The 115,343-nt window shown below is 43.2% G+C and carries 108 protein-coding genes and 7 pseudogenes (2 of these 115 running past the window's edge); 20 read left to right on the forward strand and 95 right to left on the reverse strand.

Annotated features, from left to right (window positions below; genetic code table 11):
• From KGMB01110_RS02775 to KGMB01110_RS02810, 8 genes are all read right to left on the reverse strand, one after another.
• Positions 1–280, reverse strand: the 5' portion of a protein-coding gene (locus tag KGMB01110_RS02775) for a CarD family transcriptional regulator (protein WP_119299053.1). The gene continues 227 nt to the left of window position 1, outside the view; the window shows 280 of its 507 coding nt (coding positions 1–280); the start codon lies at positions 278–280; its stop codon lies off the left edge, out of view.
• A gap of 177 nt (positions 281–457) precedes the next feature.
• Positions 458–1,606, reverse strand: a complete 1,149-nt coding sequence (gene ytvI, locus KGMB01110_RS02780) for a sporulation integral membrane protein YtvI (RefSeq protein WP_119297488.1) — start codon at positions 1,604–1,606, stop codon at positions 458–460.
• Positions 1,596–2,213: a ribosome biogenesis GTP-binding protein YihA/YsxC gene (yihA, locus tag KGMB01110_RS02785; protein ID WP_117603838.1), complete on the reverse strand. Its 618-nt coding sequence runs from the start codon at positions 2,211–2,213 to the stop codon at positions 1,596–1,598. The genes ytvI and yihA overlap by 11 nt, the downstream gene beginning before the upstream one ends.
• Before the next feature lies 1 nt (position 2,214).
• A complete protein-coding gene (gene lon / locus KGMB01110_RS02790; protein WP_119297489.1) occupies positions 2,215–4,590 on the reverse strand; it encodes an endopeptidase La in 2,376 nt (791 codons plus the stop codon).
• 80 nt (positions 4,591–4,670) lie between these two features.
• Positions 4,671–5,942 carry an ATP-dependent Clp protease ATP-binding subunit ClpX gene (gene clpX / locus KGMB01110_RS02795; RefSeq protein WP_117603836.1) on the reverse strand — a complete coding sequence of 424 codons (1,272 nt, stop codon included), beginning with the start codon at positions 5,940–5,942 and terminating at the stop codon, positions 4,671–4,673.
• Positions 5,943–5,959: 17 nt separating this feature from the next.
• Positions 5,960–6,547: an ATP-dependent Clp endopeptidase proteolytic subunit ClpP gene (gene clpP, locus KGMB01110_RS02800; RefSeq protein ID WP_117603835.1), complete on the reverse strand. Its 588-nt coding sequence runs from the start codon at positions 6,545–6,547 to the stop codon at positions 5,960–5,962.
• A 76-nt stretch (positions 6,548–6,623) separates the two neighbouring features.
• Positions 6,624–7,910, reverse strand: a complete 1,287-nt coding sequence (tig, locus tag KGMB01110_RS02805; RefSeq protein ID WP_117889170.1) for a trigger factor — start codon at positions 7,908–7,910, stop codon at positions 6,624–6,626.
• Positions 7,911–8,099: 189 nt separating this feature from the next.
• Positions 8,100–8,648, reverse strand: coding sequence for a DJ-1 family glyoxalase III (locus KGMB01110_RS02810; protein WP_117603833.1), 549 nt, complete (start codon positions 8,646–8,648; stop codon positions 8,100–8,102).
• Positions 8,649–8,788: 140 nt separating this feature from the next.
• On the opposite strand from KGMB01110_RS02810, the gene KGMB01110_RS02815 reads away from it, so the two are divergent.
• The gene (locus KGMB01110_RS02815) at positions 8,789–9,232 is read left to right on the forward strand and encodes a CYTH domain-containing protein (RefSeq protein WP_119297490.1); all 444 of its coding nucleotides are present in this window, start codon (positions 8,789–8,791) and stop codon (positions 9,230–9,232) included.
• 115 nt (positions 9,233–9,347) lie between these two features.
• Here the strand turns inward: KGMB01110_RS02815 and KGMB01110_RS02820 are convergent, their stop codons facing one another.
• From KGMB01110_RS02820 to dapA, 8 genes are all read right to left on the reverse strand, one after another.
• Complete coding sequence (locus tag KGMB01110_RS02820) at positions 9,348–10,565, reverse strand: homoserine dehydrogenase (protein WP_119297491.1); 1,218 nt, start codon at positions 10,563–10,565, stop codon at positions 9,348–9,350.
• An 11-nt stretch (positions 10,566–10,576) separates the two neighbouring features.
• Positions 10,577–11,687, reverse strand: a protein-coding gene (gene prfB / locus KGMB01110_RS02825; RefSeq protein ID WP_117603899.1) for a peptide chain release factor 2 whose coding sequence is annotated in 2 segments (ribosomal slippage) — positions 10,577–11,623 and positions 11,625–11,687 — 1,110 coding nt in all. Because the reading frame shifts where the segments join, the coding sequence is not laid out codon by codon here.
• Positions 11,688–11,712: 25 nt separating this feature from the next.
• Positions 11,713–14,289, reverse strand: a complete 2,577-nt coding sequence (secA, locus tag KGMB01110_RS02830) for a preprotein translocase subunit SecA (RefSeq protein WP_119297492.1) — start codon at positions 14,287–14,289, stop codon at positions 11,713–11,715.
• A 46-nt stretch (positions 14,290–14,335) separates the two neighbouring features.
• On the reverse strand, positions 14,336–15,112 hold the full coding sequence (gene hisA, locus KGMB01110_RS02835) for a phosphoribosylformimino-5-aminoimidazole carboxamide ribotide isomerase (RefSeq protein WP_119297493.1): 777 nt from the start codon (positions 15,110–15,112) through the stop codon (positions 14,336–14,338).
• Positions 15,113–15,287: 175 nt separating this feature from the next.
• Entirely contained in the window at positions 15,288–15,629 is a 342-nt protein-coding gene (locus tag KGMB01110_RS02840) for a hypothetical protein (protein ID WP_119297494.1), read from the reverse strand.
• Between the two features lie 171 nt (positions 15,630–15,800).
• A complete protein-coding gene (locus KGMB01110_RS02845; RefSeq protein ID WP_119297495.1) occupies positions 15,801–17,753 on the reverse strand; it encodes a fructose-1,6-bisphosphatase in 1,953 nt (650 codons plus the stop codon).
• 78 nt (positions 17,754–17,831) lie between these two features.
• Positions 17,832–18,590, reverse strand: a complete 759-nt coding sequence (dapB, locus tag KGMB01110_RS02850; protein WP_117889164.1) for a 4-hydroxy-tetrahydrodipicolinate reductase — start codon at positions 18,588–18,590, stop codon at positions 17,832–17,834.
• Between the two features lie 185 nt (positions 18,591–18,775).
• Entirely contained in the window at positions 18,776–19,666 is an 891-nt protein-coding gene (dapA, locus tag KGMB01110_RS02855; RefSeq protein ID WP_119297496.1) for a 4-hydroxy-tetrahydrodipicolinate synthase, read from the reverse strand.
• 360 nt (positions 19,667–20,026) lie between these two features.
• Here dapA and KGMB01110_RS02860 point away from each other — a divergent pair, with 360 nt between their 5' ends.
• The 4 genes from KGMB01110_RS02860 (at position 20,027) to hpf (ending at position 23,917) form a co-directional block, all read left to right on the forward strand.
• Positions 20,027–20,659, forward strand: a complete 633-nt coding sequence (locus tag KGMB01110_RS02860) for a single-stranded DNA-binding protein (RefSeq protein WP_117603820.1) — start codon at positions 20,027–20,029, stop codon at positions 20,657–20,659.
• A 119-nt stretch (positions 20,660–20,778) separates the two neighbouring features.
• The gene (gene typA, locus KGMB01110_RS02865) at positions 20,779–22,611 is read left to right on the forward strand and encodes a translational GTPase TypA (RefSeq protein ID WP_119297497.1); all 1,833 of its coding nucleotides are present in this window, start codon (positions 20,779–20,781) and stop codon (positions 22,609–22,611) included.
• 55 nt (positions 22,612–22,666) lie between these two features.
• On the forward strand, positions 22,667–23,278 hold the full coding sequence (locus tag KGMB01110_RS02870; protein ID WP_119297498.1) for a transporter associated domain-containing protein: 612 nt from the start codon (positions 22,667–22,669) through the stop codon (positions 23,276–23,278).
• Between the two features lie 99 nt (positions 23,279–23,377).
• A complete protein-coding gene (hpf, locus tag KGMB01110_RS02875) occupies positions 23,378–23,917 on the forward strand; it encodes a ribosome hibernation-promoting factor, HPF/YfiA family (RefSeq protein WP_119297499.1) in 540 nt (179 codons plus the stop codon).
• Positions 23,918–24,229: 312 nt separating this feature from the next.
• Here hpf and KGMB01110_RS02880 read toward each other — a convergent pair whose 3' ends face one another.
• Positions 24,230–24,889, reverse strand: coding sequence for a YigZ family protein (locus KGMB01110_RS02880; RefSeq protein WP_117603816.1), 660 nt, complete (start codon positions 24,887–24,889; stop codon positions 24,230–24,232).
• 177 nt (positions 24,890–25,066) lie between these two features.
• Here KGMB01110_RS02880 and KGMB01110_RS02890 point away from each other — a divergent pair, with 177 nt between their 5' ends.
• Complete coding sequence (locus tag KGMB01110_RS02890) at positions 25,067–27,559, forward strand: penicillin-binding protein 1A (protein WP_119297500.1); 2,493 nt, start codon at positions 25,067–25,069, stop codon at positions 27,557–27,559.
• A gap of 316 nt (positions 27,560–27,875) precedes the next feature.
• On the opposite strand, the gene KGMB01110_RS02895 is transcribed toward KGMB01110_RS02890, so the two are convergent.
• The 5 genes and pseudogenes from KGMB01110_RS02895 to ftsH all read right to left on the reverse strand — a co-directional run bounded on the left by KGMB01110_RS02895 (position 27,876) and on the right by ftsH (position 36,031).
• On the reverse strand, positions 27,876–29,570 hold the full coding sequence (locus KGMB01110_RS02895) for a phospho-sugar mutase (protein WP_119297501.1): 1,695 nt from the start codon (positions 29,568–29,570) through the stop codon (positions 27,876–27,878).
• Between the two features lie 249 nt (positions 29,571–29,819).
• Positions 29,820–30,716: pseudogene (locus KGMB01110_RS02900) on the reverse strand (ROK family glucokinase); the annotation flags it as partial.
• Between the two features lie 13 nt (positions 30,717–30,729).
• Positions 30,730–31,656, reverse strand: coding sequence for an HPr(Ser) kinase/phosphatase (gene hprK, locus KGMB01110_RS02905; RefSeq protein ID WP_117889156.1), 927 nt, complete (start codon positions 31,654–31,656; stop codon positions 30,730–30,732).
• 39 nt (positions 31,657–31,695) lie between these two features.
• Positions 31,696–33,567, reverse strand: coding sequence for an excinuclease ABC subunit UvrC (uvrC, locus tag KGMB01110_RS02910; RefSeq protein WP_119297503.1), 1,872 nt, complete (start codon positions 33,565–33,567; stop codon positions 31,696–31,698).
• A 172-nt stretch (positions 33,568–33,739) separates the two neighbouring features.
• Positions 33,740–36,031: an ATP-dependent zinc metalloprotease FtsH gene (ftsH, locus tag KGMB01110_RS02915; protein ID WP_243112645.1), complete on the reverse strand. Its 2,292-nt coding sequence runs from the start codon at positions 36,029–36,031 to the stop codon at positions 33,740–33,742.
• A 248-nt stretch (positions 36,032–36,279) separates the two neighbouring features.
• On the opposite strand from ftsH, the gene KGMB01110_RS02920 reads away from it, so the two are divergent.
• A complete protein-coding gene (locus tag KGMB01110_RS02920; protein ID WP_119297504.1) occupies positions 36,280–37,752 on the forward strand; it encodes a DUF1846 domain-containing protein in 1,473 nt (490 codons plus the stop codon).
• Between the two features lie 99 nt (positions 37,753–37,851).
• Here KGMB01110_RS02920 and KGMB01110_RS02925 read toward each other — a convergent pair whose 3' ends face one another.
• The gene (locus tag KGMB01110_RS02925; RefSeq protein ID WP_117603807.1) at positions 37,852–39,462 is read right to left on the reverse strand and encodes a CTP synthase; all 1,611 of its coding nucleotides are present in this window, start codon (positions 39,460–39,462) and stop codon (positions 37,852–37,854) included.
• A 297-nt stretch (positions 39,463–39,759) separates the two neighbouring features.
• On the opposite strand from KGMB01110_RS02925, the gene KGMB01110_RS02930 reads away from it, so the two are divergent.
• Positions 39,760–43,446: an ABC transporter ATP-binding protein/permease gene (locus tag KGMB01110_RS02930; protein ID WP_119297505.1), complete on the forward strand. Its 3,687-nt coding sequence runs from the start codon at positions 39,760–39,762 to the stop codon at positions 43,444–43,446.
• Positions 43,447–43,518: 72 nt separating this feature from the next.
• Positions 43,519–44,166, forward strand: coding sequence for an alpha/beta hydrolase (locus tag KGMB01110_RS02935; protein WP_119297506.1), 648 nt, complete (start codon positions 43,519–43,521; stop codon positions 44,164–44,166).
• A gap of 111 nt (positions 44,167–44,277) precedes the next feature.
• Here the strand turns inward: KGMB01110_RS02935 and KGMB01110_RS02940 are convergent, their stop codons facing one another.
• From KGMB01110_RS02940 to KGMB01110_RS03115, 40 genes are all read right to left on the reverse strand, one after another.
• Positions 44,278–45,351 (reverse strand): GH25 family lysozyme, encoded by a 1,074-nt coding sequence (locus tag KGMB01110_RS02940; RefSeq protein WP_170141683.1) that lies wholly within the window; start codon positions 45,349–45,351, stop codon positions 44,278–44,280.
• Positions 45,352–45,742: 391 nt separating this feature from the next.
• On the reverse strand, positions 45,743–46,036 hold the full coding sequence (locus KGMB01110_RS02945; RefSeq protein WP_119297508.1) for a phage holin family protein: 294 nt from the start codon (positions 46,034–46,036) through the stop codon (positions 45,743–45,745).
• A 9-nt stretch (positions 46,037–46,045) separates the two neighbouring features.
• Entirely contained in the window at positions 46,046–46,420 is a 375-nt protein-coding gene (locus KGMB01110_RS02950) for a hypothetical protein (RefSeq protein ID WP_119299055.1), read from the reverse strand.
• Positions 46,421–46,501: 81 nt separating this feature from the next.
• A complete protein-coding gene (locus KGMB01110_RS02955) occupies positions 46,502–46,693 on the reverse strand; it encodes a CD1375 family protein (RefSeq protein ID WP_170141663.1) in 192 nt (63 codons plus the stop codon).
• 56 nt (positions 46,694–46,749) lie between these two features.
• On the reverse strand, positions 46,750–47,205 hold the full coding sequence (locus KGMB01110_RS02960; protein ID WP_119297510.1) for a hypothetical protein: 456 nt from the start codon (positions 47,203–47,205) through the stop codon (positions 46,750–46,752).
• Positions 47,206–47,217: 12 nt separating this feature from the next.
• Positions 47,218–48,636, reverse strand: coding sequence for a hypothetical protein (locus KGMB01110_RS15145; RefSeq protein ID WP_174714244.1), 1,419 nt, complete (start codon positions 48,634–48,636; stop codon positions 47,218–47,220).
• Complete coding sequence (locus tag KGMB01110_RS02970; RefSeq protein WP_119297511.1) at positions 48,623–49,627, reverse strand: Gp37-like protein; 1,005 nt, start codon at positions 49,625–49,627, stop codon at positions 48,623–48,625. The genes KGMB01110_RS15145 and KGMB01110_RS02970 overlap by 14 nt, the downstream gene beginning before the upstream one ends.
• Positions 49,621–50,406, reverse strand: coding sequence for a hypothetical protein (locus tag KGMB01110_RS02975; RefSeq protein WP_119297512.1), 786 nt, complete (start codon positions 50,404–50,406; stop codon positions 49,621–49,623). The genes KGMB01110_RS02970 and KGMB01110_RS02975 overlap by 7 nt, the downstream gene beginning before the upstream one ends.
• Positions 50,403–53,225: a phage tail tape measure protein gene (locus KGMB01110_RS02980; protein ID WP_119297513.1), complete on the reverse strand. Its 2,823-nt coding sequence runs from the start codon at positions 53,223–53,225 to the stop codon at positions 50,403–50,405. Before KGMB01110_RS02980 ends, KGMB01110_RS02975 begins: the two co-directional genes overlap by 4 nt.
• Positions 53,226–53,269: 44 nt before the next feature.
• Complete coding sequence (locus KGMB01110_RS15010) at positions 53,270–53,422, reverse strand: hypothetical protein (protein ID WP_170141684.1); 153 nt, start codon at positions 53,420–53,422, stop codon at positions 53,270–53,272.
• Positions 53,419–53,997, reverse strand: a complete 579-nt coding sequence (locus KGMB01110_RS02985) for a bacteriophage Gp15 family protein (protein ID WP_119299057.1) — start codon at positions 53,995–53,997, stop codon at positions 53,419–53,421. The genes KGMB01110_RS15010 and KGMB01110_RS02985 overlap by 4 nt, the downstream gene beginning before the upstream one ends.
• A 5-nt stretch (positions 53,998–54,002) precedes the next feature.
• Positions 54,003–54,398: a DUF6673 family protein gene (locus tag KGMB01110_RS02990; RefSeq protein ID WP_119297514.1), complete on the reverse strand. Its 396-nt coding sequence runs from the start codon at positions 54,396–54,398 to the stop codon at positions 54,003–54,005.
• A gap of 23 nt (positions 54,399–54,421) precedes the next feature.
• On the reverse strand, positions 54,422–54,919 hold the full coding sequence (locus KGMB01110_RS02995) for a hypothetical protein (RefSeq protein WP_119297515.1): 498 nt from the start codon (positions 54,917–54,919) through the stop codon (positions 54,422–54,424).
• A 12-nt stretch (positions 54,920–54,931) separates the two neighbouring features.
• Positions 54,932–55,351, reverse strand: a complete 420-nt coding sequence (locus KGMB01110_RS03000; RefSeq protein ID WP_119297516.1) for a hypothetical protein — start codon at positions 55,349–55,351, stop codon at positions 54,932–54,934.
• Positions 55,338–55,721 (reverse strand): minor capsid protein, encoded by a 384-nt coding sequence (locus KGMB01110_RS03005; RefSeq protein ID WP_119297517.1) that lies wholly within the window; start codon positions 55,719–55,721, stop codon positions 55,338–55,340. Before KGMB01110_RS03005 ends, KGMB01110_RS03000 begins: the two co-directional genes overlap by 14 nt.
• A gap of 1 nt (position 55,722) precedes the next feature.
• Complete coding sequence (locus tag KGMB01110_RS03010; protein WP_119297518.1) at positions 55,723–56,127, reverse strand: DUF6751 family protein; 405 nt, start codon at positions 56,125–56,127, stop codon at positions 55,723–55,725.
• Entirely contained in the window at positions 56,096–56,500 is a 405-nt protein-coding gene (locus KGMB01110_RS03015; RefSeq protein ID WP_119297519.1) for a head-tail connector protein, read from the reverse strand. The genes KGMB01110_RS03010 and KGMB01110_RS03015 overlap by 32 nt, the downstream gene beginning before the upstream one ends.
• Before the next feature lie 18 nt (positions 56,501–56,518).
• Entirely contained in the window at positions 56,519–57,499 is a 981-nt protein-coding gene (locus tag KGMB01110_RS03020) for a phage major capsid protein (RefSeq protein ID WP_119297520.1), read from the reverse strand.
• 13 nt (positions 57,500–57,512) lie between these two features.
• The gene (locus tag KGMB01110_RS03025; RefSeq protein ID WP_119297521.1) at positions 57,513–58,121 is read right to left on the reverse strand and encodes a hypothetical protein; all 609 of its coding nucleotides are present in this window, start codon (positions 58,119–58,121) and stop codon (positions 57,513–57,515) included.
• A 92-nt stretch (positions 58,122–58,213) separates the two neighbouring features.
• Positions 58,214–58,501, reverse strand: coding sequence for a ribosomal-processing cysteine protease Prp (locus KGMB01110_RS03030; protein WP_119297522.1), 288 nt, complete (start codon positions 58,499–58,501; stop codon positions 58,214–58,216).
• Between the two features lie 57 nt (positions 58,502–58,558).
• Positions 58,559–58,759 carry a hypothetical protein gene (locus KGMB01110_RS14830; RefSeq protein WP_136626675.1) on the reverse strand — a complete coding sequence of 67 codons (201 nt, stop codon included), beginning with the start codon at positions 58,757–58,759 and terminating at the stop codon, positions 58,559–58,561.
• Positions 58,707–60,425: a phage minor capsid protein gene (locus tag KGMB01110_RS03035; protein WP_119297523.1), complete on the reverse strand. Its 1,719-nt coding sequence runs from the start codon at positions 60,423–60,425 to the stop codon at positions 58,707–58,709. The genes KGMB01110_RS14830 and KGMB01110_RS03035 overlap by 53 nt, the downstream gene beginning before the upstream one ends.
• A gap of 1 nt (position 60,426) precedes the next feature.
• Positions 60,427–61,836: a phage portal protein gene (locus KGMB01110_RS03040; protein WP_119297524.1), complete on the reverse strand. Its 1,410-nt coding sequence runs from the start codon at positions 61,834–61,836 to the stop codon at positions 60,427–60,429.
• Positions 61,837–61,850: 14 nt separating this feature from the next.
• Complete coding sequence (locus tag KGMB01110_RS03045; protein ID WP_119297525.1) at positions 61,851–63,206, reverse strand: PBSX family phage terminase large subunit; 1,356 nt, start codon at positions 63,204–63,206, stop codon at positions 61,851–61,853.
• Positions 63,136–63,906 carry a phage terminase small subunit gene (gene terS, locus KGMB01110_RS03050; protein ID WP_119297526.1) on the reverse strand — a complete coding sequence of 257 codons (771 nt, stop codon included), beginning with the start codon at positions 63,904–63,906 and terminating at the stop codon, positions 63,136–63,138. The genes KGMB01110_RS03045 and terS overlap by 71 nt, the downstream gene beginning before the upstream one ends.
• An 83-nt stretch (positions 63,907–63,989) precedes the next feature.
• Complete coding sequence (locus tag KGMB01110_RS03055) at positions 63,990–64,529, reverse strand: hypothetical protein (RefSeq protein WP_119297527.1); 540 nt, start codon at positions 64,527–64,529, stop codon at positions 63,990–63,992.
• An 11-nt stretch (positions 64,530–64,540) separates the two neighbouring features.
• Positions 64,541–65,440 carry a DUF6731 family protein gene (locus KGMB01110_RS03060; RefSeq protein ID WP_119297528.1) on the reverse strand — a complete coding sequence of 300 codons (900 nt, stop codon included), beginning with the start codon at positions 65,438–65,440 and terminating at the stop codon, positions 64,541–64,543.
• A 147-nt stretch (positions 65,441–65,587) separates the two neighbouring features.
• A complete protein-coding gene (locus KGMB01110_RS03065; RefSeq protein WP_119297529.1) occupies positions 65,588–66,025 on the reverse strand; it encodes a hypothetical protein in 438 nt (145 codons plus the stop codon).
• Positions 65,982–66,245, reverse strand: coding sequence for a hypothetical protein (locus KGMB01110_RS14835; protein ID WP_136626676.1), 264 nt, complete (start codon positions 66,243–66,245; stop codon positions 65,982–65,984). Before KGMB01110_RS14835 ends, KGMB01110_RS03065 begins: the two co-directional genes overlap by 44 nt.
• Positions 66,173–66,487 (reverse strand): hypothetical protein, encoded by a 315-nt coding sequence (locus KGMB01110_RS03070; protein WP_119297530.1) that lies wholly within the window; start codon positions 66,485–66,487, stop codon positions 66,173–66,175. The genes KGMB01110_RS14835 and KGMB01110_RS03070 overlap by 73 nt, the downstream gene beginning before the upstream one ends.
• Positions 66,484–66,852 (reverse strand): helix-turn-helix domain-containing protein, encoded by a 369-nt coding sequence (locus tag KGMB01110_RS03075; RefSeq protein ID WP_119297531.1) that lies wholly within the window; start codon positions 66,850–66,852, stop codon positions 66,484–66,486. The genes KGMB01110_RS03070 and KGMB01110_RS03075 overlap by 4 nt, the downstream gene beginning before the upstream one ends.
• Before the next feature lie 57 nt (positions 66,853–66,909).
• Positions 66,910–67,113 (reverse strand): hypothetical protein, encoded by a 204-nt coding sequence (locus KGMB01110_RS03080; protein ID WP_119297532.1) that lies wholly within the window; start codon positions 67,111–67,113, stop codon positions 66,910–66,912.
• A complete protein-coding gene (locus KGMB01110_RS03085; protein ID WP_119297533.1) occupies positions 67,110–67,505 on the reverse strand; it encodes a RusA family crossover junction endodeoxyribonuclease in 396 nt (131 codons plus the stop codon). Before KGMB01110_RS03085 ends, KGMB01110_RS03080 begins: the two co-directional genes overlap by 4 nt.
• A gap of 270 nt (positions 67,506–67,775) precedes the next feature.
• Entirely contained in the window at positions 67,776–69,467 is a 1,692-nt protein-coding gene (locus KGMB01110_RS03090) for an AAA family ATPase (RefSeq protein WP_330508004.1), read from the reverse strand.
• Positions 69,468–69,575: 108 nt separating this feature from the next.
• A complete protein-coding gene (locus tag KGMB01110_RS15640) occupies positions 69,576–70,025 on the reverse strand; it encodes a PriCT-2 domain-containing protein (RefSeq protein WP_330508005.1) in 450 nt (149 codons plus the stop codon).
• Between the two features lie 8 nt (positions 70,026–70,033).
• Positions 70,034–71,620 carry a DEAD/DEAH box helicase gene (locus KGMB01110_RS03095; RefSeq protein WP_119297534.1) on the reverse strand — a complete coding sequence of 529 codons (1,587 nt, stop codon included), beginning with the start codon at positions 71,618–71,620 and terminating at the stop codon, positions 70,034–70,036.
• 2 nt (positions 71,621–71,622) lie between these two features.
• Positions 71,623–72,066, reverse strand: a complete 444-nt coding sequence (locus tag KGMB01110_RS03100; RefSeq protein WP_119297535.1) for a hypothetical protein — start codon at positions 72,064–72,066, stop codon at positions 71,623–71,625.
• An 18-nt stretch (positions 72,067–72,084) separates the two neighbouring features.
• Entirely contained in the window at positions 72,085–73,197 is a 1,113-nt protein-coding gene (locus KGMB01110_RS03105; RefSeq protein WP_119297536.1) for an ATP-binding protein, read from the reverse strand.
• Positions 73,198–74,499: an AAA family ATPase gene (locus KGMB01110_RS03110; RefSeq protein WP_119297537.1), complete on the reverse strand. Its 1,302-nt coding sequence runs from the start codon at positions 74,497–74,499 to the stop codon at positions 73,198–73,200.
• A gap of 311 nt (positions 74,500–74,810) precedes the next feature.
• Complete coding sequence (locus tag KGMB01110_RS03115) at positions 74,811–75,053, reverse strand: hypothetical protein (RefSeq protein WP_119297538.1); 243 nt, start codon at positions 75,051–75,053, stop codon at positions 74,811–74,813.
• Positions 75,054–75,130: 77 nt separating this feature from the next.
• Between KGMB01110_RS03115 and KGMB01110_RS03120 the strand changes: the two genes are divergently transcribed.
• Together KGMB01110_RS03120 and KGMB01110_RS03125 are read left to right on the forward strand one after the other, a co-directional pair.
• Positions 75,131–75,631, forward strand: a complete 501-nt coding sequence (locus tag KGMB01110_RS03120) for a hypothetical protein (RefSeq protein ID WP_119297539.1) — start codon at positions 75,131–75,133, stop codon at positions 75,629–75,631.
• A 190-nt stretch (positions 75,632–75,821) separates the two neighbouring features.
• Positions 75,822–76,319: a hypothetical protein gene (locus tag KGMB01110_RS03125; protein ID WP_119297540.1), complete on the forward strand. Its 498-nt coding sequence runs from the start codon at positions 75,822–75,824 to the stop codon at positions 76,317–76,319.
• A 135-nt stretch (positions 76,320–76,454) separates the two neighbouring features.
• On the opposite strand, the gene KGMB01110_RS03130 is transcribed toward KGMB01110_RS03125, so the two are convergent.
• Entirely contained in the window at positions 76,455–76,649 is a 195-nt protein-coding gene (locus KGMB01110_RS03130; RefSeq protein ID WP_119297541.1) for a hypothetical protein, read from the reverse strand.
• A 163-nt stretch (positions 76,650–76,812) separates the two neighbouring features.
• On the opposite strand from KGMB01110_RS03130, the gene KGMB01110_RS03135 reads away from it, so the two are divergent.
• The 5 genes and pseudogenes from KGMB01110_RS03135 to KGMB01110_RS15150 all read left to right on the forward strand — a co-directional run bounded on the left by KGMB01110_RS03135 (position 76,813) and on the right by KGMB01110_RS15150 (position 80,098).
• Positions 76,813–77,121: a helix-turn-helix domain-containing protein gene (locus tag KGMB01110_RS03135; protein ID WP_119297542.1), complete on the forward strand. Its 309-nt coding sequence runs from the start codon at positions 76,813–76,815 to the stop codon at positions 77,119–77,121.
• A 56-nt stretch (positions 77,122–77,177) separates the two neighbouring features.
• Positions 77,178–77,645 (forward strand): ImmA/IrrE family metallo-endopeptidase, encoded by a 468-nt coding sequence (locus KGMB01110_RS03140; protein ID WP_243112648.1) that lies wholly within the window; start codon positions 77,178–77,180, stop codon positions 77,643–77,645.
• A 62-nt stretch (positions 77,646–77,707) separates the two neighbouring features.
• Positions 77,708–77,866: pseudogene (locus KGMB01110_RS15785) on the forward strand (DUF4236 domain-containing protein); the annotation flags it as partial.
• 69 nt (positions 77,867–77,935) lie between these two features.
• On the forward strand, positions 77,936–78,742 hold the full coding sequence (locus KGMB01110_RS15015; RefSeq protein ID WP_170141664.1) for a hypothetical protein: 807 nt from the start codon (positions 77,936–77,938) through the stop codon (positions 78,740–78,742).
• A gap of 198 nt (positions 78,743–78,940) precedes the next feature.
• On the forward strand, positions 78,941–80,098 hold the full coding sequence (locus tag KGMB01110_RS15150; RefSeq protein ID WP_174714245.1) for a tyrosine-type recombinase/integrase: 1,158 nt from the start codon (positions 78,941–78,943) through the stop codon (positions 80,096–80,098).
• Between the two features lie 108 nt (positions 80,099–80,206).
• On the opposite strand, the pseudogene garR reads toward KGMB01110_RS15150, so the two are convergent.
• Positions 80,207–81,145, reverse strand: a pseudogene (garR, locus tag KGMB01110_RS03155) (2-hydroxy-3-oxopropionate reductase); the annotation flags it as partial.
• 240 nt (positions 81,146–81,385) lie between these two features.
• Between garR and KGMB01110_RS03160 the strand changes: the two are divergent.
• Positions 81,386–81,715, forward strand: a complete 330-nt coding sequence (locus tag KGMB01110_RS03160; protein ID WP_330508006.1) for an MGMT family protein — start codon at positions 81,386–81,388, stop codon at positions 81,713–81,715.
• Positions 81,716–81,755: 40 nt separating this feature from the next.
• Here the strand turns inward: KGMB01110_RS03160 and KGMB01110_RS03165 are convergent, their stop codons facing one another.
• The 15 genes and pseudogenes from KGMB01110_RS03165 to KGMB01110_RS03235 all read right to left on the reverse strand — a co-directional run bounded on the left by KGMB01110_RS03165 (position 81,756) and on the right by KGMB01110_RS03235 (position 99,180).
• The gene (locus KGMB01110_RS03165) at positions 81,756–82,220 is read right to left on the reverse strand and encodes a low molecular weight protein-tyrosine-phosphatase (protein WP_119297545.1); all 465 of its coding nucleotides are present in this window, start codon (positions 82,218–82,220) and stop codon (positions 81,756–81,758) included.
• A 182-nt stretch (positions 82,221–82,402) separates the two neighbouring features.
• On the reverse strand, positions 82,403–83,893 hold the full coding sequence (locus tag KGMB01110_RS03170; RefSeq protein ID WP_243112650.1) for a DUF4209 domain-containing protein: 1,491 nt from the start codon (positions 83,891–83,893) through the stop codon (positions 82,403–82,405).
• A gap of 156 nt (positions 83,894–84,049) precedes the next feature.
• Positions 84,050–84,388: a hypothetical protein gene (locus KGMB01110_RS03175; RefSeq protein WP_136626677.1), complete on the reverse strand. Its 339-nt coding sequence runs from the start codon at positions 84,386–84,388 to the stop codon at positions 84,050–84,052.
• A gap of 20 nt (positions 84,389–84,408) precedes the next feature.
• Entirely contained in the window at positions 84,409–87,282 is a 2,874-nt protein-coding gene (locus tag KGMB01110_RS03180; RefSeq protein ID WP_119297547.1) for a response regulator, read from the reverse strand.
• A 354-nt stretch (positions 87,283–87,636) separates the two neighbouring features.
• On the reverse strand, positions 87,637–88,890 hold the full coding sequence (locus KGMB01110_RS03185) for an RNA-binding domain-containing protein (RefSeq protein WP_117604100.1): 1,254 nt from the start codon (positions 88,888–88,890) through the stop codon (positions 87,637–87,639).
• A gap of 770 nt (positions 88,891–89,660) precedes the next feature.
• Positions 89,661–90,851 carry an iron-containing alcohol dehydrogenase gene (locus tag KGMB01110_RS03190; protein WP_119297548.1) on the reverse strand — a complete coding sequence of 397 codons (1,191 nt, stop codon included), beginning with the start codon at positions 90,849–90,851 and terminating at the stop codon, positions 89,661–89,663.
• Positions 90,852–91,076: 225 nt separating this feature from the next.
• A pseudogene (locus KGMB01110_RS03195) lies at positions 91,077–91,603 on the reverse strand (transposase).
• A 171-nt stretch (positions 91,604–91,774) separates the two neighbouring features.
• Positions 91,775–92,716 carry a sugar kinase gene (locus KGMB01110_RS03200; protein ID WP_119297549.1) on the reverse strand — a complete coding sequence of 314 codons (942 nt, stop codon included), beginning with the start codon at positions 92,714–92,716 and terminating at the stop codon, positions 91,775–91,777.
• 23 nt (positions 92,717–92,739) lie between these two features.
• Positions 92,740–93,717 carry a bifunctional 4-hydroxy-2-oxoglutarate aldolase/2-dehydro-3-deoxy-phosphogluconate aldolase gene (locus tag KGMB01110_RS03205; protein ID WP_119297550.1) on the reverse strand — a complete coding sequence of 326 codons (978 nt, stop codon included), beginning with the start codon at positions 93,715–93,717 and terminating at the stop codon, positions 92,740–92,742.
• Positions 93,718–93,728: 11 nt separating this feature from the next.
• Positions 93,729–94,682 (reverse strand): C-terminal binding protein, encoded by a 954-nt coding sequence (locus tag KGMB01110_RS03210; RefSeq protein WP_119297551.1) that lies wholly within the window; start codon positions 94,680–94,682, stop codon positions 93,729–93,731.
• A 33-nt stretch (positions 94,683–94,715) separates the two neighbouring features.
• Entirely contained in the window at positions 94,716–95,474 is a 759-nt protein-coding gene (locus KGMB01110_RS03215; protein WP_243112651.1) for an SDR family oxidoreductase, read from the reverse strand.
• Positions 95,475–95,517: 43 nt separating this feature from the next.
• On the reverse strand, positions 95,518–96,315 hold the full coding sequence (locus tag KGMB01110_RS03220) for a 5-deoxy-glucuronate isomerase (protein WP_119297552.1): 798 nt from the start codon (positions 96,313–96,315) through the stop codon (positions 95,518–95,520).
• Positions 96,316–96,354: 39 nt separating this feature from the next.
• Complete coding sequence (locus KGMB01110_RS03225) at positions 96,355–97,635, reverse strand: TRAP transporter large permease (protein ID WP_119297553.1); 1,281 nt, start codon at positions 97,633–97,635, stop codon at positions 96,355–96,357.
• Positions 97,635–98,144: a TRAP transporter small permease gene (locus KGMB01110_RS03230; protein WP_119297554.1), complete on the reverse strand. Its 510-nt coding sequence runs from the start codon at positions 98,142–98,144 to the stop codon at positions 97,635–97,637. The genes KGMB01110_RS03225 and KGMB01110_RS03230 overlap by 1 nt, the downstream gene beginning before the upstream one ends.
• A gap of 13 nt (positions 98,145–98,157) precedes the next feature.
• Positions 98,158–99,180 carry a TRAP transporter substrate-binding protein gene (locus KGMB01110_RS03235; RefSeq protein WP_119297555.1) on the reverse strand — a complete coding sequence of 341 codons (1,023 nt, stop codon included), beginning with the start codon at positions 99,178–99,180 and terminating at the stop codon, positions 98,158–98,160.
• A gap of 415 nt (positions 99,181–99,595) precedes the next feature.
• On the opposite strand from KGMB01110_RS03235, the gene KGMB01110_RS03240 reads away from it, so the two are divergent.
• On the forward strand, positions 99,596–100,051 hold the full coding sequence (locus KGMB01110_RS03240; RefSeq protein ID WP_243112653.1) for an HIT family protein: 456 nt from the start codon (positions 99,596–99,598) through the stop codon (positions 100,049–100,051).
• A 143-nt stretch (positions 100,052–100,194) separates the two neighbouring features.
• Here KGMB01110_RS03240 and KGMB01110_RS03245 read toward each other — a convergent pair whose 3' ends face one another.
• The gene (locus tag KGMB01110_RS03245; protein WP_119297556.1) at positions 100,195–100,869 is read right to left on the reverse strand and encodes a FadR/GntR family transcriptional regulator; all 675 of its coding nucleotides are present in this window, start codon (positions 100,867–100,869) and stop codon (positions 100,195–100,197) included.
• 118 nt (positions 100,870–100,987) lie between these two features.
• On the opposite strand from KGMB01110_RS03245, the pseudogene KGMB01110_RS03250 reads away from it, so the two are divergent.
• Positions 100,988–101,195 (forward strand): annotated as a pseudogene (locus KGMB01110_RS03250) (ISNCY family transposase); the annotation flags it as partial.
• A 297-nt stretch (positions 101,196–101,492) separates the two neighbouring features.
• On the opposite strand, the gene KGMB01110_RS03255 reads toward KGMB01110_RS03250, so the two are convergent.
• The 11 genes and pseudogenes from KGMB01110_RS03255 to KGMB01110_RS15510 all read right to left on the reverse strand — a co-directional run bounded on the left by KGMB01110_RS03255 (position 101,493) and on the right by KGMB01110_RS15510 (position 111,004).
• Entirely contained in the window at positions 101,493–101,882 is a 390-nt protein-coding gene (locus KGMB01110_RS03255; RefSeq protein WP_330508007.1) for a PDDEXK nuclease domain-containing protein, read from the reverse strand.
• 101 nt (positions 101,883–101,983) lie between these two features.
• The gene (locus KGMB01110_RS03260; protein ID WP_119297557.1) at positions 101,984–103,309 is read right to left on the reverse strand and encodes an IS1380-like element ISRgn3 family transposase; all 1,326 of its coding nucleotides are present in this window, start codon (positions 103,307–103,309) and stop codon (positions 101,984–101,986) included.
• A 263-nt stretch (positions 103,310–103,572) separates the two neighbouring features.
• Entirely contained in the window at positions 103,573–103,767 is a 195-nt protein-coding gene (locus tag KGMB01110_RS15790; RefSeq protein WP_306307833.1) for a DUF4209 domain-containing protein, read from the reverse strand.
• Between the two features lie 379 nt (positions 103,768–104,146).
• Positions 104,147–104,750: pseudogene (locus tag KGMB01110_RS15795) on the reverse strand (transglutaminase-like domain-containing protein); the annotation flags it as partial.
• A 31-nt stretch (positions 104,751–104,781) separates the two neighbouring features.
• A pseudogene (locus KGMB01110_RS15230) lies at positions 104,782–104,907 on the reverse strand (LysR family transcriptional regulator); the annotation flags it as partial.
• Between the two features lie 131 nt (positions 104,908–105,038).
• Entirely contained in the window at positions 105,039–106,856 is a 1,818-nt protein-coding gene (locus KGMB01110_RS03280; protein WP_119297559.1) for a DUF6320 domain-containing protein, read from the reverse strand.
• Positions 106,853–107,803 carry an alpha/beta hydrolase gene (locus KGMB01110_RS03285; RefSeq protein WP_243112657.1) on the reverse strand — a complete coding sequence of 317 codons (951 nt, stop codon included), beginning with the start codon at positions 107,801–107,803 and terminating at the stop codon, positions 106,853–106,855. Before KGMB01110_RS03285 ends, KGMB01110_RS03280 begins: the two co-directional genes overlap by 4 nt.
• Before the next feature lie 291 nt (positions 107,804–108,094).
• Positions 108,095–108,742 carry an ABC-2 transporter permease gene (locus tag KGMB01110_RS03290; RefSeq protein WP_119297560.1) on the reverse strand — a complete coding sequence of 216 codons (648 nt, stop codon included), beginning with the start codon at positions 108,740–108,742 and terminating at the stop codon, positions 108,095–108,097.
• On the reverse strand, positions 108,742–109,590 hold the full coding sequence (locus KGMB01110_RS03295) for an ABC transporter ATP-binding protein (RefSeq protein WP_119297561.1): 849 nt from the start codon (positions 109,588–109,590) through the stop codon (positions 108,742–108,744). Before KGMB01110_RS03295 ends, KGMB01110_RS03290 begins: the two co-directional genes overlap by 1 nt.
• A gap of 91 nt (positions 109,591–109,681) precedes the next feature.
• A complete protein-coding gene (locus KGMB01110_RS03300) occupies positions 109,682–110,056 on the reverse strand; it encodes a GntR family transcriptional regulator (protein WP_117604095.1) in 375 nt (124 codons plus the stop codon).
• Between the two features lie 147 nt (positions 110,057–110,203).
• A complete protein-coding gene (locus tag KGMB01110_RS15510; protein WP_279220911.1) occupies positions 110,204–111,004 on the reverse strand; it encodes an MMPL family transporter in 801 nt (266 codons plus the stop codon).
• 571 nt (positions 111,005–111,575) lie between these two features.
• Between KGMB01110_RS15510 and KGMB01110_RS03310 the strand changes: the two genes are divergently transcribed.
• On the forward strand, positions 111,576–111,929 hold the full coding sequence (locus tag KGMB01110_RS03310; protein ID WP_117604094.1) for a TetR-like C-terminal domain-containing protein: 354 nt from the start codon (positions 111,576–111,578) through the stop codon (positions 111,927–111,929).
• 76 nt (positions 111,930–112,005) lie between these two features.
• Here KGMB01110_RS03310 and KGMB01110_RS03315 read toward each other — a convergent pair whose 3' ends face one another.
• The 3 genes from KGMB01110_RS03315 to KGMB01110_RS03325 all read right to left on the reverse strand — a co-directional run.
• Positions 112,006–112,569, reverse strand: a complete 564-nt coding sequence (locus KGMB01110_RS03315) for a DUF3592 domain-containing protein (protein WP_119297562.1) — start codon at positions 112,567–112,569, stop codon at positions 112,006–112,008.
• Positions 112,570–112,714: 145 nt separating this feature from the next.
• Positions 112,715–114,553: an ABC transporter ATP-binding protein gene (locus tag KGMB01110_RS03320; RefSeq protein ID WP_174714246.1), complete on the reverse strand. Its 1,839-nt coding sequence runs from the start codon at positions 114,551–114,553 to the stop codon at positions 112,715–112,717.
• A protein-coding gene (locus KGMB01110_RS03325; protein WP_119297563.1) for an ABC transporter ATP-binding protein crosses the window boundary here: on the reverse strand, positions 114,546–115,343 show its final stretch. Its footprint extends 1,374 nt past the window's final position; the window shows 798 of its 2,172 coding nt (coding positions 1,375–2,172); its start codon lies off the right edge, out of view; the stop codon is at positions 114,546–114,548. The genes KGMB01110_RS03320 and KGMB01110_RS03325 overlap by 8 nt, the downstream gene beginning before the upstream one ends.

Here is a 115,343-nt window from a genome sequence, read left to right on the forward strand (position 1 = left end):
CTTTATAATGATCTTCCCGATGCTTTTCATCGGTGATCCACAGCAAATCGATCTCTTCCATATGGTCGATCAGTTCAAGTGCATCTTCTTTACTTATGATCGGCCGCATAATGACTTTCTGATTATCCACCGGCGTAAAGACCCGGCTTCCCGACCCCATTGGCTCCAACGTGTAATACAGACGGTCACTCCCTGATTTCGCGGATTCCAGGGGACCGATCCCGATTACTTTACATACTCCTTTTCCACCATAAATCAGCCAATCTCCAATTTTGAACAAAAACACCTCTCCTTTCTGCCTGTTCCATGCATTTTTCTGTACTGAAAAGATCAGCAATCGATAAAACTATTATCTGAAAATTAAGCCTCTTTCCACTCATATATACATATTAACAAGTTTTTCAGAATTTCGTAAGTATTTTTTTCAAAATATGCGTTTTTTTCTTATTCTTCTCTGTTATTCTTCTTTCTTCTTTTCTTTGCTGTCATCTTCCCTCAACCCAAGAATTCCTTCTACCAGAATGTTTACATCATCCAGAATATAGTCAAAGGCTCCTGCTTCTGTCATATTGATCAAGATCATTCCTAACGGCACTGCCACAATCATTCCGGTCACACCTCCCAGGCGATAACCAAGGTATAGAAGAATTAAAGTAACCAGCGGATTTAATCCCATGCTCTTGCCCAGCATACGCGGCTGGATCAACTGACGAACCAACTGAGTAATTGCATAAACTATCAGCAGCAATACTGCCATTTTTACATTTCCTACCAAGAACTTATACAAGGCCCATGGAATCATTGCAGTTCCTGTACCGAAAAACGGTAAGAAATCAAGAAACGCGATGACAATGGCGATCAGAACCGCATAATGCACCTGTAAAAGGGTCAATCCTACCCAGAGGATCAGAAAGACCACTCCCATAATCTTGATCTGGGCTTTCAGATAACCACCGACCGCATATTTCAGATTATCGGATACCAACGTCATACGTTTTACCACAGACGGCGGCGCCGTCTTCTTCGCCCATACCAGTACTTCTTCATGTTCCACCGTAAACAGATAGGCCGACATAATCGCCACGATGATGCTAATCAAATAGGATGGTACTCTCTTTGCAAAGTTTCCTGCAGCCGCCACCGTCGGTTCACTGATCTTGGTAATAAATGTTCCTACTTTCTGATCCATGTTCAGAAGGATATTATCCCATCCTTCCTGAAACTGCGGCGGCAGTCTGTGAAAGATTCCCTGAAGACTGTTCCCAATCTGATCCAGACCCGCTTCCAGTTCTTTATATAACTGAGGAATATTTTCCAGAAGGCTGATCGTCTCTGTCACCAGTTTGCTGATGGAGAAATATAAAATCAGCACGATCAGTGCCAACACCAGAATAACCACCAACGCCGATCCCAGTTTTTTTACGATGTTAAATTTTTTCTCCAGCCAGTTGACCAGTGGTGAGGCAATCATGGCAATCACCCATCCCACTACAAACGGAAACATCAGTGCCAGCACCTTCACGCCAACGATAACAAATGCGGCTGTTGCCAACAGACTGAACAGGAGACTGACCGCCACCTGCCAGTATGGTCTTCTATTCTGCATTTAAATCCTCCACCTTTTCCTCTGTCAGAAATTCCGTCTCAATCTTGTTCCAGATCTCCTCTCTTCCCTGCTTTGTCACAGAAGAATAGGGAATGATCTCTGTTCCCGGAAGCACTTCCAGCCCTTCCCGCAGTATCTTTAACTGTTTCTGGATCTGGCTGCGCTTGATCTTGTCTAATTTTGTTGCGATAATGATCGGTTTGTAGCCCTGCTCCAGAATCCAGTGATACATGATCTTATCATTGTTTCCCGGTGCATGGCGAATATCAATCAGCAAAAACACTGCTTTCAGTTGTTTTGACTGATGGAGATAACGCTCGATCATTTTTCCCCATTTTTCTTTCTCGCTGGCAGAGACCTTCGCATACCCATATCCCGGCAGGTCTACCAGATACATCTGTTCATTGATATTGTAGAAGTTAATGGTCTGGGTCTTTCCCGGCTTTGCCGAAATTCTCGCATAAGACTTCCGGTTCATCAATCCGTTGATCAGGGAAGATTTTCCCACGTTTGATTTCCCCGCAAATGCGATCTCCGGCTTGTCATTTTCCGGGAGTTTACTGGTCACTCCGCAGACCGTTTCCAGATTAATACTTCGAATAATCATCTTATTTCTCCTGTCCGCTCCCCTTGTCACTGTTTTTTTTACTTTCTGTTGTCTCTTCTTTTGTCAGCGCAAGCTTTAATACTTCATCCATATGTTCCACCGGGATAATTTCCAGACCTTTTGTGATCTCTGTGGATAACTCTTCCACATCCCGCTCATTTTCTTTCGGAACCAGAACCGTCTTGATGCCCGCATTTTTGGCTGCCAGAAGTTTTTCTTTTAAACCGCCGATCGGAAGCACTCTTCCTCGCAGTGTCACTTCTCCGGTCATGGCAAGATCTGCTCTGACTTTTTTACCGGTAATCGCAGAAAACATGGCGGTTGCCATGGTGATTCCGGCTGACGGTCCGTCTTTCGGAACTGCTCCTTCCGGAATATGTACGTGAATATCGTGTTCATTGAAAAAGTCATCTGCAATTCCATGCTCCCGGCTGATAGAACGGATATAACTGATTCCGGTGCGGGCAGATTCTTTCATCACATCTCCCAGTTGTCCGGTCAGCATGATGTCTCCGGATCCCGGCATTACATTAACTTCAATCTGAAGGGTATCTCCTCCCACACTGGTCCACGCCAGTCCGCGAACGATTCCCACCTCGTCTTCTTTGTTTGCCATCTGGTAAGTATAGATTTCTTTGCCAAGATATCTGGACATATTTTTCTCGGTAATATTGATCCGTTTCTTCTTCGTCTCCAGAATCTCTTTCGCACTCTTTCTGCAAATATCTCCGATCTTGCGCTCCAACTGCCGAACACCCGCTTCTCTGGTATAACTGTGGATCAGTTTTTCCAGAGCATGACGGCTTAATTTTACCTGTTTTTCATCCAGACCGTGCTTTTTCAGTTGTTTCGGAATCAGATGCTCCTCTGCGATATGGAGCTTTTCATTTTCCGTATAGCTGGTGATCTCGATCACTTCCATTCGATCCAGAAGCGGTCTCGGAATAGTCTGAAGCGTATTGGCCGTTGTCACGAACAGTACATCTGACAGATCCAGCGGCAGTTCCAGATAATGATCCCGGAATTTGCTGTTCTGCTCACTGTCCAGTACTTCCAGAAGTGCGGAAAAAGTATCTCCCTTATAATCGGTACTGACTTTATCGATCTCATCCAGAAGCATCAGCGGATTCTTTACCCCTGCGGTACGGATTCCGTTGGCAATCCGGCCCGGCATGGCTCCCACATAGGTCTTCCGGTGTCCGCGGATCTCCGCTTCATCCCGCACTCCTCCCAGAGAAATCCGAACATAAGGCTTCTTTAATGCTCTTGCCAGAGATTTCGCAATGGATGTCTTTCCGGTTCCCGGAGGTCCCACCAGACAAAGGATCGGAGCTTCCCCTTTCTTGGTCAGGCTTCGTACTGCCAGAAATTCCAGAACTCTTTCTTTGACCTGCTCCAGTCCATAATGATCTTCTTCCAGCACATCCTTTGCAAATTTCAGGTCATGATGTTCTTTTGCCGCCTTGTTCCACGGCATTTCCAGAAGCGTCTCAATATAGGTTCTGGTCACGCCGTTTTCCGCCGGAGAATACTGCGAACTCTTGAAACGGTTAATCTCCTTTTGCAGCTTCTCCTTCACTTCTTTGGGCGCCTTTAACTTCTTCGCCGCCTCTTCAAATTCTTCCGCATCAGAGATGGTATTGTCCTCTCCCAGTTCTTCCCGGATCAGTTTCAGTTGTTCTCGTAAAATGTATTCTCTCTGGTGTTTATCCACACGCTCTTTGACTTTTCCCTGGATTTCTTCCTTGATATTCAGGATCTCCACTTCGTTGACCAGTTTAAAAGCCAGAAGTTCATAACGTTTCCAGAAGTCTGTCTCCTCTAAAAGCTCCTGCTGTTCCGTATAATAAAACGGAACAATGGCTGAAATTTCTGCCATCATTTTTTTCAGATCTTTGATCTCCAGGATCTCCGCAATCGCTTCCTTGGAAATCTTTCCGCATTTTGCCGCATAGGCAGTAAACATCTCTTTCAGTCCCCGCCCCATGGCTTCTCCGTTCATGTCATCCGGGATTGTGATATTCTCATCGGAGAGAACCTCTACCGAAGACTGAAGGTAGGGATCTGATTCCTCCAGATACAAGAGCCTTCCTCTTGTCTCACCCGTTACCAGAACTCTTAAAATATTTTTCGGCAACTTGATGAGCTGTTTGATCGATGCTACGACTCCGATCTGATAGAGTTCATCCTGTCCCGGATTCTCTGCGTCGATCTCTTTCTGCGTCACCAGAAAAATCTGTTGCTGCTCTGTTGTCATTGCTTCCTGCACCGCTGCCACGGAACGCGGACGGCTGATATCAAAATGAACCGCCATTCCGGGCAGGATCGTCATACCTCTGAGGGCTACTGTCGGAAGGCTTTTTATTTCCTCGTTCATAACGTCCTCCTGTATTTTCAGTATAAAAGCACAGGCGGGCACATGGTCGTCCATCTGTACCCGCCTTCATATATGCACTTTTATGCGCTTTCTGTTGTCAGAAAATCCGCACGCTCTTCTCCATCGCACTCGTACAACGGCTCCGCACCGGATTCTACAACCTCTTTTGTAATTCTGCATCCCTTTATGGTCTCATCAGACGGAACTTTATACATGGTATCCATCATGATGCTTTCCATGATCGCGCGAAGACCTCTTGCTCCGGTCTTACGCTTCAGCGTTGTATCCGCGATTGCGCTCAACGCCTCTTTGTCAAACTCCAGTCTGACTCCGTCCAACTCCAGTAATTTCTGGTACTGCTTGACGATCGCACTCTTTGGTTCGGTCAGGATCCGGATCAATGCTTCTTTATCCAGCATATCCAGGGAAACTGTAACAGGCAGTCTTCCCACCAGCTCCGGGATCAGTCCGAATTTTACCAGATCCTGTGGAAGGATCTGATGTAAGAGTACATCAATATCTTCTTCATGCTTCTCTGCAATCTTTGCATTAAATCCAATGGATTTCTTGTCGATTCGATTCTCGATCAGCTTATCGATTCCTTCAAAAGCTCCACCACAGATAAACAGGATATTGGTGGTATTGATCTGGATCAGTTCCTGATGCGGGTGTTTTCTTCCTCCCTGCGGCGGTACTGATGCGATCGTACCTTCGATAATCTTAAGCAATGCCTGCTGAACTCCCTCACCGGATACATCTCTGGTGATGGATGGATTCTCTGATTTTCTTGTGATCTTGTCGATCTCATCAATATAGATAATTCCATGTTCCGCACGCTCAATGTCCCCGTCTGCTGCCTGAATGATCTTGAGCAGAATACTTTCCACATCTTCTCCCACATAACCTGCTTCTGTCAATGCGGTGGCATCTGCGATCGCAAAAGGAACATTTAATACTTTGGCAAGAGACTGTGCCAGCAGAGTCTTACCGCATCCGGTCGGTCCGAGCATCAGAATATTACTCTTCTGAAGATCGACCCCCAGGTCCTGCCCTGCCAGGATTCTCTTGTAATGATTATAAACTGCAACCGAAAGTACCTTTTTGGCCTCATCCTGTCCGATTACATAATCATCCAGAAACGCCTTGATCTCTTCCGGTTTCAGCAAGTTGATCTCTTCATACCCCTTTGGATCTTCATACTCAAATTCTTCTTCTATGATCTCTGCGCATACATCCACGCACTCATCACAGATATAGGCACCGTTAGGCCCTGCGATCAGTTTTCTGACCTGAGCCTGTGTTTTATTACAGAACGAACATCTGATCGTGTCATCCGTAAATTTTCCTGCCATTCTTTCACCTCAAATAATTAGTCTTCCCGTCCTGTGATCACCTTGTCGATCAGTCCGTATTCCATGGCCTCTTTTGCAGACATGAAATTGTCACGTTCTGTATCGATCTTGATGACTTCCAGTGGCTGTCCGGTATTTGCTGCCAGAATCTCATTTAAATTCTGACGGGTCTTTAAGATGTGCTCGGCAGCGATCTGAATCTCCGTTGCCTGTCCCTGGGCACCGCCTGATGGCTGATGGATCATAATCTCTGCATTTGGCAGAGCCATACGCTTGCCCTTTGCTCCGCCTGCCAGCAGGAAAGCTCCCATACTTGCCGCCATACCGATACAGATGGTAGATACATCACACTTGATGTACTGCATCGTATCGTAGATTGCCTTTCCGGCTGTTACAGAACCGCCCGGGCTGTTGATGTACATCTGAATATCTTTCTCCGGATCTTCTGCTTCCAGGAAGAGAAGCTCTGCCACGATAATATTGGCAGATACATCATTCACTTCTTCTCCCAGAAAAATGATACGGTCTTTTAAAAGTCTTGAATAAATGTCGTAAGAGCGTTCTCCACGGCTAGTCTGTTCAATGACATAAGGTACCAAACTCATATAGACTCCTCCTGTCTTAAACTGTCTTTCTGTTCCGTCTGTTGTAAGGATATCCCGGGAACTCGTTCCCTTCCACTTACTCTTCAACAGCAGAATCTGCCAGGAATGTCACTGCATCCTGTACAGCAATATCTTCCTTCATCTGCTCTTTCTCCTGATCTCCGATCAGTTCTTTTAATTTTTCAACTTCCATCTGATACTGTTCAGCCATCTTAGCAAGTTCTTCGTCCAGTCTCTCTTCTGTTACCTGGATATCTTCTGCTTTTGCAACAGCTTCCAGAACCAGTCTGGTCTTGATACGTTTCTCAGCCTGCGGCTGTAATTCTTCCATCATCTTCTCAGCAGTCATACCTGTGAACTGGAAGTACTGCTCCAGAGACAGTCCCTGCTGCTGAATTCTCATGGCAAAATCATCTGCCATCTGTTTTACCTGCAGATCGATCATCGGCTGCGGAATATCCATCTCAGCGTTTTCGATAGCTTTCTCTACTGCCTGATCTTCTTTCTTCGTCTTAGCTTCTTCAATCTTGCGGTCTTTGATCTTCTGTTTTACGTTGGCTTTATATTCATCCAGAGTCTCAAACTCAGAAACTTCTGATGCAAATTCATCATCTACTTCCGGAAGCTCGTTTACTTTGATTCCCTGAACGGTGCATTTGAATACTGCTGCCTTACCAGCCAGTTCTTCTGCCTGATACTCTTCCGGGAATGTTACGTTTACTTCCATCTCTTTTCCGATCTCAGCGCCGATGAGCTGCTCTTCGAATCCCGGGATAAATGCGCCGGAACCGATGGTCAGAGGATATCCCTCTCCTTTTCCGCCTTCAAATGCAACACCGTCAACGAATCCTTCAAAGTCCAGAGTTACCTGATCCTTGTCCTGAACGGCACGGTCTGTAACATCTACCAGTCTTCCGTTGCGCTCGCGCTCTTTCTCGATCTCAGCGTCTACTTCTTTTGCGGTAACTCTTGTAGAAGTCTTATCCACTTTCAGTCCTTTATATTCACCCAGAGTTACTTCCGGTTTTACAGCAACTTCTGCTGTAAAGATAAACGGTTTCCCCTTTTCAAGCTGTACAACATCTACGGTCGGCTGGGAAACGATATCCAGTTCGCACTCATCATAAGCTTTGGAGTAATTCTCAGAGATCAGCTGATTTGCTGCATCCTCATAGAAGATCTCTACTCCGTACATCTTCTCGATCATCTGACGCGGAACTTTTCCTTTACGGAATCCCGGTACAGAAATAGATTTTCTCTGTTTCAGATAAGAAGCCTGAATTGCTTTTTCTACTTCTGCTGCGTCAACTTCGATGGTCAATTTGGCCATGTTATGTTCCAGATTTTCTACTTGTAAACTCATTTTATAATTTCCTCCTTGAAATAAGTGTCCTGCTTGACACGATAAAATGCAGACTACGCCACACTTACAGTCATTGAGATAGTATAGCATATAAGGCAAGTAATTACCAGACCTTTTTCACCTGTTTTGACTGGTTTTGTCCACTTTTCCGCCACTTTTACTGCACTTTTCCTCTGTTTGCCTCTGTTTTTATGCAAAAACGATGGATTTTCCGATTTCTTCTGCCTTTTTTGCGTCACAAAGCAGCTCTACCAGCTTCAAGGCGAACGGAATTGCCGTTCCGACTCCTCTGCTGGTTACCAGATGTCCATCCACCGACACCGGATCAAAGGAAACATTTGCTCCCACAAGTGCCTCTTCCATTCCCGGATAAATGCTGGCTTTCTTTCCCTCTGTCAGTCCCAGACCTCCGAACACACTCGGCGCCGCACAGATCGCTGCCAGATAGGTTCCGTTCTTATCTTCCGCCTCCAGAAGTTCTGCCAGTCCTTTGTGCTCTTTCAGATGTAAGGTTCCCGGCATGCCGCCCGGCAGGATCAGAAGATCTGCATCGGAAAAATCCGCCTCCTCAAAAAGGATATCTGCCTGGACCGTAATCTGTCTTGCCCCGCAGACCAGCCTGCTGCCGGTCACAGAAACCATAGTCACTTCCACGCCCGCTCTTCTCAGCAGATCCACCGGAGTCATTGCCTCCACTTCTTCAAATCCTTCTGCCAGAAATATGTATGCTTTTTTCATTCTGCTCTCCTCCTTGATTTTTCTTTTTTCTTCTTTTATTATGAAAGTATCATAAAGATTACGGGATTATGGAAATGCGATGCACCTATCCATCCACATAATCGAATAAATTATTTAGAAATATAAAGGTGGTACTTCTTATGGAAATTGAACGCAAATATCTGATCGACCAGATTCCCTTTGACCTGTCTGAATATCCTTCCCGCAAGATTGAACAGGGTTATCTCTGTACGGAACCGGTGGTCCGGATCCGCCGTGACGGAGAGGATTATTATCTGACCTATAAATCCAAAGGCCTCATGGTCCGGGAGGAATACAATCTTCCTTTGACCCGGGACGCCTATGAACACTTAAAACCCAAGGCCGACGGCCGCATCATTACCAAAGAACGGTTCCTGATCCCACTTGATGATACCCTTACCATTGAGCTGGACCGGTTTGAAGGAGATCTGGCTCCGCTTCTCCTTGCCGAAGTGGAATTTCAGGATGAGGATTCCGCAAATGCATTCGTCCCACCGGACTGGTTTGGCGAAGATGTGACCTTCTCTTCCAAATATCATAACAGTACGTTGAGCCGGATTTAACACAACTTTGTCCTGTCTTTTTCAGACAAAAGCCTGCAGGCACCAAAATCTCCGTATCATCTGTCAGGTTCACAAAATCCCCCACTCTGCTCCAGAGAGTGGGGGATTCTTTTCTTTATCCTTCCATTCGGATCCGTGAAAGAATTGCCGGGAATTCTTTTGCATGTTCCTCATATTCATTTTCAGAGATCTTTCCGGTGATAAATCCAAATTCACCTTCCACACCTTCTGCCTTCACAATCTCAATTGCTCCGAACTCACTCTCCAGATGTGCTTTTAATGCAGCCTCTTCCCCACGGATTCGTACAAAGAATTTTTTCTTCGTCTCACCGATCGGGAACAGTTCCAGCTTGTCACTCTTCCACATGGTCATCACGTTGCGGTTCAGGTTCTTCGCTTCCTCTACCACATCAGATACCACGGCACTGGCAGTCGGCAGTTTTCCGGCTCCGCTTCCGTAGAACATGGCATCTCCCAGTACATTTCCATGTACAAAGATGGCATTGAACACGTCATTTACATTATAAAGCGGATGCTCTTTACCTAAAAGATAAGGTGCCACAATCGCATGGAGATGATCTCCGTCCCGTTTGCAGATGGCAAGCAGCTTAATGGTCATATCCATGGCTCTTGCATAGTCCATATCTTCTGTTGTGATCTTTGTGATTCCTTCACAGTAAATGTCTTCAAAATCCACCTGCTGTCCGGAAATCAGAGATGCCAGGATTGCGATCTTACGGCAGGCATCATAGCCTTCCACATCCGCCTCCGGATTACGCTCTGCATATCCGTTGTCCTGTGCTTCCTTTAATACGGTATCATAATCCGCACCCTCATAGAACATCTTGGTCATCATGTAGTTTGTGGTTCCATTTAAGATTCCGGTGATCTCTTCGATCTCATCTGCAGTCAGTGAAGTATTCAACGGGCGGATGATCGGAATTCCACCACCCACACTGGCTTCAAACAGGAAATTAATATTCTTTTCCTGAGCGATCGACAACAGCTCTGCTCCGTGCTTTGCCACCAGTGCCTTATTAGAAGTAGCTACGCTTTTTCCTGCCAGAAGCGCACTCTTTACGAAAGTATAAGCAGGCTCAATCCCACCCATTACTTCTACTACGATCTTTACTTCCGGATCGGATAAGATCACATCATAATCATGAACAATCTTCTCCTGGATCGGATCCTCCGGGAAATCCCGAAGATCCAGCACGTACTTTACAGCGATCTCATCGCCCACTCTCTGGTTGATCCGTGTGCCGTTTGTGTTGATTACTTCTACGACTCCGGATCCTACGGTGCCATAACCTAAAACTGCAATATTGACCATGTCATCCTCCTTTAGCCTGCGTTAAATTCTGATTTCAGATATGCGTTGATAAACAGATCCAGATCTCCGTCCATCACTGCCGACACGTTTCCTGTCTCCGCATTGGTCCGGTGATCCTTCACCATCGTATAGGGCTGCATTACATAAGAACGGATCTGATTTCCGAATCCGATCTCTTTGATCTCTCCTCTGATATCTGAGACTTTATCAGCCTGTTCCTGTTGTTTTAAAATGTATAATTTTGACTTCAGCATCTGCATCGCCTTGTCCTTGTTCATGTGCTGAGAACGTTCATTCTGGCACTGTACCACAATTCCCGTCGGCAGATGGGTAATACGGACTGCCGAAGAAGTCTTGTTGATGTGCTGACCTCCGGCACCTCCTGCACGGTAAGTATCAATCCGCAGATCGTCATCATTGATCTCCACATCCACATCTTCCTCAATATCCGGAATCACGTCACAGGACGCAAAAGAGGTCTGACGTTTTCCCGCCGCATTAAACGGAGAGATCCGCACCAGACGGTGCACCCCTTTTTCTGATTTCAGATACCCGTAGGCATTATCCCCCGCCACCTCAAAGGTCACGGCTTTTAAGCCCGCCACATCTCCATCCAGATAATCCAGGACTTCTACCGAAAATCCTTTCTTCTCCGCCCAGCGGCTGTACATTCTATAAAGCATGCCTGCCCAGTCACAGGACTCTGTACCGCCGGCACCCGCATGGAGTGTCACGATAGCGTTGCTGCTGTCATATTTTCCGGAGAGCAGGGTCTGGATCCTGAATTCCTCCAGGCTTGCCTTGAAGGCTTCCAGTTCTTCCTGTATCTCTTCCGTCACACTTTCGTCCTGTTCCTCTTCGCTCATCTCAATGAGCATTTCCATTTCTTCGTAGGAATCTTTCAGATGATCAATCTTCTCCACATAATCCTGCAATCCTTTCAGCCGCTTCATCACCTGCTGCGACTCCTCCGGATCATCCCAGAATCCCGGTTCCTCGATCCTCTTTTCTAATTCCTCGATCCGCTCTTTCTTTTCAGGGAGGTTAAAGTGAATCCCTCAATTCTTTCAGCGGTTCTTCATATGCCAGAAGCTCTGTTTTCAGTTCATCCAACAATACCACCTTAATCACCTCTTTCATTTTAATATTAAACTGCTTTTCTTCCGCAGCACTGTTTGTATTTTTTGCCGCTTCCGCAAGGACACGGGTCGTTCGGATAAATCTTCTTTTCTTCCCGTTTCTTCGGTGCTTTTACCGCACTGTCATCCTTGTTGGTACCGGTTACTTTTGCGACCTGCTCTCTTTCAGCTTTCTGCTCTACCCGGACATGGAACAAAGTACGTACCGTCGTCTCCGTAATGGAGTTGGTCATCTCCCCGAACATTTCATATCCAAGCATCTTGTATTCTACCAGCGGATCTCTCTGGCCATAAGCCTGGAGTCCGATTCCCTGACGGAGCTGATCCATGTCGTCGATGTGATCCATCCATTTTGCATCGATAACTTTTAAGAGAACCACTCGCTCCAATTCCCGCAGATGTTCTGGTTCCGGGAATTCTGCCTCTTTTGCCTCGTAAGCCTTGACCGCACGTTCCTTCAGCAGATGCTTCAACTCTTTCTGCTGCATTCCGCTTATATCCTCTTTGGTCGGCAGCGCCAGAGACGGAATGGTATTTTTCAGGCTGACTTCCAGTTCGGTCAGATCCCATTCCTCAGAATCCTGATCTGCAGATATACAGCGATCCACCGTATTTTCCACATAATCTGTAATCATGTGGTAGATCGGATCTCTCATATTTTCTCCGTCCAGAACCTGACGTCTCTCTTCGTAAATGATCTCTCTTTGCTCATTCATGACCTGATCATATTCCAACAGGTTCTTACGAATTCCAAAGTTGTTGTTCTCGATCTTCTTCTGTGCCTTTTCGATGGCGTTAGACAGCATCTTATGCTCAATCTGCTCTCCATCTTCTACGCCCAGAGTATTGAACACATCCATCAGACGTTCTGATCCGAACAGACGCATCAGATCATCTTCCAGGGAAATGTAGAATCTGGATTCTCCCGGATCTCCCTGTCGTCCGGAACGTCCACGCAACTGATTATCGATACGTCTGGATTCGTGACGCTCTGTACCGATGATCTTCAGACCTCCGGCCTTCTTTGCATCCTCGTCCAGCTTGATATCCGTACCACGACCTGCCATATTGGTCGCGATGGTCACGGCTCCGTGTACTCCGGCATCTGCGACGATCTCTGCCTCCAGTTCATGATATTTCGCATTCAACACATTATGCTGGATTCCTTCTTTTCTTAACATCTTGCTGAGCAGCTCAGAAACCTCAATGGTGATCGTACCTACCAGAACCGGTTGTCCGGTTGCATGGGCACGTTTGACTTCTTCTACTACTGCCTCATATTTTTCCCGTTTTGTCTTATAAACGGCATCTTCCAGATCCACTCTCTGTACCGGTACATTAGTCGGAATCTCGATTACGTCCATTCCGTAAATATCACGGAACTCTTTTTCCTCAGTCAGAGCCGTACCGGTCATACCGCACTTCTTATCGAACTTATTAAACAGGTTCTGGAATGTAATGGTCGCCAGTGTCTTACTTTCTCTTCTTACCTTTACATGCTCCTTCGCCTCGATTGCCTGATGCAAACCGTCGGAATAACGACGTCCCGGCATGATACGTCCGGTAAACTCATCGACGATCATGACTTCATTGTCCGGAGTCACCACATAATCCTGATCACGGAACATCAGATAATGCGCACGCAAAGCCAGGATAATGTTGTGCTGGATCTCCAGGTTCTCTGCATCTGCCAGGTTATCGATGTGGAAGAATTTCTCAACTTTTCGCACACCATCTTCTGTCAGGTTGATATTTTTCTCCTTTTCATTGACGATGAAATCCCCGGTCTCTTCGATATCTTCTCCCAGGATGGCATTCATCTTGGAAAATTCACCGCTTGCCTCTCCACGTACCAACTGACGCGCCAGGATATCGCAGGCTTCATACAGCTTTGTGGATTTGCCGCTCTGTCCGGAAATGATCAGCGGAGTACGTGCCTCGTCGATCAGGACAGAGTCCACCTCATCAATGACCGCAAAATGCAACCCTCTTTGTACCAGTTGCTTCTTGTAAACCACCATGTTGTCACGCAGGTAGTCGAATCCCAGTTCATTGTTGGTTACATAAGTAATATCACAGTTGTAGGCAGCCCGTCTTTCTTCGTTGTCCATAGAGTTCAGAACCACGCCGACTGTCAGCCCCAGAAATTCATGAACCTTTCCCATCCATTCCGCATCACGCTTTGCCAGGTAATCATTGACCGTGACGATATGGACACCCTGTCCGTCCAGTGCGTTTAAGTAAGCCGGAAGTGTGGATACCAGAGTCTTACCTTCACCGGTCTTCATTTCAGCAATTCGTCCCTGATGCAGGATAATACCACCGATCAACTGTACCCGGTAGTGGCGCATTCCCAGGACTCTGGTTGCAGCCTCTCTTACTACGGCGTATGCCTCCGGAAGAATATCATCCAGAGTCTCTCCTTCTGAAAGGCGTTTCTTAAATTCCTGTGTCTTGCCTCTCAACTCTTCATCGGACAAAACCTGCATCTCAGATCCCAATGCTTCAATATGATCTACGATCGGATAAATCCGTTTCAGCTCATTTTCACTGTGAGTTCCAAAAATCTTTTCAATTAAACCCATAATCTACTCCTTGTTCGTTTAGTCTCACCTATTCCACATTCTAGCACTATATCCTGCTTTCTTCAACTATCTTTCGATAGGGGATTGTTCCTCCGAAAAGATCTAGTGCACTTCCGATGGTATAATCCAGTTTCCCCCGGCTCAGATCCGCAAATTCCTGCAATTCCTCCAGACTTCCGATTCCTCCGGCATAAGTCATACTTCTTTTGCCCCATTCTGCCAGCAGACGAACCAGATCTTTCTCCACGCCGGATGCTTTTCCTTCCACATCCACGCCATGAATCAGAAATTCGTCACATTGCGCGGAAAGTTCGTCCAGAATCTCCGCATTCACACAGACCTCTGTAAACTTCTGCCAGCGATCCGTCACCACATAATAGTCTCCGTCCTTTTTCCGACAGCTCAGATCCAGCACCAAATGTTCTGTTCCCACGACATGTACCAGTTCTTTTAACCGTTCCTGATCCATCTTGCCGTCCCGGAATACATAAGAAGTCACGATCACATGGGTAGCCCCCGCCTTCAGATATTCTTCCGCATTATAAGGGGTGATTCCTCCTCCGATCTGCATTCCGCCCGGATAGGCACGGAGTGCTTCCAGTGCCTGTCTCTTTGTCTCCTTATAATAAGGAGAAGTCTCCGGATTCAACAGAATAATATGTCCGCCTTTCAGGCCGTCCTTCCGGTACTGTCTGGCATACCAGGCCGCATCCAGATCCGATGCAAAATTAGTACGTGCCTGATCGCCTTCGTCTTTCAGGCTTCCGCCTACGATCTGCTTGACCGTTCCGTTATGTATATCAATACAGGGTCGAAATCTCATAATTCATCCTTTCTGCGTTCCTCTTCCGCTAACGCTCATTATCCCATGATGCGCACCTTCGGTGCCTGACGCCGGCGCTTCGCGACAGCTACCATGGGCGCCATTCATTGCACATTATAGCATAAAAAAACTGCGCCGACACTTCTTTTTGTCTGCACAGTCTTTTTCTCTTTTCTTATTTCTTTACGGAATCGTTGTTGGTCTGGCTCTGGTCTTTTGTCAGGTCATCAGCAGTCTTGTCAATTCCGTCGGTCACGTCATCGGTCAGATCATCCACGCCGTCTGTAGCATCATCGATCACCTGATCTGCCGCGCCGTTTCCGGCATTGTCTGTTCCGTTGTCCCGCTCGTCCGTATTGTAGGTTCCTGCACCGTTCATTTCGTTTTTCTTGTCGGTTCCTTCTGTCGCCTCATTGACTCCGGCACCGTTGTCTGCATTATTTCTTCCGCAGGCTGTGATTCCTGTCATCAGCAGAACACACATTGAAACCATTAAAACTCTTTTCCATATTTTCATAGCATATCTCCCTTTCATCAATGAATTCTTTACTGGTAATATTCCCAGTTCTTCCTTCCTTATGCATGGGAGTTTTTTATGATATGTTTCCAGAGTTTGTTTTTCGGAATTTTTTTGAATTTCATTTTTTAAGTTTCATTTTCCAGACCGTCATTTTTCAAAGATTCTGATTTATATTTTTTCTTTTAATGTTCCGTTTCGATATGCCGCCAGAAGAACTTCCAGATCGTGCACCTGTCCTCTCAGTTCCAGACCGATATCGGTATCTCCTACCAGGCGTCGCTCCACAACCCGCTTCACGATCATGGTCTCGGAATGGATATCTGTTCCCTTCTGGATTGCAGCCTCTTTGGATTCAAATGGCTCATGCGCCACCAGCAGAAGTCCATAGGAATTATAGATCAGTGTATAACCCGCAATTCCCGTTTCTTTCTGATAGGCTCGTGAAAATCCTCCATCGATAACCAGCACTTTTCCGTTACATTTGATCGGACTCTCACCATTTTTCAGTTTCACCGGCACATGGCCATTGATGATATGGGTTCCTTCTCTCAGCAGTCCGAATCCGTCCAGGATCCGATCTACTACTTCTTCTTTTTCCAGCAATTTATAGTATGGATTTTTCTTTTCCACATGGGTTTCCTTCTCCGCCAGGAAATACCGTTCAAAGGTCGCCATCTTATCCTTGCCAAACAGCGGGGAATCCGGATGCAGCCAAATATACCACATCACATCTTTTCCCTTTAGTTTCTCACTGGGATTCAATGCAAAAAAGCCTTTTCTCACATAGCTTTCCACTGCCTCGTAAAGCTGCTGTCCTTTATAAGTTTTTCCATACAGCGTCACCGGTTTCAGTTCTCCGTCTTCCGTCAGCGGAACACAGCCATGATACAGAAGATTCTTATTATAGACTTTATACAATCCGCCCTTTGCCAGCAGAAATCTCATATGACTCTGCAGCTTCTCACAGCCCAGAAACGCCTTTTCCAGACGCTCCATGATTTCTTCTTCCTCTTCCGTCAACTGATAGGGGTGTTCCGGATCCACGGTCGGAAAATTCAGATCCAGCATCCGGTAAGATGTTCCATCCAGGTTGATGGTCCCTTCCTCCCAGTTGATCCGATGCAGGAGATTACGCCCCTCCAGTTTAAACTGCGGATTCCGGGCAATGATCTGTCCCTCCACTTTAAACTGGATGATAGAAATCGCCTTATGGATCTTCTGGTTCATCTCCGTCTCCGCCCGATCTGGGCGCTGTGTTCCTTTCAATTTAAAACATTCACAGGGATCTCCCTCATAGACCCGCATAGCATAGGTAGCCAGCGGAAGCAGGTTAATCCCGTATCCATCTTCCAGAATATCCATGTTCCCATATCTGGCACAGATCCTGATCACATTTGCCATACAACCCCACTGCCCGGCCGCGGCTCCCATCCAGAGTACATCATGGTTTCCCCACTGGATATCCACGGAATGATACTTCTGAAGCATATCCATAATAATATGCGGACCCGGACCTCTGTCGTAGACATCTCCCAGAATATGTAAATGATCCACCACTAGCCTCTGGATCAGTTCGGAGATCGCACAGATAAATTCTTCTGCCCTCCGAATCCGGATGATGGTTGCGATGATCTTGTTATAATAGGACTCTTTATCCATTCCGACCTGTTTCTCCGTAATCAGTTCCTCGATTACATAGGCAAAATCTTTCGGCAATGCCTTCCGTACTTTGGATCTGGTATATTTGCTGGCAGAACGTTTGCTCAGCTCGATCAGACGGAACAGATTGATCTTATACCAGTCATCCATGTTTTCTTCCGTCTTTTTTACCATCTCCATCCGCTCTTTCGGATAGTAGACCAGCGTAGCCAGTTCCTGCTTGTCTTTTGCAGTCAGTGTATTGCCAAACACATCGTCGATCTTTCTTCTGACAGAACCCGATCCGTTTTTCAACACATGTGCAAACGCCTCGTATTCCCCGTGAATATCCGTCAGAAAATGTTCCGTTCCTTTTGGCAGATTTAAGATTGCCTCCAGATTAATGATCTCCGTCGCTGCTGCCGCAATGGTCGGATAGAGATCCGACATCCGTTCCAGATAACGTTGTTCCAAACGCTTCATACTTTCCCCATTTCTCTGTCTTTACAGATCTGAAACCTTCCCTCTGTGCGCCCAATATTTTTAAGCAAAATCTGTCAGTTAAAATTGAATCACGTCTCCCATGTCATACATGCCCGCCGGCAGTCCTGCCAGGAATTTGGCTGCTTCTACCGCCCCTTTGCCAAATACGCTTCTGGAATAAGCTGTATGCCTGAACTCGATCACTTCGTCCACTCCGGCAAAGATCACTTCATGTTCCCCTACGATGGTTCCACCGCGCACCGCTGAGATTCCGATCTCCTTTTCGTCTCGTTTCTGACGTCTCTGGCTTCTGTCATACACATAAGTATATGCGTTGTCCAGCGCTTCATTCACAGAATCCGCCAGTGCGATGGCTGTTCCGCTCGGTGCATCCAGCTTCTGATTGTGATGACGCTCCACCAGTTCAATGTCATAACCTGCAGGTCCTAATACCTTTGCCGCATTCTGAAGCAGTTTTAACAACAGATTAATTCCGACCGACATATTTGCGGATTTCAGAATTGCAACTTTTTTGGAGCTCTCCTTTACTTCTTCCAACTGTGCCTCAGACAGACCTGTGGTACACAGAACCACCGGAACCTGTTTTTCGGTGCAATAAGCCAGGACCCCGTCTACTGCTGATGCATTGGAGAAGTCGATTACGACATCTGCTTCCACATCACAATCTGCAATCTTTTCGAAGACCGGATAATCATTCGGTACTGCTGTATATGCGTCCACTCCCGCTACAATCTCAATATTTTCATCTGCTTTGATCAGGTCTGTAATCACCCGTCCCATTTTTCCGTTACATCCATGCATAATTGCTTTTACCATTGTATTGTCCTCCATATTCTTTATGATTCTTGATCTTTCATGATTTCTGTTTCTTCATGTTTTCCTCTGTACCCTCCGGCACATTTTATCATTTGGTTCTGTCTGAATTATCACCTGAACAAGAAAAGGATATCACAGTCGTCCCTACAACTCAACCTATGATATCCCTTTCACAATTTACGTTTTTATGTCAGTTTGATTCCGAAATCAACCATTGCCTTTTTCAGACTCTCTGTATGTTCTGCGGAAAGTTCAGACAGCGGCATACGCAATCCGCCTACTTCCATTCCCATCAGATTCAACGCTTTCTTTACCGGAATCGGATTGACTTCGCAGAATAACTGTTCAACCAACGGCAGTGCTTTCAACTGCAGATCTCGGCTTCCTTTTACATCTCCTGCCTGGAATTTCGCTACGATATCATGAGCCTCCTGCGGTGCCACGTTGGACAGTACAGAAATCACACCTTTTCCTCCGACGGAAAGAATCGGCACAATCTGATCGTCATTTCCGGAATAAAGATCAATGTTGCCATCTGTCAGCTGCATGATCTTGGAGATCTGAGAAATGTTACCGGATGCCTCTTTCACTCCAACGATATTATCTACTTCCTTTACCAGAGTTGCAACAGTCGCCGGTTCGATGTTTACTCCGGTACGGCTTGCCACGCTGTAAAGAATGATCGGAGCCTTTGCTTCTGCCGCCACTGCTTTGTAGTGGGCAATCAGTCCGTTCTGGGTCGTCTTATTATAATAAGGAGTTACCAGAAGAAGTCCGTCTACTCCATCTTCTACCGCTTCTTTGGAAAGATCAATCGCCGTACGGGTACAGTTGGAACCGGTTCCTGCGATGACCGGAATCCGTCCTTTGGTTCTCTCGACTGTAAACTTAATACAGTCCATATGCTCCTCTTCCGTCAATGTGGAAGATTCTCCTGTGGTTCCACAGATAATGATGGCATCGGTTCCACCGTTACAGTGGAAATCGATCAGCTCATCCAGTTTGTCATAATTTACACTTCCGTCTGCCTGAAATGGGGTAACAATCGCTACTCCTGCTCCTTCAAATATACTCATGCGGTCCTCCTCTATTGTCATTTAAATTCATTGCCTTTTGCATCAAATTTTATCATCAAACGCCTGGTATGTCAATCACCGTACTTCTGCCGATTTCCGGTTTCTACTGTATGAACTTCTGCCAGTTTCTGTCACTGATTCCATCTGTTAGATGTATCGGAGCCAGAGCCTTACTTTCCAGCCCAAAGCATTTCCTGCTTTTCCGTCGTATACACGTAATATATTCAAATTATCTTAATATACACTTTTCAGACACTGTCTCATTTTTTGTCGATTTATTTTGTTCTAACAGGCTTTTTCAAGACATAAATTTAGTAATGACTCTAAAATACCACAAAGAGGAAGGGAGAATTACATATTATGTCAGATAAGATGATTGAAAACAACCAGGTTACTATCATTGGAGAAATTGCCAGCGAGTTTCGGTTCAGCCACGAAGTCTTTGGGGAAGGTTTTTACACCGTAGAAGTTCTGGTCAGACGCCTGAGCAACTCCGAGGATAAAATTCCACTGATGGTTTCCGAACGTCTGGTAGATGTGGATCAGGATTACCGCGGAGAATTTATCTATGTCACCGGACAGTTTCGCTCTTACAACCGGCATGAAGAGACCAAGAACCGTCTGGTTCTCTCCGTTTTCGTCCGGGAACTTACCTTTGTCGAAGAAGAAATTGACGCATCTAAAACCAACCAGATCATTTTGGAAGGATTTCTCTGCAAACTTCCGGTCTATCGTAAGACTCCGCTTGGCCGTGAGATTGCCGACCTTCTCCTGGCAGTCAACCGCCCTTACGGCAAGTCCGACTACATTCCCTGTATCTGCTGGGGACGCAATGCCAGATACGCTTCCGGTTTCCCGGTCGGACAGCATGTACAACTGATCGGACGGATCCAGAGCAGGAATTATGTCAAGAAACTTTCCGAAACAGAGACAGAAACCCGGACTGCCTACGAAGTCTCTGTCAGCAAGTTAGATTGTCTGGAAAACGATTAACCATTGTATCTATGACAGTTCTTTTCGCATACTACTTGTAAATTCGGCGTTTTATGTGTAAAATAATGAACGTTGCAATCAGTAGTCAAGGTAATATGTGTAAAAAGGATTGATATAATATGAAGACAAAACGAGAAGACATTAGAAATATTGCGATCATTGCCCATGTCGATCACGGCAAAACCACTCTGGTCGATGAGCTTCTGAAACAAAGCGGTGTATTCCGTGCCAATCAGGAAGTTCAGGAACGTGTCATGGACTCCAATGATATTGAACGGGAGCGTGGAATCACCATTCTCTCCAAAAATACTGCCGTATATTATAAAGATGTAAAGATTAACATCATTGACACCCCGGGACATGCGGATTTCGGTGGCGAGGTAGAACGTGTACTGAAAATGGTAAACGGCGTTATCCTGGTAGTGGATGCATTTGAAGGTGCCATGCCTCAGACAAAATTTGTCCTGAGAAAAGCGCTGGAACTGAAACTTCCGGTTATCGTCTGCATTAACAAGATCGACCGTCCGGAAGCCCGTCCGGATGAGGTCATTGATGAGGTGCTGGAACTGTTCATGGATCTGGATGCGACAGATGAACAGCTGGACTGCCCATTCGTCTATGCGTCTGCCAAAGACGGAATCGCAGTTCTGGATCTGACAGACGATGAGAAAAATATGGAACCTCTGTTTGAGACGATCATCAACTACATCCCGGCTCCGGAAGGAGATCCGGATGCTTCCACACAGGTTCTGATCAGTACCATTGATTATAATGAATATGTGGGCCGTATCGGTATAGGAAAGGTAGACAACGGAAGTATCTCCGTGGGACAGGAAATGGTTCTGGTCAATCACCACAATCCTGACAAGCAGGAAAAGGTAAAGATCAGCAAACTGTACGAATTTGAAGGTCTGAAGAAAGTCGAAGTCCAGAAAGCAGAAATCGGATCCATCGTAGCCATCTCCGGTATTTCCGATATTTCCATCGGTGATACCCTCTGTTCTCCGGAAGATCCGAAGCCGATCCCGTTCCAGAAAATTTCCGAACCGACCATTGCCATGCAGTTTATCGTAAACGACAGTCCCTTTGCCGGACAGGATGGTAAATTCATTACCTCCCGTCACTTAAGAGACCGTCTCTTCCGCGAACTGAATACAGATGTCAGTCTTCGCGTCGAGGAAACGGAAAATGCAGACTGCTTCAAAGTTTCCGGCCGTGGCGAACTGCATCTGTCCGTTCTGATTGAGAACATGCGCCGAGAAGGTTATGAATTTGCTGTCAGCAAGGCTGAGGTTCTTTATAAGGAAGACGAAAAAGGGCATCTGTTGGAACCAATCGAGCTTGCTTATATCGATGTTCCGGAAGAATTTACCGGAACCGTCATTGATAAATTAAGCCAGAGAAAGGGAGAACTCCAGAACATGGGAACTTCCAACGGCGGTTATACCCGTCTGGAATTCCTGATCCCGGCCCGTGGACTGATCGGATACCGTGGAGAATTCCTGACTGATACCCGCGGAACCGGTATTCTGAACACCAGCTTCAACGGATACGCTCCTTATAAAGGAGATATCCAGTATCGGAAACAGGGCTCTCTGATCGCATTTGAAACAGGTGAGGCTGTCACCTATGGTCTGTTCAATGCTCAGGAGCGCGGTACTTTATTTATCGGACCCGGTGAAAAAGTTTATTCTGGTATGGTCATCGGACAGAACGGTAAGACCGATGATATCGAGTTGAATGTCTGCAAGACCAAGCATCTGACTAACACCCGTTCTTCCAGCGCTGACGAAGCACTTCGTCTGACCACGCCGCGTATCTTAAGCCTGGAAGAAGCCCTGGACTTTATCGATACCGATGAGCTTCTGGAAGTTACTCCGAATCATCTGCGTATCCGTAAGAAGATCCTAGACGCACGACTCAGAAAACGTGCTGCTATGAGCGGTAAGTAAAAACCAGAGCGCTTTCCACCGGAGAGCAACCGTATGACACAAAGGAGAAGAACACATGGTAAAATATTTTAATGCGTTTCTAAAAGTAATCACGACTGCCATCGAACTGGTGATTTCCTTTATTCTGGCCGCCAGCATCATTGTTATGATCGGCCGGCTGTTACTGGATTTCCATAATATCCCCTATCTGGATGTGTATCCGAACTACGATGATCTTCTGACCAACTGTTTTAACCTGATCATCGGTGTGGAGCTGATCCGAATGCTGTACAAGCATAATCCGAGTACGGTATTCGAGGTTCTGTTGTTTGCCATCGCCAGACAGGTGATCCTGGCTCATGATGATGCCATTACCACTCTCATCGGTGTCATCGCGATTGCCATCCTTTTTGCCACCCGTAAATTTCTGTTTGTTGCCTTTGACAAATCGGAGAAAGTTATTTTCCGTGCCAACCAGTCCGTCCATCATGTCAACCAGTTATTGCATGTCCACATCCCTTATAAGGATGACGAGACACTGGGCGAGGTCATGATCCGGAAACTGGAGGCCGAACAGCAGGAAATCGGAGTCGGTGCCTGTGTATATGACCGGGAATTCGGTCTTCGTATTGCGAAAATGAATCACGGAAAAATCACACGAATTGAGTTGATTCGTTCTATACAATAAGAGATTTTTATGCTATAATGTTTACATAATACAGATAAAGCTTTTACATTTTCAGACATTTTATCTATCTGTATAATACGAAACAAAGGAGTTGGGCATATGAATTTTATTATCAGTGGAAAAAACATCAACGTAACACCTGGCTTGAAAGAAGCTGTGGAATCCAAACTTGGAAAGCTGGAACGGTATTTTACTCCTGAAACAGAAATCATTGTAACTCTCAGTGTAGAGAAAGAAAGGCAGAAAATTGAAGTCACGATCCCGGTAAAGGGACACATTATCAGATCCGAGCAGGTCAGCGATGACATGTATGTATCCATCGATCTGGTGGAAGAAGTCATCGAGCGTCAGCTTCGGAAACATAAAAACAAACTGGTTGCCAGAAGTCAGGGTGCCGGTGGTAACGATTTTAAGAAAGAATTTATTGAATCAGATAAAGATGCTTCCGATGATGAAGTAAAGATTGTACGTACCAAGAGATTCGGTATCAAACCGATGTTCCCGGAAGATGCCTGTGTACAGATGGAACTTCTCGGACATTCCTTCTTCGTCTTCCACAATGCAGAATCAGACGAAGTCAATGTAGTTTATAAAAGAAAAGACGGATCCTTTGGTCTGATTGAACCGGAATTTTCCTAAGATTTGTAAGTAGAATTTAGAAAGTGCGCCGCATTTTATGCGACGCACTTTTTTGAATGTTCATTCATCAGCAGAGCCTGCTTTTTTGAATTTTTGATTAGCAAGGAGAGAGTTATAGAACAAACGCATTAATAAAAATCATTATCCTCCCGAAAAAGGTTGCAACGGGAACCGCTTACGCTTACCTTATGCATTCCTTTTCGATATGGATGACGTTCGTTTTTCATTTGAATTCGCTTTCCCCACGCCTGTAATCACTTTCTCTCGATATCTTTCATCCCCAAATCCTCTTGTTCTAAATAAGCATCTTCTTTACTCACCCTCCGCAAAAATCACAATCTCTTTGTCCACCACGGCAAACCAACAGTCCTCTCCTTTTTCTAGCACAGCCTGTCCGTTGGTGCCTTCTGTAATTTCCGCAATCAGTACATTTTCCTCACTCTCGGATACCAGAACCGTCAGCTCCACCGCATCAGAATAAACGGTATCCAGAATCTGAAGTCCTCGCTTGCCCAACAGGTACTGGATCTTGCCTAGTCCGGTGTAATCCGTCTTGATATTCAGTTTAAACCCGTAAATTCTGGTAATAATCTTACTGTGGGTCAGACCTTCCTGTGCCGCCTTGGAATACGCGCGGACCAACCCTCCCGTTCCCAGCAGTGTTCCACCGAAATACCTGGTCACGATCACCAGGGTATCATGAAGGTCCTGTCCCATAATCACATCCAGCATAGGCTTTCCTGCTGTCTGGCTTGGTTCGCCGTCATCACTGCATCTTGCAGACACCTGATCCTTCCCCAGAACGTAAGCCCAGCAGTTATGTCTGGCATCCCAGTATTCCTTTCGCACTTTTTCTAAAACCTCCTGCACTTCTTCTTCGGTTGTTACGTGATATGTATGAGCGATAAACCGGGATTTTTTCTCCACGATCTCCGCTTCTCCACCTTCATAGATGGTCTGAAACTCTTTCATTTTCCTTCTCTCCTGCCACTTCTGTTCCTTTTTCTTTCCTTATGATACCAGTTCTGCCCCTGCATAAACAAGCAGTTTCTTAAGAATTTCTGTACAAACAGGAAGTTTGCAAAATGTTCTTTATTTAAAGAAACAAATTTGCTATAATGATTTGAGTGAAAAAGGAGGACTTGTTTCATGAATTATGGAAAAAAAGGTGCTTCCAAACGGCAGAAGCAGATCGCTTCAAAATCCAACATGAAAAAGAAACGTGTTGGAGTCCGTGTATTCAAAGCACTTGTTGCATGTCTGTTGCTGGTGATCGTCCTGGGTGCTGTCGGCGGCGGACTGTTTATTAAAAATATCCTGGATGATACGCCTACGGTTACTCCGGATGATGTGCGTCCTTCCGGATATACTACATTCGTATACGCCCAGGATGGAACCGAGATTGAGCGATTCGTTTCTTCCGGCTCCAACCGTATCTACAAGAATATCGACGATATCCCTGAGAATCTGGGCAATGCATTTATCGCGATCGAGGACGAGCGTTTCTACAAGCACAACGGTATCGATATGCAGGGTATCATAAGAGCCGCCGCAATCGGTCTGACTAGCGGAAGTTTCTCCGAAGGTGCCAGTACACTGACCCAGCAGTTAATCAAGAACAACGTATTCCCGAACTTTACAGAGGAAAAAACGTTTTATGACCGTCTGGAACGTAAGATTCAGGAGCAGTTCCTGGCTGTCGAGATTGAGAAACAGATGAGCAAATCCGAGATTCTGGAAGCTTACATGAATACCATCAACTTAGGACAGAACTGTCTGGGTGTCCAGTCTGCTTCCCTTCGATACTTCAATAAGGACGTCTCTCAGTTAACGCTGTCTGAGTGTGCCGTACTTGCCGGCATTACCCAGAGCCCTTCCAACCTGAACCCAATCACGAACCCGGAAGGTAATCAGAAGCGTCAGCACAAGGTTCTGAAAAATATGCTGGATCAGGGTTATATCACACAGGCTGAATACGATGAAGCCATTGCAGATGATGTATACAGCAGAATCCAGGCAACCAACGCCGTGGTTGCGGAGGAAGCTCCTTATACTTATTTCGTAGATGCTCTGATCGATCAGGTTCTTCAGGATTTGCAGGATAAAAAAGGATATACTTATACTCAGGCTTATAACGCACTTTACAGTGGTGGTCTGACCATCAAATCTACTCAGGATCTGTCCATGCAGCAGATCGCAGATGAAGAAGTAGCCAACAATGCCAACTATCCGGGACTGATCGAATATGGTCTGGAATATGTGGCAACCATCACCCGTGCAGACGGAACCGTTGAAAATTATAGTACCGAGATGCTCCGCTCCTATCTGGTCAACACCAGAGGCGGTTCTTATCCACTGGTATTTTCTTCTCCGGAAGCCGCGCAGCAGGCCGTGGATGAATACAAATCCACTCTGAACATTACGGAAAATGATGCCGTGGATGAGCGTGTTTCCATTTCACCGCAGCCTCAGACTTCCGTGGTAATCATGGATCAGCACACCGGTGCAGTCAAGGCCATCGTCGGCGGTCGTGGCGCCAAGAATTCTAGTCTGTCTTACAATCGTGCAACCGATTCACCGAGACAGCCGGGTTCCTGTTTCAAGGTTGTTTCCACTTACGCTCCGGCTCTGGATTCCTGTGGTTACACTCTGGCAACGACCATCGAAGACTCCCCGTTCAGTTACGAAGATGGTACTCCGGTCCGCAACTGGTGGGGCAATTCCTATAAAGGAAATGTTACGGTTCGTAAAGCCATCGAACAGTCTATGAACGTTGTAACCGTAAAGACTCTGTCTGACATTACCCCGCAGAAGGGCTTTGAATATCTGCAGCGCTTCCGTTTCAGCACACTGGTTGACGGAAATGATCCCAACTATCCGGGATATTCTGATATTCAGCTGCCTACCGCTCTTGGTGGTATTACCCGCGGTGTTCTGAATATCGATATGACGGCTGCATATGCTGCAATTGCAAACGGCGGAAAATATACCGAACCTGTTCTTTATACACAGATTTTGGATCATGACGGAAACGTCCTTCTGGACAACACTCCGGATACCGAACAGATCTTACAGGATTCCACGGCTGCACTTCTGACCAGTGCCATGGAAGACGTTATCACACAGGGTACGGGTACCAGAGCAAGACTTTCCAATATGCCGGTAGCCGGTAAGACCGGTACTACAACCGACAACGTGGACATCTGGCTTTCCGCATACACTCCATACTTGACCTGCTCTGTATGGGGCGGATATGACTCCAATAAGCCGATGAACAATACAAGCTGGCATCTTGTACTGTGGCGCAATATCATGGAACGAATCAGCGCCAATATGGAATATAAAGAATTTACGATGCCATCTGACGTCACACAGGCGACCATCTGTACAGAAACCGGCCTGCTTGCGACTTCATCCTGTCCAAGCATTACAGAATATTTTGCAACCAATACAATACCGGACGAATACTGTGACGGTCATTATTACTATGATGATGATGATGATGAAGCAGGAACCACCGATGAAAACAGCGGCAGCACCGGTGATAACTCCGGCAGCGAAGACACCGGTGGTGGCGAAGATACCGGCGGTGGCGAAGATACCGGCGGTGGCGATGACGGCGGTGGCGGAGAAGGAGAATAAAGCTTCGTTGCTTTTTCCCTTATCTCTATCTCTTCCGCAAAAGGTTGCAACGGGAACCGCTTACGCTTATCTTCGCCCCATAGAGATACCCTGCGAGCAACACTAATGCTTGCTTGCAGGAAGTACCGGGGCTTCGACTGTTCCCTTATGCATTCCTTTTGCAGAAGAATCGCGATAATTAATAAGCTAAAAAAATATTGCCGTGGCAAAAAATTAGCATAGCGCGTAAAAACAGGGAGGAAATCGAAACTGATTTCCTCCCTGTTCTTTTAAAGTTATAGGACAAAATATGTTGACTTTACTGTTCTAAATCAATTTATTCTACGCTGTATAATTTTGCAAGGATATCTTCCTTGATCTCTGCCACTTCATTTAACGCAGCTTCTTCTGATGCTCCTTTTACATAGATATACAGCTTGATCTTCGGCTCTGTTCCGGAAGGACGCACGGAGAACCAACTCTCATCTTCCAGAATGTATTTCAGAACATTGGATTTGTCAATATCCTGATATCCGTCTTTATAATCGATCACTTCTTTTACCGCAACTTTTCCGAATTCTTTCGGGGAATCTGCGCGGAGCGCTTCCATCATTCTTGAAATTCTGGCTGCACCTGCCATACCTTCCAGCACGATAGATACCTGATCTTCTTTATAATATCCGTATTTCTCATACAGATCTTCCAGTACATTTAACAGCGTCTTTCCTTTTTTCCGATAGTAAGCAGATGCCTCGCTCAGATACATGGCTGCGCTGATTCCGTCTTTATCACGCACATCCGGGCTGATCGCATATCCGATGCTCTCTTCATAACCAAACAGATATTTCAGGTCATGTTCCTCCAGATATGGAATCTTTCCGCAAATGTTCTTAAATCCGGTCAGTGTCTCAAACATCTTTACTCCATAAGCTTTACAGATTGCGGTTCCCATCTCACCCGTTACAATGGATTTGACCATCGCACCATTTGCAGGCAGCTTTCCGGTCTCGTCCAGACTTTCCAGAATATAGTTGATCAGGAGAACTCCCGTCTGGTTTCCGTTTAACGCAGTATAACCACCCTCGTTATTCTTCACCTCTACCGCAAGGCGGTCACTGTCCGGATCTGTTGCGATCAGGATATCTGCTCCTACGGATAACCCCAGTTTCTCTGCCAGTTTAAACGCTTTGGTATCTTCCGGATTCGGATACCCTACCGATGTAAAATCCGGATCCGGGTCTTTCTGCTCCGGTACGATATGCACATTGGTAAATCCGCGCTCTTTCAGAATTGTGCGCACCGGAATGCTTCCGGCTCCATTTAACGGGGTATAAACGATCGGAATGTCCTTGTCCAGCTCTTCTCCATCACGAAGAGATAAAGACTTCACCAGATCCAGGTAACTTCTGTCCATTTCATCAGACAATACTTCAATCAGACCTTTCTCCACGCCTTCTTCAAAGTCCATCCTGGTCACGCCGCCAAAATAGTCCACCTGATTGATCTTTGCGAGCATCTGATCAGCGATTTCTTCCATCACCTGTGCTCCGCTCTCCCAGTATACTTTATATCCATTGTATTCCTTCGGATTGTGGCTGGCTGTAATGTTGATTCCGGAAGCTGCATGCAGTTTTCGGATGGTAAATGCCAGTTCCGGAGTCGGTCTGAGGTCCGGGAATGTAAACACTTTGATTCCGTTTGCAGCCATGATCTCTGCCACCAGTCTGGAAAATTCTTTTGAAAAATGACGACAGTCGTGAGCGATCACCAAACCACGCTCCTTATATTCCTTTCCCTGTTCTTTGATAAAATCAGCGATTCCCTGTGTGGCTCTTCCTACCACAATTTCATTCATGCAGTTGCAGCCCACACCAATTTTTCCACGAAGTCCGGCTGTTCCAAAGGTAATTTCCTTCCCAAAACGTTCCGTGATCTCCTCTTCGTTTCCCTCGATTTCATCCAGTTGTGCTCTCAGATTCTCATACCCTTCCAGCTTGTCTTTCCATTCCTGATACACCTTCATTGCATCCATGTTTTCTTCTCCATTCTGTTCTATTTTTTATTCTGTTATGTCTCTCTTTCTTTCCGTTATCCGATGTTCCGCTTCTGTTTTCTTTTTATATTTTTCCGTGATTTCCTGTGTAATCTGTTCCCGTGTCTTTTCGCCGGATGCCATCGCTCTTAAATTTTTATAGCAATCGGGGGATAATGTCATATTTTCTACCGCCATAGTTGCCGCAACTTGTTCTATCATTTTTTCCTGCTTTGCATCCAGTTCCTGCAACATCAGTTTGGCTGCGCCATAGATCCCGGCATCATTTCCCAGGGATGCAATGGCAAACCGTACATTTTTCGCTTTTTGAAATGCATGCTCCCGGTACGGTCCCCGGATATAATCCAACAAGATGTCTCCTGCTTTCGACACACCTCCACCGATCACGATTACCGACGGGTCGGTCACCGCTGTGACCATCGATAGCCCGGTTCCCAGATAACGACCAAATTCTTCGGCGATCTCCTCACAGAGGGCATCCCCCGCCTTTACACCGTCAAAGACATCTTTCGCCGTAAGTTCGGTTCCCAGCTTCCTCCTGGCCAACCTGGCAATTCCGGTAGCGGAAGCGTATTGTTCCAGACAGCCATGATTTCCACAACCGCAGGTTTCCTGTTCCAGAGGGTTCATACAGATGTGTCCGATTTCTCCTGCCGCTCCGTTGGACCCGGTTGCAGGAACTCCGTCCACGATCAGTCCGCCTCCCACGCCGGTTCCAAGTGTCACCATCAGAAGATTCTTTTCCTGATTGCCGGCACCTTTCCACATCTCCCCCAACGCTGCCAGATTGGCATCATTTCCCACTATGGTACGGATTCCGGTGCGTTGTTCCATCTCTTTTTTTACTTCTTTATATTTCCAGCCCAGATTCACAGTATTCTCCACAATCCCGTCTGCCCTTACCGGAGCCGGCACACCGATTCCCATTCCAAGAACCTGTTGCAGATCAATGTTCTCCTCTTTCAGAAATCCGGACAAAGATTCACTGATATCCGGAAGAATCTCAGCACCTTCTTGTTCTGTTCTTGAGTGGATCTCCCATTTCTTCAACAGATTTCCCTTTCGGTCCAACAGTCCGATCTTCACCGAAGTCCCTCCGATATCGATTCCAAAACAATATTGCATGATCGCTCTCCCTTTATCTTCTGGTCAAATTTTCCTGTACTCGACGATACAGCTCCTGCGCAGCATTGTATCCCATCTGTTTCTGACGGAAGTTGACTGCGGCACATTCCACGATAATGGACAGATTTCGTCCCGGACGTACCGGCAGACAATGGCAAATTACACGGTTACCCAGGAATTCCGTATATTCTTCTTCCAGTCCCAGTCTGTCGTATTCCTTTTCCTTGTTCCAGTCTTCCAGCGTCATCACCATATCGATGGTCTGAGTCTCTTTTACGCTCTGTACACCGAACAGGGATTTCACATCGATAATTCCGATTCCGCGAAGTTCAATAAAATGTCTGGTGATTTCCGGAGCACTTCCGACCAGAGTATCATGACTGACTTTCCGAATCTCGACCACATCATCGGAAACCAGACGATGTCCTCTCTTTACCAGTTCCAGTGCCATCTCACTCTTACCGATTCCGCTTTCTCCCATAATCAGCACACCTACACCGCGTACATCCACCAATACGCCATGGATCGAAATACAGGGTGCCAGCTTCACATTCAGCCAGCGGATCAGTTCTGCCATAAATGCGGAAGTTTCCTGTTCGGACTGAAATACCGGAATCTGATATTTTCTGGCTACTTCCAAAAGTTTTTCTTCCGGCTGAAGATTCCGACAGAAAATCAGGCATGGTATCTTATAGGAAAATAATTCCTCGTAGATCTTTTCCTTTCTTTCAACTTCCAGAGTTTCCAGAAATGTATGTTCCACATATCCAATGATTTGTACACGTTCTGCATCAAAATGATCAAAAAATCCAGAAAGCTGCAGCGCCGGCCTGTTAATATCCGGGACTTCTACCTTTTTCCCCTCCATCTCAATTTCCGGGGTCAGATTTTTCAGATCCATTTTTTCTACGATTTCTTTAATCTCTACTCCTTTTTCCATAGGCGCTCCTTTTCTCATGCATAGTTTGTCTATATTATATCACCGGTGAAAAAAATTGTACACGCTTCGGGCTGCTTTTTCGTTCATACTCGGCAATTCCATCAACTGCTCTTCCGTCGCATTTTTTATCTCATCAAGACTTTGAAAATGGCGCATCAGATCCTTTCTTCTCGCAGGACCGATTTCCGGAATATCATCCAGGATCGAATGAACCTGTCCCTTCCCCCGAAGCTGCCTGTGATATTCAATCGCAAATCGATGGGCTTCATCCTGTATCCTTGTGATCAGACGGAATCCTTCGCTTGTCCGGTCGATCGGGATTTCCCGATTCTCGTAATACAGCCCTCTGGTACGGTGATGATCATCCTTTACCATGCCGCAAACCGGAATGTTCAGGTGAAGCTCTGATAACACTTCCAGTGCTACATTCACCTGACCTTTTCCGCCATCCATCAGGATCAGATCCGGAAATTTGGTAAACCGACCGGAGCCCTCTGACTGTGCCTGATAATTTCGTCTCTCTTCCAGGCCGTGAGTAAATCTTCTGGTCAACACTTCTTTCATACTTCCGTAATCATCCGGTCCCTGAATCCCCTTGATCCTAAATTTCCGGTAATCATTTCTTTTGGGCTTTCCATGCTCATAAACCACCATGGAACCTACCGATTCAAATCCATTCGTATTGGAGATATCATACGCCTCCATTCGCTCCAGCCCGCTGATACCAAGCAACTCTTCTAGTTCTCTTACCGCTCCGGTTGTTCGCCGTTCTTCCCTTCTTAAACGCTCCTTATCTTTCGACAGGACCATCCGTGCATTGTCTGCCGCCAGTTCTACCAGTTTTTCCTTGGTTCCTTTCTGCGGAACCCGTATCTCTACCTTCCCGCCCCGTTTTGCACTCAGCCATTCCTTCAGAACCTGCACATCTTCCAGTTCTTCCGACAACATCAGCTCTCCCGGAATAAATGGCGTACCTGCATAATATTGCTTGATAAAACTGTCCAGAATCTCCGCTTTCGTCTCTCCCGGCGCCGTACGCAGATAAAAATGATCACGACCGATCATCCGTCCCCCCCGGATAAAGAACACCTGAACCACCGCATCCGAGCCCTCTTCTGCCATCGCAAGGACATCCCGGTCTTCCCCGCTGGAGTCTGTGATCTTCTGTTTCTGTGCTACTTTCTTTACACTGTTTAAAAGTTCCCGGTATTCAATCGCCTTCTCAAATTCCAGGTTTTCTGCGGCCTGGTTCATTTTCTCTTCCAGTTCATCCAGAATCAGTTCATAATGTCCATTCAGGAACTGCAGAACCTTCGCCACAGATTTTCCGTATTCTTCTTTTGAAACATGTCCCTGACAGGGGCCGTCACACTGGTGGATATGATAGTTTAAGCAAGCGCGATCCTTACCGATATCCTTCGGAAGATTCCGGTTACAGCTCCGGATATGATAAAGTTTATGGATCAGATCAATGGTATCTCTGACCGCCTGTGCACTGGTATAGGGGCCGAAATATTTCGCTTTATCTTTCAGAATCCTCCGTGCCAGAAGTACGCGCGGGAACTCCTCATTGGTCGTCACCTTGATAAACGGATAGGTCTTATCATCCATCAACATGGTATTATACTTCGGATGATGTTCCTTGATCAGATTACATTCCAGAACCAGTGCCTCCAGTTCTGAATCCGTCACAATATACTCGAATCTCCGAATATGTGTGACCATCTGCTCAATCTTAACCCCTTTATTTCTGCTGCTCTGAAAATATTGGCGCACCCGATTCTTCAGACTGATGGCCTTTCCCACATAAATAATGTGGTCTTTCTCATCATGCATGATATAAACGCCCGGTCTTGCCGGTAGTTTTTTCAGTTCTTCTTCTATATTAAAATGAAAAGATTCCTGTTCCATCGTTTCCCTCTTTTCTCAGAATGACTCACCGGAAATGCCATTCGACGCATTCCGGGACTGTGAGCGACTTCCAATGTCTTAAGCCAACTCAGACTTTGGCTCGTCACAGACAAGAAAAGCCCGTCTTTCGCAGAAGACAGACTTTTCTGTATTTCTTTGTCTCTTATTTCTTTTATTTCACCAACGTATAACGGTTTCTGCTGGGTGGATCTTTCGGATTATTCTGGGAATCATCCTTTGAATTATCCTCTGAATCTTCCCCCGGATCGTTTTCCGAACGATCCACTGAAGTTCCGTTTTCTTCCACCGTTGTCTCAGATCCGGGCGCTATCGCTGTGCTTTCTCCCATCGCATTTCCGAATCCGGCTGCATCTTCTTCCTTGTTGCCAGCCTCAGAATTTTCCTCAGCTTTTCTCTTTGCTTCCAGCTCTTCCTTTCTCTGGTTCTCCAGCTTATCCGCTTCTTTTGCCTCTTCCAGTTCAATTCCCTGGATCACCGGCTCTTCCTTCATAAGAATCCGGCTTCCCTTTTCTTCGGAGATCTCATTCTTTTCCGGTTCCGGGATTCCTTCCACTCTGCGGAAAATCTTCATAAATTCTTTGCCGGTAATGGTCTCACGCTCGATCAAGAAGGCTGCGATCTCATCCAGCGTCTGACGATGTTCAGTCAGAAGTTGTTTGGCGTGTTCATAAGCTTCCTTTAACATCCGCATCACTTCGGCATCGATCTCACTGGCTGTCGCCTCTCCACAGTTCATCACCGGTCTTCCGTCCAAGTAACGATGCTGTACCGATTCCAGTCCGACCAATCCAAACTTCTCGGACATTCCATATTGTGTAATCATGGCACGGGCAATCTTGGTTGCCTGTTCAATATCATTAGACGCTCCGGTTGTCACCGTCTCGAAGACGATTTCTTCTGCTGCACGGCCTGCCAGTGCTCCCACCAACATTGCTTCTAATTCTTTCCTGGTATTTAAGAATTTTTCTTCTTCCGGAGTCTGCATCACATAACCGAGGGCTCCCATCGTACGTGGTACAATGGTAATCTTCTGTACCGGTTCTGCATCCTTTTGCAATGCGGATACCAGTGCATGTCCCACTTCGTGGTAAGACACGATCTGACGCTCTTCCTTGCTCATGATCCGGTCTTTCTTTTCTTTTCCAACCAGAACCACTTCCACCGCCTCAAACAGATCCGACTGGCTGACCACCTGACGTCCGTTCTTTACGGCATTGATGGCTGCCTCATTGATCATATTGGCAAGATCGGATCCTACGGCTCCTGATGTGGCAAGCGCGATTGCTTCCAGATCCACCGTCTCGTCCATCTTCACATCTTTGGAATGAACTTTCAGGGTATCAATTCTTCCCTTCAGATCCGGTTTATCGACGATAATTCTCCGGTCAAATCTTCCCGGTCTTAACAAAGCCGGATCCAGTACTTCCGGACGGTTGGTCGCTGCCAGTAACAGCAAACCTTTGTTGGTATCAAATCCATCCATCTCTGCCAGCAACTGGTTCAGAGTCTGTTCTCTCTCGTCATTGCTTCCCATGGCATTGTCACGGCTCTTACCAATGGCATCAATCTCATCGATAAAGACGATACAAGGTGCCATGGACTGGGCCTGTTTAAACAGATCACGGACACGGGACGCTCCTACACCTACGTACATTTCCACAAAGGCTGAACCTGAAAGGGAGAAAAACGGCACCTGCGCTTCTCCTGCCACCGCCTTTGCCAGTAACGTTTTACCGGTACCCGGAGGCCCTACCAGGAGTGCTCCTTTCGGAAGCTTGGCTCCGATCCCCGTATATTTTCCCGGATTGTGCAGGAAATCCACCACTTCCTGAAGCGACTCTTTCGCCTCATCCTGTCCTGCTACATCCTGGAAGGTCACGCCGGTCTTCTTTTCCACATAGACCTTAGCGTTGCTCTTTCCGATCCCCATCATTCCGCCGCCTTTTGACATCCGGCGCATGACATAATTGATCACGATCACAAACAGTACGATCGGAAGAATCACCGTCACAAACATATCAAACAGCATCGACTGCGTCGTATCCGGGATCTCCTGTTCAAATTCCACTCCGGCATCGTAAAGCTTCTGGGACAGGGTATCATCCTGTACCACACCGGTATAATAATCTGGTTGCTTTTCATTCTTGTCCTGTTCATCAGAAGACACACTGTTCAACACTGAATCCAGAATACTCTGACTGGTCTCCGCTTTCTTTGCATCTTTGGATGTAATGTAGATCTTGGAAGTACCGATGGTAACTTTCTCCACCGACCCTTTCTCCACCATTTTCAGAAATTTATTATATGAAATCTCCTTGGGTGTTGTATCCTGCATCATCGAATACATCCCCAGCACCAGAAACGCGGCCATCAGTGTGGTGACCAGAATAATATGGAAGCTCTGCCGGTTCTGGTTCTTTTTGTTGTTGTCCTGATTATTCATCTTCTCCTCCTATGTCTCTGATACATCTTCCGGATTTTCAAATGAATCTTCTGTTGAAAATGTCAAATGAAACGATCAGAAAACGTATCATTATTATTATAAGTAGCCGCCTGTTAGAAATCAACTAAAAGATTATGAAAATATTGTAAACCGGGACGATTCTATGTATACTAGTAACTGTATGGATTGTCCGGATCATTTGCATATCCGGCAGAGGGAATTTACTGCAGAAGGGAAATAAAAATACAATGAAAATCGGATTTGATAACGAAAAATATCTGAACATGCAATCAGAACATATCCGGGAACGGATCAGCCATTTCGATAACAAACTTTATCTGGAATTCGGCGGAAAACTTTATGATGACTACCACGCTTCCAGAGTTCTGCCCGGTTTTGCCCCGGACAGCAAGCTTCGTATGCTCCGGCAGTTAAGCGATCAGGCAGAGATCGTCATCGTCATCAGTGCCAAAGACATCGATAAAAATAAAATCCGCGGAGATCTGGGCATCACCTATGATTCTGATGTGATCCGCCTGATGGACACCTACAAGGGATTCGGTCTCTACGTAGGAAGCGTCGTCATTACCCAGTTTTCCGGACAGGAAAGCGCACTTCTTTTCAAACAGCGTCTGGAAAATTTAGGGGTCAAAGTTTATATTCATTACAATATTCCTGGATATCCGTCCAACATTCCGCTGATCATCAGTGACGAAGGTTACGGAAAGAATGATTATATCGAAACCACAAGACCGTTGGTTGTCGTTACAGCACCGGGACCCGGAAGCGGAAAAATGGCGACCTGCCTGTCTCAGCTTTATCATGAACACAAACGTGGCATCCGCGCCGGTTATGCCAAATTCGAAACTTTCCCGATCTGGAATCTTCCTTTGAAGCATCCGGTCAATCTGGCTTATGAAGCTGCCACCGCAGACTTAAATGATGTCAATATGATCGACCCATTCCATCTGGAAGCTTACGGAGAAACCACCGTCAACTACAACCGTGATGTAGAGATCTTCCCGGTTCTCAACACCATGTTCGAACAGATTTACGGAGAGAGTCCTTATAAATCCCCGACCGATATGGGGGTCAACATGGCCGGAAACTGTATCTGTGACGATGCGGTCTGCCAGGAGGCTTCCCGTCAGGAAATCATCCGCCGCTACTATCAGGCACTGAACGACATTCTCACCGGAAAGCGTCCGGAAACTGACGCTCAAAAGATTGAGCTATTGATGAATCTGGAACACATTTCCACAGAAGAACGCAAGGTCGTATCCGCAGCACTGGCAAGAGAAGAGGAAACCCACGGCCCTGCTGCCGCTTTGGAACTTCCGGATGGCACCATCGTAACCGGAAAGACTTCCGACCTGCTCGGTCCATCCGCTGCGATCCTGTTAAATGCAGTAAAACAACTGGCAGGAATCCCACATGAGAGCCGTGTGATCTCACCGGAAGCCATCCGTCCGATCCAGGAACTGAAGGTCAACTATCTAAAAGGAAAGAATCCGCGTCTTCACACGGACGAAGTCCTGATTGCACTTTCCACCAGTGCTGCTCTGAATCCGGAAGCAAAGCTTGCCCTGGAGCAACTTCCAAAACTTTCCGGCTGTCAGATGCACACTTCTGTCATGCTTTCAGATGTAGACTTAAGACTCTTAAAACGACTTGGAATTCAACTGACCTGCGAAGCAAGATACGAGGGACAGGAGAAGTAAGGTATCAAAAAAGAAACGGGAAAGCGATTTTAATCAACTTTTCCGTTTCTTTTTATATCAAAATATGAGAGTTATAGGAATACAACTTTAACTCACGTTTTATCGCTCTTCTTTATGTTTCAGAGAAGCTTCCACAAATCCTTTAAACAGCGGATGCGGACGGTTCGGACGGGATTTCAGTTCCGGATGAGCCTGTGTTGCGATGAACCACGGATGTTCCGGGATCTCGATCATTTCTACGATCCGTTTATCCGGTGAAAGTCCGGACAACATCATTCCGTTTTTCTCAAGCACATCTCTGTAATCATTGTTGACTTCATAGCGGTGACGATGACGCTCGCTGATCTCCTCAGTTCCATAAAGCTTATATGCTTTGGATTCTTTATCCAATACACACGGATAAGCCCCCAGTCTTAAGGTTCCTCCGATATCCTCGATTCCGATCTGATCCGGCATGATATGAATCACCGGATGCGTGGTCTGTGGGTTCAATTCCATACTGTGTGCATCCCGATAACCAACCACATTTCTTGCAAACTCTACGATCGATAACTGCATTCCGAGACACAGTCCAAGGAATGGTACTTTATGTGTTCTCGCATAATGAATGGCCTCGATCTTTCCTTCGATTCCACGATCTCCGAATCCACCAGGTACCAGAATACCGTCTACATCCCCCAGCAGTTCTTCTGCATTTTCCGCTGTGACGGTTTCTGAATCAATCCATTTGATATTTACCGTTGTGTGACTGAAGATTCCTCCATGTTTCAGTGCTTCTACCACACTGATATAGGCATCGTGCAGCTGAATATATTTTCCAACCAAAGCTACTCTGACTTCCTGGGTCGGCTGTCTCAGGCAGTCTACCATCTCCGTCCATTCTTTCAGATCCGGTGTTGGACACTCCAGATTCAGACATTCACAGACAACGCCGGCCAGATTTTCTTTTTCCATTGCAAGCGGCGCTTCATATAAATATTCCACATCCAGATTCTGCAATACATGATTGGCCGGAATATTACAGAACAGAGAAATCTTATCTTTCATTCCGTCTGTCAGCGGATACTCAGACCGGCACACAATCACATCCGGCTGGATTCCCATTCCCTGAAGTTCTTTTACACTGGCCTGAGTTGGCTTGGTCTTCATCTCCTGAGACGCTCTCAGATAAGGAATCAGTGTGACATGAACCAGAATTGCATTTTCATGGCCCATATCATGCTGGAACTGACGAATCGCCTCCAGGAACGGCTGGCTTTCGATATCTCCTACGGTTCCTCCCACCTCGATAATTGCAATCTCCGTATCTTTTGCCGCCGGATTGCGGTAAAATCTGCTCTTAATCTCATTGGTAATATGTGGGATAACCTGTACAGTTCCTCCGCCAAAATCTCCACGACGCTCTTTCTGCAAGACACTCCAGTAAATCTTACCTGTGGTCACATTGGAATTCTTTGTCAGACTCTCATCGATAAATCTTTCATAGTGGCCAAGATCCAGATCGGTCTCTGCGCCGTCGTCTGTTACAAACACTTCTCCATGCTGTACCGGATTCATGGTTCCCGGGTCAATATTAATATAAGGATCAAATTTCTGCATCGTCACTGTATACCCTCTTGCTTTCAGCAGACGGCCAAGTGAAGCTGCCGTAATTCCCTTTCCAAGTCCTGAAACTACACCACCTGTAACAAATACGTATTTTACTGCCATTTTGTCCTCCCTCGTGAAACGAAGTTCTCTATGAATCATATATGTTTACTAAATATGAAGAATGTGCCGCAGCATATTCCCACGAAGCACATTTTGGTGCATGGGACATCTTTTCCTGTGCATCAAAAAATAATATAAAATTATACACCCTATCTTTTTAAAAGAAAAGTGTATATTGTCTTTTTTTCAAAATTTCGTTACAATTAAATTTAGTTTTTTATGATATGACATTTCATACTAATATTTGAGTTTCATTTTATTTTTTAAAGAAAAGAAAGGTTAAAAAGGCTGTATTTCATGCTTCAAATTCAAAACATCTGCAAACAGTATACCACCGGGAAACTGGTGCAGCACGCGCTGGACGACGTCAGTCTCAATCTGAGGGACAATGAATTCGTCGCTATCTTAGGCCCCAGCGGTTCCGGCAAGACCACACTGTTAAATATTATCGGCGGACTGGACCGCTACGACAGCGGTGATCTGATCATCAACGGAATCTCCACGAAAGAATATAAAGACCGGGACTGGGATTCTTACCGAAATCATACCATCGGTTTCGTATTCCAGAGTTATAACCTGATCCCCCACCAGACCATTTTATCCAATGTGGAACTGGCACTTACCATCTCGGGCGTCGACAAAAGCAAACGCCGCCAAATGGCTGTGGATGCTCTGACTCAGGTCGGACTGGGCGAACAGATTGAGAAACGTCCCAACCAGTTGTCCGGCGGACAGATGCAGCGTGTCGCTATTGCCCGCGCTCTGGTCAATGACCCGGATATCCTTCTTGCCGACGAGCCCACCGGAGCCCTGGACAGCGACACCAGTATTCAGGTCATGGATCTGTTAAAAGAAGTAGCCAAAGACCGCCTGGTGGTCATGGTTACCCACAATCCGGAGCTGGCTGAACAGTATGCTACCCGTATCGTCAATCTGCGGGACGGGAAAATCCGTTCCGACTCTGATCCCTACGAACCAGGCAAATCAGAAATCCTTCCGCCAAGACATGAAAACATGGGAAAATCTTCCATGTCCTTTCTCACGGCACTGGCACTGAGCTTTAACAACCTCCGTACCAAAAAGGCAAGAACCCTGCTAACTTCCTTTGCCGGTTCCATCGGAATCATCGGAATCGCACTGATTCTCGCCCTCTCCACCGGAGTCAACAACTATATCCAGACCATCGAAGAAGAAACTCTGTCCGAATATCCGCTGCAGATTGAAAGCACCGGTTTCGATCTTTCTTCTATGATGGTTTCCGCTTCCGGTGCCTCCGACAGCGGTAGCAATTCCGGTAAAAATAAGGATGAAAAGAAAGATCAGGTCAACGTTTTACAGATGGTGACCAATATGTTTTCCACTATGGACTCCAATGATCTAAAATCTTTAAAAAGCTATTTAGATGATAACAAAGCCATAAAAAAATATACAAAAGCAGTGGAATACTCTTATAATGTAGCCCCGCAGATTTACCGGATGATTTCTGATTCAGATTCCGCGACCACTTCCGGTTCTGACTCTGATGCAGATTCCGGCTCTGAGTCGAATTCAGAATCTGTATCAGAATCAACTTCCAATACTGACAAAAAAATTCGCCAGGTGCACCCGGATACCTCCTTCCAGTCACTGGGTCTTGGGTCTTCTACCGGCGCCAACAGCATGATGTCTTCTATGATGAGTACCGATGTATTCTTCCAGCTTCCGGAAGATTCCGCGCTCTATGAAAAACAATATGACATCAAAGCCGGAAGATGGCCGAAAAAATACAACGAGTGTGTCGTCGTTCTTTCTTCTGACGGAAGCATCAGCGACTTTATGTTGTATACACTGGGTCTTCGGGATAGCCGGGAACTGGATGATATGATCCGGCAGTTTATGAATGAAGAGCCGGTTACTACACCGGAAAATCTTGGGATCTATTCCTATGACGACATTTTAAACGCTAAATTCAAACTGATTCAGGCCTCCGACCGCTATCAGTATGATGCCCAGTATCAGGTGTGGCGCGATAAAAGCGAAGACAGCGAATACATGGAAAATCTGGTTGCAAATGGCGAAGATCTGAATATTGTCGGAATTGTTGCACCTTCCGAAGATGCAAAGGGTACCTTTCTGAACATGGGAATCTATTATCCCGCTTCTCTTACAAAACATGTGGTAGAAGAAGCAAAAAACAGTGAAATCGTCAAACAGCAGCTTGCAAACAGAAATACTAACATATTTACAAATGAACCCTTCGGAAGCGACAGTGAGGAAAACGGATTCAACATGGATTCTCTTTTCACCATTGATACCAATGCACTGACAAATTCCTTCACATTCGACGACCAGGCGCTTGCCGGTCTCGGAAATAATCTGGACCTGACTAACGCCTTCCAGATCGACGACGGAGCTCTGGATCTTTCCGGTCTTGTAAATATGGGGCAGATCGATCTGACGCTGCCCGAAATGCCGGGAATGGATCTTTCTTCCATCCTGGATGGAGTCCGGATCGACGCCACTCCGGAAAATGTAGCCGCTCTTTCCAAAAGCATGCTGGAAGGATATCAGAATTACTACGCAGGAAATACTGCCGCAGATTATGCCCATCTGACTGATTATTTCCTTGCTTATCTGAAAACCGATGAAGCCCGGGAAATCCTGAAAAACAATCTGAAAGACATTTTAAGTTCCAACGGAAATGTGACCACTTCTTCGGAGCAGTTGAAAAACCTTGTCGCTGACGTCATGTCTGGTTTCCAGAGCTTTGCCTCCGAAAAAGGTTACACCGATCCGGATCATTTTAATGACTATTTTCAGGAATATCTGGAAACCGCTCAGGCCCGTTCTGTATTGGATCGCTGGGCAGGCACAAATTTCCAGGTGGCAGATGACATCACCATCACCGATGCCCAGCTTCAGAAACTGGCCACTGAACTAGCCGCCGGCTATCAGGATTACGCCGCAAGAAATAACTATCCAAACCCGGCAAAAATGGGGGATTATTTCAGTGAATATCTGCAGACAGAAGACGCGGCCAACCGTCTGACAGAAGGCATTTCCAAAATGATCGATACCGATGCTTTAAAAACACAGTTGACCGCCGCCATCCAGCAATATATGAATACGGTCTTCCAACAGTACGGCGCTACTCTTTCCACTGCCTTAGAAGCTCAGATTTCTTCCGCCATGCAGCAGATCATGAATCAGCTGGCTTCCGGAATGGAACAGGTCATGACGCAGGCTTTCTCCCAATTAGGAGATCAGTTACAAAACGCTTTCCAGATTGACGGATCTGCATTTGCCAATGCATTTTCCATGAATATGACTGGAGACGATCTGGCCGAACTGATGTTATCCATGAACAGCTATCAGACCGCATCCTACGACAGTAACTTAAGCAAACTTGGCTACGTAGATTTTGCCGTTCCTGACAGCATAAACATTTACCCGAAAGATTTTGAAAGCAAAGAACATGTCGTATCCACTCTGGATGATTATAATAAGAAAATGGAAAAAGAGGGAAAAGATGATCAGGTTATCACCTATACCGATATGGTCGGAACTCTAATGTCCTCCGTTACGGATATCATTGATATCATCAGCTACGTTCTGATCGCATTTGTGGCGATTTCTCTGGTGGTTTCCTCCATCATGATCGGAGTTATCACTTACATCAGTGTTCTGGAACGAAAAAAAGAAATCGGAATCCTGCGCGCCATCGGAGCTTCCAAGCACAATATCTCCCAGGTCTTCAACGCAGAAACCTGTATCATCGGACTGGGGGCCGGTTTGCTCGGAATCGGAATTTCCCTGCTACTGTTGATCCCCGGAAATGCGCTGATCCATCACCTGGCTGACAACACTCAGGTCAACGCCGTCCTCCCGGTGGTTCCGGCAATCGTTCTAATCCTGCTCAGCGTCTTCCTGACACTGCTGGGTGGACTGATCCCGGCAAAAAAAGCGGCTAAAAGTGACCCAGTTGCAGCCCTGAGAAGTGAGTAAAATATAACTTGCCTTATGCATTCCTTTTGTGGAAGAATCAGGATAGATCATATACAGAAAGAAGGAAGTCTCATGAACCATACTTCTATAGATTTGGAATATCATCCAAAGAAAATAGCCGTACTCTTTCCCGGAGTCGGCTATCATACAGACAAGCCTCTGCTGTATTACAGCAAGAAGCTCGCGAAATATTTAGGGTTTGAAATCCTGGAAGTTGCTTATCCACCGCTGCCTTCCGGGATCAAAGGCTCTCCCGATAAAATGGAAGAAGCCTTTCTCCTGGCCCGGGCTCAGATAGAAGATCAACTGTCTTCCATCCCATTTGCCCGGTATGATTCCGTCGTCTTTCTATCCAAAAGCATCGGAACTGCCCTCGCGGCATCTTACGCCGGGGATCACGCCCTGCCTGCACAGCATGTTTACTATACACCGGTCGCAGCTTCCTTTCCGTTTATCAAAGAAACTTTAAAAAGCATCAGGCCTATTAAGGTGACAGCCCCTAAGGATGACACTTGTAGACCGAAACAGATTGGGTTTCATGGTACTGCAGATTCCTGGGCAGAGACCACTCAAATTCAGGCACTTGCCAAACAGATCAACCTGCCGTTGCATTTGATTCCGAATGCAGATCATTCCCTGGAAACCGGCGATGTTCTGAAAGATCTGGACATTTTAAAAGAGGTTATGACTCAGACGTTTCATTTTTTAAAGATGTGTTAGAAATTATAGGCGATAAACTGCGTAAAATCGTGCTTTTTGTCACTAACGTGTCGCTAACCGTTCACAATTATTATTTTTCACTCGTGCTTTTTAGCGTCGATTTTTCCCAGATTATTTCTTCACGATTTTGATCTGAATCGCCTCGATTCGCTTCTTCATTCCAACAGATCCGGTGGAAAATCCGGAAGATACCCATGTTGTCCAGCCAACTGTCTGAACGTGTGTCCGATACTGCAATTCATACCCTTCCGGAAGTCCTTCGATCTCCAGAATAAATGCTTCCAGTCTACGACCTTCCCCTTTGGATCCGATCAGAGTGTCTTTGCTTACATATCCCAGATCTTCCCATCCGGTTTTCTGTTCATGTACCTTTGCTTTTACTTTCAGGTCTGCTCCAAGCTTCTTTGCAGCATCTTCCAGATTCAACCAGAAGCCTTCCATTCTGAGACCATATCCGGTTGTTCCGGCTGTCTGACCGTCTCTTACTTCTGTGCAGTCCCCGATGGTCTGACAATGTGCTTTGTATTTTACGCCCATATCATTGATCGGATTGCCTGGCACCTGCTTACTCTTGGCAGAACTTCCACCGCCTTTGATTTCAGACGGGAAATCTCTGTATACCTCGTTCATGTCTACATTGCCAGAAATACCATTTACTTTTCCGTTGCTTGCATACTGCCAGATATCATACGTACCAGAAATTCCCTCTGGTTTCTTGGAGCTGTATCTTGCCACCCACTTCGTAAATCTATCCAGTTTGCTTCCGAGATACTTCTGCCACCAATACTGACCGGAATAGATACCGCACCAGTATCCGGCTGCCTCAATGATATCACCGAACACAATAGCATTCTGTGCTGCTACAGACTCCGTTCCTGCCTGTTCCAGATCGTAGTATACCGGATAACTCATTTTATCCTTATACGGGGCAACCAGTCTGAGGGCATGTGCTGCCTCGCTCTTAGCCTGTGTCACGGTCTTGGCATATGAATAGATATATACGCCCCACGGGATGCCAAGTCTGGTACATTCATCCGCATTACGTTTGAACTGCTTATCGTCCTGCGCTGCAATATTATCACCGTATCCGCATCGGATGATCGCTCCCTGAATTCCTGCCGCTTTCACTTTGTTCCAATCAATAGTTCCATTATGATAACTTACATCAATTATAACTTTTGCCATGCTGTCTCCTTTCTGTGCGATATTGCACATACAAAAAGAGAGCCAACATTTGACTCTCTAAAAAATGATTGATATTTATAAATATATATCATATAATGCAAATAGGAAGAGCAACCGCCCACAAGGGGTTGACCCATTTATGTAGAGTAGATTACCACCCTGAAACCGGTCAAAGTTTTAGAGGGTGGTTTTCTATTGCTTAATATATTATCTGATAAACGTAAATACGAATGTCAGCAATGCAAAAAGGAACATTCCGAAGGCCATCAGGTCTTTAAAATCAAAATGTTTCATCAGCACCACCCCCATTCTATGTAGAATAGAGGTCAGCCACCCTGCAACACGATTGCTCTAAATCTATCTTATCATTCTTTCTCTGTTACTTCAATTCTTATTCTTCTTTCCCTGCCTGCTTAATAATCTGGTTCACATATGTACTTAATCCAGCCGTCAAAATCCCCTGGACAATCGAGGTAAACACAGCCATCGCCATTTCCTGACCGTTTCCAATGGGACTGTTTGCCCACACCCAGATACCGCACAATGCAATGCCGCATCCTCCGAGCAGCAGCGGAATATTTTTATCTGCCACCGTCTGGGCTTTTTTCAACGCCATCCCGATAAAATACAATACTACCGCTACAACTACCAGTTCCGGTTTGATATAATTCATGATCTGTTCCATGTTGTTTTCCTACCTTTCTTTTTCTTTCTTTTTAAGATGCAGCTCTTCAATCTCGTGCATCATCTTCGTTATCATCCCATTGCCGCCCAATTCATGATACGCCTCGTACATTTCACAGAAATTCTGGTATGCATAGGACGGAATCTCTCCGATCTTCATGTACTTGTCGTGGTATTCAATAAGTTGAACCCTAAGCAGGAGCATTGTACCCTTGCTGTTGGCCAACCTTTCCTCTGCCTCCTTGGCGATGCGATCATTTCTTTCCTTGGCATCTGCGATCTTCTGTTTTTTCTGCTCCTGAAGTAGCCAAATTATGTACCCCATAATGGCAGTTAAAAAGATCGGCAGGGCAATGAGATAAGTTTGAAACAAAAACTCTTTCATTTTTCCAACCCTTTTCTTATTAAAATACACATAAAAATAAGACCGTAACCGGTCTTGCTCTAATCTCCATATGCTTTATCACTATTCCTTGGCTTCTTTTTCAGTAGCCTCTTCTACCGGCTCTGTACCCTCAGTCTCTGAACTCACTCCAGCCAGTTCTCCCATTCCAGAATCCACCAGAATGTCTTTCACCTTATTCTTTAAGAGTCTCGGTACCTGTGCGTAAGTCTTCTTTCCTAACATAATCTGCTGTGCCCATAACATTGCCATCATTTCTTTACCTCCTGAATTTTGAAATAATAAATATATGTTCGTTAATAAAGTTACCATTACTGATACACAACCTCGGACATTTCCAAAACGCACCCAAGCAAGGTATCGCTTGAACTCTGCAATTCAGATATTCCCTTTTTAAGTTGCTCATTTTCAGTCCGTAATGCTGAATTGCTTTCTTTCAGATCATCTGCCGTCTCCGTCAATTCTTTCACCATTGTTTCCAATCGCTCTGTCTTTTCTGCCGGAGTTTCTTCTGCCTTATACAAAACCACTCCCATAATTCCAGCTGAATACTTTACAATAGCTTCAAACTGCTGATACTTTTCGTATGTTCCAATCGTGGACATTCTTTCGCTTACAATCATTTTTGCCGTCTTGAATTCATCTGAAAAGATTTCTTTAAGCTTCTCCTCCGAACTCTGGATCACCTTGATCAGAAGCGCTCCATCAGTTTGTTCTTCTACGGACTGTACTTGCAGTTCCGAAGCATCATTAAACGTTATTTTCACTTATATCCCTCCCTACGCTACTACATAGTCACCAGAGATTACATAAACATTATTTGCTGACAACGGATCGCCTGCTGTTGTAATTAAAATCTCACCAGAAGCAACTCCTGTTGTTTTATCTACATATGCGCCTACCGCCGTACTTGACCCTTTGTATTTTGTGATAGCAAGTGCGGCTGCAAATTTAGGCTGTGGAAAACCTCTCAACATTACCCAGTAGTTTTTCGAACCTAGGTCAGATGTAATCTTTATTTTAAGCTGTATATGTGCCATTTTGTTTTGCACATAATATCCACCCTCTACCAAACTACATCTATTTGAATTAATGTTTATTCCGGTACTTATAAGTTGTCCTGTGCCATATGTTTGCCTACTCCACCCAAGCCATTTTCCATTTACATATGTGTTTACCCATGTTGCCGGGATATTTGTATTAACTGTCCATCCAGTGATTCTGACCATGACAATCGGACCAGTAACCCAAGAAACTTCTCTCACTCCGCACGCACAATCTGACGGAAGATTGGTAGTGCCAGAATTCCAATTTGCAACGAATGTGGTTTTATTATTTTCTCCGTTTGGATTATTCAAATCTACCAATAACGCATTGTTAGAAGTCCCTTTTTTCCATACATCGCTAAAACCAAACCCGACATTTATATCAACCCATGGTTGCCAAGCATTTGAATTATAGTTTCTGTAGGCCAATAACCTAGAACCAATGGTTGCATCTATATGAAACGTTATTTGCACTACTTTGCTGTAACATATAGTAACAACCCACATTCCACTTGAATACGGCGGTACATTTGTACATTTACTTATTTCACTAACAAAAACACCTGTTGGCATATCATTAAAATCACCAGAATAACTTTTTCGTGGAAGCATCGGGGTATAATTGCTTAATCCAGACACCTTTGAGACTAAACCAGGCACATCCGAAAGATTTCCGCCAAGAACAGAGAGCATTTTCATTACTCCAGTCACCTGGATCCCGTCAAGCTCTACCTTAAATACAGGACAATCATCAACCAGATCTCCATTCTGCAAATTTCCAACCGTATATTCCGGCACGGTCGGGCTCGATTCCGCCGGAGTTCCCTTCAGCACAACCCAATCGCAGGATTCAATTCCGGTTTCCTCATTTCTGGTATACCGGTTTACAACCAAGTCAATCCTCTTCATCCCCTGACTACCATTTTCAAGTTCAACCTCGTCATAGGTTCCGGTATCTACGCAGGATACATTTCCGTGATGGCATAACATACCACTTCGGATCTTCAATGCATTGTTCGACACCAGTTCCGGTTCCAGATTCTCTCCGCCTGCAATGATATAACTTTCATCACCAATGATTCCTTCCATAATCTGCCGGAACTGATGGCTGGTCACATGAGGTGATCCAGTCTTTCCGCTAATTATTTTCATCGTCATTTTCTCCTTCCAATTGATACTCTTTCGATTCCACGCCTGCCGTAACACTGTATACGATATTCTCAACCGGCTTTGATGCATACATTCCGGTCAGATAGTCTCGACCGCCTACGATGTCACCAATCGCTACATTAATTCCAAGTCGCTCCACATCCATACCAAATGTCTTTTTACTGCATACTTTCTGCAAGCGCTTATTTGCCTGGCTTTCCAGTTCGTCCGTTTCCGTCGATGTATTCTCATACACTTCTGTTATCTCATCCAGACCTTTGTAGTACTGCGTTTTCTTAATGGATCCATCCGGCCAGACATACAGGTGAAATACGTTTCTGTCTTGCATCTCACCTTTCCCGGTCACAATCAGATGATTCACGCCGTCTCTTTTATCTTCCATCGTGTAATTCAATCCAGAATCCTTTGACAGCTCTATCTGATCTGAATAATCTACCACCGGTACTGCCTGAACTAATACATATCCAGGAACCCCTCGTTCTCGTTTATGCTGAATGTCTAACCGATATCCTTTACTTTGCAGCATCTTATTAATACCGCTCAACAGTGTGCAATACCGGTCAAACTGGAAGTTCTTTACCGATACTCCGGTATTCTCTCCTGATACAACATACAGTCCGCCGAATTCCGGTTCAATCAATTCTTTCATAACTGCGTTCAACTCACCAGATACCACTTTGTAGTCACTACCGTCTGGCGGCGATATGATCTTGTGCTCCATTCTTCCTCGCCAGGTATATCCTTGCAATTCGATATAATCCAATGTTGTACTGGTTAAAACATTCCCTATAATTCCGCCGAACTCTGTGTCAGGAACATAAACCAGGTTTCCAAACATCATGTCCTCTGTCCAGTTGCATCTCGCAATCTTGACTGAGAATGTCTTATCATCCCCATTTACATCAAAACTGCAATTTGCATCCATTAAAGGATTGGATCCAATTTCCTTTTGAAGAGTTGCTAATATTACCATTTTGCTTCCCTCCGTTTTACGAAAATCGACAGATCTATACCAAATCCGCCAGACCAGTTTACCGCTACCATGCCCGACGGGATTTTTTCAAAGACAGAATAGTCATAGCCCCTGACGTCAAACAGATTTGCCGTTGTTCCATTCAGTAGATACTTTATGATCGTCTGCTCCATACTGTTGATAATCAGGTACTCCCCTCGTTCCAAAGTCGTAAAAACTTCATAAGGATATCCATTAATCAGTATTTTAGGATTGGTACAAGGACCATACACAACCATCTCAAAGTCCGACGGGATAATATGGTCAATCTCGAATGCGGCAGATCCTCGTTTCTCATTTGCAAAATCAAACGGAAAATCGAACGGAAAATCCAAACCATTCGCCGACGTAGGTTCATCCTGTGGGAAAAACTGTTTATTCAGGATTGTGATCCATGATAACTCCGGTGCCAGAAACGTAAGTTCTACCTCGGTATACACATAGCCTTTCCACCCTGTTTTCTTCGTCTTATAAATCTGACAGGGCAAAAATGTATCATTTACATATAAACGTCCATATTTTCCGGTTTCTGAATCCACGGAAATGATCTTATACAGCTTTTCCATGTTCTGAATGAACTCTTCTCTTTTTCCAAATACATCTAACGTAATTACCTTTTCATACCCTTCCTCTGTCGATTCCCATGTACTGTCAAACCAATCTGCTTCTACTGTGCGAAAAGGCGCCCTGGTCAACCAGAGCACCTCTCCCTTGCTGTTTTTATAATATGCTTTTATCATAATGCCGGCACCGCTCCTTTCGGCAATGGCTCATCTATCCTTTTGGTTCCAAGATAGATTGGCCGCTTTGCCATTCTATCTGCTGCTCTCATCTGGATTCTTTCCAGTCGATCATAATCAATCGGTTCATCGCCACCAAATCCAGGCCAGTTCTTTGTCTTTCCGACTGATGGATCCGTAGTCTTTGCTGACAATGCTACGTCTACGGATTTCTGCAGTCCTGATACCGCTTTCTGAACTCCTGTACTCATGGACTTAACTGGAATATTCTTCTCAAATCCAACACCCATACCAAGAGCCATCATCTTACCTACCTGGTCACGGAATACTCGGGATGGGGAATGAATACCAAGGAAGTTTTTTGCTGCATTCAATGCGTTCTTTGCTGCACTTTTCGCTGCTGACACAATAGATCCTGCCGCACCGGATAAACCGTGTGCAATTCCGCTTACGATATTCCGGCCTACGCTTCCCCAGTCAATAGATGTAAACGCATTCTTAATCTGGCTAATGATTGCCGGAATCTGCCCGATCAACTGTGGTATTGCCGACACCAGACCTTTTGCCAAAATCACAAGGATCTGAACACCGGCTGCTAAAATCTTCGGAAGATTTGAAAGAATAGTTGATGCAAGATTTCCAATAATAGTCGGTGCTTTACTGATCAGCACAGGCAAGGCATTCATAACTCCCTGTGCCAGTCCTTTCAACAGACTCATTCCGGCATTAATGATCTGCCCAATGTTTCCAAGAATCGAAGTCACCAGTGTTACGACCATAGATACCGCCGCTGGAATCAAAGCAGGTAACTGAGCTGCTACTCCCTCAATTAATGAAGTTACGATCTGTATTCCTCCGGTTATCACTGCCGGAAGATTTGCAGTAATTGCATTCAGCAAGTTGATTAGCAACTCCGCTCCCTTAGCAATCAATTCCGGGATAGCTGTTGTAATTCCATTGCAGAAACTTCTAACGACTGACGGACCTTTCGTCACCATCATTGCAATGATCTGGTCAATCTGTCCTCCAAATGCATTATACAAAAGACCCATACCAACCAGAACTATTCCAACTCCACCGGCCAGATTCATACATTTTAGAAAAGCCGGTACAAAGGATACTGCTTTTGCCAGAATTGGTTTAAATGCATTTCCGATAATCCCTGCATATCCTGAGATTTTCGTTCCGACATTACCAAGACTCTGCGCCACGGCTGATCCGACATTTTTCAGCGGAGCTGTAAATTTACTGATTGAACTGGAAACCGGTGCTGCCAAATTCGACAGTTGATTCTTTATTCCTTCGCCATAATAACCTACACGGTAGGTAACTTTCCCCAGTGCTCCACCGACCTTGTCTCCGAGCCCTTCAAACGGAGTCATCAATGAGTTTCCAAAGGTTTTGAACATTCCTCCGGCAGAATTCACGGCTGAAGCCGCACCCTTCACTTTTCCAGGAAGTCCCGTAATTGAGCCAGCTACTCCATCAATGATTCCGTTGAATCCTCCAACAGCTGTTTCAATCACGTTGATACCTTTTCCAAAGCCAATTATCCCAGGAACTGCTCCTGCCAAGAGGATTGCCATTTTACCAAGATTCATCAGTTCATCTGAAGACATATACTTCATTCTCGCTGCTAAATCTGCAATAGCATTGGTAAAGCTTTGTATCATTGGAACCTTATCACCGATTTCACGCACAAAACCTGCAAAACCATTTGATGCATAAGCTGCGTTCAAATCACTCAAGACATCTACCGCAGCTGCAACAGCCTCTTTCATCGGCTTTTCAAGAGATTCGTAGATAGATATTCCAAGACTCTCCAGACCGGATTTAAAAATGGTGATCTGTCCTGCCAGATTGTCCATCATGGTAGCCGCCATATCAGCTGCTGCGCCATTGCAATTTGCAATAGAATTGGTCAGGTTATTAAAGTCTGCATCAGAAGCATTTACGATTGCAAGCAATCCAGACATTGCTTCCTGGCCACCTAAAGCGGCAGCCATTTGAGCTTTCTGATCTTGTGTCAGTCCGGAGAATCCGCTTCGAAGATCTGTCATGATGGTATGCAACGATTTCATATTGCCAGACTCATCAGTCAGAGAAACCCCTAGCTGATCCATTGCTGTCCGCACTTCTTTTGTCGGTTTCGCCATTCGGGTAAAGATGCTTCGCAGAGAAGTACCGGCCTGGCTCGCCTTAATTCCGGAGTTAGCCATCAGCCCGATTGCTGTAGCACAATCCTCCGCAGAAAATCCAAGTGCTCCAGCTACCGGTGCTACATACTTAAATGTCTCACCCATTAACCCTACATTGGTGTTGGCGTTAGAACTTGCTCTTGCAAGTATATCTGCAAAATGAGTGGAATCTGCGGCTGACAATCCAAATGCTGTTAATGCATCGGTTACGATATCAGATGTCGTTGCAAGATCTTCTCCAGAAGCCGCTGCTAAATTCATAATACCCTCAATACCATTGAGCATATCAGTGGTTTTCCATCCAGCCATCGCCATATATTCCATTGCTTGTGCCGACTCTGTTGCCGAGAACTTCGTCTTTGCACCCATCTCTTTTGCCTTGCTGGTTAATGCTTCCAGGTCAGAACCAGTTGCTCCTGAAATAGCAGAAACCTTAGACATTTCCGCTTCAAATGTTGCTCCAACTTTTACAGCTGCTGCAATTCCCGTTCCGGCCGCTGTTACCACTCCGGTTAAAGCACCAGCCACTATTTTCAATCCGGATTTTCCAAGCTTACTGATGCCTTCGTTAAATCCCTTTTCGTTTATCTTTGTGTCAAAATTCAAATAGCCATCTGCCATACTATCACCCTTTCTGATAGCACGGCTCAATGGCTCACTTGTGCTTAAATCTTAATTTTTACTTCTCTCCTGCATTCTCGACAATTCAGGTATACTCCTGCACATTTTGCCGTATCATCATAGATCAACAACTTCTTTCCGCAGTAGGGACAACAATACCATTTTCTTTCTGTCGGAATGCCTATCTTTTTTATCATGCAAACATATCTCCAATATCATAATCGGACAGCTTTCTTTGATTCCTTTTCTTCAAAGCAATCGCTCTCTGAATCTTCTGGATCCGTTTCTTCTCGTTTTTATCTTTCACGGTACTCAGATCAATGCTCCTATACATGATTCGTTGCTTGATCTCTGTGTCCTCTGGTAGTCCAGCGAATAAAGCTTGAAACTCCCACCAATGCATATATGGGATTGTCTGAAGATTGATTCCATATACTTGCCGAAATGCGCTATATATACAATCTGCATCCTGCTCAAAAGAATAAACCTGCTTTTGAACAGGTCTTGGAACATCACTCTCTGCATTCTCTAGCTCATCCTCGAAGTCCCTTGCTGCAAGGAAATCTCCTAACGCATAAAGTGCCTCTTCCAGTTCTTCTGGAACACAGTCCGTGTACCACTGCAATAATAACTGACATTTGATCTGCCACGGTACATCCTCATCTTCTACCAATTGAACAAAACGGATCCATTCCCTAAAATCTGTTTCAATCGGATATTTGCGACCATTCACCTTCACTGTCTCGGGAAACTTCTCGAACAATATGTTCATGGCAATCACCCATTATAATTTTTCCGGTTTTTCTGCTTATTGTAATTCCGCCTCTGATGCCGGTTTCCGTGCTGCTGCACATTGTATTTTTCATACTTCGCATTCAACGATTTTGCCTCCGACTGCTCATAAGCAAGCAGATCATCCACCGCATCCAGGCATAATCTCAGGCTTGTCTTTCCTTGAAACATTTTTTCATGCGCTTTCTCTTCGATTACCGAATCAAAAAAATGGAAGTAGCACTGACACTGGGCACGGACAATATCCGCTGTCTTTCCCGTTTTCGGGACATCTCTGGCTTCTTCCTGCAATCTTTTCTTCGCTTCATCCAGATTTTCCAAAAAGTCTACGTCTGTAAAATCAATCTCTGTTTCAAGATCTCCAAATTTAAAAAGGCTCATCGGCTCACACTCCTATCTTTCTACTATGCAAATGTACAGGTCTGCCAGTTGTCTGTGGTTGTTGCAGTTCCTTTTACCGCATCGCCGGCAGCTTTAAAGCTACCTTTGTAAATCAGAGCATCCGTTCCATCGCCTTCTGTATCAGGAATCACACTCCAATCACGCTTTCTAGCTGTGCACGTATTCGGATCTTCTGTCTGAACGTCAAAAAGATCAACGACCACAATAGTTACCTGTGCATCAGAGCCAAGAATTTCATCGTCTGTAATCTCTGCCAGTCTGACGTGAACCGGATCATTCGTATACCGGTCAAATTCATAATCCATCGCCGGAGCATATCCAACCACGTCCGAACGTTCAGACGCTTCATCTACATACTGCCGACTATATTCCGTAGAATTCTTTCCGTCAGATAATGACGTAAATCCTGTCATTCTGGTAAAACTCTTCCCATCACCTGTGGTATCCATAAATGCCACTCTTTTATGTCTTCCAACTAATTTCTTTTTGCTATCTGCCATAGTCTTTACCTCCTACTGATATATTAATCTGCAAATCATCTGGTATCTTCCCAGATCCACATCCGGTGCAAAAAGATAACCGGATTGCAGAACCTCCACCTTGATTGCCTCGTGTCCACTCAGATCCGGGACAATGTCATTCAGATTATTGTCCTCTGTCCATTCCTCAAACGCCTGGTAAAATCCACTGTTCGCGATCCCGGTTCGGGCATCACCATCATAAGCTTCCTTGCTGGTCAGGGCGAACTGAAACTGTTTCAGGCAAGTTCCATCTACATACTTCTTGTAGATTGGATCTGCTCCGATTGGATCAATGGAATACTCCATCCCATCTCCCAGATAATCAATGTTAATCTTTCGATCATCCACATAAGGGCACGTTGCAACATACTCTCTGATACTCTCAATGATCGGCTTTTTATTGTCCTGCAAGCTTCTCCGCTCCTTTCATGATTGCATCTTTCTTACTGGCTTTCATTGTTTCAAACCATCTTGCCTTAGTTTTATGCTCGTAATACTGCCGGCGGGCATACGGGGCAAGATATTCAATGGATCCAGAACCGATCACTGTACCAAGTGTCCCGGACTTAATCAGCATCCCGGTTCTTCTCGGTGTCAATGGATTCATGTAGCGTAGACACTCAGAATCCACAAATGTCTGCGCCCTTGAAAATCCCTCCGCTTTTTTCTGTGTGAATCCCGGAGCCCATTCCAGCCGTGCCGTGGTAGAACCATTCTTACCAGTCACCGTAAATACGCTGCCTCTCGGAGTTGTGATCCGGAATTCTTTCTTTCCTGCCATCTTACTCGCCTCCGATCCGCCAGTGCGGAGTCGTACCAAACCGGTTGTCCGACCAGCTTGTCACCTTGCAGTGCTTCTGGAACACGGCTTTCAGATCTGCAGGCCTTTCAATCTCAATCTGACACTCTCCCAGGACAATCTGATCATCATTCTGGATGGTCCAGAATTCTTCCGGATTTTCTACAATAGCATACTCTTCCGGTGGGAGATACCGATCCGCATTCTCCACATCTGCAGGAATACGGATCTTGTACACTTCTGCGCTGTTCAATCCGGAATCCCCGGCAGATACCTTATGGTCCACATATACATGAACGCCCCGGATTACCGTCCTGTTCCAGGAATCAAAAGCTGTCTTACTGCCAGCTCTCCGGTTATAGATCGTAATCGTCGCATTCGTCAACATGGACGCATCCCACCTTTCTGAACAGCCATCCGGTTGGCAACAAATACATGGATGCCGCAGCATATGCCTTCTTTTGAAGCAATTCTTCTGTAGTCTGTCCGTCTGTCTGCTCTGTCACGTATGTTACACTGTACCCATCGTTATTTTCTGATTTCACAGTTTTCTCTGACTCATTCTTTTCCCAGATAAAATAAACATCTGACACTGCACACACCGCATCCTTTACTACAGTGTTTTCAACTGCGAAGATATCACCACGGACATAGGTTAATTTTCTGATATACGCTTCAGCTTTACGTTCAGCGGCCGGATATTCCTTTTCCGGAATATCGCCGCCATATTCCTGGCTGTAATATGCATAATCTACATACATAAGCCATTCCCCTTTCTCTTACTCTCCCGCTTTCAAGATTGCAAACGGACATCTCTTTGCCTTATCCTTCCGTAGGCTGTTAATCGGATTCGGGATTTCCCAGCCGAGGCGCATGACTGCTCGAAGCGCAATCATATCGTTCTGCATCAGATTGTATGCGATAGAACCATCCGTATTCTGAATTACACCTTCGGTAAACAGCTTGAATGTAATATCCTGTCTGATGGAATATACAAGCTGAGAAAAATCACCGGAGATCATGAGCGCCTTGGATTTATCAAATGCCCCGTTGTTCGGAAAATTCATTGGAGAGCCATCTAAAGCGTACTGTGTAGTCCCCTGCAAATCCTGTTTGAACAACGGATCTCCATTTGCATTTTTCAGTCCTCTGAGTTTTGCTCTCATGGAAATATCTGCCATGTGACCATTCACAAAGTAACCAGACCCCTCTACCTTTGCAATCACACCGTCTTCAGCCATGATCTTGTCATACAGACTGTCTGATGCTCCAAGTGTCACGACTGCACTCGCCTTTGTTGCAGTTGTAACTACATCTTCTCTCCATGTTGACGGTTTATTCTCGCCAAAAAGCACCGCACCGTCAATCACTTTTCCGAATGCCTCTGTTACTCTCGGCTTTACTTCTGCCCAGATATCATATTCAGAGTCATCCAGAACAGACTCTGGGATTGGAACGATCACTGCGATTTCTTCTGCGGTGATAAATTTCTTGTCCCATGCCTGTTTTGTAGTTTTCTTCTGTCCATTATCGCCGTTTACAAAATAGGCAATCGGCAGCATATCCAGTACTGGCATTTTATACTGCTTACTGGTCATATTCGCCAGCTTACGTCCTCTGGAAAGAACTGCTGACTGCGAAATTGTTCCCTGGATAATTTCATTTGCCTCCTGAATCGGGATCAGAGACTCTGCTCCAGTACGGTCAATAATCGATGCATCTCCTTCGAACATTCTCAAATTCATTCTGTTTTTATTCATTTTGTTTCCTCCTTTATCTTCTTGCCGCAGCTCGGATCCTGTCATTAATGGAAGCGTTCATACTTCCGCCGGTCCCCTCAGCAGAATTTCCTGATGAAGTGGAAATCCGGTAAGAATTTGCACCTCCCGCAAATCTTGGATTCTCTTTTAAAAACTTATCTGCTGCTTTTTCAAACGTTGTTTTATCATCTACAAGTTTCGATACCTTGAACATGACATAATCCAGATCTTCTGATTTCACACCTTTTCCGGACAGCAGTTTCTCATTCTTCATCTGCTGTACTTCATTCAGTGCGTCATCTCGTTCTTTCTGAAGCTTTGCAGTATCCGGCTGATTCGCTGCACGATCTGCTTTAAACTGCGTAATGGCCTGAGTCACTTCCTCTTCCGTCATCCCCTGGCTTCGGAAAAAGTTTGCAAGTGCAGTTCTTTCTGAACGTTCAACCCTCGCCCCTGCAATCTCCTCTAACTGTTCATAGGTATATGTTCCGGCATTGTGTGCTCCGGATGCACTCCCAGCGGATCCCTGGCCGCCGTTTCCAGTCCCGGCATTTCCACCCTGTCCACCAGAGCCAGCTCCGCCGCCGTCTTCAAAGAGCTGTAAATTCATTCTTTTTTTCATGTTTTTACCTCCGTTTCGCCTCGACAGGCTCCCGAGCTTTTATACTGTCATCACGTTTTGGACATAAGAAAAACACCCTCTCGGGTGCTTCGTTACTGAAATTCTATGCAATTGTATTCCCGGTCGATATCCGTAATCCCCAAGAACCACGAATCTATCAGAAGTTTTCCTCCATCCGACAGATTTTCCCAATCAATAGTCGTCATTCCGCTGCCTGTATCCGCACGGATTCGATCGCCAGTCAGGTCCTTTAGAGAATTAATCAGGTTACAAGTCAGCGCCGATACCCCGGCACACGCTCGATCGATGCCATCTGAATTTTTCCGGCAAGCATGACCGGCCATGCGAATACTGTTCAATGTTATGGTTATCTCAATCACTGAATTACCTCCTGAAAATAGTACAAAAATACCACCGGTCATTTCGACTGGTGGCAGCTACTCTTCTTCATACCTATATTTTCCATTGCACACATCATCTTCATCCGCCCATAATTTTTCATCAGGGATGCCTTCTGGAAATGCTTTACAAACATAATGCTCCCAATTAAACCACTTACATGTCTCACATCTTGGGAATTCTGTTCTAAATCCTCCGCCAAGGAAGGATATATTTTTTAATGAGTTTTCTTGCTTCATCCGGAATTTTTTCTCCATTTCTGTATCTTACAAATGCTTCTGCGAGACTCTCTCTTCCATCTTTTGTCTTATCTGCATATTTTGAAATTCCCGCAACAAACTGACTTTTTATTTTTGCGTTCAGCTCCTTATATTCTGTTGCTGTAACACAATTTTGAAATGGCATTATATGTGCCATTTCATGAGCGATATAATCTTCAAAATTTTTTCCTGCCATTATTTTTTTATTGTAACGCGACTTCATTTGCTTTTCAAGATTTTGGAAATCTCTATTACTATTAATTATCAAACTATGCTTTAACACTCCATCCATATCTATATACCCACCTGTAACAAAAATATCACCCGCACTAAGTTTTCCGCTCTCAATCATATCAAGATATATGGTATACTCTGAATTCAGTTTTCTTATCGCTTGATCTATTTTGTATTTGATTTCCTTGCTTAATCCTGCATTTTTAGCTACTGAATCTGGGATAGAGATCTTCATTTTAGCATTATAGTTACCCGCAACTCTCCCTCTCATATCCAAATAGATACGCTCTCGTTCTTCCTTGAGTCCCATCTTACGTGAAAACACTGTATAATCATTGAGCTGTCCCTGATATTTTGCTTTTTGAATCATCACTTCCTGCGGATCAGCTCCGCCAGACTGCAACAATCTGACATTCTCACGCTGCGCCCGCATCGCCGTTTCCATCTGCCGTTGTCTCTGCTTGGCTTCATACAGGGTGTACTGCTTATCCCGGAACTCTTTCGGTTCGTTTTCCAGACGATTCTGCTCAGTCAGCCACTCATCCGTCCAGTTCCGCTCAGAAATTCCCGGAATAAACGGATAATATTCATGATAACAGTTTGCACCCAACAGACCGGTTACTGTTCCAAGCCCACACACATCATACAATTCCTGTTTACTCCACACCTGTCCTTGCCAGACAGAATGTGTCGGTCTTGCACCTGCATGCCATGCTACCTCAAAAAATTCTGTCCCGAGTTTATTTGCGTTATATTCTGAGATCTTTCCGGCAATCTGACTGACGCCTGTCAAGACCGCTCTTCTGGCAGCCACATCTACTCGATCAGCTCGTCCGGACGCGTAATCTATCTTGCGGAGTCCGCTGTTCGTGAGCTGTGTAACCGTCCGTCTCAGGACACTGTTATAATCAAATGATCCGGAGACAATATCCATACACGCGGCATCCAGATATTTTGCATAGACCTGAGACAATGGCGTCATTACCTTCTTTCCGTTGCCATAATCCAAATAAAAGCCCATCGATCTGGTAACATTCTCCAAATCTGACAGGCTCTGCTCTATAATCGCATTTGTAATCTGCTGCAACTGCTTATTCTGTTCGAATGGTATGTATTCAGCATTGATCTGTTCATAAACACCCTTGTTTCGGACGTACTCCCAATTAATCACCTCATCATATAACTCAAACATTTCCGGGTAAGAAGCATCCAACGCCGTTTTTATCTCTTTCTCAATATCTTCCGAAGAATAACCCAGGATCTGCAACCGGTTAATCTGCCAGTCAGCTGTGCTTGTAATCTCGCCAGCTTTCTGGATTCTCCGGACAATATCCTGCATGATCCAGTCTTCCAAATTCTGATATCTGGCCGCTATCTTATTCGGAATCTGCTCTTTGTAATCATTTTTCATATTACTCCATCACCTGATTCTGCTCCGGTAATTTCTTCGTTGCTTCTTCCAGCGTCTCCCCGTACCATTTTGCCCGATACTCCGCATGACTCATGACTCCCATGCTCACATCCTGCCGGTCCCGGTTGCGCTCCGTTTCCTTATCCTCAATGATAGAATCATCGAAATTGATCACAATCTCCGCATCTGCATCTAATGAATAATTTAAAACAATTCCCAGCCGAATAATGATACGGATCAATTGTTTCAAAGCATCTTCCAGGAGAATCTCGTGCTTCTTGAGCATACGATACATGTCTGAATTTTCTGAAATGATCTCAGTCGCCGTTTTTGCTCCAGATGCACCAAACTGATAACGATCTGTACCGAACCCACATTTCAGGGACAAATAGTTCAGATCGTCATTAATTGCTTTGCTGTGTTGATCTGCCCGGAGAGTCATGTCCACTTCTTTCAAAAGCCCCTCACTGTTGGCATCATCTTCCGGCAGCGCATAAAAGACACTGTCATCCGGATCAAATGCCGGAGAACCATCCGTATTTGTCAGCAACTCCGGTTTTACAAAAATTCGCTTTCTACCCAGTTCGAACTCATTACAATATGAATCGTACTCGATATCCAATTTTTTGAGCACGTCGATTGCATTGGCAAAGATCGCAATTCCCATCGGATTATTCTCATCCGCATTATTGGTGATATTTAAACGATCAATCACAAATTGTGGTTCCGACGATCCTGTCTTTACTTCCTCCGCCAACGTTTTAAATGGCTTCAGCTTTCTCCATTCTTCTTTCGATAACTCTGTCCCCTCCTGGCTTCCAGACTCACATTTCAATACCGTATTTCTGATTACGTACTCCCCATTCTCTAAAAGATGGGATTGCACCTGCACATATTTCTTTCTTGCCACAGTATGAGGAAATGTGAAAACACATTCTGTAACTCTCCCATTTGTCCAGCTTACCGGATAAATATTTGGCGCATCTACGTAATTGATGGAAATTTCCCCTGACAGAATTTCTCCGTCTTCTGTAATCTCCACATGATCCAGATAAGGAATATATGCCACTGTTCCGGTAAATGCTTTGCGTTCCTGACAGTCATTTCCCATCACAAGAAAGCGATTCTTTTCCAAAATCTGTTGAACAAATTCATTCGTTTTCTCATCATTCAGCGTAATTGTCACTCGTTCATTCAGTAACAGATCTGCAATATCTTCACTTAGTTTCTTTGCCATCCCCATACTTTTTCTCTGGCATCTCTTATATGTTCCACGTCCTGTATACACCCTGTAAAAAGAAAAACGTCTTACATTTCCTTCATACCAGGAAATCCATTCCGCTATCTTGCGGTAGAATGATGCATCTACTGTATCAATTCCTATCCTTTTAAAGTAATTAAAGATATTCATCTGCACTCACCTCCCTATTCCGCATCATCTGTATCTTCATCCCTTATCTCTCGTGGCAGCCATCGTTTCAACTTGCTCCACGCACCCATGACCACATATCGGATCGCATCCATACAGTGATCGCCTTTCTTTACAGGGACTTCTTTTCCCTTCTCAATTGATTTCTTATCATACTCATAAGTTCCAAACTCCACCACTGCATTTTCTTGCTTCGGCGATATACTCATAATGTCAAAACTCAGCACCTTCTGCGCTCTGCTGATTCCCAGTGCCACATCATTCTCCGCATCCTTGAGTATGACCTGATATTCCAGACCGGTTCTGGTTGCTCGCTTTACTTCCTCTGCCAGTCCTTTTGCCGATGGATCAAGAAAAATATAAAAAACCCGGTTGTCATACTGTTCATGCAGGTCATCCATGAACTCAACCAAGTCTTTTGCATATTCCGACGGGCTCTTTTGCCGTCCGGTCTCCCGGCCACTGTGGTAATATTCTCCCAGTCCTGGAAACTTTTGCCGGTAAGTATCTAACCCAAACGCCTGAAACGTTGTCGCATTCTGCTGTCCATAATCGCCACCGATATAAATTCGGTCATATCTTCGATCTGGATCCGGTTTCTGTCTGTGCCGATCTCCAAACATGTAATAGATCAGTTCATCTACACCGACTGCCTGACCAAGCCATACCCAGCGATACATCTTTTCATCCGCCTGCTTCATAGCCTCCGCTGATGCGATCAAGTCCTGCCCTAACCATTCGACTGGGACATCTCTGTAATCTGTATGAATGTGCAGACAATCGTCACGCTTCTCCATCTTCTTGCACCATTGATTGATCGGCGCATTGGGATTCTTTGGCGGATTGTACAGGTAGATCATCTGGAATCCGCTGCTATTGCCTCGAACAAACGTCGCTTCAATATTGCTCAATTCATCCTCGCCTTCTCCGTCATCGAAGAACTCTGTCAGCTCATCCAGAACAACCAGCTTGATGGGCTTGTCCTCGTCGATAATACCTTTCGTATCATCAATGCCATCTGAACCAGAAAAATAAATAGTTGTACCGTACTTTTTGTATGTAATCTCCATCGGAGACTTCGTGATTACAAATTTCTTTTTCGAAACTCCCAGGCGATTGATGCCTCTCAGCATCTCTTTGTATACCGTCTTCCTGAGCTTATTGTGATGCTTACGAAGAACCACCGCCGATGCATGCGGATCCGACACAATCTGATAGTCCGTCCGAATGGCAGCATAACTGGATTTTGTACCGGCACGCCCCGAAGTCAGGATGATATGCTTAATCTTTTTGTTGTTGAATATCGGCAAATACTTCGGAATCACTATGTCCGATATCTTCACCTGGCGCATCGTTGACAATCGTCACACCATCCTCTCCATCATCATTACCGCCGTTCTGGATGCGCTCAGTGTTCACCTTAATCTGAGCGATCCGGGCTTTCTGCTCCTCTGTCGCAAGATCCCAGTTCTTATGCAACAGATTCTCATACCGGTTGATCATCCCTTCCAGTGTCTTCTGCGCTCTTGCCTGCGCTGACAGGAAGTTTGCCTGTTTATCCCAAGCTTGCTGCACATCGTAGCCCGTGGACTCCATCCCATCCATGGTGATTTCTTTCGTCTTATCCTCCTGATCCCGAACATACATAATCTTCTGTGCCCGGATAATCGCAGCATAGGCAATCTGTATCTGATCCCACAGAACATCCAGCGGATCTTTTGGCATCTCCTGAATGATCGATAATGTCTCTTCTGGGAGGTACTTGGAAAAGAATCCGTGCTTTTCTGCGTGCCTATTTCCCGGTGGGCCCGTGCCTCCATGCCCTTCAGCATTCTTATTGCCGGGTTGGCCTCCCTGCTTCTTCTTTCCGGGTACAGAAGAGGGTGCACCCTGCGTATTTGAGAGTGCACCCCGTTTTTTTATTTCAGACCAGCCATATCGCTTGATCCAACTCTTTATCGTATTCAAACTGGTATCATACTTTTCCGCCAGTTTCTTGGGCGGGATACCAGACAAATAGTCTTTTTTAATCTGCTCTTTTACATCAGCCACGTCACCACCTCTCTCTTCTTCGTTTCGTTTTGCGCACGAGAAAAGCACCCCGGAGGGTGCCCTTCATATAAATTCTTTAATTACTATTTTTTACTTCCCTTTTGCTCCCACAATTTCTTTCTATCCGAATCGTCCAATGTGCAATAAGCTTTTTCTTGTATATTTTTATCATTAGAAAAAATCAATTTCAGCATGCACGCCATGCCACGATACGTAGACAACAGGAACAATAACAATAAATAAATAAACAAAAAATCTAAAATTTTTAAAATGCACGTATTTTCTATAACATCTCTCGTATAAATTGAAAGCGACACACATGCATCTATCAGTCCATATCCAATTGTTTCAGATATGTATTTTTTGAACAATCCATCCTTGTCTCTATCGAATACATATTGCACAAGCTTAGACTCATTTTTCATGCTTAAGATAACTGGAATAATTGCACCTATAAAACCAATAATAATCGAATCAAGCGTAACGATTCCTTCTACCAAAGAATCTATTTGTTTACTTTTTATCGGTTCGAATGATACACGTGTCAATGTAATCGTTATAGCCAATGCAATTATATGCGGATACAAACGTTCCCATACATACAAAACTTTTATTTTATTCATAATTGTTCACCTTAAGACAACAATTCATATATTTCATTTTTTCTTTCCAAATATTTTCTCATCATTAAGTTTGTTGCATATTGAAATTCCAAAGCTGTACGTTTTTCTAGTTTGAAATCAATATAGTCACGTAGCGAATTATCAAACAGATCCACTACATCTACACAAGATGTATCGTCATCATCTTTTACTTTCAGCACAGCATCCGTTACGATATCCCTATTGTTGTATATATCATCTAACATAATAGGGATTTGTTCTTGATTAAGTCCTGCCTTCGGCTGTCTCCCTCTTCCAAGTGAGAAAACTAATGTTCCTGATTTTCCACCAATATCATTATAACTATTTATAATTCTGCCGAGTGGTCGGTGACTCTCCTCTACAGCATGTATATTTGCCAAGCGAACACATAAATACCTGAAATTTTTCTTTTTAAGCTCTGCTACGCTAGTCATTTTACTAATATGCAATAAAACTATTTTATGTTTCGGGTCATCCCAGACCTTATTGAGACATTTTTCTAACTTCCCCTTGCTCATCGCGAATCTATTGCATTGAATCATAGCAACTGATTTTTTTGAATCATAAAGCATAAGCAAATCTTCACCTATATATTCATCATCATCAAGTTCTATAGGCTTCGCTTCCTCTTTTTTCTTCACTATCGAAGGAATATTTGTATCTCTAAGTTTTAAAAAACGTATTTTCCAGATTCCACTTTCCGTATCCACCTCTAATTCTTCTAGTCGAGCAATAACATTATCAAATTCAATTTCCTTTTTCTCCATATTGTCATCGACTACTTTTTTTATCCAAGCTTCAAAATCAAATCTTTTAGGTGATACATCTTGCTCATCCTCCATCATACACACTGTATAATAGCTAAATTTAACAGTTCTCTTATATGCCATCTCGCATTTCCTCCCATACCTAAAACCTACTTCCATAATACTCCATATTTCGGTAATAGACAACGAAAAGACAGCCCTGTTTACACCAGGCTGTCCTCTCAGGTACGGGATTGAGCCGCCGGGTTTCCGCCTTTGGCTCAAGTATTATTATAAATGTGAATCGTGTGAATTGTGTGAAACTTTCAAATATGCATCAATTTTTTTGCTCACACTACTTCTTTCCAAATGAAGCTGCTTCGCCACCTCACTCTGAGTCATCGTTTTCCTTCCATCAATGAAATACATCCGGAAGATCCTTTTGCTCAAACTGTCCCTAATTCCATCAACAAAATCCTCGATTTCCGCACATTCCACTTCCAGAAATTCCTTTCGCTTCAGATCTCGCTCCTGCAGCCTCTCATAACGTTTCTGGTCGAACCCGGTAACGCTCTGTGGCATTGGATAACCTTTGCTGTAATCGAAAATAACATCATTCCCGATCATCGTATCGGACTTCCAGCGATTATTCAGCACATAATCCAATTCTAAGATTTCCGCCTTGTTACTTCTGTAAGCGGCCAGTCTTTCTTTTGTCATCTGCTCCATCGGTCTCTCCCTCCAAGTCCGCCTCAATGTCATACTTCTCCGCCAGATATCCGATCAGTGTCCGATGCTCCAGCTGTCTCCCCTGCGCCTGCACCATGCTGCCTGCTTGATATGCCGGTCTGCGAAACCGTTCTCTGGCTGCCTCGTCTACTCTCTTTTCAAAGACATCGTCCTTGCGGAGTTTATCATATGCCTTTGTTTTCTTGTCTCGTCCTCGCAATCATATCTACCTCCTCCACCTTCCACGATCTCAATCACCTCTGCCAGCTTCAGCAGCTCACAGGGCTTGTCCTCTCCGACAATCCTCGCATACCGGCTTTTCTCCTTCAGCTGCTCGATCACTGCATACCGGTCAAACGCTGTTGGCTGCTCATCAATCACCTGCAGCAGTGTCTTCTTCCCGGTCATATAGTCTGCTGACAGTCCATGCACCAATCCGTCCACGCTAATCATTCTGCTCATTCGTTCCACTCCTTCATCTTCAACCTTGCTCCCTTTTCATACACCGTGCACTCTTCTACTGTGCATCCTCGGCTGTGCTCCATAATCCCTGCATAGTCACATCCATTGACTTCTGTCCGCGCACTTCGGTACTTGCAGGACATACACAGATGCCGATCCGCATTCTTTCCGGTTTTTCCTTTCTCCGCTTCCTTTTTCTGTTTCCGGAACATGGCTGCGTAAGTCCCAACCGTTCCAACAGGAATCCCTGTCTTCTCTGCGATTTCCTTGTTCTGGTAGCCTTGCTCCACCAGTTCTCCAATTATGGTTCTGCGATCTTCATGCTCGCTTTCCGGAAGCGGGGTTGATTTTCTTTTCGTTTTCATTTCAGTCTCCTCTGGCTCATCTGGGGGGGGCAATACTTTCTTCATTTTTCTCCCTTCTCACCGATTCACTCTCTCCAATTCTTTCAAAATCTCACTCAAGACGTTCTGAGAAAAGTCTCCTGGGAACTTTGCCCGGATCTGTTTTGCCTCTTCCATTGCCTGTTCCCATTCCTGTTCTGACGTCACATCCTTGTGTCTTCGGAATAACTTCCATGCCTCAACAAAAAATCTCCAATAGTTTCTCAGTTCCGCTTCTTTCATGGCAGCTCCTCTATCTCGATAAAAATCCCAGGCACTTCCGCCCAAAACTTTTCCGTGATCTCCGATGCCACCAATGCATCATCCTTCCAGAATCCCAATGTCGTCATACAGTCTTTTAACAGCTTCTGCAGGTTGTCTGTGTCCGGTTTCGTGATCCGGTACTCTCCATCCTTGTGGTTCTTTCTTGGAAAGCACCATTTCGTAATCAGCCGCACGCCTTTCTGATAAGGCTCCATGTCAACTGGTTTATGTTTGCACAGATGACCGATCAGCTTTTGTCTGGCTCTTTTTAGTTCCGGCGGCTCATAAAAGACCGGCTTGCCATTCACAATCGCGACCTTGTGTTCCTGATGCGTAACTGTCGGCGGATCCATTGCCATAAAAAAAATCATGTTCAGTCTCAGCTCCTTTTTCTTTTTTTCTTTTCTCGCGACTGTACTGGATGGGTATTCTCCTAACCCGTTGTGGGGGCGTACTCAATCGCCCCACACTTTAGGGTGGGAATACCCGTACAGAGGGCTTGCCCGATTCCCGATATATATATACGTAGTATATATAGGTGCCGGGCAGGCATTCCCGGGATGCCCGTGACTAAGGTGACGGGCAAAAGTTGCCCGATGCCCGCGACCATGGTTCAGGGAAAGTATTCCCGATGCCCGTGACTAAGGTAATGGGCAAAGGCAATGAGTGTCTTTATCCACCATAAATCCAATCTCTTTTAGCGAATTTCGAACCGTTTTTTCTTGTGGATATTTCTCTCCGGTTGCCTCTGCATCCGACTTCAAAACCTCATACAATTCTTTCACCGTCGGATATTTATCTTCATGCTCGAACCGGAAATTTTCGATTGCCATCTTATATTTTTGGTGTTTGGTATTCCGTGCCTGATCACTTCGTTTTTGTCTGGCCTCTTTCGCTTTCTCCCAGAGTGGCTTTCCTGTCTCCATCTGCAGGTCCTTTAAACTTCCCACCTCATCCAATACATGAACCGGATAACTGAACCATAAATTTATCGGTTCAAACCGTGGGAACTCTCTCAGCGTCCCTTCAATCCGCCAAGCTGTCTTTCCTTTTGCGATCGCTTTCTGCTCCTCTATCACCCTCGACAATGCGTTCATTTGCCACTTATCCAGCGTCTTCTTGCAATACTCCAACATCGCTGCACTACTTAGCAGATCGTCCTGTGAAAGCTCGTCCTTCCAGGCAAAATGTGCATCCAGATAGATCCGACAAGCCTTGCAGATTGCTTTATTCATTTCCTGTTTTTCCAATGCCTCCGTCGTGTCTAATTCGATCAGGTCAAGCAACGCATCCGGATCTCTGGCAAATACACCGGAACCGGATGCACGGTCCATGGACTTCTTACCACCCTGCGCGCCTTTTGAATGGTGGTGGCAATAAATCACTGCACACCCCAGTTCCGTACAGACCTTATCGAATTGATTACAGAAATTCGCCATCTGGTCCGCGCTGTTTTCATCTCCTGTGATCACCTTGTAAATCGGATCGATCACAATCGCCACATAGTTTTTCTTTGCGGCTCTCCGGATCAGCTTTGGCGCCAGCTTATCCATTGGCACGGATTTTCCTCTCAGGTTCCAGATATCGATGTTCTGCAGGTTTAATGGCTGCAAGCCCATCGCTTCATATACATCTTTAAACCGGTGTAGGCAACTGGCCCGATCCAGTTCCAGATTCACGTAGAGCACCCGACCTTGCGCACAGTACCACTGCAGCCATTTCTTCCCTTCCGCGATCGCGATACACAGTTCGATCTGAAGAAAAGACTTTCCTGCTTTGGATGGACCTGCGATCAGCATCTTATGCCCTTTTCTCAAAACTCCTTCGATTAAGCACGGGGATAGCTCCGGAAGGTTCTCCCAGACAGCTTCCAATCCTTCTGGATCAGGCAGATCATCGTTTACACTTTCAATCCACTCATACCATTCATTCCAGGATTCTTTTCCGATATTGGTATCTACAAGGAACTGCTTGTGTTCCCCTCTCTGAATTCCAGGCATCCTGGACAGTCTGGAAGGATTCCGGTTCTGTACATCCACTTTGATTCCGTTTTTCTGGCATACGTCATACAGATAATCCACTCTTTTTCTGTATTCCGGATAGTTTTCCGCATCCACTTTCACGATGGCATGCAAGCTCTTTCCACCGCTATGTACCAGACACGCAATCGGCAGCTCCAACTCTCTCAGAATTGCATTTTGCTTTTCAATCGCTGTATTATCAGACTCGACCAGTGCATATCGGTACTCTGCTACATTTTCATTCCTTACCCCTTTTCCGTCCAAAGGGTTGAATCGGATCCATGCACCACCTTGCGGATCATAGTCTCCCATAACCGCTCCGAGATCCCCTTTGCATTTTCCGAGGGCTTCGATTAACTCCCCGGCAGTACGATCCCAGTTTCCTTTATCCTGCGGAATATACTTTCCTTTGTCATTCTGCTAGGACTTCATCACATATCCCACATTTTCTCCCGGCTCAAACAGGGTTTCCAGATATTTGATCAGCTCCTGTACCGGATTCCAGTTCTTCGGTTCGTATACTTCCCTTTCTTCTACCCAGTTCTTATCTACCACCACACGATCCGAGTCTGTTTCTATGGTGTCATTCCACTCCAGTTCATGCCCATAGTTTGGTGTCCAGCCGTTTTCTGTGGCCATCTGAAAGATCGTGCCTCCAGTCACCGGTGAAGTGGTTCCCCGGAATGTGTTCCATTTCTTTTCACATTCTCCGGAATGGTATCTACCATAGTCCCGTCTGCTCCATTCGTCCCATTCACGGACAGAGTACCCTTCGTGCTTCAGAGCCATTCCTACATTGACCCACTCCTGATAGTTGAGGTCTGCCGGATTGATGTATTCAATTAATTCTAATAGGCTTGTTCTTTCCATCCTGCTTTTTATGCTCCCTCGTGATATTCTTGCGGAACGACGTCATGTGGAATCCTCCAGCCATTGGCTGCAATTCGGTCAATCATCTTCCTTGCTGTTTCAAATTGCCAGGTTCCTACATGCTGGAATCCTCGGCTTTCCAGGAAACGGATCTGTTTCGGGGTTGTCAGTCCCTCCTGTCTCCTTTTATCCAGGCGATCCAAGATCTTCGCTGCCTTTCCTGCGTTATCAATCTGATCCGGTAAGATTCCCAGCTTTTCCAAAGTGCTTTTCTGTTTATCAGATGGTGGTCCCATTTCCCATCCAAACGATGGTACATATCCGGATAAATCTTCCGCTTGAATGGACATTTCAAACTGCAGTGGATCTACCAGCTTTTTCTTTCGCCGCTTCATTTCCGCCAATTGCTTTGCCAGTGCTTCTTCTCTCTGCGCCACCACATCTTCTGCGGCCTGTTTTTCTGCTTCTTCTATGTCAATCGCCATTCCCGCTTCCTTTTCCAGATTTTCAGTCATCGCCTGTGCGACTTCTTCGTTTTCGCAGATCAGGCTGGCAGGATGGCATAATTCATGACGTTCTGTGTGCCATAAGAAATCTAACAGCAATAGGTGATCTTTTCCCGGAGAAAGTCTCGTACCTCGTCCCACCATCTGGCAGTATAAGCTCCGAACTTTTGTAGGCCTGAGAACCACCACACAGTCCACAGACGGACAGTCCCATCCCTCTGTCAACAGCATAGAATTACATAGCACGTTATATTTTCCTTCTTCGAAATCTTTCAGGATTTCCGCGCGGTCTGTACTCTCTCCGTTTACTTCTGCAGCACAAAATCCATACTCGTTCAGCAGATCTTTAAACTTCTGACTGGTCTTTACCAATGGAAGAAACACCACGGTCTTTTTATCCGCGCAGTATTTTTGCATTTCTTCTGCGATTCCCTTCAGATATGGATCCAGTGCCGTTCCGATATCGCTTGCCTTAAAATCTCCCGCTTGAACTGAGACGCCGCTCATGTCAATCTTTAACGGAATTGTGAGTGCCTTGATCGGGGACAGGTATCCATCTTTGATTGCTTTGGGTAAGGTATATTCATAGGCCAGGGATTCGAAATACGTTCCCAGATTCCTCATATCTCCACGGTCCGGTGTTGCAGTCACTCCCAGTACCTGCGCATCGGGGAAATGCTGCAGCACTCTCTGGTAGCTGTCGGAAATGCAATGGTGGGCTTCATCGATGATGATCGTCTGGAAGTAATTCTCCGGGAAACCATTCAACCGCTTTTCTCTCATCATGGTCTGTACGGATCCTACAACCACACGGAACCAGCTACCCATACACGTCTCTTCTGCCTTTTCTACTGCACATCCAAGACCGGTTGATTTCCGGATTTTGTCTGATGCCTGTTCCAGTAATTCGCCACGGTGCGCCAGAATCAGGACTCTGTCCCCATTCCGCACACAGTCTTCGGCGACTTTTGCAAATACAATGGTCTTCCCACATCCCGTAGGAAGCACAAGCAGCGTTTTCTTTGCGCCGCTCTCCCATTGCTCAAATATAGATTTTCTTGCTTCCTGCTGATAAGGTCTCAGTTCCATTCTCAAAATCTCCCTGGCGTAAATTTCTGTCCCTCTTCTATGTCGTACACTCTCTGAATCCGATTAAATTTCTGATCCGGATTTTTTGCACCCGGAACAATTGTCACCTTACATCTTCCTTTTGCTCCTGGAACCTGGCTCCAGTTCATCCGCAGTTCTTCCCCTTTTTTCTTCAGGCCGATTCCCCGGAACAGCTCCGAAAGTTTCCACTCTAAGGAAGTATGCAAGATGTAGTTCTCGCGAATCGTCACATCTTTGTCCGGTGCGTGTACGATAAAATACACCACAGCCATGTTACATGGTGGCAGCTTTCCTTCACCTTTAGATCTGCTGCGATCCACCTTCTCAATCGTAAAACTGTAATCCCCTTCCGGGATTGGTTCAAAATCCTGTCCATCATTGACAATTGAATCTTCCCATCCTAATTCTCTTCCGTCTGTACTCATATTTCATGTCCTCTCTTTCTATGCATTAAATGGAATCTCCATCTTTTCTCTGGCTTCCTGAATCATGTGGAATACCTGATCCCACGCTCCTACCAATACTCCCTGGACAAAGTCTTCCGGATAATCCCGGATTGGCATATCACTGGGGAAATATCCTCTGGCTGCTACTACGTTTTGAACATCCCACTCATCCACCTTGTTTACCTGCATCAAATCACGTAAAGCCTGTGGGATTGCCGGATCGATCACCGGATCCGGCCGGTGCTCTTCTTTCTTTTCTGGCGGTCTCTCCTGAACCGGTGGCGTCATCTGTTTCTCTTCCTGTACAGATTCTTTTGTTTCAGCCGGTGGATTATTTCTTGGAGTCTCAGGCACTGAAGCTTTTACCTGCTGCTCCAGATGCGTTTCCTGAAAAATGTGGGCAATCGCGCCATATTCAAACGGTAATTCTTCCGGCAATCCATACCGGTTCTTCGCATCCCAGCAAGCATGGTGTGCAGTATACATGACTCTCTTTCCGCCCTGGGCTTTTCGCTTCTGTCCTTTATCATCTACTACAATGGAGAACGTCTTGTAGTTTGCGAACAATAGCATATCCGCCCATTCTTTTACCAACGGAGAAGTCTGGGATGCCGTCTTTTTTCCCAGCTTCAACTCCCACCGGTCATAGGCTCCCAGTTCATCCGGCTGCTCAAACTTCCGGATCTGAGCGTGGGCAGTCAGTACCACATTGGTTCCTGATTCCACAACCTCAGACAACCGGTTCAAAAATCGACCGAACTCTTCTTTTACGTAGACATAACCATTTCCGTACCCAAAGTCCTCGATTCCGGACTTTTGATGTTTGTCGCAAATATGCTGCACACACATCTGCTCCGCCCAGTCAATCGTATCGATGACCAACGTCTTGCAGGTATCTGGGTGTGTCCTGATATAATCGACCTGCTCCAACAACATCCTCCAGCTTGTAGCTTTTGGCAGCCTTGCCACATCCATCGCATTTGTACTGCCCTCTGTATCAATAAACACCGGATTCGGGAACTGACTTGCAAACGTTGATTTTCCGATTCCCTCCGGTCCGTAGATAACCACTTTCTTTGCACATGGAATCTTTCCTCTGATAATCTCCATTTAAAATGCACCTGCTTTCCATTCTTTTTGTTTTGACGGTTCCTCTTTCTTTTCCTCTCCGCTTCCAACCGAGTACCCGTCCTCGATGATAATGCTGCACTCATCTCCTGTGCTGACTCTGGTTGCAATTGCCTGCAAACCTTCTGCCTCCAGCCATTGACCAAACTCCTGCAACGTATCCAGATCCATCTGCTCCAGCTTGTCGATCAGAACAAAACCACATTCCGGATTTAGTTTTCTCACAATAGCTGTGGACACTTTCAACTGATCAGAACCTGACATGTTGTCCCATTTCTGCCCTTTATACACCAACTCTCCCTCTTTTACCGAGAGTTCTGGCAATGGCAGATCTGCCGCATTCAAAAGATCGGTTTTCTTTGATCTTACGTCTTCGATCTTCTTCGTAAGTGCTGCATATTCATCCTTATAATTTCTGGCATCCTCTTCTGCCTTATCCTTGTCCAGATTGGCTCTGACTTTGCGATTGATCTCTTCGATATTAGCAATGCTTTCTTCCAGCTCTGCGGTAGATTCATCCTGTAACTCTTCTACTGTCTTATAAGCAACGGTCATGTCATAATCTACCTGAGTTAACTGCTTTTTATATCTTTCCAGCTCTTCTTCCAAAAAATTTACTTTTTCTGCCAAGCGATTTCTTTCTGCGTGTAAATTCACTGCCTGATCACGCTTTTTCTGATTTTCTCCGTTTCTTGCAAGAATCTCCTGCTGTTGTTTAATCAGATCAGAAGGTGATATCAGTCCTTTTGGTGCCTCTGGGTAGTACGGCTGCTCTTTCGCAAACTTTTCTTTCTGATCAGCCGTTCTTCCAACATACAGCCGCTCATTGTACAGTTCCTTTTCTTCCTGATCCAAAACAGTCAGCTGATCACCTACACCAATAATCTTCAGAAGTGTCTTCGCTTTCTCACTTCCGGATGATTCCATAAACCTCGGAAGATCTAATGCCAGCTGTTCCACAAACTCATTCAAGAGCTGCTGACCTGCTTTCTGTCCTTTTGGATCCGTTACCTTTAAGGTACTGTTCTTCCCCTTGCGTTCCACGATCAGACCATTGCTCATTACCAGATGCAGATTTGGCGGAATCACAGAGCCTTCCCTTGTTGCCTGTGACGGTTTGTATCGTTCTCCTCCAAGCGCCCAGGCTATGGAGTCCAGGACTGAAGTTTTCCCCTGGTTGTTCTTGCCGCCGATGATCGTCAAGCCGTCCGCTTTCGGTTCAACCTTGACCGCCTTGATCCGCTTCACATTTTCAATCTCTAACTTATTAATCTTCAATGCCATTTGACTTATTTCCTTTCTTTTCCTATAATGTAATTGACTTATTTTCTTGAGTACCCGAAGCTTGCCGGCTTATGCGGGTGCTCTTTTTTATTATCCCAGTAGCAGAATCACTGCTGACGGGAACAGAATCATTGCTCCGACCACAATCATTACCTCCAACAGGATCACGGCCAACTCTTTTACATCTTCCCATTCCATGCTTGTCCTCCTTTCTGAATCTCTTGAAATCCTTGCAGCGCATTCCTCTTGCCCTCTCTCTGGACGAACAACTAAAATATCGGCTGCAATTCAGACATTCTCCGTCTTTGTTATTAAGCTTTATCGGGACCATGCCCCATCCCTAACCTCCTGTCTACTTCTTCTGCCGGGATCCCCAACCAATCTGCCAGCTTATACTTGTTGATCTCATAAGTGTTCTTCTGGGCGTTCCCGGATTCTTTTCTAGTTACTACACTGCCAAATGTCCAGATGCCTCTCTTGATCCGTTCCCGGACTCTTTGAGGTCCGCAGCCGATCACTCTGGCTGTCTGATTGGCTGTCAGTATGTCCTGCATCCTCTCACCTCCCTGTTTGTACTTGTTACGTTTCTTTGGTATAATTCTCCTATCAAATGATGAAAGGTTGATCTACTATGATTTTCGATATTGTTACTTTTGTGATTGCAATCGTCAGCTTTTGTTTGTCCCTTTGGAATTTCATCGAAATCCGTTTGAATAATCGAGTTAATTTGTCCGTGGAATGCAAAGATTTTATCGTTGCAGAACATCTTTCCAGACAACCGCTCTATATCGCACTCTCCCTAATTAATAAATCACAGTTGCCGATTTCTATTTCCAGAGCGTTTATTACTCTTGATAATGAAACTTTTGAATTTTCATGGATTCCGCAAGTTGTGCATCATGCTCGTTTAGGGACTAAAGATGAAACTTTCGACCGAACAATTGTCAAATCCGTCACTTTGCCGCTCAATCTTTCAGGGCTTGGCACGATCGGTGGATATTTCTATACAGAAACATTTGATCGTATAAAAGGGAAAAATATCAAAGATACCAATGCCATTATTACGCTTCATACGAACCGCGGAATTAAGCAATACTCTGTTATTCTAAGTACAATTGCTGTTGAAATTTAGTATCGTTCTTTCAAATTCACCATACTAAAGACAATTCCTAAAATAGCTAAAACGAACGATGCAATTCTTAAATAATTCAACCTCTCACCTCCCTGTTTTCCCGTGATGTCTGTTGCATCTTTTTCTGATTCCTCCTATACTTTAAATACAGGCACCGCCATGCCGAGTAATCATGAAAGGAAGTTTTTGTATGGAAATAAATATCACTTGGACTATTACTGCGATAATTGCAGTAAGTTCTTTCTTATCGCCTATAGCTGTAGCTATCATAAACAATCGCCATCATGCTCGAATCCGTAAAATGGAACTTGAACATGATGAATATATGCGTTGGCTTGATTTGCAACAGACAACTACAGTCAAGCAGTTTGATATCTATTATGCTGATAAGAAAAAATCTTTTGCTGATTTTGCAAATGCTGCTGGACAATTTTCATTTTCTAAACAAACCGCCCAAGCATATCAAGAACTTCAATCAACCACCCATATCGCCATGCTGTATTGCAATAAATCAAATTATGATTTACTATCTGGCTTTCTTGAATATGCAGATAGTATTTTCGGTAATGGTTATACGCGAAACGAACGTGACGAATACACTAAAACGCTCACATCCATAACCACCTCTCTTAATGAAGAACTTGCATCAACCAAGCCAGTCATACAGCGCGAACCCGGTAAAAGCTAATGCTATGAATAGAGCCCATACAGGATATATCTTGTTATCGGGTTCTATTTTTTTCATAACCCATACACATACTGCTCCAAGTATCCACATTCCAATAGTAATCAATGCTTTGTAATTCACTCTTCTCACCTCCCTCTAATCTGGTTCTGTTGCAAACAGATAATCAAATTTCACCTTAAATATCTTGCACATCTTCTTTGCTTCGATTGCGGTAAACTTTCCTGTCCTTTTCTTATTTTCGTAAGACACTCTTGAAATCCCTATTAAATCCGCCATCTGCTGATTCGTGTAAGAACATCTTGCCTGTTCAGCATCTAAATTTCTGAACACATATATCACTCCTTCCTTATTTCGTTTGCATTTCGCAAACTTTAATTATACTATAATTGCTTATCGCAAACTTGTCAACAGTTTTCTTTTCATTTTGCAAACTTTTTCATTGACACTTTTTCAATACGCAACTATAATCAAAAGTAACAGGAGGTAGCAAAACATGGGTGAAAACTTCAATGAAAATTTAAAAGAAGCTAGGCTTAAATCCGGTCTTTCCCAAAAAGATCTTTCCGAAAACATCGGCGTTGCAAAATCAACATATTCTTTATACGAAAGTGGTAAAAGGGAACCTAATGTAGACACAATCAAAAAAATCGCTTCTGTTTTAAACGTGTCAGCTGATATGTTGCTCGGAATAGATGACGAGCCCGTCGCTATTGCTGCTCACCTTAACGGAAAAGATTTCACCAAAGAGCAATGGAATCGAATCGAATCCTTCGCAAAATTCATAAAGCAGGAAGAGGACTAACCTATCCGTTTTATGACACAGCAAATATGTTATTGTAAATGCTGGGAGGGATTACATTGAATAAATTCGAACAGCTTGAACAAGAAGCCCATGACGATAATGTAAAAATTCACAATTATTATCTGGGCGAAGAAAACTTAAAAGGCTTCTACATGGATGGTAATATCGCAATTAACACTTCTGTAGAAACATCAACGGAAAAGACCTGTGTACTGGCAGAGGAAATGGGGCATCATTATACGACTGTTGGAAATATCTTAGATGTGGAATCAGCTAGCAATCGTAAGCAAGAACGGCAGGCAAGATTATGGGCTTACAACAAACAGATCGGACTCAGAGGTCTGATCAACGCATACAATCATGGATGTCAGAACAAATACGAAGTGGCTGAATACTTGGAAGTCACCGATGAATTTCTGACAGACTGTATCGAATGCTATAGGCAAAAGTACGGTATAGGAGCTACCGTAGATAATTATTACATTATGTTTATCCCCAATCTGACGATTGGTAAGATAGAATAAGCCATACGACCAAATGGCTTACAACGGTTTTCTGTTAATAATATACAAAGGAGTGAGAAAATATGAGGCTACGTTTTAGAAAGAGCTTCAAAATCGCTCCCGGAGTCAAATTAAATCTAAATAAGAACAGCAGCAGTGTAACATTTGGCAAACGCGGAGCACATTACACGGTCAATTCCAAGGGAAAGAAGACTGCCTCTGTAGGAATACCAGGAACTGGTATATCCTATACCCAGTCGACTGGAGGGAATACCTCATCAAAAAAATCTACGAACCAAGGAGGACCAAACATGTCTCAAAACAATTTTCCTGATTATAACGGGAATAACAAAAAATGGTATCAAAAAACTGGATGGATCATTGCATTATTGATCCTGTTTTTCCCAGTAGGGTTATTTCTTATGTGGAAATATACTAATTGGAAGAAACCTGTAAAAGGAGTTGTTACCGCATTAATTCTTATCATCGCGGTAATGGGAGTGTCTGGTGAAGAAACTCTTGACAAAATCACCCTAACGGCCGATACCGACACCACATATGATATTAATCAAAAGGTGAAAATAACCGCATCTACCACGCCGGATGACTATTCATTATCTAAAGATGACTTTCAATGTTCGGATGGAAAATTAAAAGTCTCAGATAAAAACATTATTTTTACCACATCACAAGCCGGATCTTATACTATCTGGGCTGAACACGATGGAATCAAGAGTAATAAATTGACAATAAATGTCGAAGACAAAGCTGCTATTGCCAAGAAAGACGCTGAGGAAAAAGCCCAAAAAGAGGCAGAAGAAAAGGCAAAAAAAGAAGCTGAGGAAAAAGCTGCTCAAGAGGCTGCAGCCGCTCAGGCCCAAGCAGAGGCAGAGGCTCAGGCTGCCGCTCAAGCACAGGCACAAGCTGAAGCTCAGCAACAAGCGCAAGCTGCCACTCAGGCTCAACAAAATAATGATCCCACCGTTTATATAACCAATACTGGTGGGAAATATCATCGAGCCGGCTGTAGATTTTTAAAACAATCACAAATTGAAAAGCATCTTTCAGAAGTGAAAGGAGTTTACGGACCATGTGGTGTATGTAATCCACCACAATAAAACCACTAAAGCAAAAAAAGAACCGCCCTTGTTGGCACAAGGACGGCTCAAAGACTAATGCCCCGAAGGATACACTAGTACGTTCGAATAATATTGTATCATCTTCGGGCAGCTATCGCAAGCGGAACACCCGTTCCTCGCTGGCTGTTATTTTTATACCCATTTTTTGCAACGTCGCACACAGGAAGGACTGATACAATGGCACGAAGAAAGAAGTATCCTAAACTCCCCAACGGCTACGGCTCAATTAAGCGCCTGTCTGGGAAGAATCGAACGAATCCTTATGGAGTTTACCCTCCTACAGAAGAATTTGACGAGAACGGCAATCCGGTGGCACAGAAAGCACTCTGCTACGTAGACGACTGGTACAAAGGCTTTACGGTCCTTACCTGGTACAAGCATGGAGAATATTATCCTGGAAGAGAGAAAGAATTGACTGAATCCGGCAATGCCGAACTGGATAACATGATCGCCACGATCCTCGGCAAGTATACTCAGACGCAACGTGAGATTGCTGATCAGAAGACATTCGAAGATGTATTCAAGGATTTCTACCAATGGAAATTCAAAAAAGAATACACAACAAAGAGAGAAAAGCGTTCCTCGTCCGAAAGCAGCTATCGTGTAGCATACAAAAACTGTGAAGAGTTACACTCTAAAAGCTTCCGTTCTCTGACCACCGATGATCTTCAGGCAGTCCTGGATAGCTGCAGCACAGTAAAAGGCCTGAAGCACTCTTCACTGGAACTTGTCAAAAACCTGTATACCCAGATGTATAAATATGCTGATGCTAATGATCTTTGTGACAAGAAGTATTCTGATTATGTGCAAATTAGAATTCCTGATGATGATGAACACGGAATCCCATTCTCCGATGATGATTTGAGGATACTATGGAATCACATGGAGCATCCGACAATTGAAATGCTGTTGATCATGTGTTATTCCGGATTCCGCATCTCAGAATACATAGGACTGGAAGTGAATATAAAAGAAAAGTATTTCCTCGGCGGATTAAAGACCGACGCAGGAAAGAACCGTATTGTTCCGATCTACTCCGGGATTATGCCCCTTGTTAAAAAAAGAATTACTCGTGAAGGTTCCCTGCTGCCATGCACCACTCAGACATTTCGTGAACAAATGACCTCTGTACTTTCAGAACTCGGATTAGAACAACACACACCGCACGACTGCAGACATACATTCAGCAAACTGTGTGATGATTATAAAATAGACTGGAAATGCAAAAAGTTGATGCTTGGACATTCTTTCGGAGACGTAACAAATAAGGTATATCTACACCGTACACTGGAAGATCTAAGAATGGAAATTGAGAAGATAAAGTTGTGTCGCTAACGTGTCACTAACGGACTGTATTAATCTGATTCTTTTCGCATTAATTCAATATAACAAGACACCCGTGAAACCGCCATTTTACAGGCATTTCACGGGTTTTCTTCAATTTTATGGGCGTTCCGTAAAACAGCTAGAATTTAAAGATGTGTTAGAAATTTTTTCATAATATCGGAGGATCGCACTGTGATCCTCTTTTTCTTTGCCTTCTGCTTTCAAAGACTGCATGATTTCCATGACCTGAGAAGTCAATGGCAATGCGGTACTGGTCACATGGGCTGCATTCAGTGCATTGGTCAGGTCTTTGATGTGTAGTTCCGTTCGAAAACCGGGCTGAAATTCATGCTCCAGCATTTTCCCGATCTTGGCATCCAATACATTGGAACCAGCCAGTCCGCCTCGAATCGCTTCATAAACCAGCTTCGGATCCGCTCCGTTTTTCACTGCCAGCGTCATCGCCTCGGATACCGCCGCAATATTAATCGCAACAATCACCTGATTGGCCAGTTTTGCCACATTTCCCGATCCAAGTTCCCCCACATAAACTACAGAAGATGCCATCGTCATCAAAAGATTGTAATACCGGTCAAAATTTTCTTTTGTTCCGCCAACCATCACCGACAACGTTCCGGCAATTGCACCCGGCTCCCCTCCGCTGACCGGTGCATCCATCATCTCAACTCCATACTTTGCCAGTTCCGCGCCTATCTCCTTTGTCTGCACCGGATCAATGGAACTCATGTCGATCACCATCGTACCAGCCTTTGCATGGTCTGCAATTCCATTTTCCAGACACACTTCTCTTACCTCCGGTGAATTAGGAAGCATCGTGATAATCACTTCACACTGACTTGCCACTTCCGCAACACTTGCTGCCGCAATCGCTCCCTCTGCCGCCAGTTCCCGCACGCTTTCCTTACTGCGGTTAAATACCACCACTTCATAGCCCGCCTTTTTCACATTTCTGCACATGGGTTTTCCCATAATCCCAAGTCCGATAAATCCAATTTTCTTCTTGCTGCCACTCATACCGTTTACTCCCTTCTGACTTTCCCACTTTTTCGATCATCGGTTACATTTCCATCTTTTCTGATTACATGGTTCACTTTTTACTTTCATTTTAGCAAAAAAATCTGGTTTGTGTTATTTCACTGTGTTATTCTGTTCTTAAAGAACGGTTATAACACAGACAACATTTAATCATCCAAAATATCACTTTGAGATATCTGTTCTTACTCCTCATTTCTATAAAATTTAATGCAAAAATAAATTATATCAGAGGGAAATCTCATGCCAAAAGAACTGTCAAAAAAACTGAATGAAGATCTGATCTATGAAATATTGTCCGTAGTAGAAGAAATTCCAGAAGGCCGCGTAGCCTCCTACGGACAGATTGCCCGGCTGATCGGGCGTGAAAAAAACTCCAGACTGGTCGGTCGCGTCCTGTCCATGGCTGAATATTACGGCGACTATCCCTGTCACCGAGTCGTCAACCACACCGGTCGTACCGCCCCAGGCTGGAGCGAACAGCGTTTTCTTTTAGAACAGGAAGGCGTCACCTTCCGCCCTAACGGCTGTGTGGATATGAAACACTGCCAGTGGAATCCGGATGAAGACTAAACACCCCCAACCAACTGCTTATAACAGGATTGATCTGATTTTAAAGACTTGTCTCCTCCAGATAAGTCAGGAATCCACGACATCCTTCCGTCACATCCCGATAGGTGTCTTCAAAATTGCCGGTATACCAGGGATCCGCGATATCCTGTCCTCTTCTCTGTGTAAAATCCAACAATTTATACACTTTATGTTCCGGATCTCCACCCAGAATCCGGTTCATGTTGCGGATATTGGCACCATCCATTCCAATCAGATAGTCATATTCCTCATATTCTTTTCGCTGCATCTGCCTGGCTCTGTGATCTCCACAAGGAATCCCCACTTCTCTTAATTTCTTCCGGGTACCGTAATGCACCGGGTTGCCGATCTCTTCCCGACTAGTGGCCGCAGAATCGATGTAGAACTGCGCTTCCAGACCAGCTTCTTTCACATAGTATTTCATAACGTATTCTGCCATGGTAGAACGGCAGATGTTTCCATGGCATATAAATAGTACTTTAATCATTGTTTTATTTCTCCTTATTTTGCCCCGGAATGCCCTATTTTGCAAGGGTTTTCGGGGTTATTGTGACATGCTCTGAAATTACAGATTGTGGCAAATCAGAGCAGAATTAAGCAAGTTATTACTACCTGTTAGTAGTAAAATTGGTAGTAAATGGGGAAGGGTTACTACTAATTTTTTTATCATCAATGTATTACTTTAAGTGCATCCTTTTTTGGCACCTCAAAATGTTTTAGTTTTTTACTATTCTTTAATATCTGATAGCATGAAACAGATGTAAGCGAAAGTAATTTTATAACTGCCACTCCAAAATATAAGCATACACCTGTAGAGCAAGCATATTCACTTATGATGCCATGTGCAATCTCATTTCTTATATTTGCACCCGCCTGTTCATTTAATAAACCTCTAAATGTAAACAAAATATCGTTCTCATAGCAATCTAATAATTCCGGTAAGGACAAAATAGAACTCAATACTTTCTCCATTGATGATCCATCATCTTTTAATGTTACAGTTAAGCCACCAACCTCTTTTGCAATATTTCTAAAAAGATTTTCTACTTGCGGTGCAAGAATATGCATTGCCTCATAAAATTCTCCGTTCAAAAACATGCGTAACGCACTTTGAAAAATGTGTTCTCTTCCTTCTGGAATAATTGGATTATCTTTAACCAAAAAGTCTAGCATTGAATTATCAACAACATATGTATCCCTTAAAATAGCCAAAGCATTCTTCATCCAAATGTCACCAGAAATTTTTTGTTTTTCTAATGCATTCTGATACATATGTAACTCCAAAAGATATGGATCTTTCTCTGGATTTTGTATATCCAGAGGTGGCAAAGCCAACACGGTCTGTCCTTGTGCATTTATCAAACTTTTTCCAAGCATATGAGCTAATGGATGATCTTTGAATTCTCCAATAACACGATTCTTTATATCTTCTTGTTTTTCAAAGACAAACATTTGTGTCAATCTAATTAAACCTTCCTCAAAAGTTAACCCTTCCATGTTAATTTTAATATTGTCGACAACACCTTTTATATCAAGTTCAATAGAAAACGGAACCATTATTTGAGGTATCTCTTTTTGTATTTCTACCAATCTTTTATGTGCAATTTCCGCTTTTTGTGGTTCCCCATTATCTCTATACAGTTTAATCCCTTTTTGATAATAATTAACACACCTAAGAGCTCCCTGTATATCATTTTGAAAGATTCCCTCTGCAAAATCCAAATAATACTTTGCTAAAAGCAAATTATTTTTCGTTGCTTCTTCTTTCTTTTTTAATTTAAAAAACATTGCTGGAATTTCGATCCCACTTCTATTACAACAATAATTTCTACAATTAATTACTGAATTCAACTTTCCATTCATACTATCTTTCAAAAAATAGTAAAATAAACCTTTACCAATAATATACCGTGTTTCGGGTTTAGGGATAATGCAACGTCCCATATCCATAAACCATAATTCAGATTCATCTATTATAGTCGTAAGGTACTCAAATTTTAGATCGGAATATAACATTCTCTCGTCGTCATAAAAATAGGCAAGTAACTCATAACTATCTTTATGTTCACCAGATACTATTTTATACTCTGGATGATTTATGTAGTACATGTAGTTAACAGTATCCCAATTACAATCAGACCACCCTTTAACATCACTCAAAATAAGATCAAATCTTTTTGAAGGACTTAAGTCATATCCAAAATGCTTTCTCCATAAATACTCTGTATGTTCAATACTTGCAGTACACTCCTTAGGAGTGTTTATATCAGCAGTTCTAATGGTATGTAATGCGCTCCTTCCGGGAAAGCTGTTCCTTTAGATGCCTGTCGAAATCCAGTCCTTAAATTCCTGTCTTTCTTTATCATACAGATATTGAACCGCATATTGGTCAGCAGAAGAATTGAAATTATCACCCTGTTTCAGATTCATTTTTTTTACGTTGGTTCCATCGTTTATATGGAGAATTTCAAAGGAACCGGTATTTAATTCAACATAATAGACAGCCGTAAAATCTGCATATATCTTATCCAAAAGCCGTCTTTCCGCCATCTGTTCTTCCAACGTACTTTTCAGTTTTCTGTTCCTCATATGTACCATTACAGTCAGGATAAGAAGCAGAACGATCAGCACAGTTATAAAAACCAAAACAGTCACAGACTGCGGTTGCCTCATAATCATTTATGACAGGCATTTTGCTTTCTCAACTCTTCGCTTATGGTCTGCTTAATTTTTTTATCATCCAACGGCTTTGACAAATGTGCGTTCATTCCTGCTTCCATACACCTTTCGGCATCTTCCCTGAATGCATTTGCAGTCATAGCAATGATAGGGATTGTTTTTGCATCTTGCCGTTCCAGGTCTCTTATTGTTCTTGCAGCAGTAAGACCATCCATCACCGGCATCATAACATCCATTAAAATAACATCGTATGTTCCCGGTTCGGAAGCTTCAAAATGCTGAACAGCTTCTAACCCATTATTCACTGTTTCTACTTTAGCTCCATTTTCCGTCAGCATAAATTCTGCTATTTCCATATTCAGCTCATTATCTTCAACCAGCAATACCCGGATATCTGATATATCTGCATCAAAATCTTCTTTTTCTTCCGGTCGTGCATTCGTATCAATTTTAAATGGAAGTATTACAGTAAAACAGCTTCCTTCACCAAGCTTGCTTTCAACGGTTATGGTTCCGCCCATCTTTTCTACAAGTTGTTTCACAATAGGCATTCCCAGACCTGTCCCATTATAATCAGAACGTGGGGAATTATCTGCCTGTACAAATGGAGTAAACAATTCATTTTTTATAAATTCTTCTGACATTCCAATTCCATTATCTTTTATTTTAAATTCACATGTCATGTGATCTTCTGATCTTTCAATCGTTCTCATACTCATGTAAATAAAACCATTCACCTTATTGTACTTCATACTGTTTGTAAACAGATTCATCAATATTTTTTTCAGATGAACTGCATTGCTCCAAACATATATACCACTGTAATCATCATGTTCTCCTATAACATGAAGTCCTTTTTCTTCTGCCTGAAAAGATAGTGACTCCGTGATTTCCTGACATACCTGATCCAGATTGATGGATTCATCACCAAAAACCACTGTATCTGATTCTAACTTTGCCATATCTAAAACATCATTTATCAATGATAGTAGCAGCTTCGATGACTCATGTATTTTATTCATGCAATCCTTTGCCCGCTCAGCATCATTTCCGCTTTTCTCAAGAATCGTAAGCATGCCAATAATACCATTGATCGGTGTTCTGATATCATGAGACATGTTATTTAAAAAGGACGTCTTAGCCTTATTGGCACTCTGTGCTTCTACAAGTGCATTTTGTAATTCCTGCTGTTTTTCTTCAAGTTCCTGATTCAGTTTTAATGCCTGCTCAGCAGATTTCTTGAATCTTTCCTCCGCACGTTTTGACTTCTTCCAAGAACGAAGAATAATACACAGAACAACGAAAAAAGTAATTCCAACGATAAGTGAAACTGTCAGTAAATTATCCTGAATAAAATCCCTCGCTGTAACTTTTCGTGAGGAAGCATTATACGAAACTACTGCACCCGAAAATTGAGTTGTAGGCATAGATGTCAGTGTTTTATTCAGAATGGACAAAAGAACCGGTTCTCCCTGCTGAACAGCAAATGGAACATCAGCTTCTTTTGTCAGGAAAACACTATGAAGCTTATTATTTTTCAAATAGTCTGAAACAGTACCTGAATTGCTTACAATACAATCCGTCTCCCCTTTCTGCATTGCTTTTACTGCTGCATCTGATGTTTCATATTCCACAACCTTCCATTGCGGATAATTGTATGAAAGATATGCTTTCAATGCAAAATCATCTTTTTCAACGGCAACTGTATTCTCTTTATTTTCATCAAAAGAATCCTTTGCCGTAATTGCTGCCATATTGATAGTCAGCAGCGTATCCGACAAAGCAAACCCATTTGTTTCTGCAAAGTATGGATTCTGGTTTGCATGAAAAATCAGGTCTATTTTTCCATCCTGCAATGCCTGAAGCAGTTCACTTCTTGTATCATACCCCTTTAATTCAAATTCCAGAGTCTGACCTTGCAGACAATTTTCTGCAAGATCCACATAATCTGTAATAACACCTGTCAGTTTACCTGTTGATGGATCTACACTGCTGATACCTCCATCCTGATTCAGATACCCTATCCGGATTGCACCATGCTGCCCGATCCACTCACTTTCTTCTTTTGAAAGAAACGAGCTGCTCTGTGCAGAAAGATAACGCCTGTAGAGATCATCTGTGTAAAATGGGTTGTCATCCTTGATTCTGCGCATAGCACTATCCAGTGCTTCTTTGATATCCGGGCGTTCTGGATTTATAGCGAAATAGATTTCTGTCTCTCCAATACTTGTAATCGGCGAAATCTCCGATTCTTCCCAACGGAGGTCTTCTTCCGAAACGAAGCAGTCAATTTCATGGTTCGACAGTTTGTCCATAATTTCTGTGGTTGTAGAAACATTGATATGCTTCGTATGCAGACCATATTTTGATTCCCATTCATTAAGCACATCCTCCAGTATATTATCTTTAGACACACCAATATTTTTTCCCTCAAAAGAATCCAAATTTCCTGCTGTAAGATCCATATTGGATGCATCCGTATAGATGTAATATTTCTCTTCCCCCATAGGCATATCGGAAAAAAGCATATTTTCAGCACGTTCGTCTGTATAGGAAATGCCACCAAGAATATCAATCTCTCCATTTTCCAACTGTGTAAAGCAGTTTTTCCAATCACTTGTTATGTATTTATATGTCCATCCTGCATAACCTGCAATATCTTGAAGATACTCATACCCATAGCCGCTTCTTTCTCCCTTTTCATTGACTACATTATAAGTTTCCTCAAAAGATCCTACCCGGATAACATTGTCAGAGTTTTCTTTGGCAGATGTAGGAACGGATAAAACAATAAAACATATAATTGTACAAAATATAAAGTAACAAAATTTGAAATTTCTTATATTCTGTACTAATTTGCACTTCTTCATCTTTCTCCCACCCTCCAGGCTACAGTCGCTTGCTTGCTTGCAGATTTTAATTTTACATTCATTAATGTTCAATACTCCCACAACATTTTTATAAATATCTTTGCGACAGCTTCTGCTGTACTTTTACTATAATTATACTCTACAGCCAACTTGTGTCAATTTACTAAAACAGCCTCATAGTTTCCTCCGATAGCTTTATAGCACTCCTGCATTGTCATCTTTTAGCCCTCCTGTCAATTGTATTCCACTAATTCAGGAACCTCTGCTAATCATTATGAACATACCTTAAAATCGTTTTTATAACTTCCTCAATCACAATTGGCTTTGTGTAATTTGAACCCTCTATGTTCTCAATCACTTAATGATATATTTTGTTCCTCTGCCTTTTCCTTCAACTGCAATCACACCATTTTTCTCCATAGCTTTCAGTAATTGTGTTGTTTTTGATTTGCCAAATGGGACATATGGTGCAATTTCACTTATTGGTTTCAGCATCGTCTTACTTAAAAATTTGTAAATCACTTTTTCGTCTTCGGTTAAATTGACATTCGTTTCAAATATCGGTAGTACAATTTTTATAGCATTTTCTGACACTTCAAATTCTGGTTTTATCAAACTCTCTGCATACAGTTGTTTGATTCGTGTAATTCCTGTTCCAAATATCTCTACTAATCCCAGTCTGTAAAATACATTTGCAAGATTTCTATTTCTTAAAATAGATAGTTTACCTGATAAATATTCTTCTGCCGTTATTCCAGCCGGCAATCCACCAGGAGACACTACTTCTATTTTATCATCAAACATAGAAACTCTGATGTGTGAATTAATATCCCATACCCTATGAATCAAAGCATTTGCAATTGCTTCTCTGAAAGCTGCTTCCGGTATTTTCTCTACCATCTTTCTGTCAGCCCCCTGTATTACTTCATATTGGTAATAATCTCTAAATACAGCAAGTGCTTTTTCATATATTTCTAAAACCGATATATGTTCAAACGTTACTCTTTTTTGAATAATACTGATATTCTCACCGAACTTAACAATATCAATTCCTGAAAAATGATTTTTATCTGCCAAAAGTCCCGCTGCATTATTATAACCATTTATATTGTCATACAGGTTCAATGTCTTTAAAGTATCTTGATTGAAAGTTTCAATGTAAATATTTTCTTTCAGTTTACACTGTAAAATTTTAAAAGATAGCTCCTGATCTTTACAAGGTAATTCTTCGAAGCTAATATTTTTTCCATCTAATACAAGCCTTGAAAATTCCAATGTATCTACCTCTATCGTTGCTGTATCATTTCGTTTGTATGCTTTTGATTTATATAAATACGGTTTTTGAAGACCACTTTTTACAGTAAGTTTTATCGTCTGGTCATTATTCTGTATTTCAAGTGTATAGTTTGGTTGAGGTGATATACTGTCATTGATTTTATTTTCGATATCCAGACAGGCCTGTTTTACATCTAGCAATCCTTTCACATTTCCATTATCATCAACCCCAAAAAGAATTGTTCCACCATTGTAATTCGAAAAGGCACTAACTGTTTTCAAAAAAGTATTCGTAATCGTTTCCTTGAATTCTAATATTCTTGTTTCACGCATAGTAATCGTTCCCTTTCCAACCATAATGATTATATTATATGCAAAAATGCGCAAAAAATCAATCGTATTTTTTTACGATTGATTTTTTAATTGATTTTGAGTGTAGTATTATTTTTTGACCAACTGAATTATGACAACTTTTTTAATTATTCCGATTCGGTCTTCCAAAGGTATAAATAAGGTGTAAATTATTTGTTTCTCCTTGTTTTGCCCCGGAATGCCCTATTTGGCAAGGGTTTCCGGGGTTATTGTGACATGCTCTGAAATTACAGATTGTGGCAAATCAGAGCAGAATTAAGCAAGTTATTACTACCTGTTAGTAGTAAAATTGGTAGTAAATGGGGAAGGGTTACTACTAATTTTTTTATCATCAATGTATTACTTTAAGTGCATCCTTTTTTGGCACCTCAAAATGTTTTAGTTTTTTACTATTCTTTAACCTAAATTATTCACGGAACAGTATCTGAAGCGATAACTGTGCCATGAATCTAAAAATTGATCCACGCAGCCATAACATCACTCAATTAACCCGTCAAAAGGGTATAAAATCCCTGTGGCAGAGTTCAGAGTGCAATTGTTAAGCTATCAAGGTTCGTTAATAGTTGCTATTCCAGCTGTACATTCAGCTTACCGATATTTGAAAGTGTCTCATAGAATTCATGCTCTTTTTTTATTCACTAGATAAGTGAAAAGCAATATTCAATTAAAATACAGTAACTATGTGGCTTTCAGCCACTTTCACGGCTACGCCGTGAATAATCCAGGATAAGTTATTTTGACATGTTAAAAATATTTATTACATCATCTTTATTTAATTTTTTAAAGAAACCAACAGAACCATTACCTGTTGCGACACATTTGATTGCCATTTCTTCAATTTGGGCATCTGTAGGTTCAATACCCAATTCACTCATACTTGTAGGCATACCAATTTTTCTACACCAATCTTCCCATGCTTCTATTCCTTTCAGAGCAGTTTCTTCTAAATTGTAGAAGTTTTCAGGAACATTAAATACGCGTACTGCAAATTGTGCAAAGCGTGCAGGATTAATCTTATAAACATAGCGTGCCCAACTACCCCAGACAGCACAAAGACCAGCTCCGTGAGCAACATCAAACATTCCACCCAACTCATGTTCAATTTTATGAGAAGCAAAATCGGATTGTCGTCCAGTTCCTGTCAGCCCGTTATGAGATAAACTTCCTGCCCACATTAAAGTAGCACGAGCTTCATAATCATCAGGAGTTTTTACTGCTTTTAATGTAGCATCTCTAACAGCAACTAATAGACCTTCTGACATTCTGTCAATTAAGTCTACATCTGTTGTATTTGTGAAATATCTTTCCATTGTATGCATCATAATGTCAGATGCACCACTTGCTATTTGATATACTGGAAGAGTGTATGTAAGTTCAGGATTCATACAAGCAAATAACGGTCTAGCACAATCATGATTATATGAGCGCTTTAAATTTTTTTGACCTTTGTATTCCTCGATTGTAACCACCATGGAATTACTTGTTTCTGATCCTGTGGCAGCAATTGTAGAAATACAACCTATAGGTGCAATCTTATCAGTTGTTACATTGCCCATGAGCAATTCTTCCAATTCAAAATCATTGGCTAATCCATAAGCAATTCCTTTTGCAGAATCAATAGCACTTCCACCGCCTATTGCAAGAATAAAATCAACATTTTCAAGTTTACAAAGTTCAATTCCTTTTTTTATAAGAGATAACCTAGGATTTGGGACTACTCCGTCTAAGTCGATATATTCTAAGCCCGCATCTGTTAATCCTCTGTGTACACGATCTAACACTCCGGTTTTTTGTAAATAATCACCACCAAAATGCACTAACACCTTATGGGCACCATACTGTTTAATTTCCTTTCCAGCTTCACTTTCGACATTCTTTCCAAAAATAACTTTTGTAGGATTATGAAATTGAAAATTAATCATAAATAACATCTCCTTTACTTCACTGAATTTTGTATGAACTAATTAAGATTATAAAGAAACCTAAATTATTCACGGAACAGTATCTGAAGCGATAACTGTGCCATGAATCTAAAAATTGATCCACGCAGCCATAACATCACTCAATTAACCCGTCAAAAGGGTATAAAATCCCTGTGGCAGAGTTCAGAGTGCAATTGTTAAGCTATCAAGGTTCGTTAATAGTTGCTATTCCAGCTGTACATTCAGCTTACCGATATTTGAAAGTGTCTCATAGAATTCATTCTTATAAGGGCAGCTACTGCACAGCTTGAATGTGATATATCTTGCTGAACGAATTATTTTTGCAGCAATCTTCAGCAGTTTTAAACGGACGGTATCTATGCGTTGTTTTCGCATGTTTGCTGATAATGCCAATCGTCTAATCTTGATACCGTAGGTTGTGATGCTAAAGCATCTTTATTTAGTACTGCTTTAAATACTGGGTCATTTGTAAGTTCATCTGAAACATCATCTTCAAAATAACCTGCAATAATCATATAGATTATCTGAAGGAGATTCTCCTTGTCAGTGTGATATCTAAATGATGCAGAATCATTAGTCTTAAATGAGCGACTGAAAAGTTTATCAATGTCAAGTTTACTTACGAATTCTTTGATAAGAAGCAGGCCTGCATCGGAGGATAAATCTCCTCCATCAAAATTTATTTTAATCTGTCTATTGCTTTCTAGTGATAAGGTGTTTACAATACTCATGAAGGGCTCCTTTGTTTGTATTATTAATGGCTTTGAACACCTTAATTTTACCACAAATGGATGCTCTTTTTTTATTCACTAGATAAGTGAAAAGCAATATTCAATTAAAATACAGTAACTATGTGGCTTTCAGCCACTTTCACGGCTACGCCGTGAATAATCCAGGATAAATTATGCTTTTTCTTGAAAAGCTTTCAGTTTTTCTGGTGTCGGAAGTCCTTCGTTATCACCAATATTCATAACTTGGATCGCTCCGATTGCATTTCCTCTCTTGACGCTCGTCTGAAGGTCTAATCCCTCTAAGATTCCACTTAACACACCAACAGCAAATCCATCTCCGGCTCCTACTGTATCAACTACTTTTTCGACTTTGTAGCCTGCTACATCAAACTGCTCATTTGCAGTCTGTACATAAGCGCCTTTTGATCCATCTTTAATGATAACTCCTTTCGCTCCCTGTTCCATATAGAAGTCTGCCGCTTTCTCCTTATCGTCCGTTCCTGCAAGGATCTTGCATTCTCCGATTCCCGGAAGTACATAATCCGCCTTCGCTGCAAGCTGATTGATCACGGTACACATAGTCTCTTCATCTTCCCATAATGCCGGTCTTAAATTCGGGTCAAACGTAAGAGGAATTCCAGCTACTTTCGTACGGTCCATGAGACGAAATGTCGCTTCTCTCGCGCTCTTAGAAAGTGCAGGCGGAATGCCCGTCACATGGACAAGTTCCACATCTGTCAAATCAATCGCATCAATTTCCTTTGTTGTAATATGTGATGCAGCAGAACCTTTTCTATAATATGGTGCATACGGATCACTTCCGTCTGTTACACGGTTTTTCAACTGAATTCCCGTTCTGTATACATCATCAAAAGTTACAAGCGCAGTTCCAATATTATTTTTCTTTAATGATTTTTCAATGTAGTGTCCAAATGGATCATCTCCAAGCCTTGTAAGATACTCAACCTTATGTCCTAATCTGGATAATCCAATGGAAACATTTACTTCTGCACCGGACATAGCTCTCGTAAAATGTTCTACGTCTTCCAGAGGTCCTGTTGTATCGGCAATCAGAAGCGCCATTGGCTCACCAAATAAAATCGTTTTTCCCATTTTTCTTTCCTTTCCGACAGACTCTATACTTCTTTTGGCTTTCTTACGAGATGAATCGCAAATCCACCTACTTCTTCTGCCATATAAACTGCCTGTATCTTTCCATTCGGACGATATACAATACTATCTTCATTGAATCCCACACCTTTTCTCTCCAGATATGCTTTTGCACGCTCTACAGAATATGTTGCGATTGCAATGTGTCCTTTCTTTCCAAGGAACGGACTCTTCATCGTTTCCACATATCCTGCTGAGAAAATAGAGCTTGGATTTTCATTTGGAGCAAATCCAAACATTCCGTCAAATGCATCTGCAACTTTATGTGCTTCCACCTCATTAAAACAGTTGATGCCTACATGAGCCAGACGGAATCCAAGCATACTTCTTACAGCCTCTTCTGTCAGTTCTTTAATCTTATCAAAGTTTCCTGCCTCGATTTCTGCAGATGGCACCATCCATGTTCCGCCACACGCCAAAATAAAATCTTCTGCAAGATAATCGCTCACATTAGAAGGATTGATTCCTCCCGTTGGCATAAAACGCATCTGGCTATAAGGAGCAGACATTGCTTTGATGGCTTTTAATCCACCAGCTGCTTCTGCCGGGAAAAATTTCCCTACTTTCAGTCCGTATTTAATGGCCTGTTCAATATCACTTGGATTTGCACATCCCGGAAGAATCGGGATTTCTTTGTCCACACAATATTTCACTGTATCCGGATTCAGACCTGGGCTTACAATAAATTTTGCACCGGCTGCAACTGCTTCATCTACCTGCTCTGCGTTAAGAACTGTACCTGCTCCTACGAGCATATCCGGAAATGCTTCTGTCATCGCAGCAATGGAATCTTTTGCTGCATCTGTACGAAATGTAACTTCTGCACAAGGAAGACCACCTTCGCACAATGCTTTTGCCAGAGGCACAGCATCTTTTGCATCATTCAATTTAATCACAGGAAGAATTCCCATACTTTCGATCTGTTTAAATAATTCTTCAGCCATTTTACTTCCTCCTATGCCAGTTTATTGATTGGATAGTGAATTGCTTCGCCTTTTGCAAATCTTACAGATTCTTCTGCAACCTTTCTCTTTAATTCACTTGCAGCCTCTTCGGAATACCATGCCATATGAGGTGTTACAATCACATTTTCATGTTTGAACAATTTTGAATCTTTGCTGACTGGTTCGCCTAGCATACAGTCAAGTGCCGCTCCCTTGATTTCTCCGTCCGTCAATGCCTGATCCAAATCATCTTCATTGATGATGCCTCCACGAGCTACATTGATAAGGACTGCAGAATTTTTCATCTTTTTGAATGTTTCTTTGTTAAATAAGTCTTTGTTTCCATCTGCCGGGCAATGCAAAGAAATAATATCCGATTTTTTAATTACATCTTCGACAGATACAGCTGTCACATATTCATCTGTCTCCGGAGTTGCCTTGAAATAAGGATCCGTTCCGATTACATTGAATCCAAGCGCATGCATTTTCTTTGCAAAATTACGTCCGATTCTTCCAAGTCCTACAACACCGACTGTCAGCTCACTGAATCTGTGGATTGGAATAGATTTTATGTAATCCCATTTTTCATTCTTTGTAAACTGATTCATCTTCACAACTTCTCTTACCATAGACATTGCCAATGCGATTGCATGATCTGCCACCTCATTCATTCCATAGTCCGGAACATTTCCAACCTGAATACCACGTTTTGTAGCTTCCGGTACATCAATGGTATCGACACCAACTCCATAGCGGACAACATATTTTAATTTCGGACAGTTTTCCATAACTTTTTTTGTAATCTTTGCATACTGCACAATAAAAATTTCTGCATCCTGACACTGTGCGATTACTTCATCTTCTGTAATTGCCTGTTTCAGTTCGACTTCCATTCCTGCATCTTTAAATACTTTTTTCTCAATATCAATACTGTCATGATCACAGTCTGTAATAATTACTTTCATTATTAATTCCTCCAAATATTTCTTCTCTTTTCACTAGCGTACAAGATATCCGCCATCTACCGGAATAATTGCTCCGTTAAGGTAATCCGATGCTTCCGATGCCAAAAATACGCAAGGTCCTTTCATATCTTCCGGCGTTCCCCATTTCTTAGCAGGGATACGATTTGTAATGGCTTCTTTTCTCGGATTACTTGGATCAAGGAGTGCTGTGTTCATCTCTGTCGCCATATAGCCAGGTGCCAGAGAGTTGACGTTGATTCCTTTTTCTGCCCATTCGTTACAGAATGCCTTTGTAATCTGTGCTACACCACCTTTAGATGCTGCATAAGCAGGCACGGTATATCCGCCGAAAAATGTAAGCATAGAAGATACCGTAATAATTTTTCCTTTACTTTTCTGTGCCATAAACTGTTTTTCAGCAAGCTGACAAAGTTCAAATACTGCTGTCAGGTTTACGTCGATTACTCTTCTCCAGTCTTCCATCGGAAATTCCTCTGCCGGATGTCTGCTCTGCATGCCATGTGCGGTAACGAGAATATCCAGATGTCCACCGAGTGCTGCTAATGATTCATCGAATGCTGCTTTTAATGCTTTTTCATCTCCGAGATCTGCCTGCACGCCTGTGCAGGTAAATCCCTTCTCGCAAAATTCTTTTGCTCTGTCTTTAATACTATCTCTTGTTCCTATAATAACAACTTCGCATCCGGCCTCCATCAATCCTTCTGCCATTCCATGTCCAAGACCTCTGGATCCACCTGTTACGATTGCTTTTTTTCCTGTCAGATCAAACATACCAATTGATTTACCACCTCTGCTATTTCTATTTTTCATTTAACTATTTATCAAAAACCGGATCATTGATTGCCAGATCATATCTTCTGCTTTCATGTTTGAATGCTGCGAGCACCCAAAGATATGCATTTCTTCCACCCGGACTTGCCACAGTCGGATGATAACCACATGGAGCCTGTACCATTGTTCCGGAATGAACCGTATGTGTTACAATGTCTTCCACTTCTCCACTCTTTAAATAGCTTACGTGGAATCCAAATCTTGGAAGTGGCATATCAAAGTAGCAATATACTTCTTCCAGATCTTTTTCATGCTGATGCGGCGGCCAGCTTGTCCATGCACCCTCTCCGGACCACGTAAGTCCACAGATCAGTCTGGATGCGGAATCCTGAGGCGCAAGTGTAAACATTACTTCTCTCTGACCGGCACCTGTTCCATGTATCTGATGAACATCTCCTATTGGAAGGGATGGATCAAATTTTCTGAAATGTGGCTCTCCGATTCCTTCATATTTTGCTGCCGCAATATAGAAAATACAATCTTCTTCTGCAGTAATTGTCAACGCATCATTTCCAGGAATGTAGCAGGAGTCATATTTTTCCATCTCCTGATTTAATTCTTTATGCCCACTAAGCTTCGCCTTGCCGGCTAAAAGAACCGGATGCATCTCCAACTCACCTGATTCTAATGTATAAGAATTTCCTTTTTGCAAATTCAGACGGAACATCTGTGCCTCCTGACACTCGCAAGTGTCAGGGGTGATTACTTTATGAAATCCTTCTGCGTCAGATGACTGAACGCTCCATTTTTCCATTCTTTCTTTGTTTTTTAAATTCTGCATATTTATCCATCCTTCCGTAGTTCTAAAGTCTGTTGTTATTTATCCTAAAAACAGTGTACTGATTGCCGGAATCAGAACGACTGCAAAGAATACGAGTACATATCCAATAAAAAATGGTATCTGACCTTTGGCGATCTGTCCCATTTTCAATTTTGTAACGGAAGCTGCTGAGAAAATGTTAACAGCTACCGGAGGTGTCATTGTACCGATCACATTTGAAATTGCTACGATCATACCAAAATGGATCGCATCGATTCCAAGGCTGCTTGCGATTGGCCAGAGGATCGGAACCATAAGTACACATGTTGCAATACCTTCCAGAAATGTTCCAAAGATCAGAAGAATGATTGCAACTACGATACAGAATACCGTCTTGCTTAAATGCATTCCTACAATTGCATGTACCAACTCTCCTGAAATTCCTGAATAAGCAAAGATCCATGAAAATGCTGTAGATGTTGCAATGATAAATAAAATCATTGCGGCTCCTTTTGCTGAATCAATAAAGATCGGCACTAAATCTTTTACCGTAATTTCTCTGTAAATAAACATTCCTGCGATCAGTGCCCACACAACGGCTACTGCTGCAGATTCTGTAGGTGTCAGAAGTCCGGAATAAATTCCTCCAAGAATAATGACCGGAAGCAGGATTGCCGGGATCGCACGTAAAAAAGTATCTCCAAATTCTTTTAATGTCGGACGTTTTTCTGCTTTTGGCCACTGCTCTTTATGTGCAAGTACTAATACAACGATCATCAATACAAGCATAATGATCACACCAATGAACATTCCGGATGTAAACATATCACTGATAGAAGCACCTGTAATCGTTCCATATACTACCATAATAATGCTTGGTGGAATAATAGGTCCAAGACCTCCCGATACTACTAACAGACCTGCGGTTCTGTCTTTTGGATATCCCATCTTAACCATTTCAGGATAAAGCATAGACCCAATTGCAATTACCGTTGCAGGTGCAGATCCGGAAAGTGCTGCAAAGAATGCACATGCAAGTACAAGAGCAAGTGCCATACCACCACGAACACCACCAACAATACTATTTGCAAAGTTAACAAGTCGTCTTGAAATACCACCCTTTGTCATCAGGTTACCTGCGAGAATGAAGAATGGAATTGCCATAATGGATGTGGACTCCAGTCCTCCGAATATTCTCTGTGCAATAATTCCTGTTGTTACAGTAAAATCTGGACTAAATACGATGGTTGCCCATACGGAAGCACCTAATGCAAATGCAATCGGTACTCCGATAATAAGGAACACTGCCATCGTTCCGAATAAAAGTAATGCTGTTCCCATTAGGCTTCTACCTCCTCATCTTCAAAACTATCACCTTTCGCAATTTTGATCACAATCTCAATTGCCATTCCAAGCTGTACAAGTACGATCATCGCAAAACTGATAACCAATGCTGCATATGGAACTGTCATTGGCAGGCGCAATGCTGCAGAAGTCTGGCCGATGCGTGCCTGTACTGCTACCATTTTTACTGCTGTTATAAGGATCGTTGACGAAAAGATCAATACGACGATCTTTGCACACAGGCTTACAATTCCTTTGCAGCTTCCATGAAGCTTATCTGTAACTGCCGTTACCGCAATCTGTGAGCCATCACGCAAACCGATCTCCGTTCCAATCAGTGCCATATAGATCATGCAGTACGTAGATGCCTCATCAAACCAGACAATTGGCAATTTAAATATATTTCTATTTACAACCTGAGCGAAAGAACAGATAACCATCAAAGCAAATGTGACAGCCATGATAAAATTTTCCGCAGTCGTCAGGCCTTTCAATACTTTCTTCATTCTTTTCTTCCTCCTATTTTGTCTCGGCAATAACCTGGTCTACTGCTTTCTGCCATGTTGGATCAAATTTGAATCCACGCTTCTTGGCTTCTGCTTCATATGCGCTCTTAAGTTCTTTCATGTCGATGTTCCAGAACTTCACGCCTTTCTTCTTCAGTTCTTTAATTGCCTCATTATTTGCATCCTTCAGATACTGACGCTCTGCTTTATATCCTTCTTCGCATCCTTCCATGAATTCGTCTTTCAGATCATCCGGAATCATCTTCCATGCTTTATCAGACATCATAACCGGGATATACGTGAATGCATGATGTGTATAGGTTACATTTTTTGTGACTTCATAATAGCCATTTGACAAACAGTTACTTACTGCATTTTCACAGGCATCGATCGTTCCCTGCTGAAGACCTGTAAATACTTCGTTGTATGCCATTGCTGTCGGCATTGCACCGAATGACTGGAATGCTGCCATATGAAACTGGTTCTGCATTGTACGAATCTTTACACCTTTGAAATCTGAAATTGATTTAATCGGCTTCTTTGAAAATGTATCACGGAATCCAGATTCCAAATATCCAATCACATGTACATTAAGCTTATCTTCTGCTGCCTTGGAAATAAGATCTCCCACCGGTCCGTCTACCGCTGCATGTGCCTGCTCTTCATTTTCCCAAAGATACGGCTGATCCAAAATATCCATCTCCGGGATAAAGTTTGTCAATACAGAATTTGCTGCAGATGCAATGTCCAAATCTCCCTGACTGCAAAGCTCTACGGAACCTCTTTCATCTCCGAGTGCTCCACCCGTTACAACTACGATTTTGATCTCGCCGTCTGTCTTCTCATACACAGCGTCTGCCATTGCTTTTGCGCCTTTATAAATTGGAGAAGCCTCTCCATCAACAATTGCCATACGGAAAACAAGTTGCTCTTTTTCTGAAGATTTTTTGCTTCCGCATGCAGTTGCAGATGTAACAACCATTGCCATCATAAGCAACACTGCTATTACTTGTTTCCCTTTCTTAATTTTTCGCATTTCTCTTCCTCCATCTCATACACGTTTTTAAATTTGTCATATTACTTCTCCATACACGTACGATGTATTTATTGATTAAATCATTACACTTTTTGTAATAAAAGTCAATTATTGATATACTTTTAACAGTTCATTCTATGTTTTGCACAGTTTTTTCTGCTATTTTTTGAATTTCTTCACAACACCTGTCACCTCATTTTCAAGAATTCATCATACATATTTCTATATTCATATGATGTATTCAGCGTGTATTACCAATACATCATCTCTTTTAATTTTTTATAAATGCAGAAAAGACTCTGTCTTTTTTCTGAACAGAACCTCTTTATTCATTCACTATTTAACATTATTATTCTTTACATTTCACATTTTCGTGCTATAGCAGTTTGTAAAAAAAGTAGAGAGGATGAAAATAATGAACACTAACGATTGTTTCTATTGTACCAAAGATGAACGCCTGCAGGGTCTGATGATAAAAATCTGCGACATGCCATGCGCTACATTCTATTTATTCAAAGACCAGCGATATACCGGCCGTTGTGTTCTCGCTTTCAACGACCACAAAGAAGAATTTTTCGAGTTAACACAGGAAGAGCGCAGCATTTTCAGCGAATCTACGGCCACATGCGCACGTGTTTTGAAAGACCTGTTCCACGCAGACAAGATCAACTATGCCGTGTACGGAGATCTCGGTTCCCATTTCCATGTGCATCTCGTGCCAAAATTCAAAGATGGTCCGGAATGGGGCGGTCCTTTTACCGACACGAATCCAAAAACATTACTTACAGATGAAGCGTATGATGCTCGAATCCAGTTGATCAAAGATGCTCTGGCAAATTCAAGTCGAACGTACGTGAGACTTGGCGCGTGATTCTGGTCAGCAAAGCTGACATATTCCGATCAGAATCACTGCGCATCCTCGCGTAGCGTTTATTGATAGAATTTATCCTAAAAACAAGAAAAAAGAAGCTGCCGCTTCACGAAAATTTATTCGTTAAAGCGACAGCCCCTTTTTTAATAAGTGACCCCTGACCTGGTCGTGTTAAGGTGTGCGATCATTGCATATTTTGCACCTCTTGGATCGCGATTGGCAATTGCTTCCGCAATAATCCGATGTTCTTCAATCGTCTTCTTTTTAAACTGGTCTCTCGTACCACCAACATTCAACTGTATCGAAGAGGTAATGATCGGCATCATCTTCCCAATGATTCGATTGCCGCTGCACTCCGCTACTTTCTGATGAAATAGTGCATCCACTTTTATATAAGATTTATTCTCCGTGATCAAATCTTCCATCTGCCTGCACTGTCTAAACAGTTCGTCGATTTGCGGCGTTGTCGCATTCATCGCCGCTAATTCTGCGATTTCTGGTTCCAGGATCATACGCACCTCCAGCATATCAAGCAATAATTTTTCGTCGGAATTTTCAAGGGCCAATCCAAGTGGATCCTCCGGTATTCCATTTTTATATGACACAAAAGTTCCTGCACCTTGTCTGACGTCTAATATGTTATGAGACATAAGCGTTTTTATCGCTTCCCTCAGAGTTCCTCTCCCAACTCCGAGCATATCTGTAAGAACATGCTCACTTGGAAGACGTTCCCCCGGCTGCATATTATTATCTTTAATATATTCAATAATACGGTCCGCCGTCTTTTCCACCAATGTTCTTTCTTTCTTTTTTTCCATATCCTGCACCTGTTCTTTTCTATCAATATAGTAAAATTCTTATTGTACTAAGTATACGAAATTTGCTTTTTTTATTCAAGAACAAAAAAAGAAAGGGAGCATATCAATGCTCCCTTCCTGTGGAAGAATGATTTACGTTTATCCCGAAAAGGATCTTCGTGCCTATCCCGGAGTGGAACGAGGTTCGACAGAATGGGAAGAAACATATAAAATCCGTGTAAATGTTAAAAAATCCATCAACCACTTTAAAGACAGCTTTTGCGTAGCTAACCGTAAAACCCAGAACGAAAAAACGCTTCATGCCGATTTACTTTTGGCTGGCATAGCCCAACTTGTTACATTAATCGTTGCTGATAAAATTCATCTACATCAATACATTCGAAGTCTTAAGCCTTTGATTGCATAAAATTGAGATTCTATAAATTTTTCTGCTTCGTAGTAACTAGGAAGCCTTTTTACCATGCCATAAATTGATGACCGCCGCCTTCCAGCCCAAGAATCCTGCAATGCAGGATTCTATCCTTGTTTCAATCAAGATTGCGAACCTGTTTCGCAATTACCTATCTGCAAAAAAAAGACGTAAGTCATATTTTTTATGACTCACGCCTGTCTTTACTTGTATTCTAAAAATCTTTATTTTCTTTGTCTTCTTCTTTCTGTAAATAATAAAATTTCTTCTGAATTTCAATCTCTTCTCGAAGCTGTTCTTCTGACGGAAGGCATGTTTTATATTTAGATGCAAATAATTGTTCGTGTCCATGCAATATAGAATATTTCGCAATATCTTCATCTGTATCGGAACATAAAATAATACCTAATGTCGGATTATCCCCTTCATTTCGCTTCATCTCATCATACATGCGAATATACATATCCATCTGTCCCACATCCTGATGTGTAATTTTTGACGTTTTTAAATCAATCAATACAAAGCACTTCAAAATGTAACCTAAATTATTCACGGAACAGTATCTGAAGCGATAACTGTGCCATGAATCTAAAAATTGATCCACGCAGCCATAACATCACTCAATTAACCCGTCAAAAGGGTATAAAATCCCTGTGGCAGAGTTCAGAGTGCAATTGTTAAGCTATCAAGATTCGTTAATAGTTGCTATTCCAGCTGTACATTCAGCTTACCGATATTTGAAAGTGTCTCATAGAATTCATTCTTATAAGGGCAGCTACTGCACAGCTTGAATGTGATATATCTTGCTGAACGAATTATTTTTGCAGCAATCTTCAGCAGTTTTAAACGGACGGTATCTATGCGTTGTTTTCGCATGTTTGCTGATAATGCCAATCGTCTAAACCAATTAAATATGTTATACGCAAGAGCGTGTACCTGAAGTCTGTTGGCATTTACGATTCTAGCATGGCTACTTACAGAAGCGAAATCAAAACCGGATTTGCTTTCTTTGATGAAGTTTTCCATCCGTCCTCTTTTGCAGTAAAATTTTATGAGATACTCTGGTGAGGAATCCATGTTTGTGACAACAAATGTGTACATGTAAACCATCTGGTTTTCCGGCTTTTCAACCTTGCAAACCACACGCCTTTCATAAGGCCATGGACCTGCTTTGTACATGAATTCACCATAAACTACCGCATAATCAACTTTGTTATTCCTGGTGATTTCATCAAGCTCATCCACAAGATGGGATGCTTTTTCACGGAGAATACCATTCTCCTTCAGCCGGATGACATAGCTTGTGCCATTTTCCTCGCACTGCTTGTAAAGGTCAGGCGTAGCAAAACCGCTGTCACCCCGAAGCAGAATTTGGATTGTTGGATAATCATTCAGATATTCATCAAGTATTAGTTGCAGGAAGTCAACCACTCCAGTGCAGGAATACTGTGTTCCATCACGAAGTTGGATTTTTATCAGATCCCCAGTCATTCCATCATAACAGACAAGTGGATGGTATCCATTGCTCTGATAATGAAAGTTAAAGGCTCTGCCTTCCTGTTTACCGTATGCATCAAGAAGAGTGGAATCCAGATCCAGAATAACAGCCTGTGGCATCTGAATACTGTAAACTCTTTTTCGAAGTATTCTGCCAATCGTAAGGAATTGGTTTAAAGTATCTTCATCCATACGGTTAAAGAATCTTGATACCGTAGGTTGTGATGCTAAAGCATCTTTATTTAGTACTGCTTTAAATACTGAGTCATTTGTAAGTTCATCTGAAACATCATCTTCAAAATAACCTGCAATAATCATATAGATTATCTGAAGGAGATTCTCCTTGTCAGTGTGATATCTAAATGATGCAGAATCATTAGTCTTAAATGAGCGACTGAAAAGTTTATCAATGTCAAGTTTACTTACGAATTCTTTGATAAGAAGCAGGTCTGCATCGGAGGATAAATCTCCTCCATCAAAATTTATTTTAATCTGTCTATTGCTTTCTAGTGATAAGGTGTTTACAATACTCATGAAGGGCTCCTTTGTTTGTATTATTAATGGCTTTGAACACCTTAATTTTACCACAAATGGATGCTCTTTTTTTATTCGCTTGATAAGTGAAAAGCAATATTCAATTAAAATACAGTAACTATGTGGCTTTCAGCCACTTTCACGGCTACGCCGTGAATAATCCAGGTTTAATATCTGATAGCATGAAACAGATGTAAGCGAAAGTAATTTTATAACTGCCACTCCAAAATATAAGCATACACCTGTAGAGCAAGCATATTCACTTATGAGCCATGTGCAATCTCATTTCTTATATTTGCACCCGCCTGTTCATTTAATAAACCTCTAAATGTAAACAAATTATCGTTGTCATAGCAATCTAATAATTCCGGTAAGGACAAAATAGAACTCAATACTTTCTCCATTGATGATCCATCATCTTTTAATGTTAGAATGTATAATCTTAGCGAGCAGACCATTTGGTTATCCAAACGGTAAAATGCTCATTAGGGACACCCTAATACCCGAATAATAATTTTTGCTTAGCAATTACACACATTCTATTGCTAAATTTCAAAATATGAATTCTATTTTTCATTGTTGTTGAAAACCGTTTTACCGGAAACAGGTATTTACTAAGTTGCATAAACAGTGAACTATACGCCTCATTATTAAAACTATCATCTATTCGTAACATAACATCACATGAATTTTCTCTAGCATTGAATAAATACTCCAGAAGTTCTTCCTGCCTTGCCTGCCCTAATGTAAGCCTGTAAAGAGACAATATCTTTATCAGCCTTTCATAATTCATCTCATCCTTACTCATAGGATACATTGGCACAAGCCTTTCTATTTTTACACTCTGATTTCATTACGATTCATGAGGTGTCTTCCAATATGTCTATAAGCAAATGCTTTAAAGGCTGAAATTTCTTGATGATGTTCCTTCAACAGTTCATCTGGACAATCATAAACACCAAAATCCTGATTGATTCCCTCGCTCTGAATATAAGTATTGTTCCTATCAAACTCAATAATGAGATTTCTGAAATCCTTGACTGCTACTCCATAACCGCAAAATGCACCTGTACATTCCGAATTTTGTTCCTGTAACTTCTTTATGTAGGTTTTATCCAAAATGAAAGCTTCCAGTTCGTACCACTGATTTTCGAAATTAATTTCTACCCAGCTATGGAAAGCTATGGAAAATACTTTTTGGAGCATTACGGTAAACAACCCCGGTCATAGCCCCTTTCTGCAATCTTTTATCAATCGTAAAACCATGTACTCTGCATGGAATATTGCAGGCACGTAAAAGTGCCATAAATAAAGTTCCTTTTGTATTACATTGTCCATAACCATCTGCAAGTACTTTTGAAGCTGAAATTCCGTCATCAATATTATATCCAAATAAAACATCATCTCTTACATAGTTGTAGATTGCCTTAATCCTTTCAAATTACTGTAATCTTTCATATTAATCAGCTATTAATCTGAACCAGCGGATATTTTTCTTTATATGTTTTACATATCTTCGCCAATGTCTCCACCGCTGCAAATTCACTGCATCCAATGGTTATCGTTCCCTCTACAACCTCTTCTTTTCCTTTCAATTCCATGTTTTTTATTCCTGCTTTTTTGTTGTAACCATTCTATCATGTTGCATCCCAAACATCATCTATATCATCTTGTAAAATCAAAGTGAAATGATTCTGTTCAGCATTTTTAATGTTTCATCAACACTATTTTATACATGCAGATTTTTCTGCATCTCTTCTTTAAATTCTCTTCCTTTAAACAATATCACTGCTACAAGAAACAGGAAACATATTAACGATCCAAACATACTTACTGTTGGATTTTTCACCACTTTGCATAAGAGTAAGGTTACCGGAAGGATCAATCCGTATCCGGCAGCCATAATTTCGTAAATAAGATACTCTCGCACAGGGCTTTTCCTCACTTTAGCGATTACAAACATCGCTGTAAGTGTAGATACACTCATGATCGGCAGCACAAGATCTACAGACCAACTGTGCCAACCGGTCAGCGCATCCCATATAAAACAGATAATAGTACCGATAAAAAGCTGCCACATCGCATTTTTCAGCAGGTTATAGCGTTTAAAAAATCCAATCGATGAGGTAATCCACATTGTCACAACGCCTCCGGCTGTAAATAAGGTCCAGCGAACTCTCGGATGGGAATTACACTCCGCAACAAGCATTGCCGCAACAATTGCAATACACAGAAAGCTATAAATTTTATAGACTTTCATTTCCTGTTCGCTTGGCTCATCTGTCTTTGGGAATTCAGGTTTTACTTTTTCAGATGCAATTCCCTGTTCTTTTAACAAGCGATAAAAGTTACGTTCAATATTCACTGTATCGTATCTGGATGTAAATGCAAATGATAATTTATCCTGAAAAGAACACAAACACAATTCAAACTTAGGAGTGTTTGTGTACACACCAAATCGTTCGATATAAGGCACATAACTCGCATGCATTTTAACCGCACTCATATTAGAGAAGATTGCTGTCGTGTTCTTCTCTGAATATTTTGCCCCGGTCTGAATACATAGATTTTTCAATTCCAAAGGTGCAAGCCTCAGAATCGGATGCAGTTCCAAGGCAAGCAACTCGCTGATATGCGCTGACATCTTTTCTTTTGTCAGTTCTGTCTCAAAAAATTCTTTCGTATATTTCAGTATTGCCTCAAAACTTTGATCTTGTGTAGTAAAATTATATCCCGGCTCAATCCAATGAAAGAAATTCAGCATCGATAAAGACGGGAAAAACTTTCTTAAATTAACCGGAACCATTAACACGACCGGCTTTTTCTTTTGCATCTTAGACATTTCTTCATTTATTGCCATCATAAATAAGGCTGTCAAAAAGATTGTCATAGATACGCCGAGTTCCCTGCTCCGATTCAATACTGCCTGAACTGAAACAACAGATTCATGGACGTGCAGATGATTTCCATCTTTCTTTTTTCTCCGTATCTGGAAAGCATGTAGTTTTCTTTTTTTCGGTCGTTTCTGATCTTTTGAATAATATTTCAAAAAACTATCAGCTTCTTGATCTTGTACCGTCATATCTTCTGGTAACAAAGAAACTGGTTCTAATCCATTTTCTTTGTGAATAAGATAGAGATAATTTTTTACCAGTTCTTTTAAAAATTCTGTCGCTCCTGTGCCATCTGTCAATACATGGAATGCTTCGAAGTTGATTCGTTTTTTATAATAGGTTACTTCAAAAAGCAGTGTCTTCTTATCTTTTATGTAGAGTCTACTACAAGGCTCTTTGTACTCTTCCTTTACAATCGGTTGTAAATTACATGGCTCAAGATAATGCCAGAATAACCCTTTGCGAAGCACCATCAAAAACGTAGGAAATATTTCTATTGTCTGATTCAATGCTTCCTGCAAAACATCAGGATTTACTTCTTCTTTCAATTCGCAGTAAAAGCGAAACACTCTCGTATCTTTTTTATTACTGGCAGCAGAATATAATTTTGCTGCATTATCTAGTTTTCTCCAACGTGCTTTTTTCTTACTCACGGTGTTTCCTCTTTCAGAAATTCATTGATATAGATGAAACTTTCCTGTACATGTAACTGCTTGATCCCCAACGCAAAATATCCATGTAATGCTTCTTTGATCCGATGTATCTCCACATAATTTCCAGCCTCTTTTAAGCGCTTCCCATACGCTTCCCCTTCATCTCGAAGTGGATCAAATTCACATGTAAGAATCAATGTATCAGGTTGATTCGCTAAATCTTCTGCTATGTATGGTGCAAAATATGGATTCTTCTTATCCTCTTCATTTCTCGCATAAAGATCAATATAATCCTGCATCTTCCCAGCTGTCAAAAGATAGTCTGTTCCATTTTCCTTAACAGATGGAAATGGTGAATTTTCTGTATAATCATTATAGGTAGCCGGATAGATCAATATCTGTCTTTTTGGCATAAATTCTCCACGATCTCTAGCCATCAAAGATAATGCTGCACAAAGATTCCCTCCGGCACTATCTCCGATCAACGTAATATTTTCAGGTTTTATGTTGAGCATAAAATCTCCGGAATATAATGTTTTCGCAACGGCATAACAGTCTTCCAGACCTGCCGGGAATTTATCTTCCGGTGCCAGTCGGTATTCAACTGCAACTACATATTGTCCGGTTGCATTAGCAAGCCGAGCACAAATTCTTTCATAATTATCGATACTCTCTGTAACCCAGCCGCCGCCATGTATAAACAAAAGCAACTTTTTATCTTGAATATTATGTTTCTTTTCTTCACTCTCACGAAAACTTTTTTCAGTTGGAAAGAAAATACGAATCGGAACGGCATGACTCCCGTTATATATTTTCTCATCTATTTTTTTATAAAAAATCTTCATCGGATCCAATCGTTTTAAATCCGCCATATGTCGAAATGCTTCTACTTCCACACCATCAAAAGACAGAGCTTTCAAAATCTTCTTCGCTGTCTGATTGATCAATACTATGTTCTCCTTATATCCGTTCTTATGTCTGTAAAAAACTACATGTCCATTATATCATAAAGTACTTATTAAAGTGAATTGAATATTGTAGGATTACAATACACCGGATATTAATACATGTTTCTCAAGTTATCATGGCGTCTACGTTTCACTCCGTTCAGGGCCGAACAAGCGCCACCTGCACTTAGCACATCCAAAGTCTTATGCAAGCTCAGACTTTGGCTTGTCGCTCGCGAAAAAAAGAGGATCTCACCACTTCGGTAAAATCCTCACACTTTTCCTCTCGATTTAATACTCTTTTTGCTCCATGATTCTCCTGCTGATTCCATAGGAAATCACCAACACCAAACCACTGAGCAGAAATCCCCCGAGCACCAAAGCCTCTGGCTTCCATTGATTTAGAAAGTTTGTCATTAGTTTTACGTTTTCCTCCCCGATCCATTTCAAAACAAAATAAAGCAGAAATGCGCTGCCACCATAAACCATGAGGATTGCAATTCTTCCCTTTTCCGCTCCGAATTTCAACTGTATCGGCACCATAATCGCAATCACACACCAGACAATCGGTACAAAGATCAGAACCGTCAGAAGCTCTTCCCCAAGCAGGATCTGCTCTCCATGAATTCCTTTTACAATCAGATATATGATTCCGGATAATACTACGGAAAATATTACACCTACTGTGCAAAATCCATACTTTTCTTTTACATAAGTTTTTGGCGTAACCGGCAGCGTCATCAGGAACTCAAATCCCTGATCCATTTCGTCATAGGAAATCGTAGACGTCAGCAAAATAGAAAATGTAAAAGATAAGTATCCTAACACAAATGTCCCGTTCTGCGTCAATCCCAGAAATCCTGCCATCATAAGAAACAAAACCAACGTCTGTCTGTTCTGACAGAGCAGTCGAAAATCTTTTTCAAACAGTCCACGCATTAGTGATACCCTCCCGTCATCATTAAAATCAACTCATCAATTCCACCTTGTTCCACAACAATTCCCGGATAATTTTCCTGATAATATTGTTTATCTTTCGTAAAACAGGCATATCCATAAGGCTCTTTCTGACATTTGATCAGATACTCCTGATCCAGTGTTCCAAACTGTTCTTCACTGACTTTCAGGATTCCGTAATGATCTAGGATCTGATCCGTCTCTTCATTCAGAAGAATCTTCCCGTCATGAATCAGATAAATATCATCACACAAAGTTTCCAGATCTGAAGAAATATGAGAAGTGATCAGAAGCGTTCGCGTCTCATCCTCCGCCATATACTCCCGCAGTAAATCCAGGACCTCCTGTCTGGCTTCCACATCCATTCCTGCGGTAGGTTCGTCTAATACCAATAACCTGGCTCCATGAGTTAGCGCAATCAATACCCGCAATTTTGCTTTCATTCCTGTGGAAAATTCTTTCAGTTTCTTCTGATATGGGATCCGAAATTCTCTGCATTTTCTCTGGAAAAGTTCCGCATTAAATTTCGGATACATTTTCCCGAGAATCTTCTCAATATCCTGAACCGTCAATTGTACACTGAAACCCGCTTCTGCCAGTGATACTCCTATTTTCTGCTTGTCAGACGGTGTCAACTTCTCCGCCGGAATTCCAAAGACCTGAACTTTTCCCGCTTCCGGTCGGATCAGCCCAAGAATCAACTTGATTGCCGTACTCTTGCCTGCCCCGTTCTTCCCCACAAATCCGGTGATCCGTCCCTGTGGAATCTCCATAGATACCTGAAACTGAAACGTTCCGTATGTTTTCTGTACCTGCTCCATCCTGATCATATACATTCTCCCTGAATTTTTTCTTCCATTCCTTCCAAATATAGTTCTTTCTACTTTCCTATCCGAATGATTCTTTCTGAATATCCCTTTTTCAGCTTTCTTCCAGCAAAAGTTTTACAACTTCCAGGATTTCCTCCTTACTCATGCCGATATTTTCCGCGCGGTCGATGGCTTTCTCAAATTCCTCTTCCACTGCTTTTCTTCTCGCCTCCACGGCAACCTGTTGATCCGTTGCGGTCACAAAAGTTCCTTTTCCGTGAACTGTTGTAACGAATCCTTCTTCTTCCAGCCTGTCATAGGCTTTTTTCACTGTCAGGGAACTGATCCGAAGCTCTGCAGACAGCTTTCTGACCGAAGGAAGGACTTCTCCTTCTGACAGTCTCGACTGTAAGATCTCTGTTTTGATCTGTTCCACCAACTGTTCATAAATCGGTACCATGGAGGAATGGTTTAAAATAATATGCATATTCAACTTCTCCTTTATCCTCAACCTTGTTCAAATTCTCTCAAAGGAATTCGGATATCTGTCAACAATAAACAGTATATAACAGTTAACATCCGTTGTCAACTGTTATATACTGTTTATCCAAAAAATCTATCTTCTGTTTCAGCCCTATACTTTTAAACTGATTTTCTTCTTTTCTTCTTTATAGAAGGACGCATGCCAGGTCGTCTTTTCAATGCATTTGTCAAACAGCATTAAAAGTGTCGGCAATACGAAAATAACCAGAATGAAGGAAATCGTCGCCCCGCGACCTACTAAAGTTCCCAACTGGCTTAATACCAGATTAGTTGAAACAATTCCCAGAATGGTTCCCGCAATCGTCAGAATTGAAGCAGACGTAAAAATGGAGATCGTACAGTCTTTGACCGTTTCCCAGGCTGCCTGTTTTCTGGAAGATTGTTTTCGTTTTCCGAGATACCTGTCTGTAAACAGGATCGCGTTCATATCCCGTCCCATCTGAGTTGCTTCACTGCTGTATACCTGACTGCTTCCATAATAGAAGCTGTTATTGTTCTGCACCCAGATACACGGAATCAGAATAAGAACAAATACCGTTAACACCGGAACCCGTACTTTTAAAACCGCTGTACTGAACTTCTCAAATTTCGGAACAAAAGAACGATGCTGTGTCTTATCAATCAGTTTATAAGAAATCATGGTCAGTGCCGGAAGGAAACACAGTACGGAAAACAGGCTGAGGACAATTGCCTTTGCCATCACCCATCCCATATCCGGACCGATCCGAAACCGCATCAGAATCAATGCCGCAAATCCACTGACTGTCGTCAATCCACTGGAAAGTACACTTCCCACTGACTGTTTGACCGCATCCACCATGGCATCCTGCACCTTTTCTCCTGCCTGTCGATTCTCGACAAACCGATGTAAAATGAAGATGGCATAGTCCATGGATACCGCCAACTGTAAGATTCCGCCTGCTGCATTTGTTACAAAGGAAATGGTTTCCAAACATCAGATTGGTTCCCCGATTCAACATAATTGCCAATCCAATGGTAATCAGGAACAGAACCGGTTCAAACCAGGAGGTGGTCGTAAGAATCAGGATTAGGAACACTAGCGGCAACACAAACAGCATGATTTTTGCTATCTCATTGGAAGTCTGTACCGGAGCCAGTGCATCATTCACTGCAGTTCCATCCATACAGTTATCGTCCCCGATGATGTCACGAATCTCATCAATCACTTTTTTCCCATTAGTCTCATCTATGGTAATCTGATATAACGCATTTCCATCCTTATACCAGGTGTCTACCGTATCCTGATCCATCATTTCCAACGGAACCGACACACTTATCTTATCATCCAGCCAGGTCACTTCTTCCACACCATCGACCTGTTCAATCTGTTTCTTATAGTCCAACGCCTCTGCTATGGATACATCATAGAGCATCACACGAAGATTCGGAACTTCCTGATCGTATTCTTCATACATCGTGTCCAGAGCCTTCGTGAAATCCTGATGGCACACCCTGCCCGTGAGATCAACGACAATCCGCTGGTGATCCTGGAAGTTCTTTATGATTATGTTTCCGAACACACTGCCTGGATTTCCCTGCTTCTTGGTGAAAACGGAACTCTTTCCTTTATAAACAGCTTAAATGACGTTGTCCGCTCCTGTTGCATTGATCACTGGATGGAAATCTTCACAAAAAAAGAAGCAAAAACTTATGACTATTTTTGCTCCTTTATCGTGTCCGGCTGTGTTGCCCTGGTCAATGACTGGTTGAATTCCGGCATGAAAGAATCTGCGGAAGAAATGGCAATTCTCTCTCGTGATATTATCCGCGACGGAATCCGGGTACTTTCCGCCTGAATGAACCGCAACCACATACCGGCACTTTCTGCCTGATTTAACTGTGATAATATCCGGGTGTTTTCCGCCTGAATTCTTACACGAGAACTATCTGGATTGCCACATCCGCAGCCCACATCAGCAGTCCCATCAGGAACAGCAGCCAGAAGATCCATTTATTATTACAGTATCTGAGAACATAAGCACATTTCGGATGATCCGGGTCATAATATACATCCAACTGCGAATGCAGCGGATACAGTTCTTCCATAGGATTATAATACCTTCCTGCCACAGAATTGATGTAATTATACACCCGGAATACCTGTCCTTTTTCTTCATATTCCATCCTGTTTTCCGTCAGTGGACTTCGCCTAGTATGCGTCACATAGGCCTTATATTTTGGTCCGGTCACCGTATATTCTTCACCGTCCACCGCATAAGACACTACCGGAAGATGAACGCCGCTGTCTTCTCCTCCGTAATATGCCCGGGTATATCGGATCACCGTTCCTCTGATTCTTGCTGTACACCTTGACTCCTGCACCAGATATTTATAACCAATCAGAAATGCCAACACCACCAGTACCAGCCCTCCGATTCCCAGAAGAATTCCAAATACCAACTTTATAATCTCAATATCCGTTATCTGTCCTCTCACTTTCTCACATTTTTTTCATTTTATCATAAATACTTAAAACAAAAAAGTCACAGATCCGATGAAAATTTTTCTGCACATTTCTGTACATTTTCCTCTTTCACCGGATCTGCAACTTTCTTTCATTTATATAGCATGCTAATAAATTTTACGCTGTTTTACTGAACTGTGACTTGTAAAGTTCCGCATAGAATCCACCTTTTGCAAGCAATTCTTCGTGGTTTCCCTGCTCGATAATATCACCGTCTTTCATAACCAGAATGCAATCTGCATCCCGGATCGTAGAAAGACGATGTGCAATGATAAAACTGGTTCTTCCCTTCATCAACGCATCCATTGCTTTCTGGATCTGCACTTCCGTTCTGGTATCTACCGAACTGGTGGCTTCGTCCAGAATCAGAATCTTCGGATCTGCCAGAATGGCTCTTGCAATGGTCAGAAGCTGTTTCTGTCCCTGGGAGACATTACTTGCCTCTTCATTTAATTCCATCTGATAACCGCCCGGCAGAGTTTGAACAAACCGGTGAACTCTGGCTGCTTTTGCTGCCTCGATTACTTCTTCGTCCGTCGCATTTAAATTACCATACCGGATATTTTCCATAATCGTTCCATGGAACAGCCAGGTATCCTGTAACACCATTCCAAACATCTGTCGCAAATCTGCCCGGTTGAAATCCCGGATGTCATGGCCATCCACCAGAATGGCTCCTTTGTTGACATCATAGAACCGCATCAGTAATTTTACCATAGTGGTCTTTCCAGCACCTGTCGGTCCTACGATTGCAATTTTCTGTCCCTCTTTTACCTTTGCAGAGAAATCGTGGATAATAATCCGGTCTGAGTTATATCCAAACTGCACATGATCAAATTCCACATTTCCCTCCAGCCCCTCCGGTGATACCGGATGTTCCACGGTCTGTACTTCTTCCTCTTCCTCCAGAAATTCAAAGACACGCTCGGAAGCCGCTGCCGTTGACTGGAGCATATTTGCCACCTGAGCCACCTGCTGGATCGGCTGGGTAAAGTTCCGTACATACTGAATAAAGGACTGGATATCTCCAACTTCAATCTTTCCCTGGATTGCCAGATAACCTCCGAGAATCGCCACACCTACATACCCATGATTTCCCACGAACTGCATGATTGGCATCATCAGTCCGGACAGGAACTGCGATTTCCATGCCGAATGATAGAGCTTCTGGTTTGTCTCTTCAAAGGTCGCAATGGTTTCCTCTTCTTTATTAAATGCTTTCACAATATTGTGACCGGAATAAATCTCTTCCACCTGACCATTGACCTGTCCCAGGAAGTTCTGCTGATCTCGGAAATATCCCTGAGAGTGTTTCATGATCAATGAGATAAATAAAACCGAAATCGGAAGAATCAATATTGCAATCAGAGTCATCAGTGGGCTGATGGACAACATCATAATCAAAACACCGATAATCGTAGTCACTGAGGTAATCATTTGCGTCGCACTGGTATTTAAACTTTGTCCCAATGTATCTACATCATTCGTGACACGGGAGAGCACATCTCCGAATGGTTTGGTATCAAAATAATTCATCGGCATCTTATTGATTTTCTCTGAAATATCTTTTCGAAGCCGATAGGTCGTCTTCTGTGAAATTCCTGTCATCAGATAGCCTTGAATCAAGGAGCACAGAGAACTTGCAAGATAAAGCCCCAATGCCGTCAGAAGGATGGTTCCGATTTTCTGAAAATCCATCCCATCTCCACCGGAAACTTTGCTGACCAAACCATTAAAAATCTCCGTCGTCGCTTTTCCCAAAATCTTCGGGCCTACAATATTAAAAACGGTACCGCCCACTGCAAAGATCAGAACAAAAAATGCTTCCACTTTGTAGACACTCATGTATTTCAAAAGTTTCTGAATCGTTCCGCGGAAGTCTTTTGCTTTTTCTCCACCGCCCATACGATTCATTCTTCGACCACCCATCGGTCTTCCTACCGGTCTGTTACTCATTTGCGGCACCTCCTTTCAATTCTTCCTCCGACAACTGCGAAGCAGCAATCTGCTGATATACTTCACAGCTCTTCAACAATTCCTCATGGGTTCCTGCTCCGGCAATCTTTCCGTCATCCAGGACCAAAATTTGATCCGCATGAAGAATGGTACTGATTCGCTGTGCCACAATCAGCACCGTTGCATTTTCCGTATGTTCTTTTAACGCCTGTCTGAGTACGGCATCTGTCTTGTAATCCAATGCAGAAAAACTGTCATCAAACAGGAATACCTGTGGATGTTTTGCAATTGCTCTTGCAATGGAAAGTCGCTGCTTCTGTCCACCGGACACATTGGCACCTCCCTGAGCAATATGACTTTCATATCTGTGTTTCTTTGTCTCGATGAACTCTTCTGCCTGGGCAACCTGTGCCGCCTCGATCATCTCCTGCTCACTGCCGTTCGGATTTCCATACATAATATTGGAACCTATGGTTCCGGAAAAAAGGACTCCCTTCTGTGGAACATATCCCAATTCCTCTCTCAGATCTCTCCGGGAAATATCCCGGATATCTTTGCCACCTAACGTAATCTTACCCTCTGTCACATCGTAAAATCTCGGAATCAGATTCAGAAGTGTTGATTTTCCGCTTCCGGTACTTCCGATGATTGCCGTAGTTTTACCAGGCTCTGCCGTAAAACTGATATCGGAAAGCACCTCTTCTTCTGCCCCCGGATACCGGAAGGACACATGATCAAATTTCAGGACTCCTTTTTCCGCATCCGTCAGTCTCTTTGGTTGTTCCGGATC

The organism is Mediterraneibacter butyricigenes, from assembly GCF_003574295.1.
GTDB classification, from domain to species: Bacteria; Bacillota; Clostridia; order Lachnospirales; family Lachnospiraceae; genus Mediterraneibacter_A; species Mediterraneibacter_A butyricigenes.

Excerpts from the sequence above, each read along its gene's own strand:
- ytvI (WP_119297488.1), bottom strand. The coding sequence starts at position 1,606 with ATGCAGAATAGAAGACCATACTGGCAGGTGGCGGTCAGTCTCCTGTTC.
- yihA (WP_117603838.1), bottom strand. The coding sequence starts at position 2,213 with ATGATTATTCGAAGTATTAATCTGGAAACGGTCTGCGGAGTGACCAGT.
- lon (WP_119297489.1), bottom strand. The coding sequence starts at position 4,590 with ATGAACGAGGAAATAAAAAGCCTTCCGACAGTAGCCCTCAGAGGTATG.
- clpX (WP_117603836.1), bottom strand. The coding sequence starts at position 5,942 with ATGGCAGGAAAATTTACGGATGACACGATCAGATGTTCGTTCTGTAAT.
- clpP (WP_117603835.1), bottom strand. The coding sequence starts at position 6,547 with ATGAGTTTGGTACCTTATGTCATTGAACAGACTAGCCGTGGAGAACGC.
- tig (WP_117889170.1), bottom strand. The coding sequence starts at position 7,910 with ATGAGTTTACAAGTAGAAAATCTGGAACATAACATGGCCAAATTGACC.
- KGMB01110_RS02810 (WP_117603833.1), bottom strand. The coding sequence starts at position 8,648 with ATGAAAAAAGCATACATATTTCTGGCAGAAGGATTTGAAGAAGTGGAG.
- KGMB01110_RS02815 (WP_119297490.1), top strand. The coding sequence starts at position 8,789 with ATGGAAATTGAACGCAAATATCTGATCGACCAGATTCCCTTTGACCTG.
- KGMB01110_RS02820 (WP_119297491.1), bottom strand. The coding sequence starts at position 10,565 with ATGGTCAATATTGCAGTTTTAGGTTATGGCACCGTAGGATCCGGAGTC.
- secA (WP_119297492.1), bottom strand. The coding sequence starts at position 14,289 with ATGGGTTTAATTGAAAAGATTTTTGGAACTCACAGTGAAAATGAGCTG.
- hisA (WP_119297493.1), bottom strand. The coding sequence starts at position 15,112 with ATGAGATTTCGACCCTGTATTGATATACATAACGGAACGGTCAAGCAG.
- KGMB01110_RS02840 (WP_119297494.1), bottom strand. The coding sequence starts at position 15,629 with ATGAAAATATGGAAAAGAGTTTTAATGGTTTCAATGTGTGTTCTGCTG.
- KGMB01110_RS02845 (WP_119297495.1), bottom strand. The coding sequence starts at position 17,753 with ATGAAGCGTTTGGAACAACGTTATCTGGAACGGATGTCGGATCTCTAT.
- dapB (WP_117889164.1), bottom strand. The coding sequence starts at position 18,590 with ATGGTAAAAGCAATTATGCATGGATGTAACGGAAAAATGGGACGGGTG.
- dapA (WP_119297496.1), bottom strand. The coding sequence starts at position 19,666 with ATGAGTATATTTGAAGGAGCAGGAGTAGCGATTGTTACCCCATTTCAG.
- KGMB01110_RS02860 (WP_117603820.1), top strand. The coding sequence starts at position 20,027 with ATGTCAGATAAGATGATTGAAAACAACCAGGTTACTATCATTGGAGAA.
- typA (WP_119297497.1), top strand. The coding sequence starts at position 20,779 with ATGAAGACAAAACGAGAAGACATTAGAAATATTGCGATCATTGCCCAT.
- KGMB01110_RS02870 (WP_119297498.1), top strand. The coding sequence starts at position 22,667 with ATGGTAAAATATTTTAATGCGTTTCTAAAAGTAATCACGACTGCCATC.
- hpf (WP_119297499.1), top strand. The coding sequence starts at position 23,378 with ATGAATTTTATTATCAGTGGAAAAAACATCAACGTAACACCTGGCTTG.
- KGMB01110_RS02880 (WP_117603816.1), bottom strand. The coding sequence starts at position 24,889 with ATGAAAGAGTTTCAGACCATCTATGAAGGTGGAGAAGCGGAGATCGTG.
- KGMB01110_RS02890 (WP_119297500.1), top strand. The coding sequence starts at position 25,067 with ATGAATTATGGAAAAAAAGGTGCTTCCAAACGGCAGAAGCAGATCGCT.
- KGMB01110_RS02895 (WP_119297501.1), bottom strand. The coding sequence starts at position 29,570 with ATGGATGCAATGAAGGTGTATCAGGAATGGAAAGACAAGCTGGAAGGG.
- hprK (WP_117889156.1), bottom strand. The coding sequence starts at position 31,656 with ATGGAAAAAGGAGTAGAGATTAAAGAAATCGTAGAAAAAATGGATCTG.
- uvrC (WP_119297503.1), bottom strand. The coding sequence starts at position 33,567 with ATGGAACAGGAATCTTTTCATTTTAATATAGAAGAAGAACTGAAAAAA.
- ftsH (WP_243112645.1), bottom strand. The coding sequence starts at position 36,031 with ATGAATAATCAGGACAACAACAAAAAGAACCAGAACCGGCAGAGCTTC.
- KGMB01110_RS02920 (WP_119297504.1), top strand. The coding sequence starts at position 36,280 with ATGAAAATCGGATTTGATAACGAAAAATATCTGAACATGCAATCAGAA.
- KGMB01110_RS02925 (WP_117603807.1), bottom strand. The coding sequence starts at position 39,462 with ATGGCAGTAAAATACGTATTTGTTACAGGTGGTGTAGTTTCAGGACTT.
- KGMB01110_RS02930 (WP_119297505.1), top strand. The coding sequence starts at position 39,760 with ATGCTTCAAATTCAAAACATCTGCAAACAGTATACCACCGGGAAACTG.
- KGMB01110_RS02935 (WP_119297506.1), top strand. The coding sequence starts at position 43,519 with ATGAACCATACTTCTATAGATTTGGAATATCATCCAAAGAAAATAGCC.
- KGMB01110_RS02940 (WP_170141683.1), bottom strand. The coding sequence starts at position 45,351 with ATGGCAAAAGTTATAATTGATGTAAGTTATCATAATGGAACTATTGAT.
- KGMB01110_RS02945 (WP_119297508.1), bottom strand. The coding sequence starts at position 46,036 with ATGGAACAGATCATGAATTATATCAAACCGGAACTGGTAGTTGTAGCG.
- KGMB01110_RS02950 (WP_119299055.1), bottom strand. The coding sequence starts at position 46,420 with ATGAAAGAGTTTTTGTTTCAAACTTATCTCATTGCCCTGCCGATCTTT.
- KGMB01110_RS02955 (WP_170141663.1), bottom strand. The coding sequence starts at position 46,693 with ATGATGGCAATGTTATGGGCACAGCAGATTATGTTAGGAAAGAAGACT.
- KGMB01110_RS15145 (WP_174714244.1), bottom strand. The coding sequence starts at position 48,636 with ATGAAAATAATTAGCGGAAAGACTGGATCACCTCATGTGACCAGCCAT.
- KGMB01110_RS02970 (WP_119297511.1), bottom strand. The coding sequence starts at position 49,627 with ATGGTAATATTAGCAACTCTTCAAAAGGAAATTGGATCCAATCCTTTA.
- KGMB01110_RS02975 (WP_119297512.1), bottom strand. The coding sequence starts at position 50,406 with ATGATAAAAGCATATTATAAAAACAGCAAGGGAGAGGTGCTCTGGTTG.
- KGMB01110_RS02980 (WP_119297513.1), bottom strand. The coding sequence starts at position 53,225 with ATGGCAGATGGCTATTTGAATTTTGACACAAAGATAAACGAAAAGGGA.
- KGMB01110_RS15010 (WP_170141684.1), bottom strand. The coding sequence starts at position 53,422 with ATGATAAAAAAGATAGGCATTCCGACAGAAAGAAAATGGTATTGTTGT.
- KGMB01110_RS02985 (WP_119299057.1), bottom strand. The coding sequence starts at position 53,997 with ATGAACATATTGTTCGAGAAGTTTCCCGAGACAGTGAAGGTGAATGGT.
- KGMB01110_RS02990 (WP_119297514.1), bottom strand. The coding sequence starts at position 54,398 with ATGAGCCTTTTTAAATTTGGAGATCTTGAAACAGAGATTGATTTTACA.
- KGMB01110_RS02995 (WP_119297515.1), bottom strand. The coding sequence starts at position 54,919 with ATGGCAGATAGCAAAAAGAAATTAGTTGGAAGACATAAAAGAGTGGCA.
- KGMB01110_RS03005 (WP_119297517.1), bottom strand. The coding sequence starts at position 55,721 with ATGGCAGGAAAGAAAGAATTCCGGATCACAACTCCGAGAGGCAGCGTA.
- KGMB01110_RS03010 (WP_119297518.1), bottom strand. The coding sequence starts at position 56,127 with ATGTTGACGAATGCGACGATTACGATCTATAACCGGAGAGCTGGCAGT.
- KGMB01110_RS03015 (WP_119297519.1), bottom strand. The coding sequence starts at position 56,500 with ATGTATGTAGATTATGCATATTACAGCCAGGAATATGGCGGCGATATT.
- KGMB01110_RS03020 (WP_119297520.1), bottom strand. The coding sequence starts at position 57,499 with ATGAATAAAAACAGAATGAATTTGAGAATGTTCGAAGGAGATGCATCG.
- KGMB01110_RS03025 (WP_119297521.1), bottom strand. The coding sequence starts at position 58,121 with ATGAAAAAAAGAATGAATTTACAGCTCTTTGAAGACGGCGGCGGAGCT.
- KGMB01110_RS14830 (WP_136626675.1), bottom strand. The coding sequence starts at position 58,759 with ATGAAGCAAGAAAACTCATTAAAAAATATATCCTTCCTTGGCGGAGGA.
- KGMB01110_RS03035 (WP_119297523.1), bottom strand. The coding sequence starts at position 60,425 with ATGAAAAATGATTACAAAGAGCAGATTCCGAATAAGATAGCGGCCAGA.
- KGMB01110_RS03040 (WP_119297524.1), bottom strand. The coding sequence starts at position 61,836 with ATGAATATCTTTAATTACTTTAAAAGGATAGGAATTGATACAGTAGAT.
- KGMB01110_RS03045 (WP_119297525.1), bottom strand. The coding sequence starts at position 63,206 with ATGCGCCAGGTGAAGATATCGGACATAGTGATTCCGAAGTATTTGCCG.
- KGMB01110_RS03055 (WP_119297527.1), bottom strand. The coding sequence starts at position 64,529 with ATGAATAAAATAAAAGTTTTGTATGTATGGGAACGTTTGTATCCGCAT.
- KGMB01110_RS03060 (WP_119297528.1), bottom strand. The coding sequence starts at position 65,440 with ATGGCATATAAGAGAACTGTTAAATTTAGCTATTATACAGTGTGTATG.
- KGMB01110_RS03065 (WP_119297529.1), bottom strand. The coding sequence starts at position 66,025 with ATGGAGCAGATGACAAAAGAAAGACTGGCCGCTTACAGAAGTAACAAG.
- KGMB01110_RS03070 (WP_119297530.1), bottom strand. The coding sequence starts at position 66,487 with ATGAGCAGAATGATTAGCGTGGACGGATTGGTGCATGGACTGTCAGCA.
- KGMB01110_RS03075 (WP_119297531.1), bottom strand. The coding sequence starts at position 66,852 with ATGAAAACGAAAAGAAAATCAACCCCGCTTCCGGAAAGCGAGCATGAA.
- KGMB01110_RS03080 (WP_119297532.1), bottom strand. The coding sequence starts at position 67,113 with ATGAAAGAAGCGGAACTGAGAAACTATTGGAGATTTTTTGTTGAGGCA.
- KGMB01110_RS03085 (WP_119297533.1), bottom strand. The coding sequence starts at position 67,505 with ATGATTTTTTTTATGGCAATGGATCCGCCGACAGTTACGCATCAGGAA.
- KGMB01110_RS03090 (WP_330508004.1), bottom strand. The coding sequence starts at position 69,467 with ATGGGAGACTATGATCCGCAAGGTGGTGCATGGATCCGATTCAACCCT.
- KGMB01110_RS15640 (WP_330508005.1), bottom strand. The coding sequence starts at position 70,025 with ATGGAAAGAACAAGCCTATTAGAATTAATTGAATACATCAATCCGGCA.
- KGMB01110_RS03095 (WP_119297534.1), bottom strand. The coding sequence starts at position 71,620 with ATGGAACTGAGACCTTATCAGCAGGAAGCAAGAAAATCTATATTTGAG.
- KGMB01110_RS03100 (WP_119297535.1), bottom strand. The coding sequence starts at position 72,066 with ATGAGTACAGACGGAAGAGAATTAGGATGGGAAGATTCAATTGTCAAT.
- KGMB01110_RS03105 (WP_119297536.1), bottom strand. The coding sequence starts at position 73,197 with ATGGAGATTATCAGAGGAAAGATTCCATGTGCAAAGAAAGTGGTTATC.
- KGMB01110_RS03110 (WP_119297537.1), bottom strand. The coding sequence starts at position 74,499 with ATGGCATTGAAGATTAATAAGTTAGAGATTGAAAATGTGAAGCGGATC.
- KGMB01110_RS03115 (WP_119297538.1), bottom strand. The coding sequence starts at position 75,053 with ATGCAGGACATACTGACAGCCAATCAGACAGCCAGAGTGATCGGCTGC.
- KGMB01110_RS03120 (WP_119297539.1), top strand. The coding sequence starts at position 75,131 with ATGATTTTCGATATTGTTACTTTTGTGATTGCAATCGTCAGCTTTTGT.
- KGMB01110_RS03125 (WP_119297540.1), top strand. The coding sequence starts at position 75,822 with ATGGAAATAAATATCACTTGGACTATTACTGCGATAATTGCAGTAAGT.
- KGMB01110_RS03135 (WP_119297542.1), top strand. The coding sequence starts at position 76,813 with ATGGGTGAAAACTTCAATGAAAATTTAAAAGAAGCTAGGCTTAAATCC.
- KGMB01110_RS15015 (WP_170141664.1), top strand. The coding sequence starts at position 77,936 with ATGTCTCAAAACAATTTTCCTGATTATAACGGGAATAACAAAAAATGG.
- KGMB01110_RS15150 (WP_174714245.1), top strand. The coding sequence starts at position 78,941 with ATGGCACGAAGAAAGAAGTATCCTAAACTCCCCAACGGCTACGGCTCA.
- KGMB01110_RS03160 (WP_330508006.1), top strand. The coding sequence starts at position 81,386 with ATGCCAAAAGAACTGTCAAAAAAACTGAATGAAGATCTGATCTATGAA.
- KGMB01110_RS03165 (WP_119297545.1), bottom strand. The coding sequence starts at position 82,220 with ATGATTAAAGTACTATTTATATGCCATGGAAACATCTGCCGTTCTACC.
- KGMB01110_RS03180 (WP_119297547.1), bottom strand. The coding sequence starts at position 87,282 with ATGAAGAAGTGCAAATTAGTACAGAATATAAGAAATTTCAAATTTTGT.
- KGMB01110_RS03185 (WP_117604100.1), bottom strand. The coding sequence starts at position 88,890 with ATGCGTGAAACAAGAATATTAGAATTCAAGGAAACGATTACGAATACT.
- KGMB01110_RS03190 (WP_119297548.1), bottom strand. The coding sequence starts at position 90,851 with ATGATTAATTTTCAATTTCATAATCCTACAAAAGTTATTTTTGGAAAG.
- KGMB01110_RS03200 (WP_119297549.1), bottom strand. The coding sequence starts at position 92,716 with ATGGGAAAAACGATTTTATTTGGTGAGCCAATGGCGCTTCTGATTGCC.
- KGMB01110_RS03205 (WP_119297550.1), bottom strand. The coding sequence starts at position 93,717 with ATGGCTGAAGAATTATTTAAACAGATCGAAAGTATGGGAATTCTTCCT.
- KGMB01110_RS03210 (WP_119297551.1), bottom strand. The coding sequence starts at position 94,682 with ATGAAAGTAATTATTACAGACTGTGATCATGACAGTATTGATATTGAG.
- KGMB01110_RS03215 (WP_243112651.1), bottom strand. The coding sequence starts at position 95,474 with ATGTTTGATCTGACAGGAAAAAAAGCAATCGTAACAGGTGGATCCAGA.
- KGMB01110_RS03220 (WP_119297552.1), bottom strand. The coding sequence starts at position 96,315 with ATGCAGAATTTAAAAAACAAAGAAAGAATGGAAAAATGGAGCGTTCAG.
- KGMB01110_RS03225 (WP_119297553.1), bottom strand. The coding sequence starts at position 97,635 with ATGGGAACAGCATTACTTTTATTCGGAACGATGGCAGTGTTCCTTATT.
- KGMB01110_RS03230 (WP_119297554.1), bottom strand. The coding sequence starts at position 98,144 with ATGAAGAAAGTATTGAAAGGCCTGACGACTGCGGAAAATTTTATCATG.
- KGMB01110_RS03235 (WP_119297555.1), bottom strand. The coding sequence starts at position 99,180 with ATGCGAAAAATTAAGAAAGGGAAACAAGTAATAGCAGTGTTGCTTATG.
- KGMB01110_RS03240 (WP_243112653.1), top strand. The coding sequence starts at position 99,596 with ATGAACACTAACGATTGTTTCTATTGTACCAAAGATGAACGCCTGCAG.
- KGMB01110_RS03245 (WP_119297556.1), bottom strand. The coding sequence starts at position 100,869 with ATGGAAAAAAAGAAAGAAAGAACATTGGTGGAAAAGACGGCGGACCGT.
- KGMB01110_RS03260 (WP_119297557.1), bottom strand. The coding sequence starts at position 103,309 with ATGAGTATTGTAAACACCTTATCACTAGAAAGCAATAGACAGATTAAA.
- KGMB01110_RS15790 (WP_306307833.1), bottom strand. The coding sequence starts at position 103,767 with ATGGTCTGCTCGCTAAGATTATACATTCTAACATTAAAAGATGATGGA.
- KGMB01110_RS03290 (WP_119297560.1), bottom strand. The coding sequence starts at position 108,742 with ATGCGTGGACTGTTTGAAAAAGATTTTCGACTGCTCTGTCAGAACAGA.
- KGMB01110_RS03295 (WP_119297561.1), bottom strand. The coding sequence starts at position 109,590 with ATGATCAGGATGGAGCAGGTACAGAAAACATACGGAACGTTTCAGTTT.
- KGMB01110_RS03300 (WP_117604095.1), bottom strand. The coding sequence starts at position 110,056 with ATGCATATTATTTTAAACCATTCCTCCATGGTACCGATTTATGAACAG.
- KGMB01110_RS15510 (WP_279220911.1), bottom strand. The coding sequence starts at position 111,004 with ATGGACTATGCCATCTTCATTTTACATCGGTTTGTCGAGAATCGACAG.
- KGMB01110_RS03310 (WP_117604094.1), top strand. The coding sequence starts at position 111,576 with ATGGCACACCCTGCCCGTGAGATCAACGACAATCCGCTGGTGATCCTG.
- KGMB01110_RS03320 (WP_174714246.1), bottom strand. The coding sequence starts at position 114,553 with ATGAGTAACAGACCGGTAGGAAGACCGATGGGTGGTCGAAGAATGAAT.